This is a genomic window from Ensifer sp. EB106-03-01-XG145, assembly GCF_058792075.1.
The window spans coordinates 1-109344 of record NZ_JBYTEC010000006.1; the positions used below are offsets into that span (position 1 = coordinate 1).

Below are 109344 nucleotides of genomic sequence, written 5' to 3' on the forward strand. Positions count from 1 at the left end.
ACGGGTTTGCAAGAAATGGGAGAAAGAACGCTATGTATTGATGATCGATCTTGACGTCAAAATCCTCATGTGAGCTGGGACGAAGGCACGGATACGCCCTCCGAGGTCCGCTTCGAACTCAGCCCGCGCGGCGACAAGGTGCTGCTGATCGTCACCCATACCCGGATCGCCAACCGCGGCATCATGACGAGCTTCTCCGCCGGCTGGCACGTGCATCTCGACCTGTTGCGCGACCTTTTGGAAGGAGAGCAGCCTGCAGCCTTCTGGAGCAAGTTTGCTGAGCTTGAACAGCAGTACGACGCGCGCATCCCCAAGCGCTGACCGCCCGAGGTGACGAGACCTCAGAAGGGTGCACCGGCAAGGATTGACCGCCTTGCCGGTGCTTTTTGTCACGTGCGGGCGAAACCGAGGATGAAGAGCGCCAGCGAACCGATCGAGGCGAAGGTGCGCACGTGGTTCCACCAGACCCAATCGGTGAGATAGCGCCAAAGCCACAGATCGGTCGCGGCCTGCCCGGGTGCAGCGGCCCCAAGCGCGTCGTTCATCGGCACGTTGAAGACGATCGTCACCAGAAGCACGCCGACGACATAGACCAGGCCGCCCGCGGCCAGCAGCCATCGGCCCTCGCCGCCCGAAATGAACGCGACGACAATCAGCGCCAGGCCAAGCAGCGCCGTGCCCATGAAGGCGCTGAGGAAGATCGGGTTCTGGATGACGACGTTGATGGCGTTCATCGCGGCGATCCCCTGCTCCGGCGGCAGCCGCGACAAGGCTTGCATGATGCAGACCGAGAAGATGAAGAACAGCCCGGCCATCAGGCCGGAACCGATCGCGGCGGCAAACGCCAGAGCGGGGATCATCGGGATCATGCGGCAATACTCCAAACACCAGTTGCTGCGGTTTCCCGGGCGTAGGTTGCAAAGTCGCGCGGCCGCCGCCCAAGCACGCGCTCGACGTCGGACGTCACACTCGAATTGCGCCCGTCGAGCACCGAGGTGAAGAGATAGCGGATGAGTTCGACATAGTCATCAGGCACGCCGTCAGCCTGCAATTGCGCGGCGAAGTCGGCAACCGGAATGGCCTGATAGGAGATCGGACGTTTGGCCGCGGCAGCGATCTCGGCCACGGCTTCGGCAAAGGTCATCAGCCTTGGACCGGTCAGAGAATAGACCTTGCCGACATGATCATCGTCGAGAAGCGCTTCAACCGCGACGTCGGCAATGTCGTCGCAGCTGACGAAAGGCTCGGTGACTGTATCCACGGGCAGGAAGACCGAACCGCTTGAGACCCCCTCGGCGAGGAAGCCTTCGTTGAAGTTCTCAAAGAACCAGCTCCCCCGAATGATCGTCCAGTCGGCGCCGGAGGCCTGCAGCGCGCGCTCGGCCGCTTCGGCCTCGTCCTCGCCGCGCCCCGACAAGAGCACCAGCCGCTTGATGCCCGCGCCGACGGCAAGGTTTGAGAACTTGCGGATGGTCTCGACAGAGCCCGGCACCGCCAGATCGGGCTGGTAGCAGACATAGATACGATCCACGTTCTCAAGCGCCGGCGCCCAGGTCGCCTCATCCGTCCAATCGAAGGACGGCGATGCCGAACGGGCACCGATGCGCACCGCAACACCCCGCTCTTGAAGGCGCTCGGCCACCCGCCGCCCCGTCTTGCCGGTACCGCCCAAAACCAGTGTGACTTTCTGAGACATCGCTTCCTCCTAAGGTTCATCAACAAACATGAGCATCTCTCACATTTGCAAATGTGATAAATCCTCGTATTTTAAGAGTCAAGCCAAAATGTGAGCATCACTCATGATTACAGAAACAAGCCCATCCGCGGTCCCCGCCGAAGACGAGACTGCGCTGCGCCGAACGCCCAGCCAGAAACGCAGCCGCGAGCGCGTCGAACAAATCCTTGCCTGCGCGACGGCGCTCATTCAGGAAAAGGGCAGCGACGCCATGCGGATGAGCGAAGTCGCTGAAAAGGCTGGAATTTCGATCGGCTCGCTCTACCAGTACTTCCCTGACAAGGCGGCGATCGTGCGCACGCTGGCCGAGCGCTACAATGCCGTGTGCAACGAGTGCATCGCTGCCGAACTTGCCAAGGTCACATCACTCGCGGAACTACGCGACGCCTTCTGTGTGCTGTTCGACATCTACTACGACATGTTCCTGGCCGAGCCCGTCATGCGCGACATCTGGTCGGCGATGCAGGCCGACAAGGCGCTGCGTGAGATCGATCTTCTGCAAAGCCGCGCCGGCGGAAAACTGCTTGCCGATGTCTGGGCCCGGCTCGTGCCCGATACGCCGCGCGAAACCATCGACAGTGCCGCTTTCCTGATCATGCATCTCGGCGATTGCACCATGCGGCTTGCGGTCTCGGTCGATCGCGCCGAGGGCGACCGCATCGTCGAGGCCTATAAACGCATGATCATCCGCGATTTTGTCGCGGATGGACCGGGCGGCGGCGCAAGTCCAATTGACATATTAGGGGTGCGATCCTAATCATCAGAGATCGATTGGTTCCCGGGACACGAACGTGTTTCGGGAGTAAACGGGAACGTGACGGATGGACCCATACTGGGCATTCACATCACGGCCGACCCCGCGACTGTAGAGCGACGTCGATCTGCCATTCCGGAGCGATCCGGAAGAAGCCACTGGAAGAGACCACGAGAGGGTGGTCGATCTGGGAAGGCGAGGCAGATCAAGGGCAATCCGCCCAGCGCCGTGAGCCAGGAAACCTGCCACTCGATACGGGCATAGGGCCCACACCGGGAATTTCCCGATGCCATCACGGAGGTTGTCATGGCTACGTCTACTGTTTCGAGCATTCCGCTCTCCCTCAGCGATCGTCTGACCGCTGGCGTCATCGCGCTCTTCATCGGCGCATTCCTCGTCTTCGGCGCCGGCCTTGCCAACTCGGCAGTGCTGCACGACACCGCGCACGACACCCGCCACTCCTACGGCTTCCCCTGCCACTAAGACGATGTTCCGGAACGTAACTCACGTTCCGCATCGAAGTGTCTGCGGACATGAACGCATCCGGCCTGTGCCGGATGTCGGTGTTTGTGCATGCCGGTTCGTCCGGCGCGCAACGGCCGTCCGCATGACAGAACGGGAAGGCTTGCAAACCACGCCGCAGCGCGTGGCTTTTGCCGTTATCGAGGGAATTCAAGATGATTGTCAGAACGCTTCTGGCCGCGATCGTGGCTGGACTGATTGCCGGTGTCTTCATGACCGGCGCCCAGGAATTTCGGGTAACCCCGCTGATCCTGCATGCGGAGGAATTCGAAGGCGAGGCTCCGGCCGCAACCGAACAGCCCGCTGCACAGCCTGGAACGACGCAACCCGCCGCCGAGGGCCATGACCAGCATTCGTCGCTGAAGGCGGTCTCACCGCTTTCCGCCATGCTCGATGCCCTGTCGCCGATCACGCCAGCCTATGCGCATGAGGGCGAACACGAGGAAGGCGGCATCATGTTCGGTATGAGCCGGTTCTCCGGCACACTCATTGCCAACCTCGTCACCGGCTCCGGCTTCGGCCTGCTCCTGGCCGGCGTCAGCCTGGTGATCGGTTACCCGATCACGCTCCGGAACGGCGCGCTCTGGGGCGCCTGCGGCTGGCTCGCCGTGCACATGCTGCCGGCAATCGGCCTGCCGCCGGAACTGCCGGGTTTCCCGGCCGCCGAACTCGGCGACCGCCAGACCTGGTGGCTGGCAACCGTCGCCCTCTCCGCAGTCGGTCTCTATCTCGTCGTCCTGCGCGAGGAGATCGTCTCCAAGGTCGCAGGCCTGGTGCTGATCGCAGCACCCCATGTCTACGGCGCGCCGCAGCCGGTCGATATTACGAGCAACGTTCCGGCCGTACTCGGCGCCGAGTTTGCGGTTGCCGCACTCGCCACCACGCTCGCCTTCTGGATCGTGCTTGGCGTCGTCTCCGGCTTCATCAACGAGCGTTTCGCGAGAGCAAACTGATCCGGCCGATCACGCCCCCCCATGGGCACCTGAACAAACGACGGCGGGGTTCAGGCCCCGCCGTTTTGCATGAGATGCGCGGCCAGCCGCGCGCGGCGATCGTCCGGCTCCAGCAGGACGCAGGTATCGCAGAAGCTGCCACCCTCCGTTTGGAAGTAGAGGCAACAGCCGCAACGGATCCGATATTGGCGCGACAGTTGCGCGCCGCTTGCCGGATCGACCGCGGAGATCTCCTCGTAGCAGAGCTCTTCCGAGAACAACCGCGAGCCCCGCCGCTTGACGATCGCAAGCGCCTCGGCCATGCCGCGCGCCTCGTCACCGATCGCGCGACCGATCTCCAGGAACGCTCCGGCAAGGGAATCCGCTGCCAGCCGCCACTGCGCCCCGGAAGAAAGCCCGGTGCGCTTTTTCAGGACCGCGATGACCGGCGCCAGATGGGCCGTGAAGCCGCGCTCGAAAGCGCTGATGCCTTCGGCATGCTGCGGCCCTTCCGCCACACCGAGGCGGAAATGATAACGCTTGCCGGCAACTTCCCGATCTTGGTGAAGGCGGGTCCACTCTTCGAAGCGAAGCCCGGCGATCTGCGCCTGAAGACCCGCGCCAAGATAGAGCGCGCCGAGAACCACACTCAGCTGGCGGCTGTAGAAGGCGATCAGATGTGCCGCCCGAATCCGGTCCGTCATGCCGATTGCGAAAAAGTCCTGATAGGCAAGGCTCTGCTCGATCCCGGTCCCACCAGCGGCCCAGAAGGCGGCCGGTGCGCTGAAGGCACTGTCCGCCGGCCCGAGCGAGACACCGGCGTCGGGGAACTGCGCGTGCAACCGCTCGACCACTGCCAGCGCCTGCGGCGGATATCCCTCGACCGTCCGCGCCATCCGCTGGTGATTTCTCGAATTCATGCCGTCTCCGTCGCCAGCCAGCCGCCCTCATATCCCGCGCGCTCAAGACCGCGCCGGATCGCCGGCAGGCTGCGTGTCAGCTCCCAGACGAAGCCGCTCCGCCAATTCTCGATCATCATCACGACGAGCCCCTGGTCAAGGCCGACGACACGCTCGTCGATCCAACCCGCAGGCCCCTCGCCAGCAAGGCTCGGATTGAACCCGCCCGGAAAGCGCCCTTCCTTCAGAAGCCCGGGATAGCCGGCCGCGACATGGCCGAGGGCCGATAGGGACGCATCCGGATCGAAAGGCAGACAGGCCGCTGCAGCCCAGGGCACGAGCGTGCCGTCATCCGGACCGAAGGGTGCGCCGCGGTTGACGTAGCCCAAAAGCCGCTGCCAGCGTCCGTCCTTGAGGCGCAGCCGGCCGCGTGGCGCATGGCAGGCACTGATCCCCCAGAGGCGTTCGCCATAGCCGGCGAAGCCACCGGGATTTCGCCACGCATGGTCGCGCTGCAGCGCGATGGCGCGCCGGCTGTTCTCGAAGTAATCCGTCCCCCTCTCGCGCATCGGCCGATCGCCGAGACCGCGAAGGTCAAGCCACGCCTGCGGGAACAGGTGGATGAACAGCGGCGCCGCATGGAGGTGAGGCCCGCCATCAACCGCGATCCAGTCGTAGCCCTCCGTAAAGGCGGTGTAGTGCTCCGGTTCGATCGCATGATCGGGCGCCCCGAGCGCCAGCACATAGAGCAGCAGCGCCTCGCTGTACCCGCGCCAGCGATGCTTCAGGAACCGGCCGGGCGGGCGCCAGCCCATCGTCAGTGTGTCACTCCGGTTCAACGCCCAGCGCCAGTCGACCCGCGCATAGAGCCTTTCAGCCAGCGTGCGGATCTCGCCTTCGTGTGTGTCCTCGCCGGAGAAATAGGCGGAAGCGGTCAGGCATCCGGCGATCAGCAGCGCCGTATCGACGGTCGAGAGCTCGCTGCGCCAGGTGCGCTCGCCGGTCCGCATATCGAGAAAGTGATAGTAGAAGCCGCGATAGCCGCTCGCCCGCTGGTCGCGCGACTGCGGGCTCTCGGCCAGGAAGCGCAGCGTGGTCAACACCCGCCCGATCGCCTCGCGGCGCGAAATCCACCCGCGCTCGACGCCGATGGGATAACAGGAAAGGCCGAAACCGGTCGCCGCAATACTCGACGGCGCGCCCGGCAGCGACGTGTCCGCGATCAATCCGGTGGCCGGATCGGCGTGATCGAGGAAGTATCCGAACGCCGCCTTCTGCAGGCCATCGGTTTGAAATAGCTCGGCATTTTCCGTCTGTTTCAGCATTCCGCCCTTCCGGACCCTGGCCCCAGTCACAAGTACTTCTGGGCTAACGCCGGCAAATCACTCTTTGTTGAAGGCCAGCTACACCCAAATAGTCGCCGAAATCCAATCCTGTGTTACATTCTTCTAATCTGACCGCGCGCAATGACTGGTTGAAGCGATGTTGAGCGTGTTGGCGTTGATCCTCTCATTGAGTGGTGGCCCGAGCCCATCGACCGCCGCGTCGACGGATGTCGATGTCGAACTGATCCTGGCCGTCGACATGTCCGGCTCGATGGATCTGGACGAGGCGCGCATCCAGCGCGCCGGTTACGTGGAGGCGCTCCGGCACCGCGATTTCCTCGATGCGGTCGCAAGCGGGCAACTGGGCAAGATCGCCATCGGCTATTTCGAATGGGCCGGAACGGTTAACGAATCCTCCGTCGTCGCCTGGCAAGTGATCTCCACCGCCGCCGACGCCGATGCCTTTGCCAAGCTGATCGAGGCGCGACCGGTCGGCACCCGCCGCGGCACGTCGATCTCGAACGCGATCACCTACGGTACGGTGCTGATCGATTCGAACGCCTTCAACGGCATACGCCGGGTCATCGACGTTTCCGGCGACGGCCCGAACAATATCGGCCCGCCGGTCATTCCCGCCCGCGAGACGGCAGTCGCCCGCGGCATCACCATCAACGGGCTTGCGATCCTCATCCGCCCCTCGGTCTCGACCGGCCCGCTCGACCAGTATTACGCCGAATGCGTCATCGGCGGTCCCGGGTCCTTCGTGCTGCCGGTGCACGAGCCGGAGGATTTTTCGATCGCAATTCGCCAGAAGCTGGTGCTCGAGGTCAGCGGCCTGCCGCCGCCGCCCACCGTCCGCCTGGCCGATGCCCTTCCGGCATCCGACTGCCTGATCGGCGAGAAGCTCAGGCCCGGCTTCCTCGACCGCGTCTATCCCGAACTCGACAAATAGCCCCTCGCCGCCCCTACAGCGCCGCGCGTCTTATCAGACGCGCAATGGTCGCTGTAGCACTTTGAAGCGCTGCATGTTTCGTCCTTAAATCGGGTACGATTTAAGGAAACATGCAGTTGTCGGCGCGCAACCCATGCGCGTCAGATTGTCGTTTCCCTTCGCTTCGCCCGGCGATAAGATGAGCCGTTATTTCGCGGATCGATTCATGTCCTTGACCACCACGCCTCCACTGGCCGACATGGCCACAGACACCGCCGCCGACACTGGCAGTCAGCATATCCGCGACACGTTGCGCGATGCGATCGTCGAGCGGCGGCTCGCCCCCGGCACCAAGCTTTCCGAAAGCGATGTCGGCGAACTCTTCAATGTCAGCCGCACGCTGGTGCGCGCCGCCCTGCAGGCGCTCTCCTATGAAGGGCTCGTCAGCGTCGAGAAGAACCGCGGCGCCTTTGTCGCCCATCCCTCGATCGACGAAGCCCGCCAGATCTTCGCGACCCGCCGGCTGATCGAACCGGGCGTCGTTCGGGCAGCGGCGCCCCATATCGGCAAGGCCGAGCTCGCCGAGCTCCGGCGCATGCTGGCGGCCGAACGGCAGCTCACCGAACAGCGCGGCCACTCGGCCCGCCGCGCCGAGATCAAGGCATCAGGCGATTTTCACCTGGCGCTCGCCGATCTCAGCCGCAACGCCATTCTTCGCCGCTTCATGGACGAACTCATTGCCCGCTCCTCGCTGGTGATCGCGCTTTACGGCCAGTCGACCGTTTCGAGCTGCGGCCACAACGAACATGACGAGATCGTCAACGCGCTGGAACGCGGCGACGTCGATACGGCCGCCAGACTGATGGTCCACCATATCGACCACATCGAAGCCGATCTCGACCTGCGCGTCCACAAATCGACCGACCTCAAGGCAGCACTCGAGCTTTAGGGCCCGCCTCAAGCCCTCCGGGAATCACGAAAAGTTCACGGGCCGAAAAAAGTCGCTGATCCGGCGGAACCATTCCCGCGCCACAGCGTTGGCCTCGCGCTCGAAAAAGACTGAGAACGAGGAAAGCAAATGAGCGAGAAGTTCTTCGCCACTCCCATCCCCCTCCGGTTATCTGCAAAACGGCAGACCGTCGTCAGAACGGTCTTCGAAGCCGTCGAGTTGCTGCGGCAATGGCCGGGACGTCGCGGACGGGAATACCGCGCGGCTCTCAGGCGCTGCCTGGACGCGCTGGATGGATTGACGAGTACGGACCGGGCCAGCCGCTGCTTTGCTGCCGCTGCCCGCGAATCGGGCCTGCTTCTGGCCTGACGTGGAAGTCCCCAAGGTCCGTAGATCGGGTCTCTCACGATGCGCCGAAGGACGATCGGCGCATCGCCCCCCAAGAACGCTGCCAGACCCCACGAGCGCGCTATTGCACTTTGTGACGAATAATACAGACGATCAGTCGGCGAGTTCGGCCGCTTCCTTCGTCTGACGGTCGGCAAGCACCTTCAGCGCTTCCTTGTCGAGACGCCAGTCCGGCGAGCCATAGCCAAGCGGCCATTTGTAAGGCTCCTTGTCGTTGAAGAACACGACGGTGGTCAGGAGCGGAAAGGCCCGGCGATAGGTCTGCTGGTCGAGGATTTCCTTGTACCAGGTGCGCCTGTAGTCGGCCGAGCCCGCGACGCCGAGTTCGGCGATCATCACCGGTTTGCCGAAGCCCGCGACGCGCTGGTATTTTTCGTTCAGCGCCTCGCCGAAGCGACGCTCACGCCCCCAATAGTCGACATCCATCTTCTGCAGGCCCCAGACGGGGATCCCGACGACATCGACGACATCGTCACCCGGATAATAGCCAGCGAGATTGCGATGGCCCTTCGGCGACCAGACGAACCGCGCTTCCGGCGCCAGCTCCCGGCATTTGCCGACGAAATATCGAAACGCCTTCTTGTAGCCTTCCTTGTCGCGGCGCGCCCAGGGATAGCGGCCATCGGGGTCCTCCATCTCGTGCCCCCACCGCACATAGACCGGGCCATCGAAAGCGGCCGCACGGGAGCAGACGTCGCCAATCTCGCGATCGAAGCGGCCTTTGCCGATATCGGCAAACAGCCTTTCGCCGCCGGCGCGCCAGTCGGCGGCATGGGTATAGGGCTCGACCGAGAGCATCAGCGCCCGCCCCTGCCGCGCCGCGATCGCGATCTTGCGCTTCAACAGCGCCCGGTCCGGCTTCTGCCAGTAGACGAAGACATGTTCGAGCTCGAGCGCATCGCTGTCGGCAACGGCGTCATGCGGATCGTAGACACCGATGTCGACCGCCCTCTCCGTCGCGCCTTTTGCCTGCGGCGCGATCGCCGCAGTCGTCAGCGCCCGGTCGATGCCATCGGCCGGATCATCCGCGCGCGCCGCCGGTGTTCCTGTGACGGCAAAAAGCGCCAGCGTTCCCGCGGCAAGGGCCGATCTCAAAAGTCTGGCAGACAACGAACATTCTCCGGCGGATCGTCTCTCGACGCCGCGAATGAAACCGGACACATCACGCGTGCGGCGGTCAGAAGGTCACCGCCAAAGAGGGGATCGCCCCGATCCCCAAACGATCCGAGGCGGCCTCGCCGCACCGGAGTTACGCAAACTCGAACAGAGACAGTCCGGTTAGAGCGAAGCTCTCAGGAAGCAGTGCGACGTGCGGCCGAAGCCGCTCGGCGAACAGATATAGGGCGCGCGGCCCAGATAGCTGGTTGCACTCTTTTTCACCGGCTGCGGCGCGACCACATCCTCATCAGCCTCGGCGACCCGCAACTGCTTCTCTTCCTTGCGGATCTTGACCGAAGGGCTTGCATAGGCGCTGGAATGGCTCGACGAAAACAGCGGCGTTTCACCGATGACCGTCGACGAGCAGCCGGCGGAAAGGAGCAGAAGGCCAAGAATGGAAGCGGTCGGTACGAGATACTTGAAACCCGAAATGGTGGTTCGGCTTTCGCCGGCACATGCGGTCTTATCTCGCATAAGCATCCTTTCGAATTGGCGGCTATGGCCGCCCGGTGCCTCCTTTGGGGGATATGGCGGCATTGTTCAACCCCCCTTTCCATTATAAATTGCTTAAATTAACAAATTCTTTCTTAGGATTTTCTTCCAGCGGTTGCGCCCGAAGGCACTACCCAAGCGCCAACGCGGCCGCAGATCGTCCGCACTCTGGGCTCGGGAAACGGTATGGGGATCGGCGAGACAAAGCAGGAAAACCAGATGCTTGCCCGACAGAAGGCGCGAAGGCGAACGCGCCCACCGCCGGCCACCCTACCCACTCCGCCGGCCACCACGCCCGGTGGTAGATGCGGCAACGGTAACGCCGGATGGTTCGCAAGGAAAAATTTCGTACGGCAGCGGGAAACCGGCGGCAATGGCACCGCAAACGCCGCGCTTACCGGTCCGTGGCACGCCATGGGAACGGAAGCAGCGCGCCCATTCCTCATTTTTAGCCACCGCGCATTTACAGTTCGTTGACCTCTGGCAGCCACTTTGGTGCCAGGCGCAACATGTTTGAGCGTATGCGCCCACTCCAAAACTGCCCGCGTCCTGCGGGCATTTTTTTTGGCATTTCAGCCGTTGCCCCGCGCGAGGAGAATAGTTCGACTCTTGCCGAGGCGTGAAGTGGTTAAAAGAAGAAGGGCTGTACCGTTCACGGCCTCAGAAAAACGCGTCTAAACAGAGACCGAGGCGACCACTGATCGGAACGCTCCAATGAGCCATTCGTTCTCGATCCTACGAGTCTCGCCCGTTGACTGGTAAACGTAAACTTAAAGACATCGCGAACTCCAATGCTTCGGACGGTTTCGTCGCTAACGTCGAAACTCTCACACGCTCTTTTTCTATGAAGGTTGCCGCGGTCCTTCCGAACGCCGCGAGAGCAGTGCCTGCAGATATGTCGCGATTTGGAGTGGATCCTTGGTCTCGCATTCCCAGATCACGCTGACCTTCCAGCCGAGCCTCTCTAGTGCGACACGTGCCCTCTCGTCCCTCTCAACATTGAGGGCGAACTTTTGGTGCCAGTATTCTGGACGAGTCTTTGGCAACGACGCCTTCTTGCAGCCAAGGTGCCGATGCCAGAAGCACCCGTGCACGAAGAGGGCAACGCGCGTCTTCGGAAAGACCAGGTCGGGTGTCCCTGGCAAGTCCTTGCGGTGTAATCGGAACCTGAAGCCCAGGGCATGAGCGGCTCTCCTTACCCGCATCTCCGGCGTCGTATTCGTGCCTCTAACGCGAGACATCAGCCATGAGCGATGTTCGGGTGCGAGACGATCAATCACGACTCACTCCGCTGCTTCAGGGCTCCAGCGGACCACCTCGGATTTTTTTCGAAGGAGGCCGAATATTGCCTTCGCGATCACTGGAGACACGCTGTTTCCGATCATCCGGAAACTATGCCAGATCGTGGGGTGGAAAACAAAATCGTCGCGAAAGCCTTGAAGTCGCGCCGCTTCGCGAACCGTTATCACTCGGGGCTCTGTTGGGTGTATGGGTCTAACGGCTTGGAACGAACCCCGGTCGCGACCGGTGCCCGCTCTTAACGTTGGGCATTGCCCGTCCCATCGCAACCTCGGGTACCGTCCCACTGTGTCCACTTCACCCTGGGCGAGGGCTCGGAAGCGCTCAACCACATCATCCCTGTGCGTTGTCCGACGATGGCCTGTGAATCTTCCGTCCTTTGCCCTCAAGCCACTGGCATAAGAGCCTTCTAGAGCTGTTTCAGACAGTTGCCAGACATCGAAACCGTCGTGAGTTCCGACGGGAGACGCGCTTGCCAGATCCGCGATGGCTTGGTGTACGGTCGTCGGCGCTTTTCTGAACTCGTCAAGGTCAATTTCGGCAATGCTATCCACCTCTGATGGATCGTATCCGATCACGAAGAGGCGCCGGCGGCGGGTTGGTGCCCCGAAATCGGCAGCGTCGAGAACCAGCGGTCCGACTAACCGGTAACGAGATGGGAGAATGCTAAGTGCTGCTTCCAACTCCGGACGAGCGTCCGAATATCCCAGTCCTTCCACATTCTCCATCACGAAGAACTTCGGTTGAAGCTCGGATACCAATCGATAGAAGTGCCCGAGCAGCGAGCGTCGGGGATCATCTGTGCGCCTATGACCCATCGCACTGAAAGCTTGGCAAGGAGGTCCTCCAAAAATCCCTCCGACCCGCTCTCCCAGCTCACGTTTGATGTCTGCACCCGAAAGGAGAGCGATATCCTGAATGGCCAGCCGTGTCCGAGGGTGGTTGTGGTGAAAGCTCGACGTGAGAATCTGGTCGACGTCGACCGCCAGAGTCGGACTGAATCCGGCCAATTCGGCACCGGAAGAGAAGCCTCCGCATCCACAAAAAAGATCTACAAGATGCATCTGATTTCAATCTTCCAAGACGTGATTCGTAAACACGTTCAAGTTAAAGTGGTATGTATCTTTAAGTCGAGCGCGGTTTTTGGTGCTAGCGCCGACATATGCAGGCAGGGGGACAACGTTGCAAGATCAGAATCCGAATGATGCCAGCGAGGACGACGTTGCGGCCGATCCTAACGCTATCGATGCAATGCCCACAAAGGCGTTCTTCGTCGAAATGCTGATAAGAGACATTCCACTGGAACGTGCGGTCCTTGACTTGGTGGATAACTGCATCGATGGCGCAAAGAGGCTTCGAGATCGGGAAAACAGAGACTTTTCTGGGCTAAGGGTGGACATCACCGTCTCCGCCGATCGCTTTGTCATCTCGGACAATTGCGGTGGTTTCAGCTCTCACATTGCAAAGACCTATGCGTTCCGGTTTGGCCGAGACAGCCAAGCAGAATCGACCAAATACTCCATCGGACAGTTCGGTGTCGGTATGAAGCGGGCACTGTTCAAGTTCGGGCGAAAATTCACTCTCACGTCCGCCACCGCCGTCGAGCGTTGGACAGTCGATGAAGATGTCGATACGTGGGAAAGGAAGAAGCGCTGGACTTTCGAATTCAAGACTCGTGACGATGGTCTTTCCGTTCCTCCTGAGGAACAAGGGACAACGATCGTGGTGGAGCGCCTTAGGCCCGAGGTGTCGTCGAAATTCAGCTCCCTGTATTTCACCCGGTCGCTGGCCGAAATGATACGTATTCATCAGCGGCAGTTCATTGCACGGGGGCTGGAGATCTGGTTCAACGGAGCCTCACTTTCTGCCACCAATCTCGAGTTGCTCGTCGGCGATGTCGCGCCGGCCGTGGATATGCTCGAACACACAGCTCCGGACGGGTCAGTCGTTCGCGTGCGGCTAGTGGCCGGTGTCGGAGCATCGAGCCCAACGCAAGCCGGGTGGTATGTAGTCTGCAATGGTCGCGTTGTGCTTGCGGCGGATCGAACGCCAACCACCGGATGGGGGCTGGACCGCGAGCACGAAGCAGACGTGCCAAGATACCACAACCAGTTTGCGAGGTTTCGCGGTGTCGCCTATTTCGAATGCGAGAATGCCGCATACCTTCCGTGGAATACCACTAAGACTGGGGTCGACGCCGACATCGGTGTATGGCGGGTTGCGCTGGAGAAGATGATTGTGCTGACGCGAGCGATCATCGATTTCCTGAACGAAGTCGATAGAGAATTGGAAGATCAGGGCTCCGACGGACCGCTGCAGCGAGCCCTCGGCGCCGCTTCCAAAACCCAGGTCGAGACAATAACCGCGCCCGCAGTATTTCAGACACCGGACAAGACTAAGTATTCCGGTCCCCGTAAGACGCGCATTGCCTATACTCGCCCCGTCGAACAGGTAGCGGCACTAATGGAGGCCTATGGCGTGGGCTCGGCAAAAGCAGTCGGGGAACGCACGTTCGACGCCGCATATCAAGAAGAAGAGGCTGACAAGTGACAGCCTCTTATCGTCTTATTGATTACTCCGTGCGACCGGCGAAGCACGCAGAGCGTCGGATGTTGTGCGACGCGTTCCGACGCTTATCGAAATTCGGCGCAGTCGAGCACTACCAATACGTTGGATTCGGCGCCATCTGGTTCTCCGACTTCTCGTTGTTCCATCGCGCACTCGGGATATCGCGGATGTACTGCATCGAACGCGAAGTTCATCACCGCGAACGTTTCGAATTTAACAAGCCATTTGGCGGCATCGAAATGATGTTCGGTAGGTCCTCTCAGGAGTTGCCAAAAATTGACTGGCGGCGAAGAACGATCTGCTGGTTAGATTATGACGATCAGCTTAACGTCGATATCCTGGCAGATGCAAGGACGGTGGCTAATGCCGCAACAAGCGGCACTGCCATTTTCGTCAGCCTTCAGGCCAGCACGAAGCCGACCTATGATGTCAGTCCCGACGAAAAGGCCGAGGTAGAAACCGTCGAGAAATTCAGGGAGGTATTTGGGGCAAGGAGAACTCCGAATGAAATGACGATGAAGGATCTCTCCGCCTGGAGGATGTCGCGTCTCTACAGAGACATCGTTGTGAACGAAATCAACGACGCCCTAATTGCCCGTAACTCAACTCTCCCGGCAGGTCAGCGGCTATCGTTCAGGCAGATCGTATCGATGGAATATGCAGACGGAGCCAAGATGGCGACCATAGGCGGCGTGTTCGTCGAGGAGGGCCAGGAAGCTGTGTTCAACGCTTGCGACTTCGAACGCCTACCATTTTTCCGCGCCAATAACGAAAACGCCGTTCGTATTGAAATCCCGAAGTTGACACCGAAAGAGATGCGAGCGATCGAGAAATTGCTGCCGGCCGACAGTATCGCGACACTTGCTTGCGAACCGGCTCCAGGGCGGGACGCAAGAGCGTTCGCCCTGCTGTATCGCTATCTCCCGAGCTTTGCTTCGTTTGATCCCTGAACAAAGCCAGGAGCTCGGCTGTCAAGAGAGGCGTGCCATCTGTCTCGATGGCCCGTCTTTTTCCGTGCTGAGACTCAACCTCGGTTGGGATTCGCAAGCGCCTGCCCGATCCTGTTAAATCTTTCTTGCAGAGTAGTAAGTTGCTTTCTGCGCTTGTGTGAAGCAATAGCGGTGGCGGATCGGCCCCGTCGCAATTGCTTCCAGCTCGGAGTGTTTTTCAGGGTGTCTTTCGCACCACTGCTCGCGCTATACGTTGCTCAACGCCGACAACTTAGAACTGAGCATTGCGGCCTGACGTCGTTGAGCGCGGCAGACAGCGTTGCTAGCGTAGAGGTAAGAATTTCTCGCATCATACCTGGTTCTTCCATTAACGCATCGTCGCGCCGGCTAGGATACGCGCTCGACGCTTAGCTTTATCGATGGGAAGAGCGCCAAGGCGAATCCGTATCGGCGATACTCCTCATTTTTCCTGATAAGTAGTTGGGACGCGTTGTTGAAACGAGAACCCGGACGGTTCGACGCCGAAGATACATAACTTTTCGATAGGCCCGACAGAGGTACATTCTTTTGTACTCAGGAAAACGGATGCTCGAATGAACGGAACCTCAGGAGCATGAGATCGATGGTGGGCCCGGAGGGACTCGAACCCCCAACCAAGCGGTTATGAGCCGCCGGCTCTAACCATTGAGCTACAGGCCCACGCTGGATCTGCAGGCGTCCTCAAAACGTACCGATTCGAGGATAAGGCATGCAGCAACTCTAAGTACTACAGCAACCTTTGCGCCTCTGATAAAAACGCGTGGCACCGTAGTGATCCAGGTGCGCGAACCAATGGCAGTTCGCGGTGGCAATGGCTCTAGCCGAAAACCTTTTTGCCGACAAGCCATTGCCGCAATGCTCACACAATCGCCGAGCATGAAGACGCCAGGGACGGAACAACCGGAGAGACATAGACCATGATTTCCACACGCACTGCCCGCACGCTTTCGATCGCCGCTTTTGCCGCCGCTTTTGCCGGTGTAGCCGCCGCTCAGGCGCAGGAGACCGACAAGGACAAGGCGACCATCGTCGTTGCCGGCGAAGGCCGCGCGACGGTCGCGCCCGACATGGCGGTCCTGCAGCTCAGCGTCGTCAAGGACGCCAAGACCGCCCGCGAAGCGCTGGACGCCAACAACAAGGCCATGGCCGAAGTGCTGAAGGCGTTGAGGGCCGACGGCATTGCCGATCGCGACCTGCAGACGAGCGGCTTTTCGGTGAACCCGCAATACAACTACCCGACCAATACCGACGGCGGCAATCGCCCGCCGGAGCTGATCGGCTACCAGGTGGTAAACGGCGTCAGCGTCCGCGTGCGTGACCTCGCCAAGCTCGGCGAAATCGTCGACAAGTCGGTGACGCTCGGCGTCAACCAGGGCGGCGGCGTGCAATTCACCAACGACAAGCCGGAAGGGGTCATCACCGAGGCGCGCAAGGCGGCGGTCGCCGACGCCATCGTCAAGGCGAAGGTTCTCGCCGAAGCTGCCGGCGTCTCGATCGGCAAGATCCTCAACATCTCAGAACAGGGCTTCCGTCCCGAGCCGATCCCGATGATGCGCGCCGGCACGGCCAAGGAATATGCCGCCGACGCCGTTCCGGTCGCAACCGGCGAGAACAGCTACAACGTCACGGTCAACGTGACCTTCGAAATCAAGCAGTAAGCTTGCAAGGCCCGCCGCAACCGCGCGCGGGCTTTCGCTTAAGCCTCGCCCCTGGTGCCGGAGATCGGCGCCGGGGGCGAAGTGTTTTGGGCGGCACGCCGAGTGTGCGTTTGCGGATGTGTGTGGAGGTGCGAAGCAGGTGTTGCCGCGGTCGCGGCTACCGACAGTCCGACCGCCCAAGGAAGCCTTTGGGTCGAAACCAGCTCGGGCTACGCGCGTCATCCTCGCCCTTGAGGCGAGAACCAAGGTCGTCATCGCTGTGCGCATAGGCGCGGGTCAGGCCCGAGGATGACGTTTGAGGAGAGGCGTTTGCCCAAAATAGTCGGCGGAGGGGCCTGCCTCGGAGCGCGTGCCTGGGCATGACCACCCGTTGGCAAAAACGAAAAAGGCCCCCCATGCCGAAGCATGAGGGGCCATTCTTCCGCCGGCCGGGGGAGACAAGGCGGGAAGATTTGTTACCAGCGACCGATCGTCGGGCAGCCGCGGGCGTTTGCGAAGACGATCGTCTGGCGGTAGCCGTGGCGGCGGCCTTCGACGACGACGCGGCGCGGCGTGACGTCGGCGACATAAGCGCGGCGCAGGCCGCGATCGCGGGCCTTGTCGACGGCCATCCACGGTGCGCAGCGGCCGCGGCGATCACGATCCCAGTGGCGGTCACGGCCGCGACCCCAGTCGCCCTCGTCGCCGTAGCCGCCGTTATAGTCGCGGTACTGCACGTCGATGCCGTCACTCGGGCCGAAGCCGAATTCGATCGAGTCCGCCGAAGCGGTGGAGGCTGCACCAAGCAGGCCAGTCAATCCAATGACGGCGGCGGCAGCGGCGTTAAAAAAGCGGTTCTTCATGACATCTCTCCAGGCTTGAAGGGTTCAATGGGCAATCACCGTCCCAAGCGATTGAGCAAAGAATAGGTTTCCCAAGCTGAACGACAGCGGAACCTGGTGTTCATGGGAGGTTCAGATTGCCGGAGCGTGATCCGCTCCTCTTTGGCGCGAGATTCGCCCTGCAAGGAAGGCCGCCCCACGGAGCACGTCTGAATGATAAGCTACTGATCCAAATTGATTTCTTGAAATCAAGACGCGCAACGGCGGCTCGCAACGCAAGGAGCAAATCGGCCGCTCGATCATCGCAGCAAAGGCAAATCAGGCGTCGCCGGGACGGCCGCGCCCAAGGAACGCTGAGGCATTTTCTGCCGTCGAAGGTGGTGGTCAGCCGATTCGCGGGCAGCCATAGGCATTGGCGAAGACGACCCGGCTCAAATATCCGCGGCGCCAACCGACCACGACGACACGGGAATGGGTGACCCGCTCGACCCGGGCGCGATGGAAGCCCAGGCGCCAGGCCCTGCGCAGTGCTTCGCGCGGCGAGCAGTAGCCGCGATGGCGAACGAGATCGACGTCGCCACGCTCCATCGTCGGCAGCGGCATCGGGGCCGCAGCCTCGGCCGGCAGGCTCGCGAAGCTCGTCACGGCGAGCGCAACCGCCAGAACCGAATTACGAAACATGGCTTTCATGGATCTTCTCCCGGTCAACGCAAAACAACAATCCGGTCGGCAACCGGTGCCATAGGATAGGCAGCCCGCGCGCGCCTGCCATCGTAAACTTCCGCCATCGCGCGTTTCTGTCAATCCGAGCTCTCGTCAGCCGGCGAGCGCCCGTTCGAAAACGCGGATGTTGCGATAGTGGCTGAGGCGGGTGATGGCGCCGTCTTCGATCTCGAAGATCAGCACGCTTGGAATGGAATAGCTCTGGCCGGACGCGGCGGGGAAGCCCTCCATCGTTTCGCGATAGGTGCCACGCGCCGTCAGGTCCGCCGCCACCCGCTGGCCGAAGGCATCGCGCATCAACACCACATCGCCGAATTGTTCGTCGAAACGGCGCAGATAATTCATCAGCCAGGCGCGCAAGGGGCCAACGCCGACGGTGCGCTGGCCGGTCAGCGAATCGAGCTCGACATCCTCATGGACGAGCCGAGCCAGCGCCTCGAAATCACGCTGGTTCAGCGCTTCGATGAAGCGATTGGCAATGGTCTGTGCATCCGTCATCCTGTTCCTCTCCCGCGCCGCGCTGTAGCCCTTTGGTCTCCATGCTCTAACTAGAACGGATCCCGTGCCGGTCAATTGCGCCCTGTCGCATCGATCGGGCGGCGATCAAGCGCCAAGGTGCAGCACGATCTCGCGGCGGTGCGGCCGGTCGCGATGTTCGAAGAGGTAGATCCCCTGCCAGGTGCCAAGCAGCATACGACCACCGGCAACGGGAATGCCGAGCGAAACCGGCGTCAGCGCCGCCTTGATATGCGCCGGCATATCATCCGGTCCTTCCTGGGTGTGCACGACCCAGCTCATCGAGGGATCGGAAGATGGCGGCACCAGGCGACGGAAAAAGGCGTCGAGGTCGCGTCTCACATCCGGGTCGGCGTTTTCCTGGATGAGAAGCGAGCAGGACGTGTGCCGGACGAAGACGGTCAAAAGCCCCTCGCCGTCCGTATTGGCCCGCACGAAGGCGGCCGCCTCGACCGTGAACTCGTAGAGCCCCTGGCCGCGGGTGGAAATGGTGATGCTCGTCTGCGGCATGTCGATCTCCGGCGGTCAACGCAAGGCAGGTGCAACGCGTTGATTTGCCCAACGCTTCTACCCCTGGACCGTTCCCGGTCCAAGGCAGTGATCGCAGGAAAAGGCAACGCGTCGACTACATCTCCAGGAACGTCTGGAAGCCGCCATAGATCATGCGCTTGCCGTCGAAGACTTCCTTCCAGGCATCGCCCTGCAGCCGCGGATCGGCCATCACCTTGGCGACGATCGTGTCGCGGTCGGCGCGGGACTTGTAGGCGATCCACGAGAAGACCACGGTCTCGTCGTCCTTGGCCTGCACCGAGCGGGGGAAGGACGTCACCTCGCCATAGGGCACGTCATCTGCCAGGCATTCGTTGTAGGAGAGCGCGCCATACTCCATCCAGACATCGCCGGCCGCCTTGGCCATCGCCTTGTACGCCTCGATATTCGCCTTCGGCACGGCAACGACAAAACCATCCACATAGTTCATTGAGAAATCCTCCTTGGTTCTTTCGACCAGCATAGGACGCGTGAGGCGCAAAGGTTCCGACACCAGCTCCAATTTTTTTCGAGCGGCGCCTGTCGGAACGGGCAACGCCCGTTCGTCCTTAGTTGGTACCAATCACCACGGGAGACATATCCATGCAGAAGATCACGCCCTTTCTCTGGTTCGACGATCAACTGGAGGAAGCCATCGGCTTCTACACCTCCATCTTCCGCAACGCCCGCGTCACGGACATCAATAAGGGACCCGATGGCAGGGCCTTCACTGCGAGCTTCGAACTCGAGGGGCAGCATTTCATGGGGCTGAACGGCGGCCCGCATTTCAAGTTCAACGAGGCGGTATCGTTTTTCGTGCGCTGCGCCGACCAGACGGAGGTCGACTACTATTGGAACCGGTTGCTCGAAGGCGGCACGCCGCAGCATTGCGGCTGGTTGAAGGACAAGTTCGGCCTTGCCTGGCAGATCATTCCCGACGCGCTGATGCGACACCTCAGCGATCCAGATCCGGCCCGCGCCGCCCGCGCCCAGCAGGCAATGATGGGCATGATCAAGATCGAGGTCGCCGAACTCGAGCGCGCGGCGGCCGGCTAGAGCATCCCGCTTTCAAGTGGAATCACTTGAAAGCGGAAAGATGCTCTAGAATCAAAGTACTAGAGCGACCTTGGTGCGTTCTCTGAACGCACGGCGCTCTAGAGCAATTCCAGCCAAAGTGTGAACGGTTTTGCGTCCGGAATAGCGTAAAAAACAGCTAGAGCGTTTCCGCAGGCCCGTTTTTGACCGGAAACGCTCTAGCTGCCGCAGCCGCGCAATTGCCGATTGTAGATCGAAGCCATGCCGGCCGCCCGCTTGGCGCCGGTCTTGGCCGTATCGCTCCAGTTGCCCCGCGCATAGCCGGCGTGGCCGTGGTAATAGGCGACGTAGAGCCGGTAGGCGTCGTTGAGCGCAATGCCGTTCTGCTGTGCGCTCTCGCGGTGATACCAGGCAATGAAGCGGATGGCGTCGCCGAAGTCCGAGCGTCGCGCCGCCCAGCGGCCGGTCTCGCTCTGGTAGCGCGCCCAGGTGCCGTCGAGCGCCTGGGAGTAGCCGTAGGCGGTCGAAACGCGCGTCCAGGGGATGAAGCCGAAGAGCTTGGTGCGCGGCGGCCGCGCATTATGGCGGAAGCCGGACTCGGTATAAACAGTCGCCAACAGGATCGGCACGGGCACGCCGTATTCGCGCTCGGCGCCATAGGCGGCACGGCGCCAATTGTGGAACAGGCCATCTCGCTGCTCGAAAACCGCACAGGCATTCCGGGTGTCTCTCGGCACCGTTCCGCAGCCGGCCAGCAACAGGAGGACGACGACAAATACGCAACGCATCGCAGAACCTCGGGTTTCCGAGAGATTGATAAAGTGTAAACGTTAAGGATCTCTTTTGATTCAAAGGCGAACGATCGGGAGAACGGCATGGCAATGTCACGAATGCTGCTGCCGCTCCTGTTCGCCGCGGGCCTTGGCGGTCCCGCAAACGCCGGCGACATCGGCCGGCTTTATCAGAGCGACGCGATCGTCACCGGCACCGGCGAGATCAACCGGCAGATCGGCTTTCGCGAATGCCTCGGTGAAGTTTTGGTCAAACTGTCGGGCGATCCGACGATCCTCGACGCGCCCGGCTTCGCCGCGCTCGAGGCCGAGGCCGGCAGCTTCGTCTCGTCCTTTTCCTACCGCGACCGGCTTGAAGGTATCCCGATCCACGACGAACAGGGCACTCACGATCGGCCGCACGATCTCACCTGCCGCTACGCGCCGCCGACGATTGACCCGCTGCTTGCAAAGCTCGGTCGAAAGCCATGGCTTGCGCCCCGCCCGGTGATCGCCGTACTGCTGGCGGTCGAGGATCAGAGGCGCCGTTTCGTGCTGGCGCGCGACGGCGACGAAAGCCCCTATATGGCCGACTCGCTCCGCGCGGCCGCGACACCGCTGGCGCTCTCGGTCACCCTGCCGGACAGGGCGACCGTCGCCGGTGGAAAGCTGGACTTTGCCACGATATCGCAAGCGAGCCTGGAGAGCTTCGCCAGGCTCGCAATGCCGAGCGAGGGGGACGTGACGCTTGCGGGCACACTGGTCTGGTCCGATCAAGCGCGCGGCTGGAACGTCAATTGGCGGATGCTGTCCGCCGGTAAAAGCTATGAATGGCAGATCAGCGGCGTCAGCTTCGACGACGCTTTCCGCAATGCGCTACGCGGAGCGGCCCGCATCCTCTCCCGAAACGGGTCGCCCTGAGCAGATCCAGTGTCGCGGCCCGTTCGGCCTATCCGAGCGAGGCAATCAGTTCGCGATAGGCGGCCTCTGGAAATGCCTTGAGCGTGGTCGAGCGCACATTGCCGGCCATGCCGAGCGTGAGGGCGAAGCGTGCGGCGATCGCGTCATCGGGTGCCTCGACGACGGCCACCATGTCGTAGTCGCCCATGGTCAGAAAGAAATGCTTGAAGGAGCCGCCCATCTCGCCGAGCACTTGCCTTGCCGCGTCGAGCCGTTTCGGAGACTCGCGCACATTCTTGACGCCCTGCTCGGTCCAGTTGAGGAGCATGACATAAGTGGTCATCCTACACCTCCACGGGGGCACGCTTCACGCCCGCGGTGCGATTGCTTCCGCGTCTTAGACGGGGTGCCCCAGATTGCTGCGAAAGCGCGACTATACTCCTGGGCGCAGAGCCTCACAATAAATCGCTTGGGTGAGGCAGAAACGAAAAAGCCGGGCGATCGGCCCGGCTTTCTCGGTTTTCTGTGAGGCGTGCGGCTTAGCTGTCCAGGAACGAGCGCAGCTTGCGGATTGCTTAGCTGTCCAGGAAGCTTCTCAGCTTCCTGGAGCGGCTCGGATGCTTGAGCTTCCGGAGCGCCTTCGCTTCGATCTGGCGGATACGTTCGCGGGTGACCGAGAACTGCTGGCCGACTTCTTCGAGCGTGTGGTCGGTGTTCATGCCGATGCCAAAGCGCATGCGCAGCACGCGCTCTTCGCGCGGCGTCAGCGAAGCGAGAACGCGGGTGGTCGTCTCGCGCAAGTTCGCCTGGATGGCAGCGTCGATCGGCAGCAGCGCGTTCTTGTCCTCGATGAAGTCGCCGAGGTGCGAATCTTCTTCGTCACCGACAGGCGTTTCGAGCGAGATCGGCTCCTTGGCGATCTTCAGGACCTTGCGCACCTTTTCGAGCGGCATGGCGAGCTTTTCGGCCAGCTCTTCCGGCGTCGGCTCGCGGCCGATCTCGTGCAGCATCTGGCGCGAGGTACGGACGATCTTGTTGATCGTCTCGATCATGTGCACCGGAATACGGATCGTGCGGGCCTGGTCGGCGATCGACCGGGTGATCGCCTGACGGATCCACCAGGTGGCGTAGGTCGAGAACTTGTAACCGCGGCGGTACTCGAACTTGTCGACCGCCTTCATCAGGCCGATATTGCCTTCCTGGATCAGATCGAGGAACTGCAGGCCGCGGTTGGTGTATTTCTTGGCGATGGAGATGACGAGGCGCAGGTTCGCTTCGACCATCTCCTTCTTGGCGATGCGCGCTTCGCGCTCGCCCTTCTGCACCATGGAGACGATGCGGCGGAACTCGGCGATCGAGATACCGGTTTCGGTGGCGAGATTCTGGATCTCCTGGCGAATGTCGCGGATCGTCTGGTTTTCGCTCTTGGCGAATTCCTTCCAGCCCTTGCCGGCCAGGTTGCTGATCGACTTCATCCAGTTCGGGTCGAGTTCGGCGCCCGAATACTGTTCGAGGAACGAGTCGCGCTTGACGCCGTAGGATTCGGCAAGCCGCAGCAGGCGGCCTTCGTTCTGCATCAGCCGCTTGGAAATGTCGTAGAGCTGCTCGACCAGGCTGTCGACGCGGTTCTGGTTGAGCGACAGCGACTTGACCGCCTTGATCAGCTCGTCCTTGAGCTCCTTGTAGCGGCGCTCCTGAGCGGGCGAAAGCGTGCCGGTCGCAGCAAGGCGGGCTTCCACCTGCTGGTCCTGCAGCTTGCGCAGCTTCTTGTAGGTCTCGGCGATGATGTCGAGGGTTTCCATGACCTGCGGGCGCAGTTCCGCTTCCATGGCGGCGAGCGAGAGGTTCGACTCGTCGTCGTCTTCCTCTTCCTCCTCGGTCGGCATGACATCGCCGCCGACATTGGTGATGTCGTCGTCGTTGGCGGCCGTGCGCACCTTGCGGGTCTTTTCCTTCTCCTCGGCAGCCTTGCGGTCAGCCTCGATCTTTTCCGGGCTCTGGAACTGCGGAGCAGCCTTGGCCTCAGGACCGGAATAGGTGGTTTCGAGATCGATGATCTCGCGCAGCAGCGTCTGGCCTTCGTTCAGTTCGTCGCGCCAGATGATCAGCGCCTGGAACGTCAGCGGGCTCTCACAGAGACCGGCGATCATCGTCTCGCGGCCAGCCTCGATGCGCTTGGCAATCGCGATTTCGCCTTCGCGGGACAGGAGTTCGACCGAGCCCATCTCGCGCAGATACATGCGGACCGGATCGTCGGTACGATCGGTCGGTTCCTTCTTCTTGCTGGTCGCAAGCGCCGTGCCGCTGGAAGGGGCGAGTTCGCCGCCTTCGCTCTCGCCGTCGTCGTCGCTCGCCTCGTCGTCACCGCCGCCGGCAGCCTCTTCGGCTTCCTCGTCCTCGATCACGTTGATGCCCATGTCGGACAGCATCGCCATCGTGTCTTCGATCTGTTCGGAGGTGACTTCCTCGGACGGAAGGACGGAGTTGAGCTCGTCCATCGTCACGTAGCCGCGCTTCTTGGCGGCCTTGATCATCTTCTTGACAGCGTCGTCGGAAAGATCGAGAAGCGGACCGTCCGGAGCACCTTCGCGTTCTACGTCAGCTTCTTCGTTTTCTTTGACTTTGGTTGCCATTTAGTTCGTCGCTTTCCTTGTCGCAACCGGCGTGAGCCCGGTGCAAATGCCGCTCGAAGGTTCGGGCACGCCGCGTACCCGCCACCGAATCATTTCCCCTGACGTAACGGGATGATGTTTAATTCCTGTTTAACCACGAATGCGATCGTGGCAAAGCGGGCAAGCTTCGACAGTCCTGCCACTGAAACGCCTCTGGCATGATTCCCTAACCGCCGTGTCATTTCGCCATTTCTTATTCGGAAATGGTGATTCCCAGAATTTTCGATCCCGTCAAGCATTTCCGCTGAAAAACCGGCTGATTCGGCAAAAATCACCGTTCCTATCGCTTTTTGGGGTTTATCAGCTTCCGCTGAAGATGTAGGCGCTGCCTGCCAAAAGACAAGGGTGCCCCCGATTTAATCGGCAAGGTCCCGTTGTGCCATATCCGCATCGCAACCAGGGCTTCATCTTTTCCCTGCTCCTAAACCGAACGACCGTCGTATTTGACGATCCTGACCGCCTCCAGATCGAACTCCGGCAGGCAGCGCAGGTTGATCGCCGCCATCTTCCCATGCGGCCCATCACCTTCGCCGAAAGGGGCGATGCCACAGGTATCGCAAAAATGATGCTGGATGACATGATTGTTGAAGAGATAGGTCGAGAGGTCCGTTTCCGGCGTCTTCATCGTCAGCTTGTCTCGGGCCACAAAGGCGAGCAGCCCGCCGCGGCGGCGGCATAGCGAACAATTGCAATCGACCGCCTCGGCGAAGTCCCCTTCCACCTCGAAGGCGATCTTGCCGCAATGGCAGCTTCCCTCATAACGCATGCACCGATCTCCCCTTTTCCGCCAACAACCCCTTCGGTCTCCGGCCAAGATAGAGCGACGGCGCGTCCAAGCAAGCGGGTTTGCGAGTGGTGATATTCGCGCAAATCCATTCCCCGAGAAGCCCATTTCAGACGGAAATTCGCAAGATCATTCCGGTTTCTCGCTTGCGCCCGACCCGATCGCGGACGACCTTCGCCGCCGATCTCATGGAGGCTCAAATGCTCATCAAGGAAACCGACGCCATGCGCGTGCTATCGATCGCGCGGCGCCTCACCATTCCCGACGTCAAAAGGGAAAGCGCCGCGCTGGCGCCGAAGATCGAGGCGGAGATGGAACGCTCTCGCCTGGCACTCGCGGGGCCCTGGATCTTCATCGCGCAGAACCTGCCGAAAAATGCCAAGACCCTGTTCGACTGGCGCATCTGCCGCCCGGTCACCGGCGGTGAGGATTATCGCGGCGACCTTGACCTGATCGATCTGGAACCGATCATGGTGGCGTCCGCCCGGCATCAGGGGCCGATGCGCAGCCTTTTCACCCAGGGCTACGCGCCACTCGTTGAGCAGATCGAGATGAGCAGGCACAATTTCTCCGGCGAGAGCCGCGAAATCTATCATCGCTGGGCGGGCCAAGGCGCCCGCTACCACGAGATCGAGATCCAGTTCGGCCTCGCCAACTGAGCCGCCCCAGCGCTTTACCAGTCCATCACCACCTTGCCGGAATTGCCGGAGCGCATGGCCTCGAAGCCGTCGCGGAATTCGTCGATGGTGATGCGGTGGGTGATGACCGGGGCAAGATCGAGGCCGCCTTGCACGAAGGCGATCATCTTGTACCAGGTCTCGAACATCTCGCGGCCATAGATGCCCTTGAGGTTGAGCATCTTGAAGATCACCTTGTTCCAGTCGATCTCAAAGCCGGCCGGCGCAATGCCGAGGATAGCGATCTTGCCGCCATTGTTCATCTTGTCGATCATGTCGCGGAAGGCCGGTGCCGCCCCCGACATCTCCAGCCCGACATCAAAGCCCTCGGTCATGCCGATCGCCTTCATCACGTCGGCAAGGTTTTGCTTCGAGGCGTCGACGACGTAATCGATGCCGACGCTCTTGGCGAGCGCGAGGCGCGTCGGGTTGATGTCGGTGATCACCACCTTGCGGGCGCCCGAGCGCTTGGCAACCAGCGCGCCCATGATGCCGATCGGCCCGGCGCCGGTGACGAGCACGTCCTCGCCGACGAGATCGAAGGAAAGGGCGGTGTGCACGGCATTGCCGAACGGGTCGAAGATCGCCGCGACCTCGTCCGGCACGTCGTGCGGGATCGGCACGACGTTATATTCCGGCAGGCAGACGAACTCGCCGAAGGAACCCGGGCGGTTGACGCCGACGCCGAGCGTGTTGCGGCACAAATGCCCGCGGCCGGCGCGGCAATTGCGGCACTTGCCGCAGACGATATGGCCCTCGCCCGACACCCGTTCGCCGACATGGTACTTGGTGACGGCCGAGCCGACCTCGGCGATCTCGCCCATGAACTCATGGCCGACGACCATCGGCACCGGGATGGTCTTTTGGGCCCACTGGTCCCAGTTCCAGATGTGCACGTCGGTGCCGCAGATCGCCGATTTCTTCACCTTGATCAGCACGTCGTTGGGGCCGATCTCCGGCACCGGCACGCGCTCCATCCAGAGGCCTTCTTCCGGCTTCGATTTCACCAGCGCCTTCATCATGTTCGTCATCAGTCTCTCCCTCAGATCACGCCAAGCTCGCGGCCGACCGCTTCGAAGGCGGCGATCGCCCGGCGTACGTCGTTCTCGCTGTGGGCCGCCGACATCTGCGTGCGGATGCGCGCCTGCCCCTTCGGCACCACCGGGAAGGAGAAGCCGATGACATAGACGCCCTTCTGCAGCATGCGCGCCGCCATCTCCTGGGCGAGCGCCGCATCGCCGAGCATGACCGGGATGATCGGGTGCCCTTCGCCGGCGAGCGTGAAGCCGAGTTTCGACATCTCGGTGCGGAACAGGGTGGCATTGGCATAGAGCCGCTGCCGCAGTGCATCGCCGTTCTCGATCAGGTCGAAGACCGTGAGCGAGGCGGCGGCAATGACCGGCGCCAGCGTGTTGGAAAACAGATAGGGCCGCGAGCGCTGGCGCAGCCACTCGACGACCTCGGCCTTGGCCGAGGTGTAACCGCCCGAGGCACCACCGAGCGCCTTGCCGAGCGTGCCGGTGATGATGTCGATGCGGCCCTCGACGCCGCAATGTTCGGCCGAGCCGCGGCCATTTTTGCCGACGAAGCCGACCGCATGGCTGTCGTCGACCATGACCATGGCGCCGTATTTGTCGGCGAGATCGCAGACGCCCCCGAGATTGGCGATGATGCCGTCCATCGAGAACACGCCGTCGGTGGCGATCAGCTTGAAGCGACTGCCCTCCGCCTTCTTCAGTTCCTCCTCCAGCGCCGCCATGTCGTTGTTGGCGTAGCGGAAGCGCTTGGCCTTCGACAGCCGCACGCCGTCGATGATCGAGGCGTGGTTGAGCGCGTCGGAGATGATCGCGTCCTCTTCGCCCAGCAGCGTCTCGAACAGGCCGCCATTGGCGTCGAAGCAGGAGGAATAGAGGATGGTGTCTTCCAGGCCGAGGAACGACGAGATGCGCGCCTCGAGTTGCTTATGTTCCTCCTGCGTGCCGCAGATGAAGCGCACCGAGGCCATGCCGTAGCCGTAGCGGTCGAGCGCCTTCTTGCCGGCCTCGGCGAGTTCCGCGTTGTCGGCAAGGCCGAGATAGTTGTTGGCGCAGAAATTGAGCACGCGGTCGCCCGAGGCGACCTCGATCGCGCCCGCCTGCTTCGAGGTGATGACACGCTCCGACTTGTACAAACCGGCCGTCTTCAGGCCCTCGAGTTCAGAACGAAGATGGGACAGAAAGGCTGAAGTCATGGCGCTCTCGCTCACAGAAAACATCGCGTTCCTGACGAGTATCATGACGGCTTTCGACTTGCAGCAAATTCCAGCGCGCCGAGGAGGCCGGCGCAAAAACGACAGGGCATTTCACGGCGAGATGGCGTGAGGGATATATTGTGTCGCCGCAGGCGCGCTCACGGACATATTCCTTCGCCGCGTCAGCACCCGCCGTGCGCGAACTCACCCTTCCACATATCCATCAATCACCGCCAGGAACGCTTCACCGTAGCGCTCGCGTTTGCTTTCGCCGATGCCGGGGATGTCGAGCAGTTCGTCGAAGTCCCGCGGGCGCTCCTTGGCGAGCGCGATCAGGGTCGCGTCGGGGAAGACGACATAGGGCGGGACGTTCAGGTCCTTGGCGATAGAGAAACGCTCTGCGCGCAAAAGCTCGAACAATTCGAGGTCCGAACCGGCGAGATCGGCGCGCTCGCGCTGCGAACCCGATTTTGCGCCGCGCGCGGCCTTGCCCGAGGTCGGACGGTCCTTGCGGAAGAACACCTGGCGTTCGCGCTTGAAGACGGCGCGCGCGTCCGGCTCCAGCTTCATCGCCCCGAAGGCAGCATGATCGACGCTGATCAGCCCCGCCGCCAGCAACTGCCGAAACACCGATTGCCAGGTACGGGCAGGAAGATCCTTGCCGGCGCCGAAGACGGGCATATCGACATGACCGAAACGCTCGGTCTTTTCGTTGACCGTCCCCATCAGCACATCGACCACATGGCCGGTGCCGAAGCGCTCGCCGGTGCGATAAACGGCGGCAAGCGCCTTGATCGCCGCTTCCGTGCCGTCCCAGGTTTCGACCGGTTTCAGGCAGGTATCACAATGGCCGCAGCGCCCCGGATGGGCTTCGCCGAAATGCGCGAGGATCGCCTGGCGGCGGCAGCCGGCGGTCTCGCAGATCGCCAAGAGCGCGTTGAGCTTGCCGCGCTCGATGCGCTTGATGTCGTCCGCCGCCCCGCCCTCGTCGATCATCCGGCGGCGCTGCAGTACGTCGGCCATGCCATAGGCCATCCAGACCTCGGAGGGCTGGCCGTCGCGGCCGGCACGCCCGGTTTCCTGGTAATAGGCCGCCACCGATCCCGGCAGATCGAGATGGGCGACGTAGCGCACGTCGGGCTTGTCGATGCCCATGCCGAAGGCGACGGTCGCGACAAGGCAGAGGCTCTCTTCTTTCAGAAACGCGTCCTGATGCTTGTCTCTGAGCGTCCGGTCCATGCCCGCGTGATAGGGCAGCGCCCGGATCCCCTGCGCGTTCAGCCATTCGGCCGTATCCTCGACCTTCGCACGCGACAGGCAATAGACGATACCGGACGAACCCTTGAAGCGCGAAAGGAAGCGCAGCAATTGTTGGCGCGGCTGGTCGCGCTCGACGATTTCATAGGCGATGTTCGGCCGGTCGAAGCTGGTGGTGAAGACCTTGGCATTGGTCAGCGCCAGCCGCTCGACGATATCGTCGCGCGTGTGCGGATCGGCGGTGGCCGTGAGCGCGATGCGTGGCACGCCGGGATAACGCTCCGCCAAAAGCCCAAGCGCGCGGTACTCCGGGCGAAAATCATGGCCCCATTGCGAAACGCAATGCGCCTCGTCGATGGCAAAGAGCGCGATGCGGGCATCGCCGAGAAGATCTGCGAAGCCATCGGTGACGATCCGCTCCGGCGTCACATAGAGAAGGTCGAGCGTGCCGTCATAGATCTGTCGCCGCACGGCGATCGCCTCCTCGCGGGTCAGCGACGAGTTGAGGGCCGCGGCATTGACGCCGAGCTGCTTCAACGCCTCCACCTGGTCGCGCATCAGCGCAATCAAAGGCGAGACGACCACGCCGAGCCCAGGACGGCAGAGCGCCGGGATCTGGAAGCAGAGCGATTTTCCGGCGCCGGTCGGAAAAAGAACGACGGCATCGCCGCCACCGGTCACGTGCTCGACCACTTCCTGTTGTCTGCCGCGAAAGGCGGAATAGCCATAGACGCGCTTCAGCACATCAAGCGGCGCCGGGCCGGCGTCGTCGAAGAGATGGCTGGCAGCGCTTGCGCCGCGCTTCGCCCTTTCGACAAACTCCATCACGTCTCCTTCACGGGAATCACTGCCTGCAATCATCGCAAGATGTGACCGCAATGCCATAGCCGTCAGGGCAAATGAAGAGAACGCCGTGATAATCCCGCACCATCAGCAGGCTTTTCAAGGTCGGGGATTGAGCTTTTGCCAGCTTGACCTTGCCAACGCAGCAGTACTTTAGTGGCTCCCAAAAATCAGGAAGTCATCATGGCGAACATTTTAGCGGCGAGCGGCGGCGTCAAGCAGATCATCTGCATCAACTGGGGTACGAAGTACGGCGCTCCGTTCATCAACCGGCTTTATGCCATGGTGGCGCGCAACATCACCCCGCCCTTCACCTTCACCTGCTTCACCGACAACTTCGAAGGACTGCGTCCGGAAATTCTCTGCGAGGACCTGCCGCCGCTCAACATCGCGGACATGCCCACGAACACGCCGGGCATCTGGCAGAAGTCGCGGCTCTGGGGACCGAAGCTCGGCAATCTCCAGGGCCCGGTCCTCTTTCTCGACCTCGACATCGTCATCGTCGGATCGCTCGATTCCTTCTTCGAGGTCGGCGAACCCGACGACGTGATCCTCGCCAGAAATCAGACAACGCCCTTCGAGCGCCTCGGCCAGACCTCGCTGTTCCGCTTCCCGGTGGGCAAACTCGTGCCCCTGCAGCAGAAGTTTGGCGCCAATCCTCAGGCGATTGCCGACGAGTATCGCTTCGAGCAGCGTTTCGTCACGCGCAATGCGCCCGGTGGCGTGAAGCTCTTCCCAAGGCGCTGGGTCCTGCATTACCGGCAGGACTGCCATTGGACCTTCCCGCTCAACTATTTCTTCACACCGCGCCTGCCGGCCGATGCGCGTGTGGTGCTTTTCCCGCGCAGCCTGCTGCCGCAACATGCGATCGACGGACAATATGGCTATCGCGGACGCGTCGACACGCCGCTTGGACATATTCGCCGCCTGTTCAACGGCGACCGCCGCGAGAAGAACCCGTTCCGCTACCTGCGCCACTATATCCGCCCTGCTCCATGGGTGGCCGAACATTGGCGCGAATAGTCGGCGTTCTGTTAAGATCGGGCAGGATTTCAGCGTGGCAGCGTGAGTTTTTAGATTAACGCGCCGCCGGCCCCTTCACGCGACCGGAAAGCACCCCGAAACCCTCGATGATCGCCTCCTGGTTCTCAAGACGAGTCACTTCGAGCTGCACTTCCTGAAGCGTGCGCAGCAGTTGCGGCACCGCTTCGAGGTCGCCTTCCTCCGTCGCATGCGCAAGCTCACGCTCGAGTTCACGCCGCTGCCAGTGCAGCGCCTTGGACCGCTGGTGCAAAGCCAGAGCCTGCAGATAACCTTCGCGCGCATCCTCGGGGGCTGCAGCCGTCGTCGCGGTCCAGAGCCGCGCATAGCGGATCTGCTGGTCGATCGCGGCGAGCAGTGCGCCGAAGCCTTCCCCATCCAGTTGCTCGATCAGGCCTTCGCGCGTCAGGCGCGGCCCCTGCGCGGCAGCAGCATTCAGCACCGCCGCCCAGCAGCGCTGCAGGTCGCGATGGTCGAACTCGATCGTCGAGATTTCGTCATACTCGTCGAACAGCAGCTGCGGGTGGTTGACGATGGTGAACGCCAGCACGCTTTCGCGTAACTCTGGCGGCCTCGTTGAGCGGTCAGCTTTCAACAACTGATTAAGCTTCGAACTGGCAGCAGTCCCCGCCTCGACAATAGCGCCCTTCAACGCGTCCGCGGGCTGCATCGACCGTTTGCCCCCTACGCGGCCGCCGCCACGCTCGAATGGGCGACGCTCGCCCCCCCGCCCCGATCCCGACGATTGCAGGAAGGCGTTCAGCCGGTCGCGCATGTCCTGGCCGTAGTGGCGGCGCACGCTTTCGTCGGCGATGACGGAAGTGACCTGCTTCAGCCGCGCTTCGAGCTCGGCGCGTTTCTCAGGCGTGTCGAACGATCCACCCTGGATCTCGCGCTGCCAGACCATGTCGGCAAGGGATCGCGCATTGGCGAGCACCTTGTCGAAGGGCGCGCGACCCTCGTGGCGCACCAGATCGTCCGGATCCTTGCCGTCAGGCAGCATCGCGAAACGCACCGAGCGGCCAGGCTTCAGGTGCGGCAACGCCAGGTCGACGCCACGATTGGCGGCACGGATGCCGGCGCCATCGCCGTCGAAGCAGAGCACCGGCTGCGACGTCATCTTCCAGAGAAGGTCGAGCTGGTTTTCGGTCAATGCCGTGCCGAGCGGCGCAACCGCGTTCTCGACGCCCGCCTGGTGCAGCGCGATCACGTCCATGTAGCCTTCGACGGCGATGATCGTTCCGGCGGCATCGTCCGGCCCGGCGTCACCCAGGCGGGCGGCCCCTTGCGAGGCCCGGCGGGCGCGGGCGAAATTGTAGAGCACGTTGCCCTTGTGGAAGAGCTCGGTCTCGTTGGAGTTCAGATATTTCGCCGGCGCATCCGGAGACATCGCGCGACCGCCGAAGGCGATGACCTTTTCGCGTGACGACAGGATCGGAAACATGATGCGGTCGCGGAAACGGTCATAGGAAACCGGCACATCGGGCCCGTGCACGACGAGGCCACAGGCCTCGATCTGCTCCTTGCCGATGCCCTTGCCGGCCAGAAATTCCTTGAGCGCGTTGCGGCTGTCGGGCGCAAAGCCCAGGCGGAAGGTCTCGATCGTGCGGCCCGTCAGGCCGCGTTCGCGCAGATAGGCGCGCGCCTTGGCGCCGCCCGCGGTCTGGAGCTGATCCTCAAAAAACGCCGTCGCCAGCTCCATGACGTCGAGAAGGCTGGTGCGCTCCTTCTCGCGGCGTTCGGCCTGAGGATCGGGCTGCGGCATCGCAACACCCGCCATGTCGGCGATCTGCTGCACGGCTTCCGGGAAGCTCAAGCCTTCGAGATCGGTCAGGAAGCGAAAATGGTCGCCGGAAACGCCGCAGCCGAAACAATGGTACCGGCCCTTGCGATCCTCGCAGTGGAAGCTCGGCGACTTCTCCCCATGGAAGGGGCAGCAGGCCCAATAGTCGCCGCGCGAGACATTGGTCTTGCGCCGATCCCAGGTGACGCGTTTGGCGATCACGTCCGAAATCGGCACGCGATCGCGTATCTCGTCGAGAAAGGATGGTGAAAAGCGCATGAAAACCTCTGGTCGATCTTCCATATAGGCGGCAAGGCCGCTGGACGCCACAACAGTGATCCGGCTTGCCCGCTATTCACAGGACGGAAACGGGATTCACGCCCGCTTCCACAACCAAAAGACGCAATTGAGATCTTCCAATGACCAAAAGTAGAGCTTGACTCGCCGAAGGTGAATGGCATCAATTCGGCGTCCCGAACTGGAACACCCATCATGGCCATCGCCGTCGAAGCGCTCGCGTCCAGTCCCGTCTTCTTCAGCACCGTGCTGGATTACGCCCGCGGCATGGTCTCCATGTATGGGGATAACCCGCGCCTCGCTTCGATCTTTGCCTCGCAGCAACGCTGGCTGATGGCCCAATCCGGCCCTGCCCTCCATCACGACCGCGATCCCCAAGATCTGTCGAGCGGCCTCTATAGCGGTCGTTTCATCAACTATGTCGTCGCCAACGATATCGCCAGCCGCAACACCGCGGATCGATCGCGCGTTCGAAAACGAAATCCTTGCGAACGCCGAGGAGGCGACGCCCGTCACCTATGGCCGGGCGTGCGCAGTTACTTGAACGAGCTCTTACTTGAGCAGTTCCTTCACGAGACCGGACGCCTTGGCGAAGTCCATCTGGCCCGGATAGCGCTCCTTGAGCACGTTCATGCACTTGCCCATGTCGCGCAAGCCTTGCGCGCCGGTTTCCTGGATCACCGAGGCGCAGAGTTCACGCACCGTCTCTTCCGGAAGCTGGGCCGGAAGGAACTGGTTGATGATCACGATTTCCTGGCGCTCCTGCTCGGCAAGCTCCGGCCGGCCGCCCTCGTCATAGATGCGGGCCGACTCTTCGCGCTGCTTGATCATCTTGGCGAGGATCTGCAGGATGTCGTCGTCGCTGACCGGGTCCTTGCCCAGGCCACGATTGGCGATGTCCCGGTCCTTGATCGCCGCCTGGATCAGCCGCACGGTCGAGGTACGCCGTGTGTCCTTGGCTTTCAGGGCTTCCTTCAGTGCGTCAGCGAACTGGTCGCGCATGTCCATACTCCATGTCGAAACCGGCCCGCGGTGCTCTGCCCGGAACCGGCTCGAAACCATCATTGTTGTCGTCGTCTTAAACCAGTGTGACAGGCGCAATCAAACGGAATACGCAACCGCTTGAATTAAAAGGAATTTTATTTCCTGACAATTCACAGCGGCCGGTTGACCCGGATCAGCGCTTTGGCTATTTTCCCGCACCTGCACGACATCGGCATGAGAGCACTTTCCGCGGGGATTCCGCGCGTCCATGCCTGAGCACATGAAATGGCGATCGACCGCCGGGCTTTCAAGCCCCGCTTCACGCCGCAACGGGATAGGAACGATGACCGCGACACCCGCATGGACCAATGAAAAACCAACCGCACTGCTCGTTCTGGCCGACGGCACCGTGATCGAAGGCAAGGGCATCGGCGCGACCGGCAAGGTGCAGGCGGAAGTCTGCTTCAACACGGCGCTGACGGGCTATCAGGAAATCCTGACGGACCCCTCCTATCTCGGCCAGATCGTCACCTTCACCTTCCCGCACATCGGCAATATCGGCGCCAATGACGAAGACATCGAAGACCTGACGCCGGCAGCACGCCACGGCGCGGTCGGCGTCATCTTCAAGGCCGACATCACCGAGCCGTCGAACTACCGCGCCGTCAAGCACCTCGACGCCTGGCTGAAGGCCCGCGGCATCATCGGCCTCTGCGGCATCGACACCCGCGCGCTCACCGCCTGGATCCGCGAAAACGGCATGCCGAACGCCGTCATCGCCCATGACCCCCAGGGCGTCTTCGACATCGACACGCTGAAGGCCGAAGCCAAGGCCTGGAGCGGGCTTGAAGGCCTCGACCTCGCCAAGGTCGCGACCTCGGGCCAGTCCTCGCGCTGGGACGAGAAGCCCTGGGTCTGGGACGAGGGCTATTCGACGCTCGGCGAAACCGATGCCGCCTACCATATCGTCGCGCTCGACTATGGCGTGAAGCGCAACATTCTGCGCCTCTTCGCCGGCCTCAACGCCCGCGTCACCATCATGCCGGCTTCGACCAGCGCCGACGAAGTTCTGGCGCAGAAGCCGGATGGCATCTTCCTGTCCAACGGCCCGGGCGACCCGGCGGCAACCGGCGAATATGCCGTGCCGGTCATCCAGAACCTGCTGAAGAGCGATATCCCGGTCTTCGGCATCTGCCTCGGCCACCAGATGCTGGCGCTGGCCCTCGGCGGCAAGACCGAGAAGATGCACCAGGGCCACCACGGCGCCAACCACCCGGTCAAGGATCACACGACAGGCAAGGTCGAGATCGTCTCGATGAACCACGGCTTCGCGGTCGATTCGAAGTCGCTGCCGGAAGGCGTTGAAGAGACTCACATTTCGCTCTTCGACGGCACGAACTGCGGCCTGCGCGTTGCCGGCAAGCCGGTGTTCTCGGTCCAGCACCACCCGGAAGCCTCGCCCGGCCCGCAGGACAGCCACTACCTCTTCCGCCGCTTCATGAACCTCGTGCGCGAGAAGAAGGGCGAGCCGGCATTGGCCGAGCGCTAAGCGCAACAAACATTCGGACAAAAGGCCCGCCTCGCGCGGGCCTTTTCTTTGGCGACAGGGCATCGGCCGATATCGCCAATCGCGTCCACCGAGGCGGGAGTACAGCTCGTCGTTTTGTCTGTCAGCCGTCGGCGAGACGGTCGGCAATGAAGTCGACAACCGCCCGGACCGACGGGAGCTGGCCGCGCCGATGCGGCATCAAAAGCGTTGTCGTGACCAGCCCCGCCTGCCAGTCGGGCAGCACCCGCACGAGGCTGCCATTGTCGATCTCGGCATGACAGAGCTTGCGCGGCAGCGCGGTGATGCCGAGCCCGGACAATGCCGCCTCGAGCAGCACACGCGATTCGTCTGCGACGAAGCGTGGCTGCGGCTTCAGCGAGATGGTGGCGTCGTCCGCGTTGCGCAGCGTCCAACCATCGCTTACGAGCGACGTGAGCAGGCCATCATGGTCGTCGACGTCAGCGGGCTCGGCAGGCGTGCCGCGTCGGGCGAGATAGCCGGGTGCGGCAACGAGCCAGATGACTTCCGAGGCGACCCGCCGCTGGACGAGACCGGAATCGGGCAAGGGCGCGAAATGATCGCGCACGGCGATATCGAAGCCTTCCTGGATCAGATCGACGAAGCGGTCGGTCGCATGCAGCACCACCCGCATCTTCGGATAGGCTAGCGCCAGCTGAGGCAGCAGCCCCGAAAGCGTCATCTGCGCAGTCGGCACCGAAGCGGTGATGCGCACCGTGCCGCTTGGTTCTGCAAGCCTGCCCTTGACCACGGCTTCAGCCGCTTCCGCCTCGATCAGCATCGCGGCCGCATGGCGATAGAAGTCCTCGCCGATCTCGGTCACCGTGAAGCGGCGGGACGTGCGGTTGATGAGCCGGACGCCAAGCATCTTCTCAAGCTCCGCCACGCGCTTGCTGAGCGTCGATTTCGGCACGTTGAGCACACGCGCAGCCGGCGCGAAGCCCCTATGGTCGACCACATGGGCGAAGATGATGAAGTCGTTGAGATTGCGCATCGCGGCTCCCGATGTCCACGCCTATGGATGACATGTCCGTATTTGGCCAATTTTCAAAAGACCGTCCACAAATTCATCGCCCCGCATTGAAACCGAATATCCAGGGAGAGGCTGGGCCCCTTCGCAATGTTGACCCGCTGACGGATGAGGTCACGGACGTGACTTGCGGTTGACCCTTCGCCGGGCTTCGCGCATCCTCCCGTGCAACTGGAGGTGACGATGATTACAGGTCCACAGTGCCGCGCCGCCCGGGCGCTGATCGAAATCTCGCGCGAGATGCTGGCAAGCTTTTCAGGTGTCGACGAAGACACGATCCTCAGGTTCGAACGCAAGCTCGAGACGCCCAGCGACGAGACAATCCTATCGCTGAGGCATGCACTCGAACATGCCGGCGCAGTGTTTCTGCCGGAAGGCGAACGCGGCATCGGCGTGCAGCTGAAGTTCACGCGCTCCGAGGCTCGCCGCCTCTCGATCCTGGAAAGCGAGGGTGGCGTCGTCGGCGACGACGAGGTTCCCGGTGCGTGAATTTCTGACAAAATTTCAATGCCTTGGCCGATCCGCCTGAATAAGATTGGCCACCGCTTGAATCGATCTGCGAACAAAAAAGCCCACCGTTTCCGGCGGGCTTTTTGTGATGCGATTGCCAGCGCTTACTTGCAGGCGGCGCAGAAACGCTGGATGCGGCGGCAAGCCTCTTCGAGCTGAGCTTCCGAGGTTGCGTAAGAAATGCGGAAGTTCGGGCCGAGACCGAAGGCCGAACCATGCACGACGGCAACGCCTTCGGATTCGAGCAGCTCGGAGACGAAATCTTCGTCCGTCTCGATGACCTTGCCCGACGGCGCGGTCTTGCCGATCAGGCCGGCGCAGGACGGGTAGACGTAGAAGGCGCCTTCCGGCGTCGGGCACGCAATGCCCTTGGCCTGGTTCAGCATCGAGACGACCAGATCGCGGCGGCCTTCGAAGATCTTCTTGTTCTCGGGGATGAAGTCCTGCGTGCCGTTCAGCGCCTCGACGGCCGCCCACTGCGCGATCGAGGTGGCGCCCGAGGTCTGCTGACCCTGGATCATGTCCATGGCCTTGATGAGCTGAAGCGGACCGGCAGCGTAGCCGATGCGCCAGCCGGTCATGGCATAGGCCTTGGAGACGCCGTTCATCGTCAGCGTGCGGTCATAAAGGCCGGGCTCGACTTCGACCGGGGTCGCGAACTTGAAGTCGCCATAGGTCAGGTGCTCGTACATGTCGTCGGTCAGCACCCAGACATGCGGATGCTTCATCAGCACGTCCGTCAGCGCCTTCAGTTCGGCATGGCTGTAGGCAGCGCCCGACGGGTTGGACGGCGAGTTGAAGACGAACCACTTGGTCTTCGGCGTAATCGCCTTGTCCAGGTCCTCCGCCGTGAGTTTGAAGTTGTTTTCCTGGGTGGCCGAGACGAACACCGGCGTGCCGCCGCACAGCGCCACCATTTCCGGATAGGAGACCCAGTAGGGCGCCGGGATGACGACTTCATCGCCCGCGTTCAGGGTCGCCATGAACGCGTTGAAAAGAATCTGCTTTCCGCCGGTGCCGACAATCGTCTGGGCGGCGGTGTAATCAAGGTTGTTCTCGCGCTTGAACTTCTTGGCGATCGCTTCGCGCAGTTCCGGAATGCCGGAGACCGGCGTGTACTTCGTCTCGCCGCGGTTGATGGCGTCGATCGCCGCCTTCTTGATATTGTCGGGCGTATCGAAGTCCGGCTCCCCGGCGCCGAGGCCGATCACATCACGACCTTTCGCTTTCAGCTCACGGGCTTTCTGCGAAACGGCGATAGTGGCGGAAGGCTTTACACGGGAGAGGGCATCGGCAAGGAAGGCCATGGGTGAAGGTCCTGATCGTTTCGAGACGAGGTGATCGCTACGGAACGTAAAAAGCCAGGCTCCATAGCGGTTAGGTCTATGTCGAAAGACGCCCGGTCTTGCAAGCGCCGGAACGGCAAAAACGCCGGAAACGCGGGCAAAAAGCGTCACCATGACAAAGTTTCATGAGTGCGATCAGCGTTGTCGATCGCCAGTCGCGATCCCGAGGCGATCCTCGCCCACAAGTCCAGCGCCGAAAAAAGGAATTATGGCGGTCGTTTGAACGGCCACGAAACGTATCAGTCGGAAACGGTTCTTGATCGCGATTTATTCAAAAAAATCAGCGGCGTTCGGCATTTTTTGAAATGCCATAATTTGGCCATCACAACTGTCGCGGTCCGCCGCAATTCCGTCCTGCAACAGCCGGTTTCCGGGCCTTTTCTTCGATCATCCGAACACATTCGCATTACGGGGGTTATGCAATGTTTCTCGACGACGAAATCGCCTCATTGAAAACCGGGCAGAACGAAGCGCGCTGGGGCATGTATCTGGCGATCGCAGCGCTCGCCGCCTGCATCCTGATGATCATCGGCCTGATGACCCAGGCCGCGGCCGAAACTGCCGACGCCAAGCCTCAGCAGATGGCAGGTTATGTTCGCCCCAACGATATCGGCGCGGGCGCCCTGCTCTTCCCGTCGAAGGAACCCGGCTACTTCGTCGAGGCGCCGCGGCTGGCGACGGACGTGACGATCGACGTCAACGGCCCGATCATGCGCACCCGCGTGACCCAGCGCTTCGAGAACCCCAGCAAGGGCTGGGTCGAAGGCACCTATGTCTTCCCCCTGCCCGAGGATTCGGCGGTCGATACGCTAAAGATGCAGATCGGCGACCGCTTCATCGAGGGCCAGATAAAGCCGCGCCAGGAAGCCAAGGAGATCTACGAACAGGCGAAGGCCGAGGGCAAGAAGGCGGCACTGCTCGAGCAACAGCGCCCGAACATCTTCACCAACCAGGTCGCCAATATCGGCCCCGGCGAAACGGTCGTCATACAGATCGAGTACCAGAGCGCGGTCCGTCAATCGAACGGCCTCTATTCTCTCCGTTTCCCGATGGTGGTCGCGCCCCGCTATAATCCGCAGCCGATCGTTCAGACCGTCGACCTCGACAGCCGCACCGGCTATGCCGTCAACGATCCGGTTCCCGACCGTGAAAAGGTCGAAGCGCCGGTTCTCGACCCCAAGGAAAACGCTAAGGTCAATCCCGTCACGCTGACGGTGAACCTGAAGGCAGGCTTCCCCCTCGGCGAGGTGAAATCCGGCTATCATGACGTCGATATCGCCAACCTCGATGATCTCAGCCGCCGCGTGACGCTGAAGGGCGACAGCGTGCCGGCCGACCGCGACTTCGAGCTCACCTGGAACGCGATCGAGGGCAAGAGCCCCTATGCCGGCCTCTTCCGGGAGACAGTCGGGAACAAGACCTACCTGCTCTCCTTCGTCACGCCACCGGCTGCCGCAAGCGAGACCGATGCCAAGCCGGTCAAACGCGAGATCGTCTTTGTCATCGACAATTCCGGTTCCATGGCCGGCCCCTCGATGGAACAGGCGAAGGAGAGCCTGGCGCTGGCGATCTCCAGGTTGAAGCCCGAAGACCGCTTCAACGTCATCCGCTTCGACGACACGATGTCGGTGCATTTTCCTGAGCTCACCGAGGCGACACCGGACAAGCGCGAGGATGCGATCGCCTATGTCCGCGGTCTCACCGCCGACGGCGGCACGGAAATGCTGCCCGCGCTGGAAGCTGCATTGCGCACGCAGGGTCCAGTTCAGGCCGGCGCGCTTCGCCAGGTGGTCTTCCTGACCGATGGCGCGATCGGCAATGAGGCGCAGCTCTTCGACGAGATCCAGAAAAACCGCGGCGACGCCCGCGTCTTCACCGTCGGCATCGGCTCCGCCCCCAACAGCCATTTCATGACCAAGGCTGCCGAATACGGCCGCGGCACCTTCACGCTGATCGGCTCGGAGAGCCAGGTGGCGACACGCATGGGCGAGCTCTTCACCAAGCTCGAAAGCCCCGCGATGACCGATATCTCCGCGAGCTTCGAGGCCGCATCGGCAAGCGACATCACCCCAAACCCCATGCCCGATCTCTATCGCGGCGAGCCGGTGGTGCTGACCGCCGAACTCGATGGCACCGCACCCAAAGGCAAGCTGCAGATCCTCGGCAAAGCCAGCGACCAGCCCTGGCGGGTCGAGATGGACATCGCCAAGGCCTCCACCGGCCAGGGTATCGCCAAGCTCTGGGCGCGGCGCAAGATCGATGATCTCGAGGCAAGTGCCGCTGCAATTGCCGATCCCGCCACGCTCGACAAGCGGATCGAGACCGTGGCGCTCGCCCATCACCTCGTCTCCCGCGTCACCAGCCTCGTCGCGGTCGATGCGACGCCCTCGCGTCCGGCCGGCGAGCCACAGGCCGAAACCAGGCTGCCGCTCAACCTTCCGGCCGGCTGGGACTTCGGCAAGGTCTTTGGTGAAGCGCCCGTCGAGAGCGCCCCCGGAAAGGTCTACGAACGCGACGCTGCGGTCGAGAGCCGGACCAAGCTTGCCATGGTGACGGCGGACCGCATGCTGGCGGCACCAACCGCACGGGCGGCAGGCATGATCGCCGAGGCCAACAACCAGGTCACCCTGCCGCAGACGGCAACGGAAGCGGACAAGCAGATCCTGATCGGCCTGATGCTGTTGGCCTTTGCCCTCTTCGCCGGCACGACCTTTGTCTTCTGGCGCGCGCCGATCGCCGCCGTCGTGCTTGCGGGAGTGCGCCGCCGTGGCCGCTGACAACGAAAGGCCCGAGCCAGGCCCGGGCTTTCTCGCCCGCCTCTCGGCGGTCGAGACGATCGTGCTCGCGATCATCGCGCTCATTGCCCTTGCCGGTCTCCTGCTGATCGGCAAAGGTTTCTACATGAAGGCCAAGGCCGAGGTCTCGCAGGTGCTTCTCAAGCGCACTTTCGAGGCGCAGTTGCACGGCAACCCGGATGGCAAGCCCTGGCCCTGGGCCGACTTTCAGACCGCCGCCGAGATCACCGCGCCGCGATTGAACCGCTCTGCGGTCGTGCTCGAAGGCGCGAGCGGCGAAGCGCTCGCCTTCGGCCCCGCCTGGCTGACGACGACGCCCTTGCCCGGCGACGAAGGCACCTCCGTCATCGCCGCGCACCGCGACACGCATTTCCGTTGGCTGAAGGACGTCAATCCCGGCGACCTCCTGGTGCTGACGCGCAAGGACGGCCGCCGCTTCCTGTTCCGGGCCGGCGAAAGCCGCGTCGCCCGCTGGGACGAAAGCGGCATCAACGCATCGGCCACCGGCCACCATCTGGCGCTTGCCACCTGCTGGCCCTTCGATGCGATCGAACAGGGGCCGATGCGCTATATCGTCAATGCCGAGCTCATCGGCGAACAACGGCCGGTGTCGCTGACGACAGGCTCGATCTCGAAATAAACCGCTTTTGATCGGATGTGACTTGAACCGCTCCGTCTCCCGCTCCAGCGTGCCAGTTGAACGAATCGGCCCGGAGAAGCGCAATGCGGCGAGCGGATGCAGCAGCGTCGAAACAGCTAGGTAGGCGGCGGCACACCCGGTCGCTCGCGGTGCTCGTCGCTTTGGCCGCGATCGCCGCCCCCTTGGGCGCTCACGCCCAAGAGACGCGCGAATTCCCGAGCCAGCACGGCACCCTGCGCGTCGAGACCCTGGCGGCCGGCCTCGAACACCCCTGGTCCGTCGAAGCGCTACCCGATGGAGGGCTGATCGTCAGCGAACGTCCCGGCCGGCTGAGGATCGTGCGCGACGGCAAGGTGTCGAAGCCGCTGAAGGGGGTGCCCAAGGTCGCTGAACGTGGCCAGGGCGGCCTGCTCGACATCGCACTTGACCCTGGTTTCGCAAAGAACAGGACGCTCTATCTGACATTGGCCGCCAATGGCAAAGGCGGCTACGGCACCGCCGTCGTGCGCGCGAAACTTGCCGAAAACGAGAGCGGTCTCACCGAGGTCAAGGAACTCTTCCGGATGAGCAAGTTCACCGGTAAGGGACAGCATTTCGGTTCGCGCATTGCGATCGCGCCCGACGGCAGCCTGTTCTTCGGCATCGGCGACCGCGGTGAACGCGATCGGGCGCAGGACCCGCGCGATCATGCCGGCGCCATCCTGCACATCAACGCCGATGGCAGCGCTCCCGGATCGAACCCCTATCGCGGCGGCACCGGCGGCCTGGCGGAGATCTGGTCGAAGGGTCACCGCAATCCGCAAGGGATCGCCTTCGACCCGAAGGACGGCACGCTTTTGACGGTCGAGCACGGCGCGCGCGGTGGCGATGAGGTCAACAATCCGCAGGCCGGCCACAACTATGGCTGGCCGGTCATCACCTACGGCAAGGACTATTCCGGCGCCGAGATCGGCGAAGGCACGGCGAAGGACGGCCTCGATCAGCCCCTCTTCTATTGGGATCCCTCGATCGCCCCCGGCGCGCTCGCCATCTATCGCGGCAGGATGTTTCCCGAGTGGGACGGCGACCTTTTGGTTGCCGCGTTGAAGTACCAGCTTCTCGCGCGGTTGGAGCGTGACGACAACGGTGCCATCGGCGCCGAGGAACGGCTGTTCGACGGCGAGTTCGGCCGCATCCGCGACGTCGTCGTCGCGCCAGATGGCGCATTGCTGATGGTGACCGACGAGGAAAATGGCGCCGTTCTCCGCGTCTCCAAGGGCGCGACGCAATAGCAATTGAGCCCGTCGCTGCCGCCTCACGACAGCTGGCCGCGGAACTCCTTGCGGAACATGAACTTCAGTCCCGACCAGACGGCATCGACGGCGCAGACTTTCACGTCGACGAGGCCAAGCGGCAGGAAGATATCGCGCAGCACGTCCTCGCTCAGCGTCGTCGCCACCTTCGACGCCTTCTTCGGCCAGGAAATCCAGAGCATGCCGTCAGGCCTGAGCCGGGCCGCAACCTCCGGCGCGAGCCCGTCCAATACGGACCTCTGCGTCTCGAACACATGGACATAGTCGTAGCTGCGCCCGCCGGCCGGACCGAGCACGATTTCGCAAGTCGAGAAGCCGGAAAAGTCCGTGATTTCGCTGAGGCTGGGCGGAACGCCGAGAAGTAGCGCCGCCTGCCCGTCCTTCAAACCCAGCTTGCGGGCAAGCGGCGTGCCGGAATATCCGCTGTCATTCATCACCATCTCCGAGCGCCGAGACGCTGACGATGAGCCTTGCCCGCCCAGAACGCAACTGCTAGACGGCGCCTGTCCGAGGAGAACCGACATGCCCCGCATTCAGGCCAATCTGCTGCTGTTGATTTCAGGCGCGATCTGGGGCGCCGGCTTCGTTGCACAGTCGACGGCCATGGATGCGATCAGCCCGCTGTGGTTCATCACGCTCAGATTTGCGATCGCGACGCTGGTTGCCATGCCCTTGGCCATCATGGAAACGAAGCGGGCGGCCGAACCGCTCAAGCTCACGACCGTGCGCAATTTCATCTTCATCGGCCTTGCACTCTTTGCCGGCGCAGCGACCCAGCAGTTCGGCCTGCTCGACACCAGCGTCACCAATTCCGGCTTCCTCACCGGGCTCTATGTCGTCTTCGTGCCCGTGCTGACGGTCATCTTCCTGCGCCGCAAGCCGCATTGGGTCATCTGGCCCGGTGCGCTGATGGCTCTCTTCGGCATCTTCCTTTTGAGCGGCGGCACCTTGTCGGCGCTGACCGGCGGTGACTACCTGACGATCCTGTGCGCCCTGTTCTGGGCGGTGCAAATGCTGCTCGTTGGCCTTTTCGCGCCCAGCAGCGGCCGGCCGATGTTGCTGTCGATGACGCAGTTCGCCGTCTGCGCAGTGCTCGGCTTGCTTTTCGCAGTGAAGATGGAGCCGCTGAGCTTTGCGGCTGTCGAAGGCGCTCTCTTCGAAATCCTCTATGCCGGCATCTTCTCGAGCGGCCTCGCCTTCATCCTGCAGGTGGTGGGCCAGCGCTATACCACTTCGCCGCAGGCCGCCATCTTCCTGTCGAGCGAGGCGCTCTTTGCTGCCCTCTTCGGTGTCCTGCTGCTCGGCGAGATCATCACCCCGATCGGCTATGCCGGCTGCGCGATCATCTTCGCGGCAATGCTTGCCGTCGAGATCATTCCCGAACTGACCAAAAATCGGCGCGCGGAAGCTGCGGCCTGAACTGGCCTCTGCGAGCGCAACCGACACTGCGCCATGAACTATATCAGCGACCGGTCCAAACGCCGGACTGGCGCTTTACTTGCTATTGTACCGGGCCATCAAATCGTTGCTTCGCCGCCAGGCGCGAAGCGGGCGCAATCGACCGGTCCAATTCAATACCTGTAGGTTTTCTGCAAGAATCGTACGTAAGAAACGTACGACGCGAGAAGCATCAAACATATCAGAGAGTTGCGAATACCGGACGGCGCCAGCATTCGACTGGCCTCCTTGCGGCTGCATCGAAAAACAGCAAAAACCCACTCAATTTTGCGGCGTTCATTTTCAAAAAGCTGTGATTTCAACAGCTTGCGATATATCTTGAAGAAGGGGCAACAGCTGCGGAAATGACCGATTTTTGAGCAATGACAAGACGCAATACCACGCTCGAAAAGTTTTGCTTGCCAATTCAAAATAAACCCATCACTCTTACTCTGTTCGGGCAATCTGCGAACACGGGAAGATCTTGAAATAAAAGCGGGCCGGAGACGCAAAACTCCGGGCGGCCAGACCGGGAAGACGCATGAAAATGCAACTTCTCCAATGGCTGGCTGCGGTAACAGGACCCTTTCCTCAAACGTCGAGAACTGCCTGCCAACGCCCATTCGGGCAAAACTGCAATGCTGCCCGTCCGTCAAACGGGTGGAGAGAAAAGGACCTGACGCATGGCCGAAACTGGCACTGTAAAATTCTTCAACACCGACAAGGGCTTTGGTTTCATCAAGCCTGACAACGGTGGTGCAGATATCTTCGTACACATTTCCGCAGTCCAGGCCTCCGGCCTGAACGGTCTGACGGAAAACCAGAAGGTGAGCTTCGACACCGAACCGGATCGCCGCGGCAAAGGCCCGAAGGCGGTCAACCTGCAGATCGCCGGCTAACGCCGACATCCGCTGACAGATTCAAAGTTGAAGCCCGGCAGGCTTGCCGGGTTTTTTTTGTTCAGGCTCGGTTCACAGTGGCGGCATTAACGTCCTCTCATGAAATCCGGATTGATCCGGTCCATGCGATAGGATTTGAAGCCCATGAACACGTTCATCAAAGCCGCCGTTCTTTCGGTCGCCGCAATCGCCATGATCGTCCCGACCTCCGGCGCCGCGCTGGCAGACCATCGCCATCACCACAACAATGACGATGCATGGGTGGCAGGCGCAGCGGGCCTCGCCGCTGGCGCGCTGATCGGCGGCGCGATCGCCTCGCAGCCGCGTTACAACAGCGGCTACGGCGAGCGCGTCTATATCGATCCGGAACCGGAATACGATTATTACGAGCCGCGCCCGGTCTATCGCCCTCGCCCGGTCTATCAGGCCCGTCCGGTTGTCGTCGATAACTACGGCGGCGGCAGCTATGGCGGCGGTTACCGCTCGCTCGAGCCCTGGACGCCGTCCTGGTACCGTTACTGCTCGCAGCGCTACCGCTCGTTCAACCCGGACAACGGCACCTTCCGCGGTTACGACGGCCGCAGCTACTTCTGCACCGCCGGCTGATCGGCGCAGAGCATACGGAATCAAAAAGCCCATGCCTCGATCAAGGCATGGGCTTTTTTCGTGATTACAACGGCAAGCCGTCCTTCTTCAGAGCCCGCGCAGATAGGGATTGGTGCGGCGCTCCTCGCCGATCTGCCCGCCTGGACCGTGGCCGCAGATGAAGCCGACAGTGTCACCGAGCGGCAGGATCTTGTCGCGGATGGAATCGAGCAATTGCTGGTGATTGCCGCCCGGCAGGTCGGTGCGCCCGATCGAACCGTGGAAGAGCACGTCGCCGACATGGGCGAAGTTCTGTGCCCGGTTGAAATAGACGACATGGCCGGGTGCGTGGCCGGGGCAATGCAGGACCTCGAAAACATGGTCGCCGAACGAAACGGTATCGCCCTCTTCGAGCCAACGATCCGGAATGACGTTCTGGACCTTCATCGCCAGCCCAAAACGCTCGGCCTGGCTCTCGAGCCTTTCGAGCAGCGGCAGATCGTCCTTGTGCGGGCCGATGATTTCAAGCCCGAGCGCATCCTTCAATTCCTTGGCGCCGCCGGCGTGGTCGATATGGCCATGGGTGATCCAGATCGCCTTCAGCGTGATGCCGTTCTCGCGGACCGTCTGCAGGATGAGGTCGACATCGCCACCGGGATCGACGATCACGCCTTCCTTGGTCTCGCTGTCGAACAGCACCGTACAATTCTGCTCGAAATGGGTAACCGGAATGATGCCCGCCTGTAACATGTGCGCCTGCCTCTATGGGATCTGCTGCATGTTTCCTTGCATCGTCGCCGATTGAGGGACAACCCATGCAGCACTTCAAAGTTCTACAGCGATCTTAGCGCGCCCGGCGGGACGCGCGACGCTGTAACTCTCCTATAGCGGCAATTGGCGCCGGTGACAGCGCCAATCAGCGCAGAACGGCGACTTGGCTGGTGGCCGGTTGCGGTGCGGGCCATTGCACTGTGGTCATCAGCAGCGCCGAAATTGCCAGTTCGGCGGCAACGACGATCCTGACCACCGGCTTGAGGCTGCGGGCGGTGAAATTGCTCTGATCCGGCTGAATGTCCTGCATCTTCGTCGCCTCTCCCGCTGCTTGTTTCTTCGGGCCTTGGGCCGCGGCAGCAGAGGAAGAATGTCACGGCGTCACATTTCGTGACGTTCCCGGGGGAACATCCGCGCGCGCGGAGGCGTTTCGCCCTCACCACTAAAGGAGAAAGATAATGTTGAAACTTACCCGCCCCCTGCTGCGAGCCACTGCGGCCGCGGGTTTTGTGCTGACGCTCGGCATGCCGGCCGCCTTTGCCGCCATGACCGCGACCACAGTCACGGACCTCAACATCCGCACGGGTCCGGGCCCTCAGTATCCGACAGTCGGGCTTGCGGCCCGCGGTAGCACCGCGGTCATCGACGGCTGCATCGAAGGCAGCAAATGGTGCCGCATCGACATCAATGGCGTGCGCGGCTGGGTCTATGCGCAATATCTGACGACGTACTTCGGCGGTTCGGCCGTCGTGGTTCAGGAACGTCGCGCCGACCTCGCTATTCCCGCCGTCACCTATGAGGCGCAGCCGAACGATCCGGTGATCGTCAGCAGCGGCGATGAGTTGATCGGCCCGGTCGAAGAGATCGATCCGATCGTGCCACCGGACACCGTGCGCACCTACGTCACGGCGAACCCTGGCGAGACCGTCTATCTCGACGGCGAAGTCGTGGTCGGCGCCGCGCTGCCGCAGACCGTCGCGGTCCGCCGCGTGCCTGACTATAACTACGACTATGTCAGCATCAACGGCCAGCCCGTGCTGGTCGAGCCGGCGACGCGACGCATCGTCTACGTCTATCGATAGGCATTTGTTTCTCCGGCGACCGAGCGGTCGCCGGAGCCTACGGCGCATGCACGAATCATCCGCTTCATTGTGCGAAGACTGAAACCGATCCTTCTCGACGCCGGCGCAAGCTTCTCTGTCTGACGCCACGAAACGCCGCTTCCAGCTGAAATCAAACCATTTCAATGGCTAGGATCCGGGCACCGGGGCGGTCATTTCATTCAAATTGACAATAATCCAGATTCGGCTTCAACCTATCGGTGCCGGATCATCGGCTTTAGTGGCCCGTCCACGACGAGCCACGACACGGAGGGATCAATGGAAGCATTAATGCCTATCATTACCCAATTGATCGCGGGGGCGGCCGGCGGCAACGCGGCCAGCGCAGTGTTGAAGCAGCAGGCATTCGGTGTCGTCGCACGGACCATCGTCGGCGCGATCGGCGGCCTGGGCGGAGGTTTCCTCATTCAGATGCTCGGCGGCGAAGCAGCCGCGACAGGCCTTGCCATGCAGGCCATCGGCGGCCTCGTCGGCGGCGGCGTGCTGAGCGGTATCGTCGGGCAATTCCTCGGCAAGACGGCCTGACCCCTACCACGATCATATCCGTAGTAAGACAAAAGGCGGCCCCTGGCCGCCTTTTCTGCATTCGAGACAATTGCGGATGCCGTTACTCGGCGGCCGCGGCAACCGGGTAGACTTCCTTCATGTAGTCGTTCATCAGCGTTTCGCAGATCGTCGCCGGCGTGAAGCGATGGGGACCGATTTCGGAAACCGGCGTCACTTCGGCAGCGGACCCCGTGAGGAAGCACTCGCTGAAGCTGGACAGTTCCTCCGGCATGATCGCCCGCTCGACGACCTCGTAGCCGCGGCGCTTGGCAAGCTCGATGACCGTGCGGCGGGTGATGCCGTCGAGGAAGCAATCCGGCACCGGCGTGTGGATGACACCGTCCTTGACGAAGAAGATGTTGGCGCCCGTCGCTTCGGCCACCCGGCCGCGATAGTCGAGCATCATCGCATCCGCATAGCCCTTGGCTTCCGCCGCATGCTTGGAGATGGTGCAGATCATATAGAGACCGGCCGCCTTGGACTTGGAAGGTGCCGTCTGCGGATCCGGGCGGCGATACTCGGCGATGTCGAGGCGAATGCCCTTCAGTTTCTCCGCCGGGTTGAAGTAGCTGCCCCACTGCCAGATGGCGATGGCGACGTTGATGCGGTTGTTCTGCGCCGAAACGCCCATGCTTTCGCTGCCGCGCCAGGCGATCGGCCGCACATAGGCCTCGGAGAAGCCTTGGCGCTTCAGAAGCTCCACGCTTGCGGCGTCCAGCTCTTCCACCGAATAGGGAATCTTGAAGCCAAGAATGTCAGCCGAGTTATGAAGGCGCTGGTTGTGCTCGCTCAGCTTGAAGATACGTCCGCCATAGGCGCGCTCGCCCTCGAAGACCGCGCTGGCATAGTGCAGGCCGTGGGTCAGCACATGTACCTTGGCGTCCTTCCATGCGACGAATTCGCCGTTGAACCAGATCTCTCCGTCCAACTGATCAAAAGGAACCGCTGCCATGGTGTCATCCTCCGGCGCATATGCGCCATTCTTAGTTGATTATCGTCCTGCTTTCAGTTTATCGGCAAACTGATTGAGGGAAAATTCAATTTCGTGATTTTGGATTTGCGATCGGAACGGCGCGGCATATCCTCCTACAGCGCCGCGCGTCTTACGAGACGCGCAAAGGTCGCTGTAGCACTTTGAATTGCTGCATGTTTCTATCCTTAAATCGGCTACGATTTAAGGGAACATGCAGCGAGGTGTTGCCAACGCCAAATGTCTCGCTTACCGAGCAAGGACGCTAACGATGCGGTAAAAATATGTCAATAAAGCTGACGTATTTTTCCGAATGTTTCGCAAGTTGCAATCTGGCTGAAAGGAAATGACCGCGTGGCCGGCCAATCCAAAGAGAACACCCGGTATCTCACCGATGCCGCCGCCGATGATGACACGATCGATTTCGAGATCATCGAGTTGCTCTTCTTTGCCTATCGCGACTTCACCTCCGACCCGGATGCGATCCTCGAAAAGAGCGGCTTTGGGCGGGCGCATCACCGGGTCGTCCATTTCGTCGACCGCGAGCCCGGCATGACCGTCGCCGACCTCTTGGACACGCTGAAGATCACCAAGCAGAGCCTCGCCCGCGTGCTCAAGCAACTGATCGATTCCGGCTACATCCGCCAGGAGACCGGCCCTGAAGACCGACGCCAGCGCATGCTCTATACGACTGAGGAAGGCAAGGCGCTGGCGCGTGCGCTGGCCGAGCCACAGTCCCGCCGCATAGCCGATGCATTGGCAAGAACGGGTCCGGGCGCGCGGGAGACGGTCAAACGCTTTCTCGCCGGAATGAAGAACGCCGCAGACTGACACGAGGCTCGCCGCCGGCAGACGGCTCGGGAGCCTGGAACCAGGGAAGCGTGGAATGACGACAAAAGCGACTGTCTCGGACGATGCGGCTCACCTTCTGGTCGTCGACGACGACCGGCGCATCCGCGATCTCCTGAACCGCTATCTGGTCGAGCAGGGATTTCGCGTGACGACCGCGTCCGACGCGGACGAAGCACGGCGCAAGCTGGTCGGCCTCGACTTCGACCTTCTGATCGTCGATGTGATGATGCCGGGCGAAAGCGGCATCTCGCTGACCAACAGCCTGCGCCAGATCAAGACCGTGCCGATCCTGATGCTGACGGCGCTGGCGGAATCGAACTCCCGCATCGAGGGCCTGGAAGCCGGCGCCGACGACTATCTGTCGAAGCCCTTCGAACCGCGCGAACTGGTGCTGCGCATCAACAATATCCTGCGCCGCAACCAGCCGGCCCAAGCGCCCAAGGTCGACCAGGTGATCTTCGGCCCCTACACCTTCTCGGTGGTGCGCAAGGAACTGAGGCGCGGCGCCGATCACATCCGGCTCACCGATCGCGAGCAGGAGATCATGACGCTGTTTTCGCAGCGCGCCGGCGAGACCATCCCGCGCCACGAACTGATCGGCGACGATGCAGAGGTCGGCGAGCGCACGATCGACGTGCAGATCAACCGCCTGCGGCGCAAGATCGAGGACGATCCGTCCAATCCGGTCTGGCTGCAGACGGTGCGCGGCATCGGCTACCGGTTGAGCGTGGACTGAAAATGGCGGGCCTTCCGATGAGCGCGGCAAACCATGGCAAGCTTTGACGGCATAGAGCACGGGGCAACCGGATCGAGCGACAACGCCTGGAGGCGCTTTACCCGCTGGTTGCGCCGCCGCCTGCCGATGGGGCTATACGCCCGTTCGCTGCTGATCGTCATCATTCCGATGGTGCTCTTGCAGTCGGTCGTCGCCTTCATCTTCATGGAGCGCCACTGGCAGCTGGTGACGCAGCGCCTGTCAGCCGCCGTCACCAGCGACATCGCCGCAATCGTCGACCTCATCGACACCTTCCCCGCTGACCGCGACATCAGCGAGATCATCCGCATCGCGCGGGATCAGCTTGATCTCAGCATCTCCGTCGACCCGCCCGGCGAGCTGCCACCACCCAGGCCTAGTCCCTTCTTCGAAATCCTCGACCAGATCCTCGGCGAGGAGATTTCCAACCAGGTCCGCCGCCCCTTCTGGATTGATACGGTCGGCAACTCCAAGCTCGTCGAGATCCGCATCAAGCTCGATGACGGCCGCATCCTGCGGGTCTATGCTCGGCGAAACCAGGCCTATGCTTCCAACACCCATATCTTCCTCGTCTGGATGGTGGCCGCATCGCTGGTGCTGCTGGCGATCGCAATCCTGTTCCTGCGCGGCCAGATCCGCCCCATCCTGGCGCTGACCAAGGCTGCCGAAAGCTTCGGCAAGGGCCAGAAGATCGACGACTTCGCGCCGCGCGGCGCCGACGAGATCCGCCGCGCCGGCCTTGCCTTCATCCTGATGCGCGAACGCATAGAGCGCCAGATCGAACAGCGCACCGCGATGCTGACCGGTGTCAGCCACGACCTCAGAACCATCCTCACCCGCTTCAAGCTGCAGCTGGCGCTCGCCGGCAACAATCCGGATCTCGAAAGCCTGAACCAGGATGTCGAGGACATGCAGAACATGCTGGAGGGCTACCTCGCCTTCGCCCGCAGCGAAGCGGAGGAAGATGTCGGCCAGCTGAAACTCAGCGACCTGATGACCCGGCTTGCGGCGGAGGCCGAACTGCTCGGGAAGACGCTGACCACCTCGGTCGAGGGCGAGGACGAGGTTCGGGTCAGGCCGAACGCCTTCACCCGCCTCGTCGCCAATCTCGCTTCGAACGCCTATCGCTACGCCAACACCGTCAACATCGACGCCCGCCACAGCGCCAAATGGGTCACCATCACCGTCGACGATGACGGTCCGGGCATCCCTGAGCGATCGCGCGAGGACGTGTTCAAGCCGTTCTTCCGTCTCGACGAGGCGCGCAATCTCGACAGCTCCGGCACCGGCCTTGGCCTTGCGATCGCCCGCGACATCGCCCGCAGCCACGGCGGCAACGTCACCCTTGGCGACAGCCCGCTCGGCGGCCTGAGGGCAACGGTTCGCGTACCGGCTTGACGTCATGGCGCTGACGGGCCACTGCTCGCCAGGGGAATGGACGGGGGAGCGGACCGTGTCGGACGGTATCGACTGGAACGACTGGGAACGACGGCTGGCTGAACTCTGGGCTGCCTTCGACACCATCGACGCCAAAACCTTCATCGCGCGTATCGAGGCGCTTGCGGCCGAACTGCCGTCGGGACACGCCATAGGCCTGTTCGAACGGGCCTCCGCGCAGGATTCGACCGGCCACGAGACGGAAGCCGAACCTCTCTATCGGCAGGCATTGGAAAACGGTCTCACGGGAATTCGCCGGCGCCGCGCCACCATCCAGCTCGCCAGCACGCTGCGCAATCTCGGCCGCGCTGGCGAAGGCGTCGCCCTGCTCACCGCGGAGCAGACCAAGCCGTCAGACGAGCTCGACGATGCGGTTGCCGCATTCCTGGCGCTTTGCCTGGTCGACGCCGGTCGTGCGAAAGAAGCGGCCGCGCTCTCGCTCGGCAGCCTCTCGCGCCACCTCCCCCGCTACAATCGTTCGCTCAAACGTTACGCCGAGACGCTGTTGTCAGACGCGTAAGCGCTAGCGTTGATAGTTCGACGTCAGGCCGCGGCGTTCGTTGAAGCGGCGCCAGGCGTGAATGCGGCGCGGATGGCGGGCGCGCATGACATCGAGCGGCGCGAGCAGTCGGCCCTTACGACCGAGGGCTTTGTCGAGGATCTCGATGATCCGCCGGTTCGGCCAGGGCTTGCGCGTGATCGTCAGTAGCGCCCGGAAGGCTTCATCCTCGCGGCCCGCGCCAAGTTGATGGGCAATCAGCCCATAGGCAAAAGCCGTGGAGCGGCTGACGCCGGCGTGGCAATGCACGAGAATGCGGCTCGAGGCATCCTCGGCGGCGGGGCGCATCGTCTCGAACACTTCGAGGACCAGATCCGGGAAGTGCTGCGTGGCGGTCGGGTTTTCCTGGTCGCGCATGCGCACCACCCGGTGGTTCGCATCGGCAATGACGGGCACGTTGGCGTCGGGCAGTTCCGGGTCGAGCAACGACAGCACATGGCTTGCGCGCCAGTCGCGCGCGGCATCGGCAGCGCGCCACAGGCAGGAGACCTTGACGCGCTCGGGGATCACCTCGAAGGCAATGGTCATTGGGATCACATCAATTTTTTGCCGTTGGGAACCGGCCGTTCGGTGGCAGCCAGCACGATCGCGCCGGCCTCGTCTGCAAAACCCAGCGTCAGCACTTCGGAGCGGACTGGCCCGATCTGGCGCGGCGGAAAATTGACCACGCCCAGCACCTGCCGCCCAATGAGATCTTCCGGACGATAGTGCACCGTGATTTGCGCCGATGACTTTTTCATGCCGATTTCCGGCCCGAAATCGATTTTCAGCTTGAAGGCCGGCTTGCGCGCTTCCGGAAAGGGTTCGGCTTCGACGATCGTGCCCACGCGAATGTCGACACGCTCGAAATCAGCAAATTCAATCGTTTCAGTCACGGCAATTCCCTTTGTGAAAAGTACTCAGTCGCCGGGCTTAAAGCATCGGGCGAGATTCCGGAAGCGCACCGGTATCGGCAGGCTCCCCGTGAAATCTTGCCTCTTCCCAGGGGCGGCGCGCGAACTGCTCGGCAAGGAAATCGACGAAGACGCGCACACGCGGCGGCAGGAAACGCCGGTGCGGGTAGACCACGGTGATCGGTTCCGCCTCGGCGTAATTGCAATCGGTCAGAAGCGGCACCAGCAAGCCCGCCCGGATATCTCCACCGACAAGAATTTCGGAGAGCCGCACGATCCCGATGCCGGCGAGCGCGAGGTGCCTCAGCGCTTCCGTGCTGTTGGCTTCGACGGAACCACGAACACGGATCGCATGCCGGCCGTTGCCATCCTGGAACTCCCAGACGTTGAGGCGGCCATGGGCGGTAATGGCAAGGCAGACGTGCCGTTGCAGGTCATCAGGCGTCTTGGGAACACCGTGCCTTTCGAGGTATCCCGGCGCCGCACAGATGACACGACGGTTCGATGCCAGGCGCCGCGTCACCAGCGTACTGTCGCTTTGCGCCGCAACCCGTATGGCGACATCCGCGTCACCGTTCATGAGATCGACGATCGCGTCGCTGAAATCGAGCTCCAGATCGATCGCCGGGAACCGCTCGATGAAGGCCGGCAGCATGGGCACGATCAGGCGATGACCGAAGGCGCTCGGCAGGCTGACCCGCAGGCGGCCGCGCGGCTCGGCGCCCGGCTGGATCGCAAACTCAGCATCCTCGATATCGCCGAGGATGCGACGGGCCGACTCCGCATAGGCGCTGCCTTCGCTGGTGAGGCTGATGCTGCGCGTCGATCGCTGCAGCAGCCGCACGCCGAGGCGCGCCTCCAGTCGGCCGATGATCTTGCTGACGGCCGATGGTGTCATGCGCAGCCGCCGCGCAGCCGCCGAGAAATCCCCCTCTTCGACGACGGCGAGAAACACCGCCATGGCTCCCTGCCGGTCCATTGCATCTATTCCATTTCGTCACAGATGAACGGAACTTAACATGGATTATCGCGGCCGACGATAGGCTGTAGCTTGGACCTGGAACTCAGACAGCGGAGCCCGCGGGGTGACGGAAATGGATAAGCAGCGAAAGGATATGCCGGCGAGCTACCAGCTACATTCCTGGGCGCGACGTCAGCGCAACGCCGCGATCCGCGACATGTGTCGCCGGGCAATGGGCGCGATCTGGAGGTGCCTGTTCGACCGGCGTACAGGCCCTGGACAAGGCGCAGGCGCTGCCCCCCGCGCGCCGTAGAGCAACCCTCACGCCGGCGCCATTACGGCACCAGCGTTTCGTGAGCTCAGCCCGCCAGCTCTTCCGCCCGTTTGCGTGCTGCGGCGATCGCCTTGTCGAAAAGCGGCTGCATGCCGTCGTCGGCCATCAGCACGGAGAGCGCTGCCGCTGTCGTACCGCCGGGCGAGGTCACGTTCTGGCGCAGCCGTGCCGCCTCGTCGGGGGACTGATGCAACAATTCGCCAGCCCCCGCGACGGTTTCCCGCGCGAGCCGCATGGCGAGGTCCGCCTCGAGGCCGGCCTTGCGGCCCGCCTCCGCCATGCACTCGACGAGGTAGAAGACGTAGGCCGGACCGCTGCCCGAAACCGCGGTTACCGCATCGATTTCGGCTTCGGTCCGGACCCATTCGACGGGCCCGCTGACCTTCAGCAGATCGTGAACCTGGCTGCGCTGCGCCTCGCTGACGCGCGCATTGGCAAAAGCACCGGTAACGCCGCGGCCGATCATCGCCGGCGTGTTCGGCATGGCGCGAACCGTGGCGGCAGCACCCAGGTGCGTCTCGATGAAGGCGAGCGTCTTGCCGGCGGCAACCGAGACAATGACGGTATCCGCACCGACGAGCGGCTTCAACGGCGGCAGCACGGCGTCCATCACCTGCGGCTTGACCGCGAGGAAGATCACGCCGGCCTGAACACCGGATGGCGCCGAGGTCGCATGTGTCACGCCGTTGTCGGCAATGAGCTTGGCCATGGCCGGTGGCGGGCCGGGATCGACGACGAGCACGTCGGCACCCCTAACGCCGCTCTTCAACCAGCCGGAAAGCATGGCGCCGCCCATATTGCCGGCGCCGACGAGGACGATGGGACCGGAAGCGGCATTCGCCATGATCAAGCCTCTCCAACCGTTTCGAACAGGACCGCATCGACGGCGCGCTGCGCGTCCATGCCGGACCAGACGACGAATTGAAACGCCTGATAATAGGATTCGCAAGCGTCGAGTGCGCTCGAAAGCAGAACTTCGACCTGTTGATTGGTCGGCTCGGCGCCGCCGGCGAGCAGCAGCGACTGGCGGAAGATCACCACTTCCTCCTGGCGCCACAGGTCGAAGTGGCCCATCAGCACCTGCCCGTTGATATGGGAGAGCAGGCGGATGACTTCGTTGACCCGGCTTTCCGGCACCTTGATGTCGAAGGCGCAGGCAAGGTGCAGAGCCTCGAACTCCTCCATCCAGGAGAAGGAAACGTGGTAGTCTGCCCACTTGCCTTCGACCGTCATGGCGATTTCGTCTTCGCCGGATCGCTCGAACGACCAGTCGTTATTTGCGGCCACGAACTCGATCATATCGACCGGGTTGGATTGGCGCTCGACTTCCATTTCCAAAAGGCTCATGCATCACCCTGTATAGGTGTGGCGCAGACGTGCATCATCACGCTCACAAGACGCAACGCTGCAAACCCAACACCGATTACAAACACACTATGATTGCTGAACTCACATCCATCCTGGCTGATTTACCCTGCCCGGAGCTTGCGTGGTTCGTTTCGAATCATCATTTAAAATCAGTGTATAATGGCGGAGTCAGGCTGCCAGCCCCCGGGCCGAAAAATAGCCGGGATGAATCGCGTCCACGTTGTCATTTGGATGAAGCGCGAGAGCTTAACTGACTCTGCCATAAGGGTTTTTTGGCAGTGTCCACAGGTGGAAAACTTTTCAGGTTTTATTAACCAGCCTTAACGCCGTTTCAATCGATCCAGGATTAACGACAGCAAAACGCCCGCGAAACCAGTTCGCGGGCGAAGTAAAAACGCCAAAATACCGTTATTTCGGCGGAATCGCGTTACTTGCCGGCCTCGGCGAGACGCGCTTCCAAAGCCTCAATGCGGGCGAGCAGCGCATCGTTTTCCTCGCGCGCCTTGATCGCCATTTCCTTGACCATCTCGAACTCCTCGCGCTTGACCACGTCGAGCGAGTTCAGTGCGCGTTCGGCCTGTGCGCGGAAGGCGGTCTCGACCTCGCGGCGCACGCCCTGGGCGGCACCTGCGGCATCGGTCATGATCTTGGCAAAGTCATCCAGAATGCGGTTAGCGCCTGTGCTCATCGTCGCGATCTCCATTTCAGCCATCGCCTCGCATTGCGATGCGGTCATGAATTTCAGGTAGGGTCAGCGGCGAGCGGATGCAAGGAAAATCACATGCCAAATCACGCCGCTGTGTCCGAAGCGCCCCCATCGGCGCCTTGACCCGGCGGAAATCGCTCGCCATGTTCCGCCGAAACGACCGGCCCCTGCACGAGAAATAGGCACGAGAACATATCTTGGAAACTCTAGCGACCCGTCTCGCCATCCTTCCCTTCCCCGAAATCGACCCCGTCATCTTCCAGATCGGGCCTCTCGCCGTCCACTGGTACGGGCTCGCCTATGTCGCGGGCATCCTGATCGGCTGGTTCTATGCGCGCCGCCTGGCGATGAACAACGCGCTCTGGCGCAACGAGACGCCGGCGGTCACGCTGCAGCAACTCGACGACTTCCTGCTCTGGGCCGCCGGCGGTATCGTGCTCGGCGGCCGCATCGGCTACATCCTCTTCTACGACCTCGGCTCCGTTCTCGCCAATCCGATCCGCGCCATTGAGGTCTGGAACGGTGGTATGTCGTTCCATGGCGGCTTTCTCGGCACGACGCTCGCCATGATCATCTTCGCGCGGCGCAACGGCATCGTTCTCTGGAGCCTGTTCGACATCGTCGCGGCCGTCGTCCCGATCGGCCTGTTTTTCGGCCGCATTGCCAATTTCATCAATGGCGAACTCTGGGGCCGTCTCTCTTCGATGCCCTGGGCAATCGTCTTCCCGACCGGCGGGCCCTTTGCCCGTCACCCGAGCCAGCTTTATGAAGCAGCCCTCGAGGGCCTCGTGCTGCTCGGCGTGCTTTCCTGGTTCATCTACCGTCGCCAGGCGTTGAAATCCCCGGGCCTCGTCACCGGCATCTTCGTGCTTGGCTATGCCTTGAGCCGCATTTTCGTCGAATTCTTCCGCGAACCGGACGCGCAGATCGGCTATCTTGTCGGTGGCTGGCTGACGATGGGCATGGTGCTTTCGCTGCCGATGGCGCTCGCCGGCATCTGGGCGATAACCCGGGCGCGGCGCGCAGCCGCCTGAGAGCGGATAAGGCAAGGGCGTGCGGCTTCCGGCCGCCTCCCGCTAACTGGACGAAGGCATGACGACACCACTTGCGGACAAGATCAAGGCGCTGATCAAGGCTCACGGGCCGATCAGCGTCACCGATTACTTCTCGCTTTGCCTCGCGGATCCTGAACACGGCTACTACCGGGTTCATGAACCCTTCGGCAAAGAGGGCGATTTCACCACGGCGCCGGAGATCAGCCAGCTCTTCGGAGAGATGATCGGCGTCTTTCTCGTCCACGCCTGGCAGCAACACGGCAAGCCCGAAGGCGCGGTGATCGCCGAGGTCGGCCCCGGCCGCGGCACGATGATGGCCGACATGCTGCGTGTGGTGCGTCGCCTCGCACCCGAGCTCTATGCCTCCGCCAGCATGCATCTCGTCGAGACCAGCGAGCGCCTGCGCAAGATTCAGTCCGAAACCCTGGTCGCCCATGGCAACAAGGTCGAGTGGCATGCAAGCTTCGAGACTTTGCCCGATGGCTTCCTGCTGCTTGCCGCCAACGAGCTGTTCGATGCCATTCCGATCCGGCAATTCGTGCGCACCGCGCAAGGGTTCCGCGAGCGCATGGTCGGGCTTGATGCCGATGACCAACTGACCTTTGCTGCCGGCGTCGCCGGCATCGATCCGGGCCTCTTGCCGACGCCGGCGCAGGGTTTGGCCGAAGGCACGATCTTCGAGATCGCCCCTGCCCGCGATGCTGTCATGTCCGCCCTTTGCGAGCGGCTGAAGATCAGCGGCGGCACCGCCGTGATCATCGATTACGGCCATCTTGCCACCGGCTATGGCGATACGCTGCAGGCCGTTCGCGATCACGAATATGATCCGCCACTCGCCAATCCGGGCCGGGCCGATCTCACCAGCCATGTCGATTTCGAGCAGCTCGCCCGCCGCGCCGAGACCGACGACGTGCAGATCAACGGCCTTGCGCACCAGGGCGATTTCCTGGTCGGTCTCGGTCTGCTGGACCGCGCCGCGGCACTCGGTCGCGACAAGGATGCGCTCACCCAAGAGGGCATTCGCCAGGACGTGGAAAGGCTCGCTGGCGCCGGTGTCGGAAAAATGGGGGAATTGTTCAAGGTTCTCGCCGTGAGCAGCCCTCCGGTGCCGCTGTCGCCCTTCCGCAAGCCGAAGCCCTGAGCGCACAGCCTACAGCGCCGCGCGTCTTATCGGACGCGCAAAGGTCGCTGTGGCACTTTGAGTTGTTGCATGTTTTTATCCTTAAATCGGCTAGGATTTAAGGAAATATGCAGTAGCGCACGGTTCAGCCGTAAAGATAGTTCGGGAGCCAGAGAGTTATCCCGGGCCAGAGATACATGATGACCATGCAGAGCACGACGATCAGCATATAGGGCATCATGCCGGCGAAGATCTGGTTGATCGTCACATGCGGCGGCGCGACACCCTTCAGATAAAAAGCTGACATCGCGACTGGGGGCGACAGAAATGCCGCCTGCAGGTTGACGAAGACGAGAACGCCCCAAATCACCGGATCGATGTCGAAGTGCTTTAGCAGCGGCAGAAAAATCGGCACAAAGATGATGATGATCTCGGTCCACTCGAGCGGCCAGCCGAGCAGGAAGATGATCGCCTGCGAAAGAATCATGAATTGTACCGGCGTCAGATCGAGCGATAGCACCCATTGCTCGATCAGCGCCTGGCCGCCAAGTATGGCGAAGACGGCAGAAAACAAGGCCGAGCCCACGAAGAGCCAGCACACCATGGCCGTTGTCTTCGCCGTCAGGAACACCGCTTCCTTTGTGCGCTTCCAGTTGAGCGTCCGGGCCTGGAATGCGAGCAGGAAAGCCCCCGCCGCGCCGACGGCCGCAGACTCGGTCGCCGTGGTGATCCCGAAGAGGATTACGCCGAGCACGACTATGGTGAGGATGGCGAGCGGCATGACGGAGGAGATCAAAAGCTTCACCACCTGCAGCCGCTCCGCACTCATATTGCGGTAGTAGCGGACGAGCACCACCGCAGCGATCGTGGCAATCAACCAGAAGGACACGTAGAAGCTTGTCGCCGGCCCGTTGATCGCGGTCGGCGCGGCATCCGCCGCCGGTGCCCCGAGCTGTTCCAGCCCTTCCGGCGCCTCCGCCTCCGCCGACGCCTGCGGATGGATGACGACATACCACCATACGAGCGCCATCGTAAAAGCCGTCAGTGCTAGCGGGACCAAGGCAGCGCAGAAATTCTTGACGAGAGCCCAATAGGTGAGAGACCCCTCCTCGGTTTCGAGAGCCAGCGCCCTTGCCGGTGAGACTAGTGCGCGAGAGAGCCCGGCCAGCATGTTGTGCGAGTACGACGCTTGCAGGCCCCGCATCCACGCGCTGACGGGCACTTTGGTCTGCTCCGCAGGCAGCGGCGGAGCGATCTTGGGGCTGATGAGCGCCCAGCCGAGAATATAGGCGAGGTAGAGCAGCGCGAGGAAAAACCCGGGGAACATGGCAGCGGCGTAGAGCTTGACAACGGATTGTCCCGCGACTGCGGCATAGACGATGATCATCACCGAGGGCGGGATCAGAATGCCGAGGGTACCGCCCGCCGTGATCACACCGGAGGCAAGCTTCACGTCATAGCCGGCGCGTAACATCGGATTGAACGCAATCACGCCCATCAGCACGACCACCGCACCGACGAGGCCGCTGGCGATGCCCCAGAAGGTACAGACGATGAGGGTAGCGACGGCGAGCGACGCAGGCACCCGCTTGAATGCGAGCTGAATGCTGTAGAACATCTTGTCGACCAGCGCACCCCGCTCCATCACGTAGCCCATGAGCACGAACAACGGGATCGAGATCAGAACGTCATTGGTCATCGCCCCATAGGTACGCTGCACCATCAGGTCGAAGACGCGATTGTCGATCCAGTGCTCGGCCGGATTGTAGAAGGCGTAGAAGCCGAAGAGCATGCCAAGCCCCATCAGGGTAAACGCCGTCGGAAACCCCATCATGATGACCACCACGATGAGCATCAGCATCGTCAGTCCGAGGAGTGGATCGCTCACGTCTCGCCGTCTCCCCCCATTCCCCGTTGCCGCGCCGCCCTGTCGATCGCCTGCGCACGCTCGATCGCAGCCTCGCGCGTTTCCGCGTCGACATGCTCGCTGTGCTCGAGTTGCTCGGCGACGACGTCGAGCTCCTCCACATCCTTGAGCCGACTTGGCCATTCGCCGGTCCGCAGGCAAACGATGCAGCGCGTGATCTCGGCCAGCCCCTGAAGCAGGACGAAGCCGCCAGCGACCGGAATGACGGTTTTGAAATAGTAGATAGGCGGCCCCTCCGCCGTCACGGTCGAATGCTCGCCGATCCGCCAGGAAAGTGCTGCATAATCGTAGCCGGCGTAAACGAGCGCGGCGACGCCGGGCAGGAAGAAGAGGACGTAGAGGACCAGATCGAGGGCGGCTTGCGTGCGCGGCCTCATGGAGCTGTAGAGGAAGTCGCCGCGTACATGAGCATTCTGCGCCAAGGCGTATGCCCCCGCGAGCATGAACAGCGAGCCATAGAACATGTTGCTGGCATCGAATATCCAGGCCGTCGGCATGTTAAGGATGTAGCGTTTGACGACCTCTACGCAGACCATCGTCATCAGCCCGATAATCAGCCAGGCTGCGGCTTTACCGATCCACACGCTGGTCGCATCGACCCTGAGCAGAAAATGCTGAACGTTCACGCATGCCCCCCGCTGCAAGAGGGGCGCTACAGCGGCGCGCCTTTCAAGAACGCACAGAGTTCGCTGTAACGCTTTGATTTATCGAATAGTGATCCTTCGACTGTCTCCGATGTGCGAAATGAGATGAGCCGGTCTTCCGCCTGAATCCCGTCTGATTGACGCGAAGCGGCCGTGCCTCAGAGATCCTTCGCCACGCCTTCCTGTCCGAAGTAGTGGTCGAATGCCAGCCGCCGACTGACGACGGTGTCCTGTTCCCAGCGCGTGGCCCGCTCGGCAAAAACGAGCTGGGACTGGAGCACTTCCTTGAACAGCGGGTTTTCCGCTGCCTTCTTCTTCACCACCTCGTCGTAGACCTCCAGTTGCTTCTTGAGAATTGCCTCCGGGGTCCTGTAGAACTTGACCTTGTCGACGGTCTGCATCTCCCGGTAGTCCGTGGAATAGCGATCGATCGCCTTCCAGGCCATATCCTGAGATGCCGCCTCGACGGCGTTGGTGATGATCGCCTTCATCTGATCAGGCAGACCGTCGTACTTCGGCTTGTTGAACATCACTTCGAACTGCTCGCCATTCTGGTGGTAGCTCTGCAGCATGCAAATCTTCGATACATCCGGGAAACCGAGCACCCGGTCGGACGAGGCGTTGTTGAACTCGGCCGCGTCGATCAGGCCTCGATCGAGCGCCGCAACGATTTCGCCGGCCGGCAGCGCGTTGACCGCCGCGCCGAGGCCGGTGAAGACATCGATCGAGATGCCCACGGTACGGAACTTCAGGCCCTGAAGATCCTCGGGCTTTGCGACTGGCTTCTTGAACCAGCCAAGCGGCTGGGTCGGCATCGGCCCATAGGGGAACGAGACCACGTTGGCGCCAATGGATTCATACAGTTTTGCGAGTAGTTCCTTGCCGCCGCCGTATTTGTGCCAGGCGAGCAGCATGTTGGCATCCATGGCGAAACCCGGGCCAGAGCCCCATAGCGCGAGCGCCGCCTGCTTGCCGTAATGGTAGACGAGGACGCCGTGACCGCCGTCCAACGTTCCTTGCGATACGGCGTCGAGCAGGCCGAAGGCCGGCACCACGGCACCAGCGGGCAGCACTTCTATCTTCAAATCGCCACCGGTCATATCATTGACCTTCCTGGCGAAGTCGAGCGCGAATTCGTGAAAGATGTCCTTGGATGGCCAGGTGCTTTGCCAGCGCATGCTGATCGGCCCCTGCGCCTTGACAACGCTAGGCGCGGCGACCGTTGCGACCCCCGCTATTGCCGCACCGCCCAGGAATTTGCGACGCGAAATCCGTCCCTCGATATGGGTTCTTCGCTTCATATGCTCCTCCCGAAGGCACAAGCATTTCTTGCTATATTAGATAATACTCTTATGCAGAGCCCCACGCAAAGATTGCACGCAGCGTCGCTCAAAAGCCTGCAGGTAAGGCGCCATCCCGACCTCTTGTTTTTCCGCGGGCCTCGTGCAGATGCGGGCGTCGAAGGAAGGCGTTTTCGTCAGCGCGTAGCGGCGGTGGCCGAGCGATGACTGCCCCTCGAAATCACAGGCCGCTGGCTCCCCCTATCGTTCGGGAATTGACAGCCCAGCCATCGCGGGTCAACATCGCGCCGGCAAATCAGCAGCCAGTCGCCGGGCCGGAGCGCGCCCCCAAACCCATTGAATTTATTCATAAAGCAAAGGCAAATATACCGATGCAGCATGACGCCGCGCTTTCTCCCGTGCAGAGCTCGCTTTTCGGCGAGAAGGCCGGGCCGGCAATCGCCCACGGCTATTTCACCCGCCAGGGCGGCGTTTCCGAAGGGCTCTACCGCGGCCTCAATGTCGGCCTCGGTTCGAAGGACGAAAGAGCCCATGTCAACGAGAACCGCACCCGCGTCGCGGGCTGGTTCGGCGCGCCGCTGGAACGGCTGGCGACGGTTCATCAGGTCCATTCCCCGAACGCCATCATCGTTGACGGAACCTATGACGGTGCGCGCCCTGAGGCTGATGCGCTGGTGACGGCGACGCCCGGTATCGTGCTCGGCGTGCTCTCGGCCGATTGCGGCCCGATCCTCTTTGCCGACGCAGAAACCAATATCATCGGCGCCGCCCATGCCGGCTGGAAGGGCGCGCTTGGCGGCGTGCTCGAGAGCACCATCGACGCGATGGTCTCGCTCGGCGCCCGGCGCGAGCGCATCGTCGCCTGCCTCGGCCCATCGATCAGCCATCGCAACTACGAAGTCGGTGCCGAATTCGTCGAGCGCTTCGTCTCGGCGAACGACAGCTACGCAACCTATTTCAGGCCGTCTGACCGCGACGGCCACGCAATGTTCGACCTGCCGGGTCTCACGATCAAGCGGTTGACCGAAGCAGGCGTAGCAGCCGAAAATCTCGATATCTGCACCTATGCCGATGAGGAGCGCTTCTTCTCCTACCGTCGGACGACACACAGGCAGGAACCGGACTACGGCCGGCAGATTTCCGCCATTTGCATACGGGGGACCTGACATGGCGCTTCAATTTGCCCAGGAAGAATATGCAAGCCGCCTCGAGCGGCTGACGGAGAAGATGCGCGAGGAGAAGCTCGATGCCGTGCTGCTCTTCGCCCAGGAGAGCATGTACTGGCTGACGGGCTACGACACCTTCGGCTACTGCTTCTTCCAGACGCTGGTTGTGAAGAAAGACGGCTCGATGGTCTTGCTGACGCGCTCGGCCGACCTGCGCCAGGCACGCCACACCTCCAATATCGAACGCATCGAGATCTGGGTGGACCGGGCCAATGCCGATCCGACCCTGGATCTCAAGAACCTCTTGAGCGAACTCGACCTGCTCGGCTGCCGCATCGGCGTCGAATACGATACGCACGGCATGACCGGCCGCGTCGCCCGCCTGCTCGACCGCCAGATCCAGACCTTCGGCGAGATAATCGACGCCTCGTACCTCGTCAGCCGTCTGCGGCTTATCAAGAGCGACGCCGAGATCGCCTATGTCGAGAAGGCGGCAAGCCTGGCCGACGATGCGCTCGATGCCGCGCTGCCGCTGATCCGTCCCGGCGGCAACGAAGCCGACATCCTCGCCGCGATGCAGGGCAAGATTCTGGCCGGCGGCGGCGACTATCCGGCCAACGAATTCATCATCGGCTCCGGCGCCGACGCGCTGCTCTGCCGCTACAAGTCCGGGCGCCGCGTGCTTGACAGCCAGGACCAGCTCACCCTCGAATGGGCCGGCGTCAGCGCCCACTATCATGCGGCGATGATGCGCACCGTCGTCATCGGCGAACCGACCAACCGTCACCGCGAACTCTACAGCGCCTGCCGCGAAACCATCCAGGCGATCGAGATGGTGCTTCGTCCCGGCAACACCTTCGGCACCGTCTTCGACATGCATGCCAAGATCATGGACGAGCGCGGCCTCGCCCGTCACCGCCTCAACGCCTGCGGCTATTCGCTCGGCGCCCGCTTCTCGCCCTCCTGGATGGAGCACCAGATGTTCCATCTCGGCAACCCGCAGGAGATCGAGCCGAACATGTCGCTGTTCGTGCACATGATCATCATGGATTCCGACAGCGGCACCGCCATGACCCTCGGCCAGACCTACCTCACCACCACGGATACTCCGCGCCCGCTGTCGCGCTATGGCCTGGACTTCATTTCTGCTTAGGGAAATCCGCCTAGAATTGCTTTGAACTGGCAGACGACAGGAGACGTTTCAAAAACTGCCGCGAAGAAAACGGACGGTTTGAACATGCGAAAGCTCACCACGCCTATCGTTGGCCTCGGACTCCTCGTCGCCCTGGCTGGCTGCAACAGCACCGACATGCTGACGCCGCAGGTCGACGTCGGCGCGGGAACCTTTCGCTCGCCGCCGGTGACGCAATCCGACCTCGACGCCATGTCGGCTGAGACCGCCGTCGCCCCAGTGCAGCGCGAACCCGTCAGCCAGACCACCGCCTACTCTCCTCAGCCGGCCCCTTCGAACACGCCGACGGCCTATGCCAGCGGCGATGCGACCTATACCGATCCGGCCGGCACGTTCGAGGCCCAGGCAAGCCGGCTTGCCGCCGGTTCAGCACCCGTCCAGAACACGATCCAGAACCAACCGCCCCCGGTACAACAGACGCCAGTGCAACAGACCGCAGCCGCTGCCGAAGAGATCCAGAACGAGCCGAGCGTCGCTTCGCTGCCGAAGGCAAGTGCCGCCGCCAGCGGCACGATCCGGTTCCTGCCGATCATCGGCGCACCGGTCCAGGCGGTCACGCCGCTCTCCAAGCAGCTTGGGGCCGAAGCGCGCGCACACGGCCTGACGATCAAGGGCTCTGGCGATGCCAGCAGCGAACATATCCTCAAGGGCTACTTCTCGACGCTCAAAGACGGCGACAAGACCACCGTCGTCTATGTCTGGGATGTGCTCGACGGCAGCGGAAACCGCCTGCACCGTATCCAGGGACAGGACTCGGTTCCCGGCGGCGGCGCCGACTTGTGGAGCGGAGTCCCGGCGGCAACCATGCAGGGAATCGCGACGAAAACCATCAACGCCTACCTCGAATGGCGGCAATCTCAGGCCGGTTGATGCAAAGTTTTTAGGATATTGGCCTTCGCGGCGCAGCATTCCCCTTGCATTCAAGTTCAGTCTCGCTAAAAAGCGGCCGATCAGCTCTGAACGGCGGCCATCCGCAAAGAATGTCCGCGATTGGAATGGCTCTCGGAATCTGCGCGGAACACACCGCTCCCGGAAAAGTACCGGACGGTGACCGCGCCAGCTCAAGGCGGTCCGTCAATGAAGGTTTTCGCAGGCAATTCGAACCGGCTGCTGGCCGAAGCGATCTGCAACTATCTCAACCTGCCTCTCGGCAAAGCGGCGGTACGCCGGTTCGCCGATCAGGAAATCTTCGTCGAGATCGGCGAAAACGTGCGCGGCGAGGATGTGTTCATCATCCAGTCGACCTCTTTCCCCACCAACGATCACCTGATGGAACTGCTCATCATGATCGACGCGGTGCGCCGCTCTTCCGCTCGCCGCATCACCGCAGTGCTTCCCTATTTCGGCTATGCCCGCCAGGATCGCAAAGCCGGTCCGCGCACGCCGATCTCCGCCAAGCTCGTCGCCAACCTGATCACCGAAGCCGGCGCCGACCGCGTTCTGACCCTTGATCTTCACGCCGGGCAGATCCAGGGCTTCTTCGACATCCCGACCGACAATCTCTATGCGATCCCGATCCTGGCGCGCGACGTCAAGGAAAACTACGACCTCAAGAACGTCATGGTCGTTTCGCCCGACGTCGGCGGCGTGGTGCGCGCCCGCGCGCTTGCCAAGCGCCTCGACTGTCTGCTGGCCATCGTCGACAAGCGTCGCGACCGTCCCGGTGAATCGGAAGTCATGAACGTCATCGGCGACGTGAAGGGCAAGGACTGCCTGCTGATCGACGACATCGTCGACTCGGGTGGCACACTCTGCAACGCGGCCGAAGCGCTCCTAAAGAACGGCGCAACCAGCGTCACGGCCTACATCACCCACGGCGTTCTGTCCGGCGGCGCGGTTGCCCGCGTCACTTCGTCGATGCTGAAGGAACTGGTCATCACCGACTCGATCCAGCCGACCACGGCCGTCCAGTCCGCCCACAACATCCGCGTGATCACCACCGCTGGCCTGCTTGGCGAAGCCATCAGCCGCACCAGCCAAGAAGAGTCGGTCTCGAGCCTCTTCGACTGAGATCGTTGCGAGCACGCGAATTTCTGAAAACAACGCCGGCGCCCAAGCGCCGGCGTTTTTCGTTGAGCGAGAAGTACCGCGAGCAAGGCGAGTCTGAATGAAAGCCGCAACAATCTATGAGCGTGAGGGTATGCTTTACGTTCACAGTTCATCAAAGACGACTGTAGGGCTTTGGATTCTCAATGCTCCAGTTTTGAGTATCGACAAGACCGATGTCGGAGAAGTAGGCCGCGCGATTAGGGAGTGCTTGGCAGCATCTTGCGAGAATGTCCCGCACCCGAGGTCGTTCACAAACCTATTCGATCCAGTGCTCGTTCGCGCGGGGGTAAAATCGTTCGGCAGATTCTTGAAAGCAGCTAAATGCGTAGAGGTCGAAACGAGCTGTGAGGCAACGGTAAGGTTGATCCCGACACGAAATGAAGGCGTCAAGAGCGGATTCGTTCCGCTAACGGGCAAAACTGTAAGCGTCATTGGTTCAGATGAAGATCTAGGTTCGGCAGCGATTGAGGCGCTCGCAACATCGGAATGACGAAACAAGCTCGCGAATTCCCCCCCAAATTTACGCCGGCGTCAAAGTGCCGGCGTTGTTCGTTGCGGAGACACAGCTATTTCCCGAGAGCCTGCGTCATCGGCTGGTCAACGAGGTTGTCGATGAACCAGTTGGGATAAACCGGCGCCGGCACCGTCTCGGCATCGAGCACCGAGATTTCCGCCTGGGTCAGAACAAGATCGGCCGAACCAAGATTGTCCTTGAGCTGGTGCGGCTTGGAGGCTCCGAGCAGCACGCTCGTCACCGCCTTCTTCGAAAGCAGCCAGGCGATCGCCACCTGCGCCACGCTCGCCCCGTGATGATCGGCGATCCCGCGCATGCGCTCGACCAGCTTGAAGCCCTGTTCCTTGTCGAAGGGCAGGATGTCGAAACCGGAATAGCGGTTGTCGGGGTCGCCAAGATTTTCGCGCGTGTACTTGCCCGAAAGAAAGCCCGACGCGAGGGGGCTCCAGACAGTCAGCCCCAGCCCGTAGCGCTGCATCATCGGGATGACGTCACGCTCCACGTCGCGGCCGAGCAAGGAATAATGCATCTGGCCATGGGTGAAAGGCGCTAGTCCGTTGGCCTTCTGGATCTCAAGCGCGGCCGCCACCTTCCAGGCCGACCAGTTGGAAAAGCCAATGTAGCGCACCTTGCCGGAGCGAACGACCGCATCGAGCGCGAGAAGCGTTTCCTCGAGCGGCGTGTGCGGATCTTCCTTGTGAACGATGTAGGTGTCGATCCAGTCGGTGCCGAGACGCTTCAGGCTCTGATCAACCGACCAGAGGATGTGGCGGCGCGAAAGGCCGGCCTGGCTCAGTGGCGCTCCGGTGCGAAAGCCCACTTTCGTGGCGATCACGACTTCATCACGGCGGGCGCGTAAGGTTTCGCCGAGGATCCGTTCCGACTGCCCGGAGGCATAAGCGTCGGCCGTATCGAAGAAGTTGATGCCGGCATCCAGCGCCTGTCCCACAAGGGCATCGGCCGCTTCGGCATCGGTCTTGTAGACGGCGCCGAGGCTGCGATCGCCGGCGGTGAAGGTCATCGCGCCGAAGGCAAGGCGCGAGACCACGAGACCGGTGTTTCCAAGCGTCGTGTATTGCATGTCGTTCTCCATTGCTCGAAGGAAGTGGTGTGAGGAGACCATGCCAAAGTTGATTGCGATGAAAAATAGCTGTTATCTTTAAGGCTTCGGAAGCAGAACTTCATAATGGCGATGACACGCGATCCATTCAACGGGCTAAGAGAATTCCTGGCGGTTGCCGAGAGCAGCAGCTTCACCGCGGCGTCAGCGACGCTCGGCGTTACGCCCAATGCCGTCAGCCAGACGATCAGGGCGCTCGAAGCCCGTCTCGGCCTCCAGCTCTTCGTGCGCACCACACGGCGCGTCGCCCTCACCGAAGCCGGTAGCGCCTTCCTGAAGCGCGTGCGCCCTGCTGCCTCCGAGATCGCCGATGCCTATGAGTTGCTCGGCGACTTTCGCGACCGGCCCATGGGCAACCTGCGGCTGACCGTGCCGCGCATGGCGATCCCGCTGGTGCTGACGCCGCTCCTGCCGCGCTTCCGCCAGGCCTATCCGGACGTTTCCGTGGAAATCTCGATCGACGATGCGGCTGTCGATATCACCGAGCGCGGTTTCGATGCCGGCATCCGCATCGGCGAGGCGGTCGAACGGGATATGATCGCGGTTCGGCTGACGCCCGACATCACCTGGGCGGTGGTCGGCTCGCCGTCCTACTTCGTGAAACAAGGTCGGCCGCAAACGCCCGAAGAGCTGACACGCCACGAGGCGATCCGCTATCGCTACCCGGCATCCGGCACGATCTATCGCTGGGAGTTCGAGCGGGAGGGACGCGACTTCTCCGTCGACGTACCCGGCGGGCTGACCGTCAACGATTTCCAGATGCTCATGGAAATGGCGGAAGCCGGCACCGGGCTCGCCTACCTGCCGGACCTTTCGGTGCGCGACGCTGTCGCAAGCGGGCGCCTTCAACGGGTGCTCGAAGCCTACCTGCCGAGGTCGCCGGGCCTCTTCATCTATTTCCCCGCCAAGGCCCAAACCCAGCCGAAATTGCGGGCCCTTCTCGATCTGGCGGCAAAGGTCGCGCGGGAGCCGAAGTAGCCCTCCCACCACAACTACACCTGCAATTTATACCCATTGACAAGCCTGAGATGCACGCCACATATTTCAGCTAATTTAGCATTGCAAGATATTGAGGCGTATGCATGGGAACTAGCGCCGAGGGGAGACCAGATCGCCTGGCGATCTTGATTGACGCTGAGAATGTTCACTCAAAATTTCTGCCGCTTATCATTCGCGAAGCGTCGACGATCGGCACCGCTTCCATCAAACGCGTTTATGGAAATTTTGGCAGTCCTGCGATGGCCGCCTGGCAGCCGTTGCTCCATGAGTATGCGTTCTTGCCGGTCCATGTCGTACCAGTGGCCAAAAGCAAGAACGCCACCGATTTGAAGCTGGCGATCGACGCGATCGATATCCTGCATCGCCGGCAAATCGATGGCTTCTGCATTGCCTCCAGCGACAGCGATTTCACCTCGCTCGCAAGCCGTATCCGGGAGGATGGGTTGGCCGTGTACGGATTCGGGGAAAAAAAAGCGACCAATCCCTATGTGAAATCTTGCGACCGCTTCTTTTACTGCGACCTGCTTCTTGAGGAGGGTGCAAAGGGTGCTACCGGCCAGCCAGCGAAACTGCCTTTGAAGGAAATCCTCGCCGCTGTTGACGACACGTCAGGTGAAGACGGCTGGGCTCATCTCGGAGAAGTTGGCAACGTACTCTACAAGCGCATGCCAGATTTCGATTCCCGACTTCATGGATTCAGCAAGCTCAATATATTGATGAAGAGCATCGCGTCCCTGGAGTGCAAATCGAATGGCGGCGGCTCGATCTACGTGAAGCGGAAATAGGTTCGAGCGCGTATGGGAGCGCTATCCACACACGACGACGCAGGCGTCTCCACCGCTGAACAGCCGTGACCGCGTGAGAAATCGCTTCTCCCGTCCGTTGTCGAGCGAGAACATCCCGCCCCGCCCCGGCACCACGTCGATGATCAGTTGCGTGTGTTTCCAGACCTCGAACTGGCTGGCGCTGATGTAGACCGGCACGCCGCCGATCTCGCCGAGCTTCACGTCGTTGTCGCCGACGATGTAATCGTCCGCGGGATAACACATGGGCGACGAGCCGTCACAGCAGCCGCCGGACTGGTGAAACAGGATATCGGGGTGGTCGCGCCGGATTTCGGCGATGAGGTCGAGCGCCGCATCCGTCGCAAGCACGCGCGGTTCGTTGATCCCGGTCATTCCAGTCAGTTCGATGGACATGGCGAGCCTCCTGCTCGATCGCGCATCCCGTATTGGTCGGCTGAGGCGTGGGTGGAGAGCACACCTCAGCCGCCGGTCGAGCTGGAGGAAAGAAGGAGATTGCCTTCCCTCACGCTCGTGTTGCCTTCCCCGGCGGCGGGGAAGGCAGGGCCCGATCAGAAGAAGCCGAGCGCCTTCGGGCTGTAGCTCACCAGCATGTTCTTCGTCTGCTGGTAGTGATCGAGCATCATCTTGTGGGTCTCGCGGCCGATGCCGGACTGCTTGTAGCCGCCGAAGGCCGCATGGGCGGGATAGGCGTGGTAACAATTGGTCCAGACGCGGCCGGCCTGGATTTCACGACCGAAGCGGTAGCAACGGTTGGCATCGCGGCTCCAGACGCCGGCACCGAGGCCGTAGAGCGTGTCGTTGGCGATCTCCAGCGCTTCCGCCTCGGTCTTGAAGGTGGTGACCGAAACGACGGGTCCGAAGATTTCCTCCTGGAAGATCCGCATCTTGTTGTGCCCGCGGAAAACTGTCGGCTTGACGTAGAAGCCTTCCGACAGTTCGCCTTCGAGCACGTTGCGGCCACCGCCGGTGAGCACTTCGGCGCCTTCCTGTTTGCCGATGTCGATGTAGGAGAGAATCTTTTCGAGCTGTTCGCTGGAGGCCTGTGCGCCGATCATCGTGGCGCTGTCGAGCGGATTGCCCTGGCGGATCGCCTCGACGCGTTTCACCGCCCGCTCCATGAAGCGGTCATAGATGCTCTCCTGCACCAGCGCACGGCTCGGGCAGGTGCAGACTTCGCCCTGGTTCAGCGCGAACATGGCAAAGCCTTCGAGCGCCTTGTCGAAGTAATCGTCATCCTCGGCCAAAACGTCGGCAAAGAAGATGTTCGGCGATTTGCCGCCGAGTTCCAGCGTCACCGGAATGAGGTTCTGGCTGGCATATTGCATGATCAGCCGACCGGTCGTCGTTTCGCCAGTAAAGGCGATCTTGGCGATGCGCGGGCTGGTAGCGAGCGGCTTGCCGGCTTCAAGGCCGAAGCCGTTGACGATGTTGAGCACGCCTGCCGGCAAGAGATCGCCGATCAGCTCCGCCCAGACGAGGATCGAGGCCGGCGTCTGCTCGGCCGGCTTCAGGACGACGCAATTGCCGGCGGCAAGCGCCGGAGCCAGTTTCCAGGCCGCCATCAGGATCGGGAAATTCCACGGGATGATCTGGCCGACGACGCCGAGCGGTTCGTGGAAGTGATAGGCGACCGTGTCGTGGTCGATCTCGCCGATCGAGCCTTCCTGCGCGCGGATGCAGGCGGCGAAGTAGCGGAAATGGTCGATGGCAAGCGGAATGTCGGCCGCCATGGTCTCGCGGATCGGCTTGCCGTTGTCGAAGGTTTCGGCCCGCGCCAGGAGTTCGAGATTGTCCTCCATGCGGCCGGCGATCTTCATCAGGATGTTGGAGCGCTCGGCGGCCGACGCCCGGCCCCATTTTTCGCGGGCCGCGTGGGCGGCGTCGAGCGCAAGCTCGATGTCAGCGGCATCCGAGCGCGCCACCTGACACAGCACGCCGCCGGTCACCGGCGTCGTATTGTCGAAATAGCGCCCGGCCACCGGCTCGCGCCATTCGCCGCCGATGAAGTTGCCGTATTTCTGCCTGAACGGGCTTTCGACGATCTTCTGATGCAACATGGTCTTTCCTCCCTGAGAACCAGCAACGGGGCTGTGAGAAGGAAGGTGCGACTGAACGTGCGTCTTCGATAGTGAGGCGCAAGCACCAGTGACGCGATGTGTTTCAGAATTGAGACAGGTAGGCTTGGATCCCGTGCTGCAGTGCAGCAAACTGGGCGGCAAGTCTGCGGTTGCTTCAGCCCGCGTTTGCCCCTCATCCCCCTGCCGGGACCTTCTCGCCGTCGTCACGGGGAGAAGGGGCAAGCGGCATGCTCCCCATTCCCCCAAGGATCAGGGCCACCACAATCGCAAAGACCGCTCGGGGCCACGTCCCCTCTCCCCGTCTGCGGGGAGAGGGTTAGGGTGAGGGGCAGCCTTCAGATGGGTAGGAAGATCAGTTGACCTGGAGCCGCTTCATCTTGCGGTAAAGGGTGGCGCGGCTGATGCCGAGCAGCTCGGCCGCCATGGAGACGTTGCCGCTGGCACGGGAAAGAACACGCCGGAGCGCCGCGCGCTCCGCATCGGGAAGCTCGGCGGCATCGCCTGACGTGTCCTCTCGAAGAAGGTCGGAGGCCGGAACCCCGGCGGCGATGCGCCGGTCGTCGAGGTCGAGCCATTGCCGTGCGGCACGCGTTGCACCGAGCACGAGGTCGTCGCGGTCGACGGCAAGGAGCGCCGGTCCGGCTCGATCCACTGGCACCAGCACGATGCGCGCACCGGCAAAGGCACGACGGAAAAGGCCGGCCTCGATGCGCGCGGCGGCGTCACGAACCGCCTGCGACAGGATCGACATGGTGATCTCGGAGGCATCGCCACGGCAGGTGGAAATGTCGATTGCCGCCGCCAACCGCCCGCGATGATCGCGGATCGGCGCGGTCGCGCAGCTCAAGCCGATATTGCTGCTCAGGAAATGCTGATCGCGCTGGATGACGACGGCGCGCTCATCGGCGATCGCCGTGCCGATGCCGTTGGTGCCCACGCTCGCCTCGCTCCAGACCGTTCCCGACCAGAGCCCGACGCCGCGGAATTCAGCATCGTCGCCGACCGCTCCGCGCCGCTCGAGCGCCACGCCGTCATTGTCGGTGAGGAGCAGGCAGCAGCCGGCCCTGCCGACGGTCGCAAACAACCGGTCGAGTTCGATGCCGGCCTCCGCCAGCAGCTCACCGGAGCGCTCGCGGACGGAGCGAAACTCGCTGTCCGACAGCCGAAGCGGCGTACGGGCTTCCTCCGGAGCAAGCTTATGCAGGGTCATGCAGCGCCGCCACGACGCGGCCACCGATGAGCTCGCCGCCGCCGAAGACTGGTGCGCGACCCGATAGACAAGTTCCGAATGATCCCTGACGGCAGGCATCGGCTTCCTCCCTGAAAGCGTCGACCGGCGGAAGGCGGATGCGACCGATCTCCCAAACGGCGCACCTGCTTGGGCGGCACTATAGCCAACGATCTCCGCAAAGGTCCAGCCAGACGAAGGTTCGAGGGTCAGCCCCCCTCAGCGAGTTTGATCGGTGCATCACGCGGCCGATATCGACAGCGCGCCCGAATGTGATACGCGAAAGGATCAGATCGCCGCGACTCACCCCCACAACAGCCGGTTGCCGCCATGTTTCGTGACTTCTCGCCCCAGAGCCTCTTCATGGGCCTGCTGATCGCCTTCGTCGGCTTCGCCAGTTCCTTCGCCGTCGTGTTGCACGGCCTGACCGGAGTCGGCGCCAGCGAAGCACAGGCTGCCTCCGGGCTGATGGCGTTGTCGATCTCCATGGGCGTCTGCGCGATTGTCATCAGCGCCATCACGCGGCTGCCGGTCAGCATCGCCTGGTCGACGCCGGGTGCCGCACTGCTCGCGAGCGCCGGCGTCGTCGAAGGCGGCTTCAACGCTGCCGTCGGCGCCTTCCTCGTCTGTGGGCTGCTCGTCGTCGTCGCCGGCCTCTGGAAACCGCTCGGCCGCCTGGTTTCGGGCATTCCTGCCCCGCTCGCCAATGCCATGCTCGCGGGGGTGTTGCTCAGCCTCTGCTTCGCGCCGGTCAAGGCGATCGCCTTCAATCCGCTTCTCGGCTTGCCGATCCTCATCGCCTGGGCGGTCGTCGGCAGCGTCAACAAGCTCTATGCGGTGCCGGCCGCGCTCGTCGCTTTCGTACTCGTCATCGCCTTCGGCGTCGAAGTCCCGGCGGGCGCCTTCTCTACCCTGTCCTCGGCGCTGGTGCCGATCGTCGAGTTCGTGACCCCACAGTTCAATGTCGCAGCCATGGTCAGCATTGCGCTGCCGCTCTTCATCGTCACCATGGCCTCGCAGAACATCCCCGGCATCGCGGTGTTGAAGGTCAACGACTATCACCCCGCCCCCGGGCCGCTGTTTGCGACCACCGGCCTCTTTTCCATGCTGAGCGCGCCGTTCGGCGGCCACGCGGTCAATCTGGCGGCGATCACCGCCGCCATGTGCGCCGGCAGCGATTCTCATCCCGATCGCAACCGACGCTACTGGTCGGCGATCAATGCCGGCGCCTTCTACATTCTCTTCGGGCTGCTTGCCGGCGCCGTCACCACCTTCGTCAGCCTTGCGCCTTCCATCCTGATCGAGGCGGTGGCCGGCCTCGCGCTCGTCGGCGCCTTCGCCAGTTCCGCCATGGCCGCCTTCACCGAGGCAAAGACACGCGAGGCGGCCGCCATCACCTTTCTGGTGACGGCATCGGGCGTCAGTTTCGCCGGTGTTTCCGGGGCCTTCTGGGGTCTGATTGCCGGTGGGCTGATGCTGGCGCTTGCGCGTCTTACCCAGAAAAAGGCCTGAACCCGCGGCAAAGCTTGCATTTCAAGCCGATCTCGTCTATGCACCGCCCCGTCCGCGTAGACACCCTTGGAGGCAACGCGGATGAAGCCCATGTGGCTTCGGTTCATCCGCCATGTCGGATGAGCTCTCCAGATTTAGACATAGAAAGGTCTACCCATGAGCCACGCAACTTACGAGCTCAAGGCCGAGACGCGCGAACGGGTTGGTAAGGGGTCCTCCCGTGAACTTCGTCGCAACGGTCTTATCCCGGCTGTCATCTACGGTGACAAGCAGGCCCCCGTTTCCATCGCACTCTCCACCAAGGAAGTGACGATGAAGATCCACGCCGGCGGTTTCATGACCACCGTCGCGGTCATCGACGTCAACGGCGAAAAGATCCGCGTCCTGCCGAAGGACTACCAGCTGGATCCGGTCCGTGACTTCACCATGCATGTCGACTTCCTGCGCGTCTCCAAGGACAGCCAGGTTACCGTTGAAGTTCCGGTTCACTTCGAAAACGAAGAGAAGTCCCCGGGCCTGAAGGCTGGCGGCGTTCTGAACATCGTTCGCCACGAAGTCGAACTCAACGTTTCGGCCAACGACATTCCGGAATTCCTGAGCGTCGATCTCTCCGGCCTCAAGGTCGGCGACGCCGTTCACATTTCCAACATCAAGCTGCCGAAGGGCGCGACCCCGGTTATCACCGACCGCGACTTCACCATTGCAACGATCGTTGCTCCGGCCGGTGGCGTGAAGGAAGAAGCCGAAGGCGAAGCAGAAGCCTGATTGGCTTTTGGGTGACTGGCGAAAAGCCAGTCCCGCTGCACTTCATCGAGAGCCCGTCCCATTCGTTTGGGGCGGGCTTTTTGCATTGGTCCACAGGCCTCTCGCCACACAGCGCCGGCATCGCGTCTCATCATTTATCACGAAGCGATTTCAGCAACATTTAAGGTTTTGATGATGTTCTTCTGTCGGGGAAACTGGGGCTCAGACTGAAGAGAATCCGAAATGAAATGCGTGGCAGCACCTTCCAAGGCGTGCATCCGATGATGCATTCCGTGGAGAACCGATTTATTGCGATTGTCTGTGGCGCAATGCTCGTTTTCATTGCCCCTCTGCTCGTTCTCTTCCTGAGTATCTCCAGCGACCGCATCGCACGCGAGCGGATTCACAACATCGAGCTGCTGATGGCCGCAAGCGCCGAGGCGCTGGGCAAACCCATCTGGGACTTCGACAGCGACGGCATCAAGCACATCGCCCGATCGCTGATAAACGGCACCGAGATTCTCTCTGTCACCGTCCGCGACCAGACCGGCTCGATCCTCGCCCAGATGCCGCTCGGCGGCGCTGTGCCCGGCACCAAGGACCGGATCCTCAGCCTGCCCATTTCCTATCAGTCCATGGATGGGATGAAGGAGATCGGTCGCATCGAGGTGAGAGTGCCGACGCCCGGCCTTCTGTCGCAATTCAGCAAGGACGAGCTGGCGATCCTCGCCATCCTGCTCTTCGCCGTCGCAATCGTCTTCGCCGCAGCCCTCGTCGGCAATCGCTTCACGGTGATGCGCCCGCTGATGCGCCTGACAGCGGCGATCGAGGCGACGCGCCGGCTCGGCTCACGCCACCGGGTCGACTGGACCTCCGACGACGAAATGGGCGCGCTTGCCGCCAATTTCAACGAGATGCAGGACCGGCTCGAGCGCGAAGAGACCGAACTGAAGAATGCGCACGAACGCGTCACCGATATCTACAACCTGACGCCCGCGATGCTGTTCTCGCTCGACGTCGACGGACGCCTGCTCGCCGTCAGCGACTACTGGCTGCTGGCGACCGGTTACGATCGGGACGACGTCATCGGCCGCGACTTCGTCGATTTCATCGATCAGCACTGGCACGAAACCTATCGCAGCCATGCCAAAACGATCGCGGTCGGCGACCATGAGATCCGGGAGGTCACCGTTCCTTTCCGCAAGACGGATAGCGAGCTGATGACGGTGCTGATCCAGGAGACGAAGGCGACCGGTGAAGGCAGCCTGTCGCTCTCCGTCATGACCGATGTCACGGCGCTGAAGCAGGCGGAAAGCCGCAACCACACCCAGGCGATCACCGACCACCTCACCGGCCTGCTCAACCGCCAGGGGTTCGAAGGGGCACTCGATGACGCGATCCGGCAGGCCGACGAATGCGGCATGCAGCTTGGCTGCCTGTTCATCGATCTCGACCGCTTCAAGTGGATCAACGACAATTTCGGCCACGCGGCCGGCGACGAAGTGTTGCGCCACACGGTCGAGCTCATCCGTGACGCGCTGAGCCCCGGCGACATCATGGCCCGCCTCGGCGGAGACGAATTCGCCATCCTGATTTCCGACCGGGACGCGGCTGCGCTCGCAAGCGAGATCGGCGAACGCATCGTTTCGGCACTGCGCGAGCCGATGCCGATTGCCGGCAACGAACTGCTCGTCAGCGCCAGCGTCGGCATCTCGGTCTACCCGGCCCATGCGGAAAACGCCTCCGACCTCCTGCTCAAGGCGGATATGGCCATGTATGCGCGCAAGCACGATGGCAAGAACGGCCTGCAGCTGTTTGACGCCAGCATGCTCGACGCTTCCCGCGAGCGCCATGAGATCGAACAGTGCATCGAGGCTGGGCTGAAGGACGACCACTTCGAGGCCTGGCTGCAGCCGATCGTCAGCCTTGCCGACGGACAGATCGCCGGCTTCGAGGCGCTGATGCGCCTCAACCACCCGGAAAAGGGCCTGATGCCGCCCGGCAAGATCATCGGCATTGCCGAGGAAACCGGCACGATCGCCCGCATAGGCGACCACATCCTCGAAAAGGCGATCCGCCATCTGGCTGCGATCTCCGAGCTGGACGGCACGCAGAACACCTACCTAGCCGTCAATTTCTCGCCGCTGCAATTCGAGCTGACGCTGCCGCACAAGCTCGCCGCACTGCTCCTGAAGCACCATATTTCGCCAAGCCGGATCGTCGTCGAGATCACCGAAGCCGTCCTCATGCTCGACAATCCGGAAGTGCACGCGGTGCTGAAGCAACTCAACGAATTCGGCTGCCGCATCGCGCTCGACGATTTCGGCACCGGCTATTCATCGCTGAGCTACCTCAACCGTTTCCCGGTCGATATCGTCAAGGTCGACCAGTCCTTCACCCGTTCGCTGAGTTCCGGCACCGCCGACATCCGCCGCAAGAGCCGCATGCTGATCAAGGGCATCCGCACGATCTCGCACCAGATGGGCTGCACCGTCGTTGCCGAAGGCATCGAGACGAAGGAGCAGTGGCAGCTGCTGCGCAAGCTGGGTGTCGATTGCGGCCAGGGCTATCTCTTCAGCCGGCCGATGCAGATCGACAGCATGCTGAAGATGCTGGAAAGCGACTCGGAGGCAAAGACGGCGGCGGTGGCAGACAGGCGGGCATGATGTTCGCTGCCAGCGGTCACGCTCTCCGATGGAGGTTCGGGACGCGGCAGCACTGCGCGGATACCGCAAGGCATGCAGCAAAAGGAGGAAAGCACGTGAAGGCGCTGATCCCAATATTTTTCCTCGGTCTCTTCACGACCGCTGAGGCACAGACGATCAAGTTCGTCACCGAGGAGTACCCCCCTTACAATTTTTCGACCGAGAACGGTCCGAGCGGTGCTGCGGTAGACCAGGTCAAGCGGATCATGGAGCGGCTGAAGCAGCCTTACACGATCGAGGTTCTGCCCTGGGCGCGGGCTTTCATGCTGGCCGAAACCGATCCTGCCTATTGCGTTTTCACCACCGGCCACGACGCCGAACGCGACAAGAAGTTTCTATGGGTCGAACCTCTGCTGGTCGATCATATGGTTATGGTTCGCCACGCCGGCTCAAACATAGCACCGGCTTCGCTGGAAGCAGCACGTCAGTACACCGTAGGCACCCAGCGCGAGGATTTTTCCGCAACCTATCTCAGGGACCACGACTTCCCGAAGATCGACTATGCCGCAAACCTCGATTCGAGCGTGAAGAAGCTGATCGCCGGACGCGTCGATCTGCTGATGACGTCAGAGAAAACCTTCCAGAGCATGCGCGCCGAGGGCAAACCGGTCGAGGCGGCGCTGGTGCTTGAAGGCAAGCTCTACGGCATCGCCTGCCACCGCGATGTATCGCGGGCAACCGTCGCCGCGATGCAGCGCGAACTGGACCGGCTGGTCGGCAACGGCACCCAGGACGAAATCTTCAAGCACTACGGCCTCACGCCGAATGCCAGCCTGCGCGCCGAGAAATAAGCGTTGACTTCCCCCGGGCACGATGATTTTGGATGGCCCCACCCCGAAATCATCGACGCGTGACGACATGCTGATCATCGTAGGGCTTGGCAATCCAGGTTCGAAATACGCCACCAACCGGCACAATATCGGCTTCATGGCGGTCGACGTCATTCACCGCCGGCACAGCTTTTCCTCCTGGTCGAAGAAGTTCAAGGCCGAGATCGCCGAAGGCGAGATCGCCGGCGAACGCGTGCTCCTGATGAAGCCGCAGACCTTCATGAACCTCTCAGGCGAAGCGGTCGGCGAGGCCATGCGCTTCTACAAGCTGCAGCCGAAGGATATTACCGTCATCTATGACGAACTCGACCTGCCGGCCGCCAAGGCGCGGCTCAAGGTCGGCGGCGGCCATGGCGGCCACAACGGCATCAAGTCGATCGATGCCCATTGCGGCAAGGAGTATCGCCGCCTGCGCCTGGGCATCGGCCATCCCGGCGTCAAGGACCTCGTTCACGCCCACGTTCTCGGCGATTTCGCCAAGGCCGACCAAGCCTGGCTGATACCGCTGCTCGACGCCATCGCCGACAATGCCGACATGCTGGTGCGCGGCGAGGATTCCCAGCTTCTGAACAAGATCGCGCTCGCGACCGGCGGCAAACCGGAAGCGGACAAGCCCGAAACCCCAAAGAAGCAGGGCGCGCAATCGCACATCCACCAGGCGCGCAATTCCGCCCAGCCAAAGAAGCTGCCGGCAACCGGCCCGATGGCCGACATGCTGAAGAAGATGTTCGGTTCGAAGGGCGACTAGCTTCCCGTTTCCGGAGCGAGCGCTAGTTTTCGCTCAGGTCGGCTTTGAAGACCGGCCTGGAGCACGCCCTATGAGCCACCCGGTGATTGACTGGCTTCTCGCTTCGGATCCTTCGATCCGCTGGCAAGTGATGCGTGACCTGCTGGATGCCCCGGAACCTGTGTGGAGGGCCGAGCGAGCCAAGGTGGAGACCGAAGGCTGGGGCGCCAGACTGCTTTCGCATCAGGACGACGACGGCCAATGGGCGGGCGGCGCCTTTATTCCGGCTGGTTTTGACGCGCGCGAGTGGTCCGAGCGCGGTCAGCCCTGGACGGCCACGTGCTTTTCGCTGTCGCAGCTTGACTTCTTCCGCATCAAACGGATAGCCGCGAACCTGAAAGAGACCCGAACGCCTAGGCGGCTCTGTGCGCTGCCAGAAAGATCCGCACCGCCTCGGCCGCATGGGCCTGCAAGACGTCAGGCGCCGGAATGGCGCCGTCGCCGAGCAGCATGGCATCATTTACCGGTCCACCCATGACGAGCCAGTTGAAGAAGCCGCCAGCGACCTGCACATCCCTCACCCGGATGTCGCCCTTCTCGCTATAGCGCTTGAAGGCGACGGCAAGCCGCCTGATCGAGCGCATGGGTCCGCGCTCGTGCAGGGCTTCGCCAAGCTGCGGAAAGCGCTCGACCTCGGCAATCACCAGGCGTCGCACCTGCATAAGCCGCGGCGTCATCACGATCGCCAACAACTGGGTGGCATAGTCGAGCAGAAATTCTTCGATTGGCTCATCGCCGTCAGGATCGGCGACCTGCTCCTGGAACTCATCGCCTGCCCCGCCCGTCATGCTGCGCACGACTTCCAGAAACAGCGCCTCTTTGCTCTGGAAATGGGAATAGACGGTCTGCTTCGACACTTCCGCCGTCGCCGCGATCTCATCCATGTTGGTGCCGAGAAAGCCGTGTTTCAGGAAGAGATCGCTTGCTGCCGCCACGATCCCCTTGCGGGTGCGTTCCATGCGCGTCTTTGCGCCGTTGCTCAATCCTGCCCCTCCGCCTTGCTGCACGTCACAAATCATCTGCCCCACACGATAGGCCAGTCGGATTGACAAATCAAACTGGACGGTACAGTCTAGTTAGTGAGACGATGTCGGGAGAGGGCCATGGTGAAACCACAAGCAAGAAATCGAATTGCCGCCTGCCGCTGCGGGCTGGTTGCCTTTGAAGCCGTCGGCGAACCGATCGTCGGCGCCGCCTGCTATTGCACCAGCTGCCGCACCGCCGGCGAGCGCTTCGAGGCCCTGCCCGAAGCCTCGCCTGTGCTGGAAGCCGACGGCTCGACGCGCTTCGCGCTCTACCGGAAAGACAGGATCCGCTGCATCAGGGGCAGCGAGCTTTTGCGCGAGCATCGGTTGACACCCGAGGCGCCGACGCGAAGGGTGATCGCGAGTTGCTGCAACGCCGCCATGTTCCTCGAATTCAAAGGCGGCCACTGGTTGAGCGTCTACAATCAGCGTTTCGCCCCGGACGAACAGCCGCCGCTCGAAATGCGGACCATGACGAAAGATCGCAAGGCAGGCGTCGAGCTCAACGACACACTGCCGAGTTACAAGACGCATTCGGGCCGCTTCATGTGGCGGCTTTTGACCGCCTGGGCGGCCATGGGATTCAAGGCGCCCAGGATCGACTATGTGAAAGGTGAGGCCAATGGCATCTCAGGCTGAGAAGATCGAGATCGAAAACATCGTCTCTCCCGGCCATAAATACCGTGTCGACCGGGTAAAATACGAGGCAATGCGCGAAGCCCTGCTCGCGGTCCTTCCGCCGGCCGCACCGGGGCTGACCGTCGCGGAAGCGAAGGAGCGGCTATTGCCGTTGTTGCCGCAGGACCTTTTCCCCGAGGGTGCAAAGGCCGGCTGGTGGCTGAAGGCGGTTCAGCTCGATCTCGAAGCCAAGGGTACGATCAAGCGGGAAGCAAGCAAGCCGCTTCGTCTACATAAGAAAGCATAAAGCGAACCGGCGACCCCCGCCATCCTTCGTGCCGACCGCTATTCCTCGGGTTCGGTGGTGAAGAGCAGCGGAAAACCCGCTTCCTTGGCAAGATCGGTCGCCGCTTTGGCCTTGGTTTCCGCAATGTCGCGCACACAGACGACGACCACCGAGGTGCCCATCTTGTGCGCCGTCATCATCACGCGGTAGCCGGCCTCCTCGCTCATATGGAACACGGCCTTGAGCACGCCGACGACGAACTCGCGCGGCGTGTAATCGTCATTGAGCAACATGACCTTGTAAAGCTTCGGCCGTTCGAGCTTCGGCCTGACCTTCACTTTGACTTTTCTGGCAACCTCGTTGTCACTCATCGGAACCACCCCGTTGATGACAGAAAGAACGGAAATTCCTTAAACCAGAACCGATTTAGGGACAAAATCGTGAAACAGATCTAAATGTTACAGCGACCTTAGTGCGTCTCAAGAGACGTGCGGCGCCGTATGCGCACGCACTATCCTACGGGCGGGCGCACCGATCAAGCAAAAGCAGGGGCGGCGGTCACCGTCGGTCAGCTGGCCGGCCAGTGGCCGACGAACATCGACGCCGCCTCGTCGTAGGAGCGGGCGTGCTCCAGTGCCGCCTCGGGCGGCTGCTGCCTAGCAAGAAGCGCGTGATAGAAGCAATGTACGAAGAGCGGCGCATCGGCCCCTTCGGGCGAACCATCTGGGGCGACGTAGAGGGCTGCGCCACCCGTCCCGACAAAGGCATCGCCATATGCCTTTCCGCCGGTCTCGCAGCAGGTGCTGAGAACGATCTTGCCGTCGAGCCTGGCATGCTCGGCAACAACTGAAGGCGGCAGGCTACCGTCGACCAGCATCGATGTGTCGATGCCTTCGCAATACTCGCCGAAGACGAAACCATTTTTGTCGCCGTGACCGCAGATGACCAGATGCTGATGCACGAACTCGCCGCCGGCGATCAAGGTCAGGAAGTCCCCGGGTGTCCCCGGCAGATGCAGCGTGACGACGGCGCCAAGGCTCTCCAGCATGGAACGGATCAGCAGGGCTTCGAGCGTGTCGCCGATATCGACGACGGCCACCGGCACGCGCGGGAACATGAATTTCTGATCGATCAATGTGGGCTCCTCAGATTTTTCGCCGCGACGGGACCGGCGGATTTCTGAGGGCATATGCGGCCCAAATACCGCGCGTTCAACGGCGCAGGCCCCTTATTTACCGTGAACGGGGTGTCCACCCTTGACCAGCAAGCGCCCTTCCCGCATAGCCACGCCAACGGAATTTAAGGATACGGACGAGACCCCATGGGCTTCAAATGCGGTATTGTCGGGCTGCCGAACGTCGGCAAGTCCACGCTCTTCAACGCACTCACCAAGACGGCGGCCGCCCAGGCGGCCAACTACCCGTTCTGCACCATCGAGCCGAACACCGGCGAAGTGGCGGTGCCGGACCCGCGCATGCGCAAGCTTGCCGACATTGCCAAGTCGAAGGAAATCATCCCGACGCGCATCTCCTTCGTCGACATCGCCGGCCTCGTGCGTGGCGCGTCGAAGGGTGAAGGCCTCGGCAACCAGTTCCTCGCCAACATCCGCGAAGTGGATGCTGTCGTGCATGTGCTGCGCTGCTTCGAGGATGACGACATCACCCACGTCGAAGGCCGCATCCACCCGGTCGCCGATGCCGAGACGATCGAGACCGAGCTGATGCTCGCCGACCTCGACAGCCTCGAGCGCCGCACCGAGCAGACCCGCAAGCGCGCCGGCGGCAAGGACAAGGACTCCATGGCGCAGCTTCCGATCATGGAAGCCTCGCTGAAGCTGCTGCAGGACGGCAAGCCGGTACGCACGCTGCTTGCAAAGCTCGATGCCGAAGAGCTGCGCATTCTGCAGAGCCTCAACCTCCTGACCGCCCATCCGGTGCTCTACGTCTGCAACGTCGCGGAAAGCGATGCGGTCGACGGCAACGAACACACCCGCGCGGTTGCCGAAATGGCCAAGGCGCAAGGGGCGGAAAGCGTCGTGATCTCGGCGGCGATCGAATCCGAAGTGGCACAGCTGCCGGAAGAAGAATCCAAGGAGTTCTTGAGCGCGCTCGGCCTCGAAGAAGCCGGTCTCGACCGTCTGATCCGCGCCGGCTACAAGCTGCTCGACCTCATCACCTACTTCACCGTCGGCCCCAAGGAAACCCGCGCCTGGACGATCCAGCGCGGCACCAAGGCACCGCAGGCCGCCGGCGTCATCCATACTGACTTCGAGCGCGGTTTCATCCGTGCCAACACGATCGCCTACGAGGATTACATCACGCTCGGCGGCGAAGTGGGCGCCAAGGAAGCCGGCAAGGCGCGCGACGAAGGCAAGGAATACGTCGTCCAGGACGGCGACGTCATCCACTTCCGTTTCAACACGTAAGGCCGGTCGCAGCGCTTTTGCGCTGCATCAGGCATGAGAAAGCGCGCTGCCAGAGACGATCTGAATGCAGCGCACATCAAGGCTCAGAGATCACGGCGCGGCATGCAACCGCGCCGTCATCGTTTCCGGCAGCAGGCCCATGACCATACGGCGCAGCCTCTGCCAGAAGATGCCGATGACCAGAACAGTGACGCCGACGGCCGCGAAGGCGACGAAGACGTAGCTGTCGAGCGAAGCGCCGGTCTGGCTCAGCATCGTCCAGATCGCACCACCCAGCGACAACAGCCCTGAGGTGACGAAGGCGCGGCGGTCGATGATCAGCCCGACCAGCATGAAAGCGGCGACGATCAGGATCGCGGCAACCGCCTGGCCGAAGCCGGCCTGGCCGTCCCACCAGCTGCTGCCACCGTTCGACAGGAAAACCAGGCCCATCAGTGCGTAGAGCAATGCAGGTGCTGCGGCCAGGTGCAGCCAGAATGCCGTATCCGAGCGCGCGGTCTCACGCTGTGGATCGGAAACGTCGTAGCGCATGGCGGCCGCAAAAAGGCCCAGGGCTCCAACAAGAACGGTGAGCGCGAGAAGCATGAAATGGTCTTCGTTGGCAAGGTCGATCCCCAGGATCTTCTCGAGGGCAAGAAGGATCGCGACCACGCAGATGAGTGCGATCGATACCATCAGACCGGCCAGCGCCAGTGGTACACGATAGCGCCAGTAGAACAGGCCCAGCGGGATCGGGAACGCCGATAGGTAGGCGAGTGCAAAGACAAGCGGCTTCCAGGCATCGTCATGCTCGCTCACGAACAACAGTGACGTCGTCCCGACCCAGTGCACGAGCGCGACCGTCAGCGCCACCGACGGCAGTGCCAGCCGCTGGCGCCGCACCAGGATTTCGGCAAGGATGAGAATGACCGGCAGCGTTGCGAACGGACCACCCAGACCCCAAAGGCCGATCAGCACGACAATGACGCCGATGGTGATCAGGATATCGTGAAATCCCCGCACGAACCGCGGCTGCTCGCTGTCTTCGGCTGCACGCGCATCAAGCGCAGCGTCATGTCGCTCCGCGGCGGCATCCGGCGCCGTCGGCCCGAAGATCATGCCGCGGTCGGCAAGATAGGCTTCCAGATCTCTCACCTGGTTCGCTGAGATGATCCCTTTTTCGGCAGCGCCTGCGAGCGCTCTGTTCAGTTCGGTCACGAATGCTCCTCGATCAAGCGCCACCGGATGCGGCAGCCAGACAGGTGGTTGCATGAACGTCCGGCATGCGCAACCTGGAAATTCAGCCCGCGCTGCCTCGCAACAGATCCGCTCAAATGGATTCCGCTTCGATAAATTATGCAGTAGGTAGACGGCAGCAAATCAGACGGGACAACTTAAGCATGCTGTATTTCGAGGATTTTTCCGAAGGGCGGCGTTTCGACTACAAGCCGGTCGAGATGAACCCGGCGGAGATGATCGCCTTCGCCAGTGAGTTCGACCAGCAGCCGATGCATCTCGACGAGGAAGCGGGAAAACGCAGCATTCTTGGCGGCCTTGCCGCGTCCGGTTGGCACACCAGTGCCGTCGGCATGCGCATGATGCTCGACGCCTTCATGGGCAATTCGACGTCTCAAGGCTCGCCCGGCATCGACTTCATGGACTGGAGGAAGCCGGTCATCGCCGGCGATATCCTCAATGGCTTCAGCCTCGTGCTCGAGGCGCGGCGGTCGAATTCGAAGCCCGATCTCGGCATCGTCAAATTCCGCAACGAAATCACCAACCAGGCGGGTGAGCCCGTGGCGGTCTCCGAATGCACCGTTCTCTTTCGCTGCCGCGAGAAGGGGCAAGCCTGATGATGACGATGGAAGAATTTTACGCCGCCAGGGCCAAGACCGCCATCGGCAGCCTGACCTTCACGGCCGAAGACATCATCCGCTTCGCCCGCGACTTCGACCCGCAGCCTTTTCATCTCGATGAGGAAGCGGCGCGGCATTCGCTGTTCGGCGGGCTTTGCGCATCGGGCTGGCATACCAGCGCCGGATGGATGCAATGCTTCGTCCGCTTCTGGAGAAACGAGCAGCGCCGGCTTGCCGCAGAGGGTCTGCGTGCGCCGAACCTCGGCCCCTCGCCCGGCTTTCGCGATCTCAAATGGTTGAAGCCGGTCTATGCCGGAGACACGGTCACCTATTTCGTGACCTTCCTCGAAAGCCGCTCGCTCACCTCGAAACCCGGCTGGCGGATCAACACGATCCTGTGCGAAGGCGACAACCAGCACGGCGAGGCGGTGATCCGCTTCGAGAGCAAGGTGATCGAGTTCGTGTAACAACGAGCGCCGCCTTCGGGCGACGCACCTCCAGAGACATCTTAATTCCAGCGCGGTTTGCGCGTAAAATCAGCACCAGACAAAGCGCGGTGCCGCCTGTCACTTACCCCGTGCGGGATGCCCGCCTTGCATCAAGGAAACGGGAGTGTTGGCCATGGAAAAAACCCATGTCTGTGAACTTGCGGACGCCTATCTGCGTCTTGGCGGCCATCGCCGTGTCGTGATCGACGATAACGAGACATCCGTCAGAAGTTGGGAAGACGAGCCTCCGGAAGCCGAACAGTTCTGGCAAAAGGAAGTAGAGACACTGCCACCCGCCACACAGCGTGAAGTTCAGCTGATGTTGCGGACGATCAATCGCCTCTGAAGCGATCGAAAATGATCCGGTGCGGAACGGCAGGGCGGATTTCGATCCGCAATGCCGCTATCGCCCGTCAGGATCAGTGGCCTTCGAATTCGATCAGCGTGCGGACATTGACGCCGAGCGCTTCGAGCTTCTTGCGTCCACCGAGATCGGGGAGATCGATGACGAAGCAGGCGGCGACGATATCGGCGCCCATCTGCTTCAGAAGCTTGGTGGCCGCTTCCGCCGTCCCGCCGGTCGCAATCAGATCGTCGACGAGGATCACCTTCTCGCCCGGCTTGATCGCGTCCTTGTGCATTTCCATTTCGTCGACGCCGTATTCCAGGCTGTAGGCGATGCGCACGGTGTCGTGCGGCAACTTGCCCTTCTTGCGGATCGGCACGAAGCCGGAAGAAAGCTGGTGTGCAATCGCGCCACCGAGGATGAAACCGCGCGCTTCGATGCCGGCGATCTTGTCGATCTTGGTACCGGCGTAGGGATGCACCAGTTCATCGATCGCGCGGCGGAATGCGCGCGGATTGCCGAGCAGCGTGGTGATATCGCGAAACATCACGCCCGGCTTCGGATAATCAGGAATGTTCCGGATGGCGGAGATCAGTTCCGATTGAACGGTGGTCATGGGCAAAAGGGCCTTTGCGTCTCTTGTTACCGCAAACCCATAACACCATCGGCCTCTTTGTCTATAACGGTTTCTTCTCGCGTCGTCGGCGGGAACAATTGGCCGCCCTTGGGGGTTGATGCTACTCTAATCGTGCGGTCGCCCGACCGGCGCGCCGCGCTCTCGCATCAAACTTTAGACAGGGAAGGAAGCACCATGCGCCTGTTTGAATGCGGTTCCCTCGTCCCGGGTTGCGAATGGCACACGCGCGCCGACAACGATGCCGAAATCGTGCGCCGCGCCGTCGAGCACATGCGCGAAACGCACGGCGAGACGGTTATTCGCGAAAACATGATCGACAACATCAAGGCCCGGATCACCGACGAATCCAAGGCGGCGTAGCCGTCCGGCCAAGGCGGCGTAAAGCCGTCCGGCCAAGGCGGGGTAGCCGTCCTCAAGGCGGCGCTAGCCGTCCGATTAGTCCGGCTTCACCATGGCTTCGAGCCGGGCGATGAGGTTTGCCCGGTCGAGACTGAAGTTGCGCTCGATCCAGAGATTTTCGAGCTCCCCGAGGATTTCGCCCACGCGCGGGCCGGCCGCAACGCCGGCCTTCAGCACGTCGCCGCCATTCAGCGGGAAGCTCGGCCGCTTCCAGGCCTCGGCGCGTGCCAGCAGCCGGCGCAGTGACGCGGTCTCGGACAAAAGCGCCGGGTCGCCTTCCGACTTGCGCCGTGCCGTCGCCAGCGCCAGCCGCAGCCCTATGACAATCCCCTCCACGCCATGACGATAGAGCAACCGATCGAAGGCCGTATCGACGGTGGTCGCGGGGACCGCCGGCGCCTTGGCCCAGCGGTTGAAATAGGCAGCTTCCGCTTTCGACAGACGCAGACGCTCCGCCATTGCCTCCAGGCGCTCTTCGTCCGGCGGTACGATCGCGGCCAGGCGCAGAAGCGGATCCGGTGCCCAGCCAAAGGCGCGCTCGGCGGCAACGATATCCGGGATCGCGTCGATGCCCCATTTTTCCGTTTCCGGCAGAATTTCGGTGAGCACACCGGCTTGGCGCATCCACAGCAGCGCGCGGCCGGGATCGGCGGCGGAAAGCAACTTCTTTGTTTCGGCCCAGACCCGCTCGGCCGAAAGCGTTGCAAGCTTCGAGCGCGCCCTGGCACAGGCGCGCAGGCCCTCGGCATCCGGCCTGCCGCTGCCGTAGTGGGCGAAGAAGCGGAAGAAACGCAGAATGCGCAGATAGTCCTCGGCAACCCGCTCTGAAGCATCGCCGATGAAACGCAGCGTGCGCGTCTCGATGTCCGAGAGCCCGCCGACATCGTCGAACACGTCGCCGCGGTCGTTCGCGTAAAGTGCGTTGATGGTGAAATCCCGCCGTTCGGCATCCGCCTTCCAGTCGGTGCCGAAAGCGACTTCCGCGCGGCGGCCATCGGTCGAAACGTCACGCCGGAGCGTCGTGACTTCATAGGGCGTTCCGTCGATGACGAGCGTTACGGTGCCATGATCGATGCCTGTCGGCACCACCTTGATGCCTGCCGCCTTCGCCCGCTCGGACACTTCGTCCGGACGCCAGGTGGTCGCCATGTCGATGTCGCCGGCCGGCAGACCCATCAGGCTGTTGCGCACCGCGCCGCCGACGACCCGGACCTCGCCGCCCTCGACGTTCAGGACCTCGAAAACACGGCGGAGAGAGGGCGATGAAAACCAGCCTTCGCCGGCAACGGAAGTCATGCGTAAAGCCTTTCATAAAGCATGCGGAGGATGCCGGCGGTGATACCCCAGATGTTGTGGTCGCCATAGGGCATTCGATAGAAATGCCGTTCCTCACCCTGCCAATGCCCGCGACCGCGGGTGTGATTGCTGGGGTTCATCAGGAAGGACAGCGGCACCTCGAAGACGCTTTCGACCTCGTCCGGATTGGCGATCAGCTCGAAGCCGGGCTTCACCACTGCCAGCACGGGGGTGATGCGAAAACCGGACATGGCCATGTAATGCGGCAGCCGGCCGATGGTCTCGACGAAGCGCGGATCGAGACCGATCTCCTCCTGCGCTTCGCGCAACGCCGCCACTTCGACGGACCGGTCCTCGGGGTCAACGGCCCCACCGGGGAAAGCCACCTGGCCGGAATGCTTGCGCAGGCTCGCCGTGCGCTGGGTGAGGATGACGCTGGCATCGTCGCCATCGTCGACGACGGGCACGAGGACTGCGGCATCCTTCAGATGCAGCGTCTCTAGATAGGGCACGATGCCCGGATTGAGCAGGAAATCGCCGTGGTCGCGCCAGGAGGTTTCCACAGGTCCGCCCATCTGGGTCAGCGCACGTCGACGGAATTCGTCAGCGGAGAAGAGATGCCGGTTCATCGCGACAGCGCTTCCAGCTCTGCCGCCGGCATGATCGGGAAGACGGCGCCGCCCGAGCGCACGCAGAACATCTCGGTGCCATCGACTTGCTGCGTCTCACCGAGTTCGACGATTTCGTACATGACGGGCCGGGAGACCAGCGCCTCCAGGCGCCCGCGCACATGCAGATATGGTTTCAGCTCCCGGTTCTCGCCGTGGATGACGAAGCGCAGCGGATGCTCCGGCCCGGCTTCGACCACATCGCCGACATTGGTGCGGAAGGTCAGGACCTGGCCCTGTTCTCCCTGGGTCATGCTCATTTCGACGGCCACGAAGGGCGCATCGACGATGCGGATGCCGACCTTTTCCACAGGAGTCACGAGATAGGTGTGCCCATCCTCGTCCTTGCGCAAAACGGTGGAAAACAGCCTGACCAAGGGCTGCCGGCCGATCGGTGTGCCGAGATAGAACCAGGTGCCGTCGGCGCGGATCTCCATGTCGATGTCGCCGCAGAACGGCGGATTCCAGCGGTCCACCGGCGGCAGGCCGCGCGCCTTTTCGCCGGTCTGCCCCGCAGCACGCGCAATCAGTGCCGCCAGTCCGGCGGCATCGCCGGTTTGCTGAATTTCGGCTTCTGCCATTGTTCCGTCCCGTTTGACCACGATTTTCAGATCGAGACCTTTGATATGTCACGAGATAGTGCGTCGGCGCCGACTTGTCAGCCGTCCGGCAGGGTCTAAATTGGAATTTGGCAACTGAAATCCCGGTATAGGGCGATTCGGTTTAACAACGGGCGACCGGGGAGTACGACCATGACTGTCATGAAGGGCGCGGCCGACGCGATCGACGAGAAGACGATTGTCGCCGCGGCCGAAAGCGCACTCGGCGAAATCGCCCGGGTGCGTGCGGAAGTCGGCAAGGTTATTTTCGGCCAGGAAAGTGTTGTCGAGCAGACCCTGCTCGCCGTTCTCTCCGGCGGCCATGCCCTGCTCGTCGGCGTTCCCGGTCTTGCCAAGACGAAGCTCGTCGCCACGCTCGGCACGGTCCTCGGCCTTGATTCCAGCCGCGTGCAGTTCACGCCCGACCTGATGCCCTCCGACATCCTCGGCTCGGAAGTCATGGACCAGGATGCGGCCGGCCATCGCTCGTTCCGCTTCATTCCCGGCCCGATCTTCACGCAATTGCTGATGGCCGACGAAATCAACCGCGCCTCGCCGCGCACGCAATCGGCGCTGCTGCAGGCGATGCAGGAGTATCACATCACCGTGGCAGGCGCCCGCAAGGACCTGCCGGCGCCCTTCCACGTGCTTGCCACCCAGAACCCGCTGGAGCAGGAGGGCACCTATCCCCTGCCCGAGGCGCAGCTCGACCGCTTTCTGATGCAGGTCGATGTCGGCTATCCCGACCTTGCGGCCGAGCGGCAGATCCTGCTTGAGACCACAGGTGTCAGCGAAGCAACCGCTCACCCGGTCATCGATGCAGCGCGGCTGCAGCAGATCCAGGCCCTCATCCGACAGATGCCGATCGGGGAAAAGGTGGTCGACGCGATCCTGTCGCTCGTGCGCTCCGCCCGTCCGGGCAACGGCAATGCCGCGACCGACAAGAACGTTGCCTGGGGTCCCGGCCCACGCGCCGGCCAGGCGCTGATGCTCTGCGCCCGCGCCCGCGCGCTTTACGACGGGCGCCTGGCGCCGTCGATCGACGACATCCTGGCGCTTGCCGAGCCCGTGCTTCAGCACCGCATGGCGCTCACTTTCGCTGCCCGCGCCGAAGGCATGACCGTGCGCGACGTCATCGCCGATCTGGTGAAACAGGCCAGAGGCTGACGAATGGCCACCGTCGGGCACATAGTCTCGCGTACTCCTGCTGGTGAAGTACTTTCCCGCGCGCAACAGCGCGCCATGCTCGTTCCCGATTGCCTGGTCGAAGCACGGCGGATCGCCAATACCGTGATTTCCGGCTGGCATGGCCGGCGCAAGCGCGGCATTGGCGAGAATTTCTGGCAGTTCCGGCCCTACAGCGACGGCGAGAGCCTGTCGCGCATCGACTGGCGCCGCTCGGCGCGCGACGACCACACCTATGTCCGCGACCGCGAATGGGAGGCCGCGCACACCATCTGGCTGTGGGCGGATCTTTCCCCGTCGATGATGTACAAGTCGAGGCTCGGCGCCGTCTCCAAGGAGAGCCGCGCGCTCGTGCTGATGCTGGCGCTCGCCGAGATCCTCGCGCGCTCCGGCGAACGCATCGGCTGCCCCGGCATCATGGAGCCGATCTCGGCCCGCAATGCCGCCGAACGGCTGGCGACCGCAATCATGCTGAGCCCGCTCGCGGAAGGCCTCCCCAACACCGGGATGATCCGCAGCGCCAGCGATCTCGTGCTGATCGGCGATTTTCTCGATCCGGCGGAAAAGATCATGGACCGCCTCGGCCCGCTGGCGCGGCGGGGTTTGCGCGGCCATGTGGTCGAGATCGCCGACCCTGCAGAAGAGGTGTTTCCCTATAGCGGCCGCACCGAATTCACCGACCCGGAGACCGGCGAGAAGCTGACGGCCGGCCGCGCCGAAGTGCTGCGCGAGGACTATCAGCGCGCCTATGTCGGCCGCCGCGACAGCCTGGGCGTGACGCTCCGCCACCTCGGCTGGACCTTCACCCCGCACAGAACCGACCGGCCCGCCTCGGAGGCGCTCGTCGCCGTGCATACCTATCTCTCCGGCATGCCGGGACGCGCGACGCACGGGGGCCAGCTATGAGCAGCTTGCCCTTCCTGTTCACCAATCCCGCCATCCTCGCCGCCCTCGTTGCCCTGCCCGTCATCTGGTGGCTGCTGCGCATGACGCCGCCAAGGCCCGCGGCCGAAGTCTTCCCGCCGCTGCGCATCCTGGCGTCCGTGATGAAGCGCGAGGAAACCCCGGCGCAAAGCCCCTGGTGGCTGACGCTGCTGCGCATGCTGATGGCCGCGGCGGTGATCCTGGCGATCGCCGATCCGGTGTTCAACCCGCGGCAGAACACGCTTTCGTCCGCTGGCCCGCTGGCGCTCGTCATCGACAACAGCTGGGCGACGGTCTCCGATTGGGATCGGCGGGTCGAGGCCGCCAATGCGCTCATCGACGATGCGGAGGCGAAGGATCTGCCGGTTTCGATCGTCTTCACGACCGATCGACAGCACGATGCGACCCCGGCTTCCGCCACCACCGCGCGAGACCGGCTGGCCGCGGCGCAGCCGCAACCGCTGCCGGCCGCGCGCGATCGGGCGCTTGCCGCCATGAAAGCCGCCCTCGCGAACTCGCCGCCTGGCACGCTTGCGTTCCTCAGTGACGGGATCGAGGCTGGGGACGGTCAGACGATGCGCCAAGTCGCGGAGATCGGCGCGGCCAACGTCCGCCGGATCGAAGGCAATGCGGAAAGCGCCATCGCGCTGACGTCCGCGACCAACGAAAACGAAGGCATGCGGGTCACGGCATCGCGGCTGCCGCTTGGCGAGCCACGCGCCTATTACGTCTTTGCCCGCGACGCGCGCGGCACCGCCATTGCCGAAGGAGAACTCCGCTTCGCTTCTGGCGCCACGGCAGCGAATGCCCTGTTGAGGGCCCCCTTCGAGCTGCGCAACGATTTCGCACGTCTGACGATCGAGGGCCAGGCGACAGCCGGCGGCATCCACCTGCTCGACGATGGCAATCGCCGTCGTCGCGTGGCCTTGCTGAGCGGCGAGGTGCATCAGTCGCAGCCGCTGCTTTCACCGCTCTATTACATCAAGCGGGCGCTCGAACCGCACGCCGACCTGATCGAGCCGCGAGAGGAAGCGATCGGCAAGGCGATTGCCGAACTTCTCGCTCAAAATCCGTCGATCCTGGTCATGGCCGACGTCGGCCGGTTGCCGGACGAAAGCTATCCGCTGGTGACGCGCTGGCTGGAGAATGGCGGCATGCTCGTTCGCTTTGCCGGCCCGAGGCTGGCCGGCGCGCCTGCCGACGACCCGCTCGTCCCCGTCATGCTCAGGCAGGGCGAACGGTCCCTCGACGGCGCGCTCTCCTGGTCAGAGCCGCAGCCGCTTGCCGACTACCCATCTTCCAGCCCCTTTGCCGGTCTCGAGCATCCGCGCGATGTGCTTGTCAAACGCCAGGTTCTGGCGCAGCCGACACCGGACCTTGCCGAACGGACCTGGGCCAACCTCGCCGATGGCACGCCGCTGGTCACGACAGCCGAACGCGGACGTGGACGCATCGTGCTCTTCCACGTGAGCGCCGACCCGGGCTGGTCGAACCTGCCAATTTCAGGCTCCTTCGTCGACATGCTGCGCCGGTCCATCCAGCTTTCACGTGCCGGCGGCATTGCCGGCGACCAGACAAGCAAGGCGCAGACGCTGCCGCCCTATCGCCTGGTAAACGCCCGGGGCGAACTGACCACCGAGACGGGCAGCGCCCGACCGCTTGAGATCGCCCCCGGAGTTGCGCCGATTGTTTCCGCAGACACACCGCCCGGCCTCTACGGCTCGGAAGAGGGTTTCGTTGCCAACAATCTTCTCCCCGACGGCGGCAGCATCGCTCCGATCAGAGGTAACCTCGTCAGCGAACGCGCGGAAGGGCTGGAAGGCGTGCGTCCGTTCTCGATCCGGCCCTATCTCTTCGGGCTCGCGCTGATGCTTTTCATGATCGACACGTTGATCGTGCTTTATATGGCGGGCGGCCTCACGGGATTGCGCCACCGCGCTGCTGGCGGCGCCGCCACGGCAGCCGTGCTTGCAACCCTTGGCCTTGCCACCCTTGGTCTTGCTGCCCTGGCACCAACGATTGTTCACGCGCAGGATAGCCAGCCAAGCGACGCGCAGACACTGCAACGCCTCGACACGACCCACCTCGCCTATGTCATCACCGGCGAGGCCGAGGTCGATCGATTGTCGGAACAGGGCCTCCTGGGCCTCAGCAACTACCTGACCTATCGCACAGCCCTGGAACCGGGCGCCCCCGTTGGCGTCGATCTGGAACAGGACGAGCTGGCGTTCTACCCGATCATCTATTGGCCGGTATCCGCCACGGCGCCGATGCCGAGCAGCAGAGTGATGAGCCGGATCGACGCCTATATGCGCAATGGCGGGACCGTGCTCTTCGACACGCGCGACCAGTTCTCCTCGCTCACGCCTTCGGCGGCGGGCGACAGCCCCAATGTGCAGCGCCTGCAGGAGATGCTGAACGGCCTCGACATTCCGCCGCTGGAACCGGTGCCCTCCGACCACGTGCTGACAAAGGCCTTCTACCTACTTTCGAATTTTCCCGGGCGTTACACCGAGAGCCAGTTGTGGGTGGAAGCCGCCCCCCATGACGCCGAGGAGCAGAGCAACCGACCGGTGCGCGGCGGCGATGGCGTCACGCCGATCATGATCACCGGCAACGACTTTGCCGGCGCCTGGGCTGTCGACGCCAACGGCGCGCCGCTTCTGCCGACGGTACCGCCGGACGAAATGCAGCGCGAATATGCTTATCGGGCGGGCGTCAACATCATGATGTACATGCTGACCGGCAACTACAAGTCCGATCAGGTTCATGTGCCGGACCTCCTCCAGAGGCTTGGGCAGTGAGGGCTGATCGATGACTTATGGTTTTGCTCCGCTGCTTCCACTGATGTTCTTTGTGCCGCTTCTGGTCGTCGCGGCGCTGTTCATCGGCTATGGCCTATGGCGAAAGATACGCGGCGCCTGGCTGCGCGCCCTCGCCTTGGCCGCACTCGCCCTGGCGATCGCCAATCCTTCCATCTTCGTCGAACTGCGTGATCCGCTCTCGACGATCGTCGCGATCGTGGTTGACCGCAGCCAGAGCCAGCAGAATGGCGACCGCACCGAGCAGACCGATCGTGCGATCGAGGGCCTGAAGGCGCGGCTGGCGGCGATACCGCTGATCGAGCCGCGCATCGTCGAGGCCAAGACCGATCCGGCGAGCGTCTCGCCGGCGACCAACCTCTTCACCACACTTACGACAGCGCTGTCCGATGTTCCGCCAGCGCGCATCGGCGGCGCCATCTTCGTGACCGATGGCCAGATCCACGACGTGCCCGACGTCAGCCGCAAACTGGGTTTCGACGCCCCGGTTCATGGCCTGATCACCGGCAAGCCTGATGAGTTCGACCGGCGCGTCGAGCTCATCAACCCGCCGCGCTTCGGCATCGTCGGCGAAGAGCAGAAGCTCTCATTCCGGGTTGTCGACGACGGCGCCGCACCCGGCGGGACCGCGGAAGTCAGCATCCGCCTCAACGGCAACGAAATCGCCCGGGAACGGGCCGAGCCGGGGACCGACGTTCCCTTCAGCTTCAAGGTTACGCGCGGCGGCAACAACGTGCTGGAATTCGCGGTGGATGCGGTTCCAGGCGAAGTGACCACGACCAACAACCGTGCGGTCCATGTGCTCGACGGCATTCGCGAGAACCTGCGCGTGCTGCTTGTGTCCGGCGAGCCTCATGCCGGTGAGCGTGCCTGGCGCAACCTTCTGAAATCCGACGCCGCGGTCGATCTCGTGCACTTCACCATTCTGCGTCCGCAGGAAAAGCAGGATGGTACGCCGATCAACGAACTGTCGCTGATCGCGTTCCCGACGCGTGAACTGTTCGTCGACAAGATCAACGAGTTCGACCTGATCATCCTCGATCGCTACCAGCATCGTGGCCTGCTGCCGATCCTCTACTACGACAACATCGCGCAATATGTGGAGAACGGCGGCGCGCTTCTGATTGCCGCCGGGCCGGAACATGCCGGCGACGATTCGATCGCCGCAACGCCGCTCTCGGCCGTGCTTCCGGCCGCGCCCACGGGTGTGATGAACGAGAAGGCCTTCTTCCCCCGCCTGTCGGAGGAAGGGAAGAAACATCCGGTAACCCGCGGCCTTGAAGGCTCCGATAGCGAGCCGCCGCACTGGGGCCGCTGGTTCCGCACGGTCGATGTCGACAGGCCTGAGGGCAATACGGTGATGGAAGCGGCCGACGGCAAACCGCTGCTCGTGCTCAACCGTGTGGGCAAGGGCCGCGTCGCCATGCTGCTCTCCGACCAGGGCTGGCTTTGGGCCCGCGGCTTCGAGGGCGGCGGTCCGCATGTCTCGCTCTATCGCCGCACCGCCCATTGGCTGATGCAGGAACCCTCGCTCGAGGAAGAGGCGCTGACGGCACGCGCCCGGGGCCGCACGCTGGAAATCACCCGTCAGACGATCGACGGCGACCCCGGTCCCGTTTCGCTCGTTTCGCCGTCGGGCCAAAAGCAGGACGTGAAGTTGACCGAGCGCCAGCCGGGTCTCTATTCGGCAGAACTCGCCACGACCGAGACCGGCCTGTTCGAGATGGCCAATGGTGAACTCACGGCCCTTGCCCATGTCGGCGATCCCAATGCGCCCGAGTTCAAGGCGGCGATCTCGACCGAGGACAAGTTGCGCCCGTGGGCGGAGAAGACCAAGGGACTGGTGCGGCGTCTCGCAAGCGCCGACGGGCCGCTCGATCTGCCGACGGTTCTGCCGGTCAGAGGCTCGATACGTTCGGCCGACGATCAGCGTCTCTCCATCCGCATGACCGACGAAACCGTGCTGAAGGGCATCAACTCGCTGCCGCTGTTTACCGGCCTCCTCGGGCTTGCGGCACTGCTCTTCCTGATCTCCGCCACCTGGTATCGCGAGGGACGATGACCGATCAGACCGTCGTCGTCAGCAACCTTCGCGACACACCGCATTTCTTCGATGCCGTGGCCGATCGCATCTGGCGCGCCTGGTGGGAGCAGCAGGGGTTTCCTCTCAGCCATATTACCTGCCTGCTCCAGGACAGCCTCACCGAAGACGCAGAATCCCTTTGCCTGGTGGCGCATGACGGGGATCGCTTCGTCGGCACCGCCTCGGTAATTGCTTCGGACCTCGAGGAGCGACCGGATCTCACCCCCTGGGTGGCGGCCGTCTGGGTCGACCCGCCGTTCCGCGGCACCGGCATCGGCGGCGACATCGTGCTGAGGGCCGCCCGTGCGGCCCTCGATGCCGGCGCGGAGGCCGTGCATCTCTGCGCCCTTCCCGGCAAGCGCGCCTTCTACGAGCGCCTCGGCTGGCGGCTCGATGAAAAGGACGTGGGCGAGGATCGCCTCGACGTCTTCAGCATGCGCCGCACCTGAAAGGTTTTCGATGTTCGAGGTAACGGACGCGCCTCCGCCCGAGGCGCTGGAAGCGATCGGCAATGGCCTCACAGCCTTCAATGCCGCCGATGTCGGCCCGTCGGAGCGGCGACCGCTCGCCGTGCTCGTCGGCGGTCCCGAGGCGAAGGGGCAACGCGGTGGCTTGAACGGCTACACCGGCTGGGGCTGGCTCTTCGTGCAATGGCTGTGGCTGCCGGAGGATCTTCGTGGCCAGGGCCTTGCCGGCAAGCTGCTTCAGGCGGCGGAAGACGAAGCTCGACGCCGCGGCTGCCACAATGCCTGGATCGACACCTTCAACCCGCAAGCCCGGCGCGCCTACGAACGCCAGGGCTACGAGGCGTTCGGCGAATTGCCGGATTTCCCGATCGGCCGCACCCGGGTCTTCCTGAAGAAATCGATCGTCTCCGGCTAGAGCGCCGTGCGTTCAATTGAACGCACAAAGTACGTTCCAGCACTTTGGATCTAGAGCATCTTTCCACCTGAAAGCGGGATGCTCTGGTCTCAGACCGCGAGCTGCAGCTCGAGCGGCACGGCGGATGCCACCGCATCGTCCCGCCAGCCGATGATACCGGCGAGGCCGGCATGCACGCCCTCGGCCATCGGCACGACGAGCACGCGGGCGGGATCGACCGGTCCCGGAAATTCGAGCGCACCGTAGCGCACCTTCTCGAAACCGAGCGGCTGATAATAGGGCGGATCGCCAACGAGGATCACCGCCTCCGAACCCTGCCGCCGCGCCGCTTCGACGGCGATGCGCACGAGCTCCCGGCCGATACCCATGTTCTTGTGCGACGGCCGTACGGCCAGCGGCCCAAGCAGATGGCCCTTGATCGATCCTGCCATCACAGGCGTCATCCTGACCGAAGCGATGGTCTCGCCGTTGTCGGCACAGATGAAGGACAGCGACCGATCATGCGGCCCTTGCTCGCGGATGCGCGCGGCCGCCCGGGCAAACCGGCCGGGGCCGAAGGCTTCTTCATTGATGATTTCGATGGCTGCGTCATGGGACGCGTCTTCGGTCAGGTAGACGAGATCGTGCTTTTTCATGGGATCGAGAAACCAGGCATGCGAACAGACATAGGGATGGCTTCGCCCGAAGCGGGCGTTGGCAGCATCAGCGTCGTCGCAGGTTTCCCGAGAACATCATCAGTGCGGTTTCTTCCAACACGAAAAAAGTTGTGAGATCGCCGATATCAGAAAAATGCCCGCTGTCAAAGTCTAAAACGCACTGTTCGGATTTCGCCATCTATCGGACGCCGCTGGAAGCGCTATCTATGAGCGCAAGGATCACGAAGGAGATTTCAATATGGGCAGGTTGGTGGACGGCGTCTGGCAGGACGTCTGGTACGATACCGTGGCAACGAACGGCCATTTCAAGCGCAGCGCTTCGCAGTTTCGCAACTGGGTGACGGCAGACGGGTCCGCGGGCCCGAGCGGCGACGGCGGCTTCAAGGCGGAGGCCGGTCGCTATCATCTCTATGTTTCGCTCGCCTGCCCCTGGGCGCACCGCACGCTGATCTTCCGCAAGCTGAAGAAGCTGGAGGACCTCATTTCCGTTTCGGTCGTCGATCCGCTGATGCTCGCCCAGGGCTGGGAGTTCAAGGACGGTGGCATCGGCACTGGCGACCATCTCTTCGGATCGAAGGCGCTGTGGCAGGTCTATGCCCGTGCCGACGCCCACTATTCCGGCCGCGTGACCGTACCGATTCTCTGGGACAAGCAGCAAAACACCATCGTCTCGAACGAATCCTCCGAGATCATCCGGATGTTCAATTCCGCCTTCGATGGCCTCACCGGCTCGACGACCGACTTCTACCCGGAAGAACTGCGCGCCGAAATCGATGCGTTGAATGCCGACGTCTACAACGACGTCAACAACGGGGTTTACAAGGCCGGCTTCGCCACCACCCAGGCCGCCTACGAGGAGAGCGTTGCCGCGCTCTTTGCCCGGCTCGACAAGCTGGAAGAGCGCCTCGCGTCGCACCGCTATCTGACCGGCAGCCGCCTCACCGAGGCCGACTGGCGCCTGTTCACCACGCTGGTGCGTTTCGATCCGGTCTATGTCGGCCACTTCAAGTGCAACATCCGCCGGATCGCCGACTATCCGAACCTGCAAGGTTACCTCCGGGAGCTTTACCAGGTCCCGGGCGTGGCCGAGACCGTCGATATGCGCCACATCAAGGAGCACTACTACCGCAGCCACACGACCATCAACCCGACCGGCGTCGTGCCAGTGGGTCCGGTGCTCAACCTCACCTCCCCGCACGGACGCGAGAGGCTGTAGACCGATTGTTCGAGCGGCTGGACCGCCTCTACCAGTGAATGTCGAAGGCAGCGCTGCCGGCGAGTTCCGCAAGCCGGCGACGCGTCGCCGGCGTGGTATCCTCCGGCAGCGCATCGAGCGCGAAGAAGCCGCTCGCGGCGATCTCCAGATCCGGCGTCTTCGGCGCGGTCTGCCTGACGCCGTCGCAGCGGTAGAAGACGACATGGTCGCGGCGGCTCGTGCGCCTGTTGTAGTAGACCTGGATGAGCACCGGCGGCGCCGTTGCCTCCAGGTTTCCCTCTTCGCGCAGCTCCCGCAGCAGCCCGTTAATCGAGGCTTCGTCGCGATCGAGCCCCCCACCCGGCAGGTGCCAGCCCGGCAGATAGGAATGGCGCACGAGAAAAACCCGGCCCTCGTCATCGAAACAGGCAGCGCGAACGCCGATCGTCATGCCGCGCGCAAGGGCGTAATAGCCATGCGCGAGCCGCATCAGGAGCCGGAGATACCAGCGCCGCATCTCCGGTGGCCGTTCCTCGTTCAGTCGTCTCGTCCTTCCCATGTTTTCGGCCCGCACGCGATTCATCGGGCGACCTGATTCCCCTCGGCCGGAATATGCGCTAGACGGGGGCGATGTTCAAACTTGCCCATATCTCCGATGTCCATCTCGGGCCCCTGCCCGAATTGTCCTTAAGGGAGCTCGCGTCGAAGCGCATCACCGGTTTCGTCAACTGGCACCGCAACCGCAGCCGGCATCTCTTTACCGGCACGCTCGACACGCTGCTGGCGGATATCGAGAAGAAGGATCCTGACCATCTGGCGATGACAGGCGATCTCGTGAACCTCGCGTCTTCGCTTGAGATCAAGGCAGTGACCGAATGGCTGACGGATGCCGGCAAGCCGGAGAACATTTCCATCGTTCCGGGCAACCATGACGCCTATGTGCCGGGCGCCTACGAAAAGACCACCCGTGCCTGGTATCCCTACATGCGGGGCGACGATGCGCCGGCTCATTGGCACGACCGGCACCGTTGCTTTCCCTATATGCGGGTGCGCGGACCGGTCGCGCTGATCGGCTGCTCGACCGCTGTCGCAACGCCCCCCTTTGCCGCAAGCGGCTATTTCGGCCAGCGGCAGGCACGCGCGACCGTCAACATGCTGCGGGCCGCCGGCGAAGCGGGCCTCTTTCGCATCGTCATGATCCACCACCCGCCGATCCGCGGCGCGGCCTCGATGCACAAGCGCATGATCGGCATCCGCCGTTTCGCCGCGACGATTTCCTCGGGCGGTGCGGAGCTCGTGATCCATGGCCACACCCATCTCAACACCGTCTACTGGCTGAAGGGCCAGAATGCACCGGTCCCGGTCGTTGGCATCGCCTCGGCCTCGCAAGGCCCGGGCGGCCACAAGCCGCCAGCAGCCTATAACCTCTTCACCATCACCGGCGAGCCGGGCAATTGGCAGCTGACGCGCGAACGCTATGCGCTGAACGGCGATGCAACGACGGTGACACTCGCCGAAACGACGCGTTTCTGAAGCCGTCAGGCGGGCCACTTCGCAGAATATTCATCGCCCGGCGAATATTTTCCCGCATTCATGCGTCATACCCCAGTCGTGCGCCGCCCGCTGGTGGTGTGCATTGTCTTCTGGCATGCTTCGTGGCTGAAGCCGCCCGACGGCGGCTCACCTCCTTTCGGAGCGTCAAGGACACGCGATCATTTTGAAACGACGCGCGGGCTTTCAAGGGCATGCGCGAAGAACGGGAGATGGCATGATGTACCGAAAGGCCCTGCTTGGCGCCCTGATTGTGGCCGGCGCAACCAGCTTCATGGCGCAGGCCGTGATGGCAGCCGGCGAAGACACCAGCGAACCGCCCACGAAGACCAAGACGACCAGCGAATGCACGGATGGCAAGGTGTGGGACGCAAAGAAGAATGCCTGCGTCAACGCCAAGAAAAGCGACCTCAGCGACGATATCCTGTTCCAGGCCGCCCGCGAGCTCGCCTATGCCGGCCAGTATGAAAATTCCATCAAGGTACTCGGCGCGGTCAAGGACCAGAAGAGCGCCCGCGTCCTCAACTATCTCGGCTATTCCAACCGCAAGGCCGGCCGCATGGAACTCGGCATGCAGTACTACAAGCGCGCGCTCCAGGCCGACGAGAACTACATTCTCGCGCGCTCCTACATGGGCCAGGCGCTGATCGAACAGGGACACGTCGAGGAAGCACGCGTGCAGCTCGTCGAGATCCGCGATCGCGGCGGCGAAAACACCTGGGCCTACCGCGCACTGTTGCAGTCGCTTGGCGGCGTCCGCCAGTACTGACCCGACGGGAGCACGGACGGCGCCCGGCGCCGCCCCGATCGCAGCGCCAAACGACAGAGCGCCGAGCGCGCAAGAGACGCGCCGGCATCTAGCCCTTCTTGGCGCCTCCGCTGGTGCCACTTGCAATAGGCGCGCTCTCGTTCTTCTTCTCCGACCATTCCGGCGGCAGACCGAGCGCGCCACCGGCGATGCCGCCGAGACCGGATCCTTTGCCGAAAACGGCGCAATTGGGATCGGAGGGCTTTCCGGTCACCGCATAGGCGACGCTGTTCTTGACGTTCTTCATCGAAGGCAGTTCGAAATCGGATTTCATCGGGTCACCCGATTTTTCCAGCAACGCACTGAAATCGCCCGAAAAATCTCCGGCAAGCTCAAAGGCGTCGGCTGCCGTCGATGCGCGGGAACCATTGGTGAGGATGTTGGCACCGCGCGCCCATGTCAGCCCGGCGATCTGCTTGCCCCGCGCGTCGAAAGCCTCCGCCTCGACTGCGAGACTTCCGAGACCGATCGGAATGCGCGGAACCGGAACGGGAGCGACCGCCGAGGTGACGGTCGACACGCCCGCAACAACGGCATTTGTCGATTTGACCTTGCTGATCACGGAGCGCACGGCCATATCCGCCGGCTTCGATATCGGCACGATATCGAATTGCGCACTCAGTGCTTCGCAGAGCGACCGGTCGATCGCCGTCGCCACCAGTTTCTTCTGCGGATCTCCAAGCTTGTCGAGATCGGCATTGGAAGCGAAGGTCGTCGGGATCACGTGCACCGTCTTCACGTTCTTGGTCGAGGCGGCATCCACCCGATACTTCGTCTTGGTCACCATCCCGTCGCTGGCGACGAAATCCTTGTAGGACGATAGCGATCCGGTTTCCATGACCTGAGCGCTCTGGCATGCGGCAAGCCCCGCAAGCAGCGGAACCACCGCACCAATGCGCATAGCCATGGCTCCTCGTCGAAGCTGGGCTCGGCCCCATCGGCCGCCCCCGATCCGGGCGGCATTCATTCTCTTGCTACGATGCTGTGTGTTCATTGGCGTGTCCCCGACATCGACTTGCAGTTGTGCGATGAGGTCCGGCCAGATTCGGGCCGAACTTTGACGCGATCTCGGGGCACGGGTGCAGTTTACGGTAACGAAGTCCTCGGTTAACGGCCGCCAGCAAGCAAAAGCTTTTTGGGAAAAGACGCTATGAAGCAGCAGAATTTGCTTCCCGTTCCGGCACTTCCCTTGCAGACTAAGGGGCAAATGTTTCATATCATCCGGCTCGTGCCTCGCACCGCGAATAAATGCACGATCCGGCACGTTTCATTTGGAAGAGCAATGCGTCCAGCGGCAGAAACGAAGGACTTCAGACGCGACTTGGTCAGTCTCCTGCCCAAATTGCGTCGGTTCGCGATGACGCTGACGCGCAACGCCAATGATGCCGACGACCTGGTCCAGGAAGCCTGCGAGCGCGCGATCACGCGCAGCCACCTGTGGAACGGAGAAGGCCGGCTGGAAAGCTGGGTCTATGCGATGACGCGCAACCTCTGGGTCGACGAGATTCGCAAGCGCAAGGTCCGCGCCGGCAGCGGCACGGTCGATGCGCTCGGCCAGGACGAGCTCAGCATCGAGGCTTCGGCCGAAAAGGCCGTCTACGCCAACCAATTGCAGAAGATGATCCTGTCGATGCCCGAAGGCCTGGCGAGCGTGTTCCTGCTGGTCAACGTCGAAGGCCATAGCTACCGCGAGACGGCCGACATCCTCGGCATTCCGATCGGCACTGTCATGAGCAGGCTGTCGACGGCGCGCCTCAGGCTTGCCGCCATGATCTCCGAGAATACCGAAAGGAGGGCCTGACCGTTGCAACAGACAAAGGGTCACGCACTCGAAGTTCGCCTATCCGCCTATATCGACGGCGAGATCGGCGAAGCGGAACGAAATGAACTCGACGCGCTTCTCGCCCGCGACGACGACGCCAAGGCTTTGTTCGAAAAGCTGAAAGCCGGCAGCAGCTTCGGCGATACGGCTTTTGAGGATTTTCTGCACGATCCCGTGCCGCTGGCCCTGGTGCGACAGATCAAGCAGGGTCCCGGTGTCAGCCCCAAAACCGAACGCGTGACGGCGACAGCCGCCAACGTCAGAAACGTGCGCATCTGGCCGCGCGTGCTTGCCGCATCGGTTGCACTGATGCTGCTCGGCGGTTCGGCCGGCTTCGTCATCGGCACGGCAAACAATGTGGGCGAACCGGCCGAAGTGGCTGCAGCGCGCGGCTGGCTGGACGATATCGCCGACTACCACCGCATCTATTCGCGCCAGAAAGAGCATCTCGTCGAGGTCCCCGCCTCCGAGGCTCCCAAGATCGAGACCTGGCTTGCATCCAGCGTCGGCGTTCCCTTCAAGATTCCGCAGCTTGGCGGCAAGGGCCTGACCTTCGAAGGCGCCCGCCTGCTAGTGGCCAACGGCAAACCCGTGGCACAACTCGTTTACCGCAGCACTGAGGGCGAGATCTTTGCGATCTGCTTCCTCAAGAATACCACCGGCCCGCAGTCGAACGATTTTGACGAGAGCATCCGCGATGATCTCGGCATGGTCTCCTGGCAGAGAGGTGGCGCCTCCTTCGTGCTCGTCGGCCCTTCCGCCCATGTCGGGATGCAGGATATCGCCGAGGCCGCCGCCGCGACGATCTGAGTTCACGCCTTCAAAGCTTAGCTTTGCCGCAACCAACACGAAAATTCTGGAACCGCCCCCTTGGCAACACCAGTTGCCAAGGCAGATTTCGCTGCCATGAAAAGCAGACATCGGCCGCGGTCGGCAGAGAGCATAATTCCTGCGCCCATATTTGGATCAAGCAGAAATTTGTGTAGGCAACCAAACGGTTACACCTGCGACCACGTCGCAAAATACATATATCGCGATGGCCAAATATTGAGTCTGAATTGCAGCGTCACAGCTCCCGCAAAATTGGCAAAAATCGGCAAGAAAAAACCAAAGGTTGACATTGCAATACTTTACCTCTATCTCTGGCAAATCGATATTTGCTTGCTAAGCTTTGGTTACCGCGCATCTAGCAACCGCGCCCTGAACGAACCTTCCTTTCAAAAATCGCTATCACCATCCGCAGCGCTCCCGCGTCGCGGTCGTTCAATATGCTATGAGAGGGTTCTTCATGACCACCGGCACAGTTAAATGGTTTAATTCCACCAAGGGCTTCGGCTTCATTCAGCCTGACAACGGCGGCCCGGACGCCTTCGTCCACATCTCCGCCGTCGAACGCGCTGGCATGCGCGAAATCGTCGAAGGCCAGAAGGTCTCCTACGACATGGAGCGCGACAACAAGTCGGGCAAGATGTCGGCCTGCAATCTTCAGGCGGCCTGAATCGGTATCGGCTCTCCCTTGACCACGGATGTACTGGCACTGCCGAGAGCATGATACCCATCAAGGTCAGGCAATATGCCTGGCCTTTTTTATTTCCGCGCATCGAATGCACGTTCCCGCGACTGCGTTGCACATCGGGAATGACGTGACTGCCGTCGACGCACCTGTAAGATCGGGATCCCCCATGACAGAGACCCACACGAAATCGCGCCAGCGGGCCGAGATTGCCTTTGCCAAGGAGCAATCGCAATTTTTTGCCCGAGGCAGCGCAGTCGAGGAACTCGACGCCATCGTCCAGGCTCGCGAAGAGAAGACCTCGCGCCTGCGCGAAGCCCGCCTGGCGAAGGAATTGCAAGATCGTCTGGCGGGTGCTGCCGCCCCCGTTTCGAAACGCGTCAGAAAAACCTGACCTTCAGTCAGCGTGACGCTTCAACTGGAAGAGAGACTTGAGAAACATCAGAAACAGTGAACTCACCGACCGTCGCAGCGCCGCTGCCGATGCGAAGAAGGCGCTTCTTGACGCCTACCGCGCGGCAAAGGAAGCCGCAGAACCGACCCAGCTCGCCCGCCAGGCCGAGCGTCAGGCAGTCGCTGCGGCCCGCGAGGAACGGCGCGCTGGTCGTGAACGGGCGAAGGCCGAGGAGCGCGAGCGTTTGGAAGCCGAGGCGGCAGAGCGCGAGGCCGCAGTTACAGCCGCTGCCAGAGCCGAAATCGAAGCACGCGAGGCCGCTGAGAAGAACCGCATTTCGCGCGTGATCGAGGACGAGGCTGCGCGCAAGGCCGAACGCGACCGGCGCTACGCCAACCGCAAGGCGCGACAGGCATAAAGGCAACTTACGGCCAGCGCGCCGCCATGCCAGGCTGCAACTGGGCGCTGCCTCAAAGATTGATCGAAAACGCCGCGCGTCCGTTGAGGGCGCGCGGCGTTTTTTTAAGATCAGCCGCGCTTCATTTCCAGAACGCGGTTGGCAGCCGAAACGATCGCTTCGAGCGAAGCGGCCACGATATTGGTGTTGATACCGGCACCGAACAGCTTGCCGCCTGGATGCTCCATCTCGACATAGGCGATGGCCGCCGCGTTCGAGCCATGCTGAAGCGAATGCTCGGAATAGTCGGCAACCGAGAGATCCACGCCGAGATAGATCGACAGCGCGTTGATGAACCCGTCGATCGGGCCGGTACCCTTGCCTTCGATGCGCTTCACCTCGCCATTGTCGGTGATCTCGGCCGCCACCACGCGCACGCCCTTGTGTTCGCCCACGGGATAGGTGTGGTGATCGACGAACTTGATGCGCGCGCCCGGCTGCTCGACATAGCGCTCGATGAAGCGCTCGTGGATGCGCCTGGAGGGCACCTCCTTGCCTTCCTCGTCGGTAATGCGCTGGATGTCCTCGCGGAACTCGACCTGCAGATTGCGCGGCAGGTTGATGCCGTAATCCTCCTGCAGGATGTAGGCGATGCCGCCCTTGCCCGACTGCGAGTTGATGCGGATGATCGCCTCGTAGGAGCGGCCGACATCGCGCGGGTCGATCGGCAGATAAGGCACTTCCCAGAGCGGCTTGTTGGCCGTCTTGATCGCCTTCATGCCCTTGTTGATCGCATCCTGGTGCGAGCCGGAGAAGGCCGTATAGACCAACTCGCCGACGTAAGGATGGCGCTCCGGAAT

118 protein-coding genes, 1 tRNA gene, 1 pseudogene and 1 riboswitch (1 of these 121 only partly in view) are annotated in these 109344 nt (G+C 62.4%); of the genes and pseudogenes, 65 read left to right on the forward strand and 55 right to left on the reverse strand.

Annotation, left to right across the window (positions count from 1 at the left end):
- Positions 1–69: 69 nt before the first annotated feature.
- Positions 70–321: an SRPBCC domain-containing protein gene (locus tag AC3WWH_RS16100; RefSeq protein WP_057253227.1), complete on the forward strand. Its 252-nt coding sequence runs from the start codon at positions 70–72 to the stop codon at positions 319–321.
- Positions 322–389: 68 nt separating this feature from the next.
- Here the strand turns inward: AC3WWH_RS16100 and AC3WWH_RS16105 are convergent, their stop codons facing one another.
- Together AC3WWH_RS16105 and AC3WWH_RS16110 are read right to left on the reverse strand one after the other, a co-directional pair.
- The gene (locus AC3WWH_RS16105) at positions 390–869 is read right to left on the reverse strand and encodes an anthrone oxygenase family protein (RefSeq protein WP_058324757.1); all 480 of its coding nucleotides are present in this window, start codon (positions 867–869) and stop codon (positions 390–392) included.
- On the reverse strand, positions 866–1696 hold the full coding sequence (locus tag AC3WWH_RS16110) for an NAD(P)H-binding protein (RefSeq protein ID WP_058324756.1): 831 nt from the start codon (positions 1694–1696) through the stop codon (positions 866–868). The genes AC3WWH_RS16105 and AC3WWH_RS16110 overlap by 4 nt, the downstream gene beginning before the upstream one ends.
- A gap of 103 nt (positions 1697–1799) precedes the next feature.
- Between AC3WWH_RS16110 and AC3WWH_RS16115 the strand changes: the two genes are divergently transcribed.
- The 3 genes from AC3WWH_RS16115 to AC3WWH_RS16125 all read left to right on the forward strand — a co-directional run bounded on the left by AC3WWH_RS16115 (position 1800) and on the right by AC3WWH_RS16125 (position 3964).
- Positions 1800–2492: a TetR/AcrR family transcriptional regulator gene (locus AC3WWH_RS16115; RefSeq protein ID WP_058324755.1), complete on the forward strand. Its 693-nt coding sequence runs from the start codon at positions 1800–1802 to the stop codon at positions 2490–2492.
- Positions 2491–2753, forward strand: a riboswitch (cobalamin riboswitch). Its footprint overlaps the gene before it by 2 nt.
- A 42-nt stretch (positions 2754–2795) precedes the next feature.
- A complete protein-coding gene (locus AC3WWH_RS16120; RefSeq protein WP_057253219.1) occupies positions 2796–2972 on the forward strand; it encodes a CbtB domain-containing protein in 177 nt (58 codons plus the stop codon).
- Positions 2973–3166: 194 nt separating this feature from the next.
- On the forward strand, positions 3167–3964 hold the full coding sequence (locus AC3WWH_RS16125; RefSeq protein WP_058324754.1) for a CbtA family protein: 798 nt from the start codon (positions 3167–3169) through the stop codon (positions 3962–3964).
- A 50-nt stretch (positions 3965–4014) separates the two neighbouring features.
- Here AC3WWH_RS16125 and AC3WWH_RS16130 read toward each other — a convergent pair whose 3' ends face one another.
- Complete coding sequence (locus AC3WWH_RS16130) at positions 4015–4863, reverse strand: (2Fe-2S)-binding protein (RefSeq protein WP_245299281.1); 849 nt, start codon at positions 4861–4863, stop codon at positions 4015–4017.
- Positions 4860–6167: a glucoamylase family protein gene (locus tag AC3WWH_RS16135; protein ID WP_058324752.1), complete on the reverse strand. Its 1308-nt coding sequence runs from the start codon at positions 6165–6167 to the stop codon at positions 4860–4862. Before AC3WWH_RS16135 ends, AC3WWH_RS16130 begins: the two co-directional genes overlap by 4 nt.
- Before the next feature lie 157 nt (positions 6168–6324).
- On the opposite strand from AC3WWH_RS16135, the gene AC3WWH_RS16140 reads away from it, so the two are divergent.
- From AC3WWH_RS16140 to AC3WWH_RS16150, 3 genes are all read left to right on the forward strand, one after another.
- Complete coding sequence (locus AC3WWH_RS16140) at positions 6325–7119, forward strand: DUF1194 domain-containing protein (RefSeq protein ID WP_057253211.1); 795 nt, start codon at positions 6325–6327, stop codon at positions 7117–7119.
- A 205-nt stretch (positions 7120–7324) separates the two neighbouring features.
- Positions 7325–8047, forward strand: coding sequence for a GntR family transcriptional regulator (locus tag AC3WWH_RS16145; RefSeq protein ID WP_082641200.1), 723 nt, complete (start codon positions 7325–7327; stop codon positions 8045–8047).
- Between the two features lie 129 nt (positions 8048–8176).
- Positions 8177–8416: a DUF982 domain-containing protein gene (locus AC3WWH_RS16150; RefSeq protein ID WP_057253209.1), complete on the forward strand. Its 240-nt coding sequence runs from the start codon at positions 8177–8179 to the stop codon at positions 8414–8416.
- 132 nt (positions 8417–8548) lie between these two features.
- Here the strand turns inward: AC3WWH_RS16150 and AC3WWH_RS16155 are convergent, their stop codons facing one another.
- The 4 genes from AC3WWH_RS16155 to AC3WWH_RS16170 form a co-directional block, all read right to left on the reverse strand.
- Positions 8549–9565 carry a glycoside hydrolase family 26 protein gene (locus AC3WWH_RS16155; protein WP_156433230.1) on the reverse strand — a complete coding sequence of 339 codons (1017 nt, stop codon included), beginning with the start codon at positions 9563–9565 and terminating at the stop codon, positions 8549–8551.
- Between the two features lie 168 nt (positions 9566–9733).
- On the reverse strand, positions 9734–10087 hold the full coding sequence (locus tag AC3WWH_RS16160; protein WP_058324750.1) for a hypothetical protein: 354 nt from the start codon (positions 10085–10087) through the stop codon (positions 9734–9736).
- 860 nt (positions 10088–10947) lie between these two features.
- Positions 10948–11385 carry a very short patch repair endonuclease gene (locus AC3WWH_RS16165; RefSeq protein WP_058324749.1) on the reverse strand — a complete coding sequence of 146 codons (438 nt, stop codon included), beginning with the start codon at positions 11383–11385 and terminating at the stop codon, positions 10948–10950.
- Positions 11386–11388: 3 nt separating this feature from the next.
- Complete coding sequence (locus tag AC3WWH_RS16170) at positions 11389–12468, reverse strand: DNA cytosine methyltransferase (RefSeq protein ID WP_058324748.1); 1080 nt, start codon at positions 12466–12468, stop codon at positions 11389–11391.
- 118 nt (positions 12469–12586) lie between these two features.
- Between AC3WWH_RS16170 and AC3WWH_RS16175 the strand changes: the two genes are divergently transcribed.
- Together AC3WWH_RS16175 and AC3WWH_RS16180 are read left to right on the forward strand one after the other, a co-directional pair.
- Complete coding sequence (locus AC3WWH_RS16175) at positions 12587–13954, forward strand: ATP-binding protein (RefSeq protein ID WP_058324747.1); 1368 nt, start codon at positions 12587–12589, stop codon at positions 13952–13954.
- On the forward strand, positions 13951–14922 hold the full coding sequence (locus AC3WWH_RS16180; RefSeq protein WP_156433229.1) for an O-methyltransferase: 972 nt from the start codon (positions 13951–13953) through the stop codon (positions 14920–14922). Before AC3WWH_RS16175 ends, AC3WWH_RS16180 begins: the two co-directional genes overlap by 4 nt.
- 623 nt (positions 14923–15545) lie before the next feature.
- Here AC3WWH_RS16180 and AC3WWH_RS16185 read toward each other — a convergent pair.
- A tRNA-Ile gene (locus AC3WWH_RS16185) sits at positions 15546–15621 on the reverse strand.
- Positions 15622–15878: 257 nt separating this feature from the next.
- On the opposite strand from AC3WWH_RS16185, the gene AC3WWH_RS16190 reads away from it, so the two are divergent.
- Complete coding sequence (locus tag AC3WWH_RS16190; RefSeq protein ID WP_058324745.1) at positions 15879–16619, forward strand: SIMPL domain-containing protein; 741 nt, start codon at positions 15879–15881, stop codon at positions 16617–16619.
- A gap of 455 nt (positions 16620–17074) precedes the next feature.
- On the opposite strand, the gene AC3WWH_RS16195 is transcribed toward AC3WWH_RS16190, so the two are convergent.
- The 5 genes from AC3WWH_RS16195 to AC3WWH_RS16215 all read right to left on the reverse strand — a co-directional run bounded on the left by AC3WWH_RS16195 (position 17075) and on the right by AC3WWH_RS16215 (position 19658).
- Positions 17075–17461 carry a hypothetical protein gene (locus tag AC3WWH_RS16195; protein WP_058324744.1) on the reverse strand — a complete coding sequence of 129 codons (387 nt, stop codon included), beginning with the start codon at positions 17459–17461 and terminating at the stop codon, positions 17075–17077.
- Between the two features lie 363 nt (positions 17462–17824).
- The gene (locus tag AC3WWH_RS16200; protein ID WP_058324743.1) at positions 17825–18130 is read right to left on the reverse strand and encodes a hypothetical protein; all 306 of its coding nucleotides are present in this window, start codon (positions 18128–18130) and stop codon (positions 17825–17827) included.
- A gap of 126 nt (positions 18131–18256) precedes the next feature.
- On the reverse strand, positions 18257–18661 hold the full coding sequence (locus AC3WWH_RS16205) for a ketosteroid isomerase-related protein (RefSeq protein ID WP_057253198.1): 405 nt from the start codon (positions 18659–18661) through the stop codon (positions 18257–18259).
- A 105-nt stretch (positions 18662–18766) separates the two neighbouring features.
- Entirely contained in the window at positions 18767–19189 is a 423-nt protein-coding gene (locus tag AC3WWH_RS16210; RefSeq protein ID WP_058324742.1) for a secondary thiamine-phosphate synthase enzyme YjbQ, read from the reverse strand.
- A gap of 115 nt (positions 19190–19304) precedes the next feature.
- Positions 19305–19658, reverse strand: a complete 354-nt coding sequence (locus AC3WWH_RS16215) for a DUF1428 domain-containing protein (protein ID WP_057254348.1) — start codon at positions 19656–19658, stop codon at positions 19305–19307.
- Between the two features lie 152 nt (positions 19659–19810).
- On the opposite strand from AC3WWH_RS16215, the gene AC3WWH_RS16220 reads away from it, so the two are divergent.
- Positions 19811–20263: a VOC family protein gene (locus tag AC3WWH_RS16220; RefSeq protein ID WP_058324741.1), complete on the forward strand. Its 453-nt coding sequence runs from the start codon at positions 19811–19813 to the stop codon at positions 20261–20263.
- A gap of 197 nt (positions 20264–20460) precedes the next feature.
- Here the strand turns inward: AC3WWH_RS16220 and AC3WWH_RS16225 are convergent, their stop codons facing one another.
- Complete coding sequence (locus AC3WWH_RS16225) at positions 20461–21030, reverse strand: transglycosylase SLT domain-containing protein (RefSeq protein WP_058324740.1); 570 nt, start codon at positions 21028–21030, stop codon at positions 20461–20463.
- Positions 21031–21117: 87 nt separating this feature from the next.
- Between AC3WWH_RS16225 and AC3WWH_RS16230 the strand changes: the two genes are divergently transcribed.
- The gene (locus tag AC3WWH_RS16230) at positions 21118–21933 is read left to right on the forward strand and encodes a DUF2066 domain-containing protein (RefSeq protein ID WP_113398426.1); all 816 of its coding nucleotides are present in this window, start codon (positions 21118–21120) and stop codon (positions 21931–21933) included.
- A gap of 28 nt (positions 21934–21961) precedes the next feature.
- Here the strand turns inward: AC3WWH_RS16230 and AC3WWH_RS16235 are convergent, their stop codons facing one another.
- From AC3WWH_RS16235 to AC3WWH_RS16250, 4 genes are all read right to left on the reverse strand, one after another.
- The gene (locus AC3WWH_RS16235; protein ID WP_057253192.1) at positions 21962–22255 is read right to left on the reverse strand and encodes a GYD domain-containing protein; all 294 of its coding nucleotides are present in this window, start codon (positions 22253–22255) and stop codon (positions 21962–21964) included.
- A gap of 232 nt (positions 22256–22487) precedes the next feature.
- The gene (gene rpoD, locus AC3WWH_RS16240; RefSeq protein ID WP_057253188.1) at positions 22488–24545 is read right to left on the reverse strand and encodes an RNA polymerase sigma factor RpoD; all 2058 of its coding nucleotides are present in this window, start codon (positions 24543–24545) and stop codon (positions 22488–22490) included.
- A gap of 89 nt (positions 24546–24634) precedes the next feature.
- Positions 24635–24859 (reverse strand): hypothetical protein, encoded by a 225-nt coding sequence (locus AC3WWH_RS16245; protein WP_162261318.1) that lies wholly within the window; start codon positions 24857–24859, stop codon positions 24635–24637.
- Between the two features lie 146 nt (positions 24860–25005).
- On the reverse strand, positions 25006–25350 hold the full coding sequence (locus AC3WWH_RS16250; RefSeq protein ID WP_058324739.1) for a GFA family protein: 345 nt from the start codon (positions 25348–25350) through the stop codon (positions 25006–25008).
- A gap of 218 nt (positions 25351–25568) precedes the next feature.
- Between AC3WWH_RS16250 and AC3WWH_RS16255 the strand changes: the two genes are divergently transcribed.
- On the forward strand, positions 25569–26027 hold the full coding sequence (locus AC3WWH_RS16255; RefSeq protein ID WP_058324758.1) for a GyrI-like domain-containing protein: 459 nt from the start codon (positions 25569–25571) through the stop codon (positions 26025–26027).
- 14 nt (positions 26028–26041) lie between these two features.
- On the opposite strand, the gene tdh is transcribed toward AC3WWH_RS16255, so the two are convergent.
- From tdh to recQ, 3 genes are all read right to left on the reverse strand, one after another.
- Complete coding sequence (gene tdh / locus AC3WWH_RS16260; protein WP_492377115.1) at positions 26042–27076, reverse strand: L-threonine 3-dehydrogenase; 1035 nt, start codon at positions 27074–27076, stop codon at positions 26042–26044.
- An 11-nt stretch (positions 27077–27087) separates the two neighbouring features.
- On the reverse strand, positions 27088–28275 hold the full coding sequence (locus AC3WWH_RS16265) for a glycine C-acetyltransferase (RefSeq protein ID WP_492377116.1): 1188 nt from the start codon (positions 28273–28275) through the stop codon (positions 27088–27090).
- A gap of 204 nt (positions 28276–28479) precedes the next feature.
- A complete protein-coding gene (gene recQ, locus AC3WWH_RS16270; RefSeq protein WP_492377117.1) occupies positions 28480–30357 on the reverse strand; it encodes a DNA helicase RecQ in 1878 nt (625 codons plus the stop codon).
- 201 nt (positions 30358–30558) lie between these two features.
- On the opposite strand from recQ, the gene AC3WWH_RS16275 reads away from it, so the two are divergent.
- On the forward strand, positions 30559–31398 hold the full coding sequence (locus tag AC3WWH_RS16275; RefSeq protein WP_093233955.1) for a glycosyl transferase: 840 nt from the start codon (positions 30559–30561) through the stop codon (positions 31396–31398).
- A 55-nt stretch (positions 31399–31453) separates the two neighbouring features.
- Here AC3WWH_RS16275 and dnaG read toward each other — a convergent pair whose 3' ends face one another.
- Together dnaG and AC3WWH_RS16285 are read right to left on the reverse strand one after the other, a co-directional pair.
- Positions 31454–33478 (reverse strand): DNA primase, encoded by a 2025-nt coding sequence (dnaG, locus tag AC3WWH_RS16280; protein WP_057253182.1) that lies wholly within the window; start codon positions 33476–33478, stop codon positions 31454–31456.
- 570 nt (positions 33479–34048) lie between these two features.
- Positions 34049–34498 carry a GatB/YqeY domain-containing protein gene (locus tag AC3WWH_RS16285; RefSeq protein ID WP_057254340.1) on the reverse strand — a complete coding sequence of 150 codons (450 nt, stop codon included), beginning with the start codon at positions 34496–34498 and terminating at the stop codon, positions 34049–34051.
- A 325-nt stretch (positions 34499–34823) separates the two neighbouring features.
- Here AC3WWH_RS16285 and carA point away from each other — a divergent pair, with 325 nt between their 5' ends.
- Complete coding sequence (gene carA / locus AC3WWH_RS16290; protein WP_057253181.1) at positions 34824–36029, forward strand: glutamine-hydrolyzing carbamoyl-phosphate synthase small subunit; 1206 nt, start codon at positions 34824–34826, stop codon at positions 36027–36029.
- A 121-nt stretch (positions 36030–36150) separates the two neighbouring features.
- Here carA and AC3WWH_RS16295 read toward each other — a convergent pair whose 3' ends face one another.
- Positions 36151–37041 (reverse strand): LysR substrate-binding domain-containing protein, encoded by an 891-nt coding sequence (locus AC3WWH_RS16295; RefSeq protein ID WP_112946622.1) that lies wholly within the window; start codon positions 37039–37041, stop codon positions 36151–36153.
- Positions 37042–37260: 219 nt separating this feature from the next.
- Here AC3WWH_RS16295 and AC3WWH_RS16300 point away from each other — a divergent pair, with 219 nt between their 5' ends.
- Entirely contained in the window at positions 37261–37566 is a 306-nt protein-coding gene (locus AC3WWH_RS16300; RefSeq protein ID WP_057253179.1) for a helix-turn-helix domain-containing protein, read from the forward strand.
- A 125-nt stretch (positions 37567–37691) separates the two neighbouring features.
- On the opposite strand, the gene AC3WWH_RS16305 is transcribed toward AC3WWH_RS16300, so the two are convergent.
- Positions 37692–38894, reverse strand: coding sequence for a pyridoxal phosphate-dependent aminotransferase (locus tag AC3WWH_RS16305; protein WP_057253175.1), 1203 nt, complete (start codon positions 38892–38894; stop codon positions 37692–37694).
- 180 nt (positions 38895–39074) lie between these two features.
- Here AC3WWH_RS16305 and AC3WWH_RS16310 point away from each other — a divergent pair, with 180 nt between their 5' ends.
- From AC3WWH_RS16310 to AC3WWH_RS16325, 4 genes are all read left to right on the forward strand, one after another.
- Complete coding sequence (locus tag AC3WWH_RS16310; RefSeq protein ID WP_143032948.1) at positions 39075–39386, forward strand: hypothetical protein; 312 nt, start codon at positions 39075–39077, stop codon at positions 39384–39386.
- Complete coding sequence (locus AC3WWH_RS16315) at positions 39356–41710, forward strand: marine proteobacterial sortase target protein (RefSeq protein WP_058321109.1); 2355 nt, start codon at positions 39356–39358, stop codon at positions 41708–41710. Before AC3WWH_RS16310 ends, AC3WWH_RS16315 begins: the two co-directional genes overlap by 31 nt.
- A complete protein-coding gene (locus tag AC3WWH_RS16320; RefSeq protein ID WP_244495684.1) occupies positions 41700–42368 on the forward strand; it encodes a class GN sortase in 669 nt (222 codons plus the stop codon). The genes AC3WWH_RS16315 and AC3WWH_RS16320 overlap by 11 nt, the downstream gene beginning before the upstream one ends.
- Before the next feature lie 83 nt (positions 42369–42451).
- Positions 42452–43639, forward strand: a complete 1188-nt coding sequence (locus AC3WWH_RS16325; RefSeq protein WP_058321111.1) for a PQQ-dependent sugar dehydrogenase — start codon at positions 42452–42454, stop codon at positions 43637–43639.
- Between the two features lie 23 nt (positions 43640–43662).
- Here AC3WWH_RS16325 and AC3WWH_RS16330 read toward each other — a convergent pair whose 3' ends face one another.
- Positions 43663–44094 carry a hypothetical protein gene (locus tag AC3WWH_RS16330; RefSeq protein ID WP_058321112.1) on the reverse strand — a complete coding sequence of 144 codons (432 nt, stop codon included), beginning with the start codon at positions 44092–44094 and terminating at the stop codon, positions 43663–43665.
- Between the two features lie 88 nt (positions 44095–44182).
- On the opposite strand from AC3WWH_RS16330, the gene AC3WWH_RS16335 reads away from it, so the two are divergent.
- The 3 genes from AC3WWH_RS16335 to AC3WWH_RS16345 all read left to right on the forward strand — a co-directional run bounded on the left by AC3WWH_RS16335 (position 44183) and on the right by AC3WWH_RS16345 (position 46602).
- Positions 44183–45079, forward strand: a complete 897-nt coding sequence (locus tag AC3WWH_RS16335; protein WP_492377118.1) for a DMT family transporter — start codon at positions 44183–44185, stop codon at positions 45077–45079.
- A gap of 701 nt (positions 45080–45780) precedes the next feature.
- Positions 45781–45996, forward strand: a complete 216-nt coding sequence (locus AC3WWH_RS16340; RefSeq protein ID WP_057253168.1) for a cold-shock protein — start codon at positions 45781–45783, stop codon at positions 45994–45996.
- Between the two features lie 144 nt (positions 45997–46140).
- Positions 46141–46602, forward strand: a complete 462-nt coding sequence (locus AC3WWH_RS16345; protein WP_057253166.1) for a BA14K family protein — start codon at positions 46141–46143, stop codon at positions 46600–46602.
- A gap of 87 nt (positions 46603–46689) precedes the next feature.
- On the opposite strand, the gene AC3WWH_RS16350 is transcribed toward AC3WWH_RS16345, so the two are convergent.
- Both AC3WWH_RS16350 and AC3WWH_RS16355 read right to left on the reverse strand, forming a co-directional pair.
- Entirely contained in the window at positions 46690–47331 is a 642-nt protein-coding gene (locus tag AC3WWH_RS16350) for an MBL fold metallo-hydrolase (RefSeq protein ID WP_057253164.1), read from the reverse strand.
- Between the two features lie 166 nt (positions 47332–47497).
- Complete coding sequence (locus AC3WWH_RS16355) at positions 47498–47662, reverse strand: hypothetical protein (RefSeq protein ID WP_197417260.1); 165 nt, start codon at positions 47660–47662, stop codon at positions 47498–47500.
- 148 nt (positions 47663–47810) lie between these two features.
- Between AC3WWH_RS16355 and AC3WWH_RS16360 the strand changes: the two genes are divergently transcribed.
- On the forward strand, positions 47811–48434 hold the full coding sequence (locus tag AC3WWH_RS16360; protein WP_058321114.1) for a DUF1236 domain-containing protein: 624 nt from the start codon (positions 47811–47813) through the stop codon (positions 48432–48434).
- Positions 48435–48731: 297 nt separating this feature from the next.
- On the forward strand, positions 48732–48998 hold the full coding sequence (locus tag AC3WWH_RS16365) for a hypothetical protein (protein WP_034788698.1): 267 nt from the start codon (positions 48732–48734) through the stop codon (positions 48996–48998).
- An 82-nt stretch (positions 48999–49080) separates the two neighbouring features.
- Here the strand turns inward: AC3WWH_RS16365 and AC3WWH_RS16370 are convergent, their stop codons facing one another.
- Positions 49081–49971: a branched-chain amino acid aminotransferase gene (locus tag AC3WWH_RS16370; protein ID WP_057253160.1), complete on the reverse strand. Its 891-nt coding sequence runs from the start codon at positions 49969–49971 to the stop codon at positions 49081–49083.
- Between the two features lie 372 nt (positions 49972–50343).
- Between AC3WWH_RS16370 and AC3WWH_RS16375 the strand changes: the two genes are divergently transcribed.
- The 4 genes from AC3WWH_RS16375 to AC3WWH_RS16390 are packed head-to-tail and all read left to right on the forward strand — an operon-like array spanning position 50344 to position 53552.
- Positions 50344–50820: a MarR family winged helix-turn-helix transcriptional regulator gene (locus tag AC3WWH_RS16375; RefSeq protein ID WP_057253158.1), complete on the forward strand. Its 477-nt coding sequence runs from the start codon at positions 50344–50346 to the stop codon at positions 50818–50820.
- A gap of 55 nt (positions 50821–50875) precedes the next feature.
- The gene (locus AC3WWH_RS16380; protein WP_057253157.1) at positions 50876–51577 is read left to right on the forward strand and encodes a response regulator; all 702 of its coding nucleotides are present in this window, start codon (positions 50876–50878) and stop codon (positions 51575–51577) included.
- A 33-nt stretch (positions 51578–51610) separates the two neighbouring features.
- The gene (locus tag AC3WWH_RS16385; RefSeq protein ID WP_057253155.1) at positions 51611–52993 is read left to right on the forward strand and encodes an ATP-binding protein; all 1383 of its coding nucleotides are present in this window, start codon (positions 51611–51613) and stop codon (positions 52991–52993) included.
- 55 nt (positions 52994–53048) lie between these two features.
- Complete coding sequence (locus tag AC3WWH_RS16390; protein WP_058321115.1) at positions 53049–53552, forward strand: tetratricopeptide repeat protein; 504 nt, start codon at positions 53049–53051, stop codon at positions 53550–53552.
- A 3-nt stretch (positions 53553–53555) separates the two neighbouring features.
- Here the strand turns inward: AC3WWH_RS16390 and AC3WWH_RS16395 are convergent, their stop codons facing one another.
- The 6 genes from AC3WWH_RS16395 to AC3WWH_RS16420 form a co-directional block, all read right to left on the reverse strand.
- Positions 53556–54119: a protein-tyrosine phosphatase family protein gene (locus AC3WWH_RS16395; protein WP_058321116.1), complete on the reverse strand. Its 564-nt coding sequence runs from the start codon at positions 54117–54119 to the stop codon at positions 53556–53558.
- A 5-nt stretch (positions 54120–54124) separates the two neighbouring features.
- Entirely contained in the window at positions 54125–54466 is a 342-nt protein-coding gene (locus tag AC3WWH_RS16400) for a tRNA-binding protein (RefSeq protein WP_058321117.1), read from the reverse strand.
- 37 nt (positions 54467–54503) lie between these two features.
- Positions 54504–55463 (reverse strand): LysR family transcriptional regulator, encoded by a 960-nt coding sequence (locus tag AC3WWH_RS16405; RefSeq protein WP_063891431.1) that lies wholly within the window; start codon positions 55461–55463, stop codon positions 54504–54506.
- Positions 55464–55804: 341 nt separating this feature from the next.
- Complete coding sequence (proC, locus tag AC3WWH_RS16410; protein WP_058321118.1) at positions 55805–56623, reverse strand: pyrroline-5-carboxylate reductase; 819 nt, start codon at positions 56621–56623, stop codon at positions 55805–55807.
- A 2-nt stretch (positions 56624–56625) separates the two neighbouring features.
- A complete protein-coding gene (locus AC3WWH_RS16415) occupies positions 56626–57126 on the reverse strand; it encodes a type III secretion system chaperone family protein (RefSeq protein ID WP_043618087.1) in 501 nt (166 codons plus the stop codon).
- A gap of 448 nt (positions 57127–57574) precedes the next feature.
- Complete coding sequence (locus AC3WWH_RS16420; RefSeq protein ID WP_057254338.1) at positions 57575–57835, reverse strand: accessory factor UbiK family protein; 261 nt, start codon at positions 57833–57835, stop codon at positions 57575–57577.
- Positions 57836–58050: 215 nt separating this feature from the next.
- Here AC3WWH_RS16420 and lgt point away from each other — a divergent pair, with 215 nt between their 5' ends.
- A complete protein-coding gene (gene lgt / locus AC3WWH_RS16425; protein ID WP_058321119.1) occupies positions 58051–58887 on the forward strand; it encodes a prolipoprotein diacylglyceryl transferase in 837 nt (278 codons plus the stop codon).
- A 58-nt stretch (positions 58888–58945) separates the two neighbouring features.
- Positions 58946–60049 (forward strand): class I SAM-dependent methyltransferase, encoded by a 1104-nt coding sequence (locus AC3WWH_RS16430; RefSeq protein WP_058321120.1) that lies wholly within the window; start codon positions 58946–58948, stop codon positions 60047–60049.
- A 124-nt stretch (positions 60050–60173) separates the two neighbouring features.
- Here the strand turns inward: AC3WWH_RS16430 and AC3WWH_RS16435 are convergent, their stop codons facing one another.
- From AC3WWH_RS16435 to AC3WWH_RS16445, 3 genes are all read right to left on the reverse strand, one after another.
- Complete coding sequence (locus AC3WWH_RS16435) at positions 60174–61916, reverse strand: TRAP transporter large permease (protein WP_057253144.1); 1743 nt, start codon at positions 61914–61916, stop codon at positions 60174–60176.
- On the reverse strand, positions 61913–62581 hold the full coding sequence (locus AC3WWH_RS16440; RefSeq protein WP_057253142.1) for a TRAP transporter small permease subunit: 669 nt from the start codon (positions 62579–62581) through the stop codon (positions 61913–61915). The genes AC3WWH_RS16435 and AC3WWH_RS16440 overlap by 4 nt, the downstream gene beginning before the upstream one ends.
- A gap of 176 nt (positions 62582–62757) precedes the next feature.
- Entirely contained in the window at positions 62758–63900 is a 1143-nt protein-coding gene (locus tag AC3WWH_RS16445) for a TRAP transporter substrate-binding protein (RefSeq protein WP_058321121.1), read from the reverse strand.
- Positions 63901–64271: 371 nt separating this feature from the next.
- Between AC3WWH_RS16445 and pgeF the strand changes: the two genes are divergently transcribed.
- The 5 genes from pgeF to AC3WWH_RS16470 all read left to right on the forward strand — a co-directional run bounded on the left by pgeF (position 64272) and on the right by AC3WWH_RS16470 (position 68797).
- On the forward strand, positions 64272–65066 hold the full coding sequence (gene pgeF / locus AC3WWH_RS16450; RefSeq protein WP_058321122.1) for a peptidoglycan editing factor PgeF: 795 nt from the start codon (positions 64272–64274) through the stop codon (positions 65064–65066).
- Position 65067: 1 nt separating this feature from the next.
- Positions 65068–66219: a M24 family metallopeptidase gene (locus AC3WWH_RS16455; protein ID WP_058321123.1), complete on the forward strand. Its 1152-nt coding sequence runs from the start codon at positions 65068–65070 to the stop codon at positions 66217–66219.
- An 84-nt stretch (positions 66220–66303) separates the two neighbouring features.
- Positions 66304–67128: a hypothetical protein gene (locus AC3WWH_RS16460; RefSeq protein ID WP_057253137.1), complete on the forward strand. Its 825-nt coding sequence runs from the start codon at positions 66304–66306 to the stop codon at positions 67126–67128.
- A gap of 207 nt (positions 67129–67335) precedes the next feature.
- Positions 67336–68268, forward strand: a complete 933-nt coding sequence (locus AC3WWH_RS16465; protein ID WP_057253136.1) for a ribose-phosphate pyrophosphokinase — start codon at positions 67336–67338, stop codon at positions 68266–68268.
- A 97-nt stretch (positions 68269–68365) separates the two neighbouring features.
- Entirely contained in the window at positions 68366–68797 is a 432-nt protein-coding gene (locus AC3WWH_RS16470; RefSeq protein WP_156433012.1) for a contact-dependent growth inhibition system immunity protein, read from the forward strand.
- A gap of 76 nt (positions 68798–68873) precedes the next feature.
- Here AC3WWH_RS16470 and AC3WWH_RS16475 read toward each other — a convergent pair whose 3' ends face one another.
- Complete coding sequence (locus tag AC3WWH_RS16475) at positions 68874–69902, reverse strand: aldo/keto reductase (RefSeq protein WP_058321124.1); 1029 nt, start codon at positions 69900–69902, stop codon at positions 68874–68876.
- A 105-nt stretch (positions 69903–70007) separates the two neighbouring features.
- Here AC3WWH_RS16475 and AC3WWH_RS16480 point away from each other — a divergent pair, with 105 nt between their 5' ends.
- Together AC3WWH_RS16480 and AC3WWH_RS16485 are read left to right on the forward strand one after the other, a co-directional pair.
- Positions 70008–70919: a LysR family transcriptional regulator gene (locus tag AC3WWH_RS16480; protein ID WP_245299057.1), complete on the forward strand. Its 912-nt coding sequence runs from the start codon at positions 70008–70010 to the stop codon at positions 70917–70919.
- Between the two features lie 104 nt (positions 70920–71023).
- Positions 71024–71725, forward strand: coding sequence for an NYN domain-containing protein (locus tag AC3WWH_RS16485; protein ID WP_058321125.1), 702 nt, complete (start codon positions 71024–71026; stop codon positions 71723–71725).
- A gap of 21 nt (positions 71726–71746) precedes the next feature.
- On the opposite strand, the gene AC3WWH_RS16490 is transcribed toward AC3WWH_RS16485, so the two are convergent.
- The 3 genes from AC3WWH_RS16490 to AC3WWH_RS16500 all read right to left on the reverse strand — a co-directional run bounded on the left by AC3WWH_RS16490 (position 71747) and on the right by AC3WWH_RS16500 (position 75133).
- Complete coding sequence (locus tag AC3WWH_RS16490) at positions 71747–72139, reverse strand: DUF779 domain-containing protein (RefSeq protein ID WP_058321126.1); 393 nt, start codon at positions 72137–72139, stop codon at positions 71747–71749.
- A gap of 155 nt (positions 72140–72294) precedes the next feature.
- Complete coding sequence (gene adh, locus AC3WWH_RS16495) at positions 72295–73803, reverse strand: aldehyde dehydrogenase (RefSeq protein WP_058321127.1); 1509 nt, start codon at positions 73801–73803, stop codon at positions 72295–72297.
- 373 nt (positions 73804–74176) lie between these two features.
- A complete protein-coding gene (locus AC3WWH_RS16500) occupies positions 74177–75133 on the reverse strand; it encodes a helix-turn-helix domain-containing protein (protein WP_058321128.1) in 957 nt (318 codons plus the stop codon).
- Between the two features lie 249 nt (positions 75134–75382).
- Here AC3WWH_RS16500 and AC3WWH_RS16505 point away from each other — a divergent pair, with 249 nt between their 5' ends.
- From AC3WWH_RS16505 to AC3WWH_RS16530, 6 genes and pseudogenes are all read left to right on the forward strand, one after another.
- On the forward strand, positions 75383–76564 hold the full coding sequence (locus AC3WWH_RS16505; protein WP_058321129.1) for a benzoate/H(+) symporter BenE family transporter: 1182 nt from the start codon (positions 75383–75385) through the stop codon (positions 76562–76564).
- A 156-nt stretch (positions 76565–76720) separates the two neighbouring features.
- On the forward strand, positions 76721–77329 hold the full coding sequence (locus tag AC3WWH_RS16510) for a 50S ribosomal protein L25/general stress protein Ctc (protein WP_058321130.1): 609 nt from the start codon (positions 76721–76723) through the stop codon (positions 77327–77329).
- A gap of 260 nt (positions 77330–77589) precedes the next feature.
- Entirely contained in the window at positions 77590–79974 is a 2385-nt protein-coding gene (locus AC3WWH_RS16515) for a putative bifunctional diguanylate cyclase/phosphodiesterase (RefSeq protein ID WP_058321190.1), read from the forward strand.
- Between the two features lie 95 nt (positions 79975–80069).
- Positions 80070–80804, forward strand: coding sequence for a substrate-binding periplasmic protein (locus AC3WWH_RS16520; protein ID WP_058321131.1), 735 nt, complete (start codon positions 80070–80072; stop codon positions 80802–80804).
- Between the two features lie 67 nt (positions 80805–80871).
- Complete coding sequence (gene pth, locus AC3WWH_RS16525) at positions 80872–81591, forward strand: aminoacyl-tRNA hydrolase (RefSeq protein ID WP_058321191.1); 720 nt, start codon at positions 80872–80874, stop codon at positions 81589–81591.
- A gap of 70 nt (positions 81592–81661) precedes the next feature.
- A pseudogene (locus tag AC3WWH_RS16530) lies at positions 81662–81940 on the forward strand (squalene cyclase); the annotation flags it as partial.
- Positions 81941–81983: 43 nt separating this feature from the next.
- Here AC3WWH_RS16530 and AC3WWH_RS16535 read toward each other — a convergent pair.
- Entirely contained in the window at positions 81984–82613 is a 630-nt protein-coding gene (locus AC3WWH_RS16535) for a TetR/AcrR family transcriptional regulator (RefSeq protein WP_245299058.1), read from the reverse strand.
- Between the two features lie 120 nt (positions 82614–82733).
- Between AC3WWH_RS16535 and AC3WWH_RS16540 the strand changes: the two genes are divergently transcribed.
- Both AC3WWH_RS16540 and AC3WWH_RS16545 read left to right on the forward strand, forming a co-directional pair.
- A complete protein-coding gene (locus tag AC3WWH_RS16540) occupies positions 82734–83294 on the forward strand; it encodes a GFA family protein (RefSeq protein WP_058321132.1) in 561 nt (186 codons plus the stop codon).
- A complete protein-coding gene (locus tag AC3WWH_RS16545; RefSeq protein WP_058321133.1) occupies positions 83278–83580 on the forward strand; it encodes a DUF6958 family protein in 303 nt (100 codons plus the stop codon). Before AC3WWH_RS16540 ends, AC3WWH_RS16545 begins: the two co-directional genes overlap by 17 nt.
- Positions 83581–83618: 38 nt before the next feature.
- Here the strand turns inward: AC3WWH_RS16545 and clpS are convergent, their stop codons facing one another.
- Complete coding sequence (gene clpS / locus AC3WWH_RS16550) at positions 83619–83930, reverse strand: ATP-dependent Clp protease adapter ClpS (protein ID WP_058321193.1); 312 nt, start codon at positions 83928–83930, stop codon at positions 83619–83621.
- A gap of 197 nt (positions 83931–84127) precedes the next feature.
- Positions 84128–84694, reverse strand: coding sequence for a hypothetical protein (locus tag AC3WWH_RS16555; RefSeq protein WP_058321134.1), 567 nt, complete (start codon positions 84692–84694; stop codon positions 84128–84130).
- A gap of 186 nt (positions 84695–84880) precedes the next feature.
- Between AC3WWH_RS16555 and ychF the strand changes: the two genes are divergently transcribed.
- Positions 84881–85984 (forward strand): redox-regulated ATPase YchF, encoded by a 1104-nt coding sequence (ychF, locus tag AC3WWH_RS16560; protein ID WP_057253112.1) that lies wholly within the window; start codon positions 84881–84883, stop codon positions 85982–85984.
- A 90-nt stretch (positions 85985–86074) separates the two neighbouring features.
- On the opposite strand, the gene AC3WWH_RS16565 is transcribed toward ychF, so the two are convergent.
- On the reverse strand, positions 86075–87181 hold the full coding sequence (locus AC3WWH_RS16565) for a hypothetical protein (RefSeq protein ID WP_063891432.1): 1107 nt from the start codon (positions 87179–87181) through the stop codon (positions 86075–86077).
- A gap of 182 nt (positions 87182–87363) precedes the next feature.
- Here AC3WWH_RS16565 and AC3WWH_RS16570 point away from each other — a divergent pair, with 182 nt between their 5' ends.
- The 3 genes from AC3WWH_RS16570 to AC3WWH_RS16580 all read left to right on the forward strand — a co-directional run bounded on the left by AC3WWH_RS16570 (position 87364) and on the right by AC3WWH_RS16580 (position 88653).
- Positions 87364–87816 (forward strand): MaoC family dehydratase, encoded by a 453-nt coding sequence (locus tag AC3WWH_RS16570; RefSeq protein ID WP_058321135.1) that lies wholly within the window; start codon positions 87364–87366, stop codon positions 87814–87816.
- Entirely contained in the window at positions 87816–88286 is a 471-nt protein-coding gene (locus tag AC3WWH_RS16575) for a MaoC family dehydratase (RefSeq protein WP_082640694.1), read from the forward strand. The genes AC3WWH_RS16570 and AC3WWH_RS16575 overlap by 1 nt, the downstream gene beginning before the upstream one ends.
- Positions 88287–88440: 154 nt before the next feature.
- On the forward strand, positions 88441–88653 hold the full coding sequence (locus tag AC3WWH_RS16580; RefSeq protein ID WP_057253108.1) for a hypothetical protein: 213 nt from the start codon (positions 88441–88443) through the stop codon (positions 88651–88653).
- A 73-nt stretch (positions 88654–88726) separates the two neighbouring features.
- Here the strand turns inward: AC3WWH_RS16580 and AC3WWH_RS16585 are convergent, their stop codons facing one another.
- A complete protein-coding gene (locus tag AC3WWH_RS16585) occupies positions 88727–89269 on the reverse strand; it encodes an adenine phosphoribosyltransferase (protein WP_057253106.1) in 543 nt (180 codons plus the stop codon).
- Between the two features lie 195 nt (positions 89270–89464).
- Between AC3WWH_RS16585 and AC3WWH_RS16590 the strand changes: the two genes are divergently transcribed.
- Positions 89465–89650, forward strand: a complete 186-nt coding sequence (locus AC3WWH_RS16590) for a DUF1059 domain-containing protein (RefSeq protein WP_057253104.1) — start codon at positions 89465–89467, stop codon at positions 89648–89650.
- 75 nt (positions 89651–89725) lie between these two features.
- Here AC3WWH_RS16590 and AC3WWH_RS16595 read toward each other — a convergent pair whose 3' ends face one another.
- The 3 genes from AC3WWH_RS16595 to AC3WWH_RS16605 are packed head-to-tail and all read right to left on the reverse strand — an operon-like array spanning position 89726 to position 92234.
- Complete coding sequence (locus AC3WWH_RS16595) at positions 89726–90985, reverse strand: CCA tRNA nucleotidyltransferase (protein WP_058321136.1); 1260 nt, start codon at positions 90983–90985, stop codon at positions 89726–89728.
- The gene (locus AC3WWH_RS16600) at positions 90982–91614 is read right to left on the reverse strand and encodes a CoA pyrophosphatase (RefSeq protein ID WP_058321137.1); all 633 of its coding nucleotides are present in this window, start codon (positions 91612–91614) and stop codon (positions 90982–90984) included. The genes AC3WWH_RS16595 and AC3WWH_RS16600 overlap by 4 nt, the downstream gene beginning before the upstream one ends.
- Positions 91611–92234 carry a DUF1285 domain-containing protein gene (locus tag AC3WWH_RS16605; protein WP_058321138.1) on the reverse strand — a complete coding sequence of 208 codons (624 nt, stop codon included), beginning with the start codon at positions 92232–92234 and terminating at the stop codon, positions 91611–91613. Before AC3WWH_RS16605 ends, AC3WWH_RS16600 begins: the two co-directional genes overlap by 4 nt.
- A 171-nt stretch (positions 92235–92405) precedes the next feature.
- Between AC3WWH_RS16605 and AC3WWH_RS16610 the strand changes: the two genes are divergently transcribed.
- The 6 genes from AC3WWH_RS16610 to AC3WWH_RS16635 are packed head-to-tail and all read left to right on the forward strand — an operon-like array spanning position 92406 to position 100148.
- Complete coding sequence (locus AC3WWH_RS16610; RefSeq protein WP_057253096.1) at positions 92406–93419, forward strand: AAA family ATPase; 1014 nt, start codon at positions 92406–92408, stop codon at positions 93417–93419.
- 3 nt (positions 93420–93422) lie between these two features.
- Complete coding sequence (locus AC3WWH_RS16615; RefSeq protein ID WP_058326538.1) at positions 93423–94343, forward strand: DUF58 domain-containing protein; 921 nt, start codon at positions 93423–93425, stop codon at positions 94341–94343.
- Complete coding sequence (locus AC3WWH_RS16620) at positions 94340–97165, forward strand: DUF4159 domain-containing protein (protein WP_058321139.1); 2826 nt, start codon at positions 94340–94342, stop codon at positions 97163–97165. Before AC3WWH_RS16615 ends, AC3WWH_RS16620 begins: the two co-directional genes overlap by 4 nt.
- Positions 97166–97175: 10 nt before the next feature.
- On the forward strand, positions 97176–99245 hold the full coding sequence (locus tag AC3WWH_RS16625; RefSeq protein WP_058321140.1) for a hypothetical protein: 2070 nt from the start codon (positions 97176–97178) through the stop codon (positions 99243–99245).
- Positions 99242–99715, forward strand: a complete 474-nt coding sequence (locus tag AC3WWH_RS16630; protein ID WP_058321141.1) for a GNAT family N-acetyltransferase — start codon at positions 99242–99244, stop codon at positions 99713–99715. The genes AC3WWH_RS16625 and AC3WWH_RS16630 overlap by 4 nt, the downstream gene beginning before the upstream one ends.
- 10 nt (positions 99716–99725) lie before the next feature.
- Positions 99726–100148, forward strand: a complete 423-nt coding sequence (locus AC3WWH_RS16635) for a GNAT family N-acetyltransferase (RefSeq protein WP_058321142.1) — start codon at positions 99726–99728, stop codon at positions 100146–100148.
- Positions 100149–100237: 89 nt separating this feature from the next.
- Here AC3WWH_RS16635 and AC3WWH_RS16640 read toward each other — a convergent pair whose 3' ends face one another.
- Positions 100238–100783: a GNAT family N-acetyltransferase gene (locus AC3WWH_RS16640; RefSeq protein WP_058321143.1), complete on the reverse strand. Its 546-nt coding sequence runs from the start codon at positions 100781–100783 to the stop codon at positions 100238–100240.
- 259 nt (positions 100784–101042) lie between these two features.
- Between AC3WWH_RS16640 and AC3WWH_RS16645 the strand changes: the two genes are divergently transcribed.
- Entirely contained in the window at positions 101043–102020 is a 978-nt protein-coding gene (locus AC3WWH_RS16645) for a glutathione S-transferase family protein (protein WP_058321144.1), read from the forward strand.
- Positions 102021–102048: 28 nt separating this feature from the next.
- On the opposite strand, the gene AC3WWH_RS16650 is transcribed toward AC3WWH_RS16645, so the two are convergent.
- The gene (locus tag AC3WWH_RS16650) at positions 102049–102558 is read right to left on the reverse strand and encodes an NUDIX domain-containing protein (RefSeq protein WP_058321196.1); all 510 of its coding nucleotides are present in this window, start codon (positions 102556–102558) and stop codon (positions 102049–102051) included.
- A 71-nt stretch (positions 102559–102629) separates the two neighbouring features.
- On the opposite strand from AC3WWH_RS16650, the gene AC3WWH_RS16655 reads away from it, so the two are divergent.
- The gene (locus tag AC3WWH_RS16655; protein WP_057253082.1) at positions 102630–103532 is read left to right on the forward strand and encodes a metallophosphoesterase family protein; all 903 of its coding nucleotides are present in this window, start codon (positions 102630–102632) and stop codon (positions 103530–103532) included.
- A gap of 235 nt (positions 103533–103767) precedes the next feature.
- On the forward strand, positions 103768–104319 hold the full coding sequence (locus tag AC3WWH_RS16660) for a tetratricopeptide repeat protein (protein ID WP_058321145.1): 552 nt from the start codon (positions 103768–103770) through the stop codon (positions 104317–104319).
- An 88-nt stretch (positions 104320–104407) separates the two neighbouring features.
- Here the strand turns inward: AC3WWH_RS16660 and AC3WWH_RS16665 are convergent, their stop codons facing one another.
- Positions 104408–105265: a DUF3313 domain-containing protein gene (locus AC3WWH_RS16665; protein ID WP_162727966.1), complete on the reverse strand. Its 858-nt coding sequence runs from the start codon at positions 105263–105265 to the stop codon at positions 104408–104410.
- 375 nt (positions 105266–105640) lie between these two features.
- Between AC3WWH_RS16665 and AC3WWH_RS16670 the strand changes: the two genes are divergently transcribed.
- The 5 genes from AC3WWH_RS16670 to AC3WWH_RS16690 all read left to right on the forward strand — a co-directional run bounded on the left by AC3WWH_RS16670 (position 105641) and on the right by AC3WWH_RS16690 (position 108505).
- Positions 105641–106159: an RNA polymerase sigma factor gene (locus AC3WWH_RS16670; RefSeq protein ID WP_057253076.1), complete on the forward strand. Its 519-nt coding sequence runs from the start codon at positions 105641–105643 to the stop codon at positions 106157–106159.
- Positions 106160–106162: 3 nt separating this feature from the next.
- The gene (locus AC3WWH_RS16675) at positions 106163–106990 is read left to right on the forward strand and encodes an anti-sigma factor family protein (RefSeq protein WP_058321147.1); all 828 of its coding nucleotides are present in this window, start codon (positions 106163–106165) and stop codon (positions 106988–106990) included.
- Between the two features lie 478 nt (positions 106991–107468).
- Positions 107469–107678: a cold-shock protein gene (locus AC3WWH_RS16680; RefSeq protein ID WP_053248201.1), complete on the forward strand. Its 210-nt coding sequence runs from the start codon at positions 107469–107471 to the stop codon at positions 107676–107678.
- A 184-nt stretch (positions 107679–107862) separates the two neighbouring features.
- Positions 107863–108087, forward strand: coding sequence for a hypothetical protein (locus AC3WWH_RS16685; protein ID WP_058321148.1), 225 nt, complete (start codon positions 107863–107865; stop codon positions 108085–108087).
- Positions 108088–108124: 37 nt separating this feature from the next.
- Positions 108125–108505 (forward strand): DUF6481 family protein, encoded by a 381-nt coding sequence (locus tag AC3WWH_RS16690; protein ID WP_058321149.1) that lies wholly within the window; start codon positions 108125–108127, stop codon positions 108503–108505.
- 110 nt (positions 108506–108615) lie between these two features.
- Here AC3WWH_RS16690 and leuA read toward each other — a convergent pair whose 3' ends face one another.
- Positions 108616–109344, reverse strand: partial view of a 2-isopropylmalate synthase gene (gene leuA, locus AC3WWH_RS16695; RefSeq protein WP_058321150.1) — the end only. The gene runs 981 nt beyond the window's last position; only the last 729 of its 1710 coding nucleotides appear in the window; the start codon falls outside the window, past its right edge; it ends in the stop codon at positions 108616–108618.

What these genes read in the sequence shown, in the direction of transcription:
- AC3WWH_RS16615 (WP_058326538.1), top strand. Translation starts at nt 93,423, where the DNA reads ATGGCCACCGTCGGGCACATAGTCTCGCGTACTCCTGCTGGTGAAGTA.
- AC3WWH_RS16600 (WP_058321137.1), bottom strand. Translation starts at nt 91,614, where the DNA reads ATGAACCGGCATCTCTTCTCCGCTGACGAATTCCGTCGACGTGCGCTG.
- AC3WWH_RS16610 (WP_057253096.1), top strand. Translation starts at nt 92,406, where the DNA reads ATGACTGTCATGAAGGGCGCGGCCGACGCGATCGACGAGAAGACGATT.
- AC3WWH_RS16125 (WP_058324754.1), top strand. Translation starts at nt 3,167, where the DNA reads ATGATTGTCAGAACGCTTCTGGCCGCGATCGTGGCTGGACTGATTGCC.
- AC3WWH_RS16160 (WP_058324750.1), bottom strand. Translation starts at nt 10,087, where the DNA reads ATGCGAGATAAGACCGCATGTGCCGGCGAAAGCCGAACCACCATTTCG.
- AC3WWH_RS16460 (WP_057253137.1), top strand. Translation starts at nt 66,304, where the DNA reads ATGCGAAAGCTCACCACGCCTATCGTTGGCCTCGGACTCCTCGTCGCC.
- AC3WWH_RS16210 (WP_058324742.1), bottom strand. Translation starts at nt 19,189, where the DNA reads ATGCCGCAGACGAGCATCACCATTTCCACCCGCGGCCAGGGGCTCTAC.
- AC3WWH_RS16225 (WP_058324740.1), bottom strand. Translation starts at nt 21,030, where the DNA reads ATGCGTTGCGTATTTGTCGTCGTCCTCCTGTTGCTGGCCGGCTGCGGA.
- AC3WWH_RS16330 (WP_058321112.1), bottom strand. Translation starts at nt 44,094, where the DNA reads ATGAATGACAGCGGATATTCCGGCACGCCGCTTGCCCGCAAGCTGGGT.
- AC3WWH_RS16385 (WP_057253155.1), top strand. Translation starts at nt 51,611, where the DNA reads ATGGCAAGCTTTGACGGCATAGAGCACGGGGCAACCGGATCGAGCGAC.
- AC3WWH_RS16445 (WP_058321121.1), bottom strand. Translation starts at nt 63,900, where the DNA reads ATGAAGCGAAGAACCCATATCGAGGGACGGATTTCGCGTCGCAAATTC.
- AC3WWH_RS16660 (WP_058321145.1), top strand. Translation starts at nt 103,768, where the DNA reads ATGATGTACCGAAAGGCCCTGCTTGGCGCCCTGATTGTGGCCGGCGCA.
- AC3WWH_RS16110 (WP_058324756.1), bottom strand. Translation starts at nt 1,696, where the DNA reads ATGTCTCAGAAAGTCACACTGGTTTTGGGCGGTACCGGCAAGACGGGG.
- AC3WWH_RS16220 (WP_058324741.1), top strand. Translation starts at nt 19,811, where the DNA reads ATGCAGAAGATCACGCCCTTTCTCTGGTTCGACGATCAACTGGAGGAA.
- AC3WWH_RS16545 (WP_058321133.1), top strand. Translation starts at nt 83,278, where the DNA reads ATGGCATCTCAGGCTGAGAAGATCGAGATCGAAAACATCGTCTCTCCC.
- AC3WWH_RS16585 (WP_057253106.1), bottom strand. Translation starts at nt 89,269, where the DNA reads ATGACCACCGTTCAATCGGAACTGATCTCCGCCATCCGGAACATTCCT.
- proC (WP_058321118.1), bottom strand. Translation starts at nt 56,623, where the DNA reads ATGGCGAATGCCGCTTCCGGTCCCATCGTCCTCGTCGGCGCCGGCAAT.
- clpS (WP_058321193.1), bottom strand. Translation starts at nt 83,930, where the DNA reads ATGAGTGACAACGAGGTTGCCAGAAAAGTCAAAGTGAAGGTCAGGCCG.
- rpoD (WP_057253188.1), bottom strand. Translation starts at nt 24,545, where the DNA reads ATGGCAACCAAAGTCAAAGAAAACGAAGAAGCTGACGTAGAACGCGAA.
- AC3WWH_RS16115 (WP_058324755.1), top strand. Translation starts at nt 1,800, where the DNA reads ATGATTACAGAAACAAGCCCATCCGCGGTCCCCGCCGAAGACGAGACT.
- AC3WWH_RS16490 (WP_058321126.1), bottom strand. Translation starts at nt 72,139, where the DNA reads ATGTCCATCGAACTGACTGGAATGACCGGGATCAACGAACCGCGCGTG.
- AC3WWH_RS16570 (WP_058321135.1), top strand. Translation starts at nt 87,364, where the DNA reads ATGCTGTATTTCGAGGATTTTTCCGAAGGGCGGCGTTTCGACTACAAG.
- AC3WWH_RS16140 (WP_057253211.1), top strand. Translation starts at nt 6,325, where the DNA reads ATGTTGAGCGTGTTGGCGTTGATCCTCTCATTGAGTGGTGGCCCGAGC.
- AC3WWH_RS16470 (WP_156433012.1), top strand. Translation starts at nt 68,366, where the DNA reads ATGAAAGCCGCAACAATCTATGAGCGTGAGGGTATGCTTTACGTTCAC.
- AC3WWH_RS16670 (WP_057253076.1), top strand. Translation starts at nt 105,641, where the DNA reads ATGCGTCCAGCGGCAGAAACGAAGGACTTCAGACGCGACTTGGTCAGT.
- recQ (WP_492377117.1), bottom strand. Translation starts at nt 30,357, where the DNA reads ATGGAGTTTGTCGAAAGGGCGAAGCGCGGCGCAAGCGCTGCCAGCCAT.
- AC3WWH_RS16325 (WP_058321111.1), top strand. Translation starts at nt 42,452, where the DNA reads ATGCGGCGAGCGGATGCAGCAGCGTCGAAACAGCTAGGTAGGCGGCGG.
- AC3WWH_RS16130 (WP_245299281.1), bottom strand. Translation starts at nt 4,863, where the DNA reads ATGAATTCGAGAAATCACCAGCGGATGGCGCGGACGGTCGAGGGATAT.
- AC3WWH_RS16475 (WP_058321124.1), bottom strand. Translation starts at nt 69,902, where the DNA reads ATGCAATACACGACGCTTGGAAACACCGGTCTCGTGGTCTCGCGCCTT.
- AC3WWH_RS16625 (WP_058321140.1), top strand. Translation starts at nt 97,176, where the DNA reads ATGACTTATGGTTTTGCTCCGCTGCTTCCACTGATGTTCTTTGTGCCG.
- AC3WWH_RS16150 (WP_057253209.1), top strand. Translation starts at nt 8,177, where the DNA reads ATGAGCGAGAAGTTCTTCGCCACTCCCATCCCCCTCCGGTTATCTGCA.
- AC3WWH_RS16515 (WP_058321190.1), top strand. Translation starts at nt 77,590, where the DNA reads ATGATGCATTCCGTGGAGAACCGATTTATTGCGATTGTCTGTGGCGCA.
- AC3WWH_RS16315 (WP_058321109.1), top strand. Translation starts at nt 39,356, where the DNA reads ATGTTTCTCGACGACGAAATCGCCTCATTGAAAACCGGGCAGAACGAA.
- AC3WWH_RS16640 (WP_058321143.1), bottom strand. Translation starts at nt 100,783, where the DNA reads ATGAAAAAGCACGATCTCGTCTACCTGACCGAAGACGCGTCCCATGAC.
- AC3WWH_RS16465 (WP_057253136.1), top strand. Translation starts at nt 67,336, where the DNA reads ATGAAGGTTTTCGCAGGCAATTCGAACCGGCTGCTGGCCGAAGCGATC.
- AC3WWH_RS16195 (WP_058324744.1), bottom strand. Translation starts at nt 17,461, where the DNA reads ATGAAGAACCGCTTTTTTAACGCCGCTGCCGCCGCCGTCATTGGATTG.
- AC3WWH_RS16395 (WP_058321116.1), bottom strand. Translation starts at nt 54,119, where the DNA reads ATGACCATTGCCTTCGAGGTGATCCCCGAGCGCGTCAAGGTCTCCTGC.
- AC3WWH_RS16255 (WP_058324758.1), top strand. Translation starts at nt 25,569, where the DNA reads ATGCTCATCAAGGAAACCGACGCCATGCGCGTGCTATCGATCGCGCGG.
- AC3WWH_RS16135 (WP_058324752.1), bottom strand. Translation starts at nt 6,167, where the DNA reads ATGCTGAAACAGACGGAAAATGCCGAGCTATTTCAAACCGATGGCCTG.
- AC3WWH_RS16595 (WP_058321136.1), bottom strand. Translation starts at nt 90,985, where the DNA reads ATGACTTCCGTTGCCGGCGAAGGCTGGTTTTCATCGCCCTCTCTCCGC.
- AC3WWH_RS16455 (WP_058321123.1), top strand. Translation starts at nt 65,068, where the DNA reads ATGGCGCTTCAATTTGCCCAGGAAGAATATGCAAGCCGCCTCGAGCGG.
- AC3WWH_RS16250 (WP_058324739.1), bottom strand. Translation starts at nt 25,350, where the DNA reads ATGCGTTATGAGGGAAGCTGCCATTGCGGCAAGATCGCCTTCGAGGTG.
- AC3WWH_RS16230 (WP_113398426.1), top strand. Translation starts at nt 21,118, where the DNA reads ATGGCAATGTCACGAATGCTGCTGCCGCTCCTGTTCGCCGCGGGCCTT.
- AC3WWH_RS16580 (WP_057253108.1), top strand. Translation starts at nt 88,441, where the DNA reads ATGGAAAAAACCCATGTCTGTGAACTTGCGGACGCCTATCTGCGTCTT.
- AC3WWH_RS16105 (WP_058324757.1), bottom strand. Translation starts at nt 869, where the DNA reads ATGATCCCGATGATCCCCGCTCTGGCGTTTGCCGCCGCGATCGGTTCC.
- AC3WWH_RS16575 (WP_082640694.1), top strand. Translation starts at nt 87,816, where the DNA reads ATGATGACGATGGAAGAATTTTACGCCGCCAGGGCCAAGACCGCCATC.
- AC3WWH_RS16355 (WP_197417260.1), bottom strand. Translation starts at nt 47,662, where the DNA reads ATGCAGGACATTCAGCCGGATCAGAGCAATTTCACCGCCCGCAGCCTC.
- AC3WWH_RS16650 (WP_058321196.1), bottom strand. Translation starts at nt 102,558, where the DNA reads ATGGGAAGGACGAGACGACTGAACGAGGAACGGCCACCGGAGATGCGG.
- AC3WWH_RS16340 (WP_057253168.1), top strand. Translation starts at nt 45,781, where the DNA reads ATGGCCGAAACTGGCACTGTAAAATTCTTCAACACCGACAAGGGCTTT.
- AC3WWH_RS16645 (WP_058321144.1), top strand. Translation starts at nt 101,043, where the DNA reads ATGGGCAGGTTGGTGGACGGCGTCTGGCAGGACGTCTGGTACGATACC.
- AC3WWH_RS16235 (WP_057253192.1), bottom strand. Translation starts at nt 22,255, where the DNA reads ATGACCACTTATGTCATGCTCCTCAACTGGACCGAGCAGGGCGTCAAG.
- AC3WWH_RS16350 (WP_057253164.1), bottom strand. Translation starts at nt 47,331, where the DNA reads ATGTTACAGGCGGGCATCATTCCGGTTACCCATTTCGAGCAGAATTGT.
- AC3WWH_RS16405 (WP_063891431.1), bottom strand. Translation starts at nt 55,463, where the DNA reads ATGGACCGGCAGGGAGCCATGGCGGTGTTTCTCGCCGTCGTCGAAGAG.
- AC3WWH_RS16345 (WP_057253166.1), top strand. Translation starts at nt 46,141, where the DNA reads ATGAACACGTTCATCAAAGCCGCCGTTCTTTCGGTCGCCGCAATCGCC.
- AC3WWH_RS16655 (WP_057253082.1), top strand. Translation starts at nt 102,630, where the DNA reads ATGTTCAAACTTGCCCATATCTCCGATGTCCATCTCGGGCCCCTGCCC.
- AC3WWH_RS16275 (WP_093233955.1), top strand. Translation starts at nt 30,559, where the DNA reads ATGGCGAACATTTTAGCGGCGAGCGGCGGCGTCAAGCAGATCATCTGC.
- AC3WWH_RS16300 (WP_057253179.1), top strand. Translation starts at nt 37,261, where the DNA reads ATGATTACAGGTCCACAGTGCCGCGCCGCCCGGGCGCTGATCGAAATC.
- AC3WWH_RS16500 (WP_058321128.1), bottom strand. Translation starts at nt 75,133, where the DNA reads ATGCCTGCCGTCAGGGATCATTCGGAACTTGTCTATCGGGTCGCGCAC.
- AC3WWH_RS16480 (WP_245299057.1), top strand. Translation starts at nt 70,008, where the DNA reads ATGGCGATGACACGCGATCCATTCAACGGGCTAAGAGAATTCCTGGCG.
- AC3WWH_RS16505 (WP_058321129.1), top strand. Translation starts at nt 75,383, where the DNA reads ATGTTTCGTGACTTCTCGCCCCAGAGCCTCTTCATGGGCCTGCTGATC.
- AC3WWH_RS16630 (WP_058321141.1), top strand. Translation starts at nt 99,242, where the DNA reads ATGACCGATCAGACCGTCGTCGTCAGCAACCTTCGCGACACACCGCAT.
- AC3WWH_RS16285 (WP_057254340.1), bottom strand. Translation starts at nt 34,498, where the DNA reads ATGCGCGACCAGTTCGCTGACGCACTGAAGGAAGCCCTGAAAGCCAAG.
- AC3WWH_RS16540 (WP_058321132.1), top strand. Translation starts at nt 82,734, where the DNA reads ATGGTGAAACCACAAGCAAGAAATCGAATTGCCGCCTGCCGCTGCGGG.
- AC3WWH_RS16305 (WP_057253175.1), bottom strand. Translation starts at nt 38,894, where the DNA reads ATGGCCTTCCTTGCCGATGCCCTCTCCCGTGTAAAGCCTTCCGCCACT.
- AC3WWH_RS16120 (WP_057253219.1), top strand. Translation starts at nt 2,796, where the DNA reads ATGGCTACGTCTACTGTTTCGAGCATTCCGCTCTCCCTCAGCGATCGT.
- AC3WWH_RS16665 (WP_162727966.1), bottom strand. Translation starts at nt 105,265, where the DNA reads ATGGCTATGCGCATTGGTGCGGTGGTTCCGCTGCTTGCGGGGCTTGCC.
- AC3WWH_RS16200 (WP_058324743.1), bottom strand. Translation starts at nt 18,130, where the DNA reads ATGAAAGCCATGTTTCGTAATTCGGTTCTGGCGGTTGCGCTCGCCGTG.
- AC3WWH_RS16170 (WP_058324748.1), bottom strand. Translation starts at nt 12,468, where the DNA reads ATGCATCTTGTAGATCTTTTTTGTGGATGCGGAGGCTTCTCTTCCGGT.
- AC3WWH_RS16190 (WP_058324745.1), top strand. Translation starts at nt 15,879, where the DNA reads ATGATTTCCACACGCACTGCCCGCACGCTTTCGATCGCCGCTTTTGCC.
- AC3WWH_RS16370 (WP_057253160.1), bottom strand. Translation starts at nt 49,971, where the DNA reads ATGGCAGCGGTTCCTTTTGATCAGTTGGACGGAGAGATCTGGTTCAAC.
- AC3WWH_RS16485 (WP_058321125.1), top strand. Translation starts at nt 71,024, where the DNA reads ATGGGAACTAGCGCCGAGGGGAGACCAGATCGCCTGGCGATCTTGATT.
- AC3WWH_RS16680 (WP_053248201.1), top strand. Translation starts at nt 107,469, where the DNA reads ATGACCACCGGCACAGTTAAATGGTTTAATTCCACCAAGGGCTTCGGC.
- AC3WWH_RS16420 (WP_057254338.1), bottom strand. Translation starts at nt 57,835, where the DNA reads ATGAGCACAGGCGCTAACCGCATTCTGGATGACTTTGCCAAGATCATG.
- AC3WWH_RS16265 (WP_492377116.1), bottom strand. Translation starts at nt 28,275, where the DNA reads ATGACTTCAGCCTTTCTGTCCCATCTTCGTTCTGAACTCGAGGGCCTG.
- pgeF (WP_058321122.1), top strand. Translation starts at nt 64,272, where the DNA reads ATGCAGCATGACGCCGCGCTTTCTCCCGTGCAGAGCTCGCTTTTCGGC.
- AC3WWH_RS16430 (WP_058321120.1), top strand. Translation starts at nt 58,946, where the DNA reads ATGACGACACCACTTGCGGACAAGATCAAGGCGCTGATCAAGGCTCAC.
- AC3WWH_RS16590 (WP_057253104.1), top strand. Translation starts at nt 89,465, where the DNA reads ATGCGCCTGTTTGAATGCGGTTCCCTCGTCCCGGGTTGCGAATGGCAC.
- tdh (WP_492377115.1), bottom strand. Translation starts at nt 27,076, where the DNA reads ATGACGAACATGATGAAGGCGCTGGTGAAATCGAAGCCGGAAGAAGGC.
- AC3WWH_RS16295 (WP_112946622.1), bottom strand. Translation starts at nt 37,041, where the DNA reads ATGCGCAATCTCAACGACTTCATCATCTTCGCCCATGTGGTCGACCAT.
- ychF (WP_057253112.1), top strand. Translation starts at nt 84,881, where the DNA reads ATGGGCTTCAAATGCGGTATTGTCGGGCTGCCGAACGTCGGCAAGTCC.
- AC3WWH_RS16415 (WP_043618087.1), bottom strand. Translation starts at nt 57,126, where the DNA reads ATGAGCCTTTTGGAAATGGAAGTCGAGCGCCAATCCAACCCGGTCGAT.
- AC3WWH_RS16380 (WP_057253157.1), top strand. Translation starts at nt 50,876, where the DNA reads ATGACGACAAAAGCGACTGTCTCGGACGATGCGGCTCACCTTCTGGTC.
- dnaG (WP_057253182.1), bottom strand. Translation starts at nt 33,478, where the DNA reads ATGCGCTTTTCACCATCCTTTCTCGACGAGATACGCGATCGCGTGCCG.
- AC3WWH_RS16215 (WP_057254348.1), bottom strand. Translation starts at nt 19,658, where the DNA reads ATGAACTATGTGGATGGTTTTGTCGTTGCCGTGCCGAAGGCGAATATC.
- AC3WWH_RS16145 (WP_082641200.1), top strand. Translation starts at nt 7,325, where the DNA reads ATGTCCTTGACCACCACGCCTCCACTGGCCGACATGGCCACAGACACC.
- AC3WWH_RS16685 (WP_058321148.1), top strand. Translation starts at nt 107,863, where the DNA reads ATGACAGAGACCCACACGAAATCGCGCCAGCGGGCCGAGATTGCCTTT.
- AC3WWH_RS16620 (WP_058321139.1), top strand. Translation starts at nt 94,340, where the DNA reads ATGAGCAGCTTGCCCTTCCTGTTCACCAATCCCGCCATCCTCGCCGCC.
- pth (WP_058321191.1), top strand. Translation starts at nt 80,872, where the DNA reads ATGCTGATCATCGTAGGGCTTGGCAATCCAGGTTCGAAATACGCCACC.
- carA (WP_057253181.1), top strand. Translation starts at nt 34,824, where the DNA reads ATGACCGCGACACCCGCATGGACCAATGAAAAACCAACCGCACTGCTC.
- AC3WWH_RS16360 (WP_058321114.1), top strand. Translation starts at nt 47,811, where the DNA reads ATGTTGAAACTTACCCGCCCCCTGCTGCGAGCCACTGCGGCCGCGGGT.
- AC3WWH_RS16510 (WP_058321130.1), top strand. Translation starts at nt 76,721, where the DNA reads ATGAGCCACGCAACTTACGAGCTCAAGGCCGAGACGCGCGAACGGGTT.
- adh (WP_058321127.1), bottom strand. Translation starts at nt 73,803, where the DNA reads ATGTTGCATCAGAAGATCGTCGAAAGCCCGTTCAGGCAGAAATACGGC.
- AC3WWH_RS16365 (WP_034788698.1), top strand. Translation starts at nt 48,732, where the DNA reads ATGGAAGCATTAATGCCTATCATTACCCAATTGATCGCGGGGGCGGCC.
- AC3WWH_RS16205 (WP_057253198.1), bottom strand. Translation starts at nt 18,661, where the DNA reads ATGACGGATGCACAGACCATTGCCAATCGCTTCATCGAAGCGCTGAAC.
- AC3WWH_RS16335 (WP_492377118.1), top strand. Translation starts at nt 44,183, where the DNA reads ATGCCCCGCATTCAGGCCAATCTGCTGCTGTTGATTTCAGGCGCGATC.
- AC3WWH_RS16635 (WP_058321142.1), top strand. Translation starts at nt 99,726, where the DNA reads ATGTTCGAGGTAACGGACGCGCCTCCGCCCGAGGCGCTGGAAGCGATC.
- AC3WWH_RS16605 (WP_058321138.1), bottom strand. Translation starts at nt 92,234, where the DNA reads ATGGCAGAAGCCGAAATTCAGCAAACCGGCGATGCCGCCGGACTGGCG.